At 59.6% G+C, this 115,343-nt stretch carries 98 protein-coding genes (2 of these 98 cut by a window edge); 44 read left to right on the top strand and 54 right to left on the bottom strand.

Features of this window, described 5'->3' with window-relative positions; genetic code table 11:
- From F3I15_RS00720 to rstA, 5 genes are all read right to left on the bottom strand, one after another.
- Positions 1–519, bottom strand: the 5' portion of a protein-coding gene (locus F3I15_RS00720) for a serine protease (RefSeq protein WP_150016182.1). 288 nt of this gene lie to the left of the window's left edge; the window shows 519 of its 807 coding nt (coding positions 1–519); its start codon is at positions 517–519; its stop codon lies off the left edge, out of view.
- A 270-nt stretch (positions 520–789) separates the two neighbouring features.
- A complete protein-coding gene (gene asr, locus F3I15_RS00715; protein WP_150016181.1) occupies positions 790–1,212 on the bottom strand; it encodes an acid resistance repetitive basic protein Asr in 423 nt (140 codons plus the stop codon).
- Positions 1,213–1,370: 158 nt separating this feature from the next.
- A complete protein-coding gene (locus F3I15_RS00710) occupies positions 1,371–2,855 on the bottom strand; it encodes a carboxypeptidase M32 (RefSeq protein WP_150016180.1) in 1,485 nt (494 codons plus the stop codon).
- A 12-nt stretch (positions 2,856–2,867) separates the two neighbouring features.
- On the bottom strand, positions 2,868–4,178 hold the full coding sequence (gene rstB / locus F3I15_RS00705) for a two-component system sensor histidine kinase RstB (protein WP_150016179.1): 1,311 nt from the start codon (positions 4,176–4,178) through the stop codon (positions 2,868–2,870).
- Complete coding sequence (rstA, locus tag F3I15_RS00700) at positions 4,178–4,900, bottom strand: two-component system response regulator RstA (RefSeq protein ID WP_039384454.1); 723 nt, start codon at positions 4,898–4,900, stop codon at positions 4,178–4,180. The genes rstB and rstA overlap by 1 nt, the downstream gene beginning before the upstream one ends.
- A 176-nt stretch (positions 4,901–5,076) precedes the next feature.
- On the opposite strand from rstA, the gene F3I15_RS00695 reads away from it, so the two are divergent.
- Complete coding sequence (locus F3I15_RS00695; RefSeq protein WP_065649316.1) at positions 5,077–5,490, top strand: hypothetical protein; 414 nt, start codon at positions 5,077–5,079, stop codon at positions 5,488–5,490.
- On the opposite strand, the gene F3I15_RS00690 is transcribed toward F3I15_RS00695, so the two are convergent.
- The 4 genes from F3I15_RS00690 to F3I15_RS00675 form a co-directional block, all read right to left on the bottom strand.
- Positions 5,491–6,882 carry a basic amino acid/polyamine antiporter gene (locus tag F3I15_RS00690; RefSeq protein ID WP_150016178.1) on the bottom strand — a complete coding sequence of 464 codons (1,392 nt, stop codon included), beginning with the start codon at positions 6,880–6,882 and terminating at the stop codon, positions 5,491–5,493. It lies immediately after the preceding gene.
- 205 nt (positions 6,883–7,087) lie between these two features.
- Positions 7,088–8,044: a DUF1471 family protein YdgH gene (ydgH, locus tag F3I15_RS00685; RefSeq protein WP_150016177.1), complete on the bottom strand. Its 957-nt coding sequence runs from the start codon at positions 8,042–8,044 to the stop codon at positions 7,088–7,090.
- A 302-nt stretch (positions 8,045–8,346) separates the two neighbouring features.
- Entirely contained in the window at positions 8,347–9,303 is a 957-nt protein-coding gene (gene uspE / locus F3I15_RS00680; protein ID WP_071668843.1) for a universal stress protein UspE, read from the bottom strand.
- A gap of 118 nt (positions 9,304–9,421) precedes the next feature.
- On the bottom strand, positions 9,422–10,174 hold the full coding sequence (locus F3I15_RS00675) for an FNR family transcription factor (RefSeq protein ID WP_150016176.1): 753 nt from the start codon (positions 10,172–10,174) through the stop codon (positions 9,422–9,424).
- Positions 10,175–10,425: 251 nt separating this feature from the next.
- On the opposite strand from F3I15_RS00675, the gene smrA reads away from it, so the two are divergent.
- The gene (smrA, locus tag F3I15_RS00670) at positions 10,426–10,989 is read left to right on the top strand and encodes a DNA endonuclease SmrA (RefSeq protein ID WP_150016620.1); all 564 of its coding nucleotides are present in this window, start codon (positions 10,426–10,428) and stop codon (positions 10,987–10,989) included.
- Here smrA and F3I15_RS00665 read toward each other — a convergent pair.
- Entirely contained in the window at positions 10,986–11,906 is a 921-nt protein-coding gene (locus F3I15_RS00665; RefSeq protein WP_150016175.1) for a LysR substrate-binding domain-containing protein, read from the bottom strand. The genes smrA and F3I15_RS00665 overlap by 4 nt on opposite strands.
- A gap of 320 nt (positions 11,907–12,226) precedes the next feature.
- Between F3I15_RS00665 and F3I15_RS00660 the strand changes: the two genes are divergently transcribed.
- The 4 genes from F3I15_RS00660 to F3I15_RS00645 all read left to right on the top strand — a co-directional run bounded on the left by F3I15_RS00660 (position 12,227) and on the right by F3I15_RS00645 (position 18,708).
- Positions 12,227–13,561, top strand: a complete 1,335-nt coding sequence (locus F3I15_RS00660; RefSeq protein ID WP_150016174.1) for an aromatic acid/H+ symport family MFS transporter — start codon at positions 12,227–12,229, stop codon at positions 13,559–13,561.
- Positions 13,562–13,649: 88 nt separating this feature from the next.
- A complete protein-coding gene (locus F3I15_RS00655) occupies positions 13,650–14,993 on the top strand; it encodes a VOC family protein (protein ID WP_150016173.1) in 1,344 nt (447 codons plus the stop codon).
- A 363-nt stretch (positions 14,994–15,356) separates the two neighbouring features.
- A complete protein-coding gene (locus F3I15_RS00650) occupies positions 15,357–16,880 on the top strand; it encodes a carboxylesterase/lipase family protein (protein WP_150016172.1) in 1,524 nt (507 codons plus the stop codon).
- A gap of 157 nt (positions 16,881–17,037) precedes the next feature.
- Complete coding sequence (locus tag F3I15_RS00645; protein WP_150016171.1) at positions 17,038–18,708, top strand: methyl-accepting chemotaxis protein; 1,671 nt, start codon at positions 17,038–17,040, stop codon at positions 18,706–18,708.
- On the opposite strand, the gene F3I15_RS00640 is transcribed toward F3I15_RS00645, so the two are convergent.
- Positions 18,705–19,547 (bottom strand): LysR substrate-binding domain-containing protein, encoded by an 843-nt coding sequence (locus F3I15_RS00640; protein WP_150016170.1) that lies wholly within the window; start codon positions 19,545–19,547, stop codon positions 18,705–18,707. The two genes, F3I15_RS00645 and F3I15_RS00640, sit on opposite strands and share 4 nt — an antisense overlap.
- A 128-nt stretch (positions 19,548–19,675) precedes the next feature.
- On the opposite strand from F3I15_RS00640, the gene F3I15_RS00635 reads away from it, so the two are divergent.
- On the top strand, positions 19,676–20,842 hold the full coding sequence (locus F3I15_RS00635; RefSeq protein ID WP_150016169.1) for a methionine aminotransferase: 1,167 nt from the start codon (positions 19,676–19,678) through the stop codon (positions 20,840–20,842).
- Positions 20,843–20,855: 13 nt separating this feature from the next.
- Positions 20,856–21,641, top strand: coding sequence for a transporter substrate-binding domain-containing protein (locus F3I15_RS00630; RefSeq protein WP_150016168.1), 786 nt, complete (start codon positions 20,856–20,858; stop codon positions 21,639–21,641).
- Positions 21,642–21,674: 33 nt separating this feature from the next.
- On the opposite strand, the gene pepT is transcribed toward F3I15_RS00630, so the two are convergent.
- Positions 21,675–22,907, bottom strand: a complete 1,233-nt coding sequence (pepT, locus tag F3I15_RS00625; RefSeq protein ID WP_094110915.1) for a peptidase T — start codon at positions 22,905–22,907, stop codon at positions 21,675–21,677.
- Between the two features lie 124 nt (positions 22,908–23,031).
- On the opposite strand from pepT, the gene F3I15_RS00620 reads away from it, so the two are divergent.
- Positions 23,032–24,618, top strand: a complete 1,587-nt coding sequence (locus tag F3I15_RS00620; RefSeq protein WP_190314895.1) for an ABC transporter substrate-binding protein — start codon at positions 23,032–23,034, stop codon at positions 24,616–24,618.
- On the opposite strand, the gene F3I15_RS00615 is transcribed toward F3I15_RS00620, so the two are convergent.
- Positions 24,608–25,522, bottom strand: coding sequence for a LysR family transcriptional regulator (locus tag F3I15_RS00615; RefSeq protein ID WP_150016166.1), 915 nt, complete (start codon positions 25,520–25,522; stop codon positions 24,608–24,610). The two genes, F3I15_RS00620 and F3I15_RS00615, sit on opposite strands and share 11 nt — an antisense overlap.
- A 145-nt stretch (positions 25,523–25,667) precedes the next feature.
- Here F3I15_RS00615 and F3I15_RS00610 point away from each other — a divergent pair, with 145 nt between their 5' ends.
- Together F3I15_RS00610 and F3I15_RS00605 are read left to right on the top strand one after the other, a co-directional pair.
- Complete coding sequence (locus F3I15_RS00610; protein ID WP_150016165.1) at positions 25,668–27,089, top strand: M20 family metallopeptidase; 1,422 nt, start codon at positions 25,668–25,670, stop codon at positions 27,087–27,089.
- Entirely contained in the window at positions 27,086–28,360 is a 1,275-nt protein-coding gene (locus F3I15_RS00605) for an MFS transporter (RefSeq protein WP_150016164.1), read from the top strand. Before F3I15_RS00610 ends, F3I15_RS00605 begins: the two co-directional genes overlap by 4 nt.
- 39 nt (positions 28,361–28,399) lie before the next feature.
- Here F3I15_RS00605 and F3I15_RS00600 read toward each other — a convergent pair whose 3' ends face one another.
- The 5 genes from F3I15_RS00600 to F3I15_RS00580 all read right to left on the bottom strand — a co-directional run bounded on the left by F3I15_RS00600 (position 28,400) and on the right by F3I15_RS00580 (position 32,002).
- A complete protein-coding gene (locus F3I15_RS00600) occupies positions 28,400–28,498 on the bottom strand; it encodes a YoaK family small membrane protein (protein ID WP_139239671.1) in 99 nt (32 codons plus the stop codon).
- Between the two features lie 11 nt (positions 28,499–28,509).
- Complete coding sequence (locus tag F3I15_RS00595; protein WP_039384405.1) at positions 28,510–28,833, bottom strand: hypothetical protein; 324 nt, start codon at positions 28,831–28,833, stop codon at positions 28,510–28,512.
- Between the two features lie 117 nt (positions 28,834–28,950).
- Positions 28,951–30,135 carry a sugar transporter gene (locus F3I15_RS00590; protein WP_150016163.1) on the bottom strand — a complete coding sequence of 395 codons (1,185 nt, stop codon included), beginning with the start codon at positions 30,133–30,135 and terminating at the stop codon, positions 28,951–28,953.
- A 242-nt stretch (positions 30,136–30,377) separates the two neighbouring features.
- Positions 30,378–30,629 carry a hypothetical protein gene (locus F3I15_RS00585; protein ID WP_150016162.1) on the bottom strand — a complete coding sequence of 84 codons (252 nt, stop codon included), beginning with the start codon at positions 30,627–30,629 and terminating at the stop codon, positions 30,378–30,380.
- A 149-nt stretch (positions 30,630–30,778) separates the two neighbouring features.
- A complete protein-coding gene (locus F3I15_RS00580) occupies positions 30,779–32,002 on the bottom strand; it encodes an MFS transporter (RefSeq protein WP_370513323.1) in 1,224 nt (407 codons plus the stop codon).
- A 110-nt stretch (positions 32,003–32,112) separates the two neighbouring features.
- Here F3I15_RS00580 and F3I15_RS00575 point away from each other — a divergent pair, with 110 nt between their 5' ends.
- The 3 genes from F3I15_RS00575 (at position 32,113) to bioD (ending at position 35,175) form a co-directional block, all read left to right on the top strand.
- Positions 32,113–33,009: a LysR family transcriptional regulator gene (locus F3I15_RS00575; protein WP_150016160.1), complete on the top strand. Its 897-nt coding sequence runs from the start codon at positions 32,113–32,115 to the stop codon at positions 33,007–33,009.
- Positions 33,010–33,144: 135 nt separating this feature from the next.
- Positions 33,145–34,362 (top strand): ROK family transcriptional regulator, encoded by a 1,218-nt coding sequence (locus F3I15_RS00570; protein ID WP_150016159.1) that lies wholly within the window; start codon positions 33,145–33,147, stop codon positions 34,360–34,362.
- A 108-nt stretch (positions 34,363–34,470) separates the two neighbouring features.
- Complete coding sequence (gene bioD, locus F3I15_RS00565; protein WP_150016158.1) at positions 34,471–35,175, top strand: dethiobiotin synthase; 705 nt, start codon at positions 34,471–34,473, stop codon at positions 35,173–35,175.
- Positions 35,176–35,245: 70 nt separating this feature from the next.
- Here the strand turns inward: bioD and osmV are convergent, their stop codons facing one another.
- The 4 genes from osmV to F3I15_RS00545 are packed head-to-tail and all read right to left on the bottom strand — an operon-like array spanning position 35,246 to position 38,700.
- Positions 35,246–36,382 carry an osmoprotectant ABC transporter ATP-binding protein OsmV gene (gene osmV, locus F3I15_RS00560; RefSeq protein ID WP_150016157.1) on the bottom strand — a complete coding sequence of 379 codons (1,137 nt, stop codon included), beginning with the start codon at positions 36,380–36,382 and terminating at the stop codon, positions 35,246–35,248.
- Complete coding sequence (osmW, locus tag F3I15_RS00555) at positions 36,382–37,029, bottom strand: osmoprotectant ABC transporter permease OsmW (RefSeq protein WP_039384394.1); 648 nt, start codon at positions 37,027–37,029, stop codon at positions 36,382–36,384. Before osmW ends, osmV begins: the two co-directional genes overlap by 1 nt.
- 9 nt (positions 37,030–37,038) lie before the next feature.
- The gene (locus F3I15_RS00550) at positions 37,039–37,965 is read right to left on the bottom strand and encodes a glycine betaine ABC transporter substrate-binding protein (RefSeq protein ID WP_150016156.1); all 927 of its coding nucleotides are present in this window, start codon (positions 37,963–37,965) and stop codon (positions 37,039–37,041) included.
- An 18-nt stretch (positions 37,966–37,983) separates the two neighbouring features.
- Complete coding sequence (locus F3I15_RS00545) at positions 37,984–38,700, bottom strand: ABC transporter permease (RefSeq protein WP_150016155.1); 717 nt, start codon at positions 38,698–38,700, stop codon at positions 37,984–37,986.
- Between the two features lie 357 nt (positions 38,701–39,057).
- Between F3I15_RS00545 and F3I15_RS00540 the strand changes: the two genes are divergently transcribed.
- The gene (locus F3I15_RS00540) at positions 39,058–40,518 is read left to right on the top strand and encodes an MDR family MFS transporter (RefSeq protein WP_150016154.1); all 1,461 of its coding nucleotides are present in this window, start codon (positions 39,058–39,060) and stop codon (positions 40,516–40,518) included.
- Positions 40,519–40,562: 44 nt separating this feature from the next.
- Here the strand turns inward: F3I15_RS00540 and F3I15_RS00535 are convergent, their stop codons facing one another.
- Positions 40,563–40,859: a DUF1161 domain-containing protein gene (locus F3I15_RS00535; protein ID WP_150016153.1), complete on the bottom strand. Its 297-nt coding sequence runs from the start codon at positions 40,857–40,859 to the stop codon at positions 40,563–40,565.
- Between the two features lie 51 nt (positions 40,860–40,910).
- Entirely contained in the window at positions 40,911–41,246 is a 336-nt protein-coding gene (locus F3I15_RS00530) for a DUF1283 family protein (RefSeq protein ID WP_150016152.1), read from the bottom strand.
- A 130-nt stretch (positions 41,247–41,376) separates the two neighbouring features.
- On the opposite strand from F3I15_RS00530, the gene F3I15_RS00525 reads away from it, so the two are divergent.
- A complete protein-coding gene (locus tag F3I15_RS00525) occupies positions 41,377–41,703 on the top strand; it encodes a YnfA family protein (protein WP_039385939.1) in 327 nt (108 codons plus the stop codon).
- 12 nt (positions 41,704–41,715) lie between these two features.
- Positions 41,716–41,913 carry a hypothetical protein gene (locus F3I15_RS18430; protein WP_370513319.1) on the top strand — a complete coding sequence of 66 codons (198 nt, stop codon included), beginning with the start codon at positions 41,716–41,718 and terminating at the stop codon, positions 41,911–41,913.
- 41 nt (positions 41,914–41,954) lie between these two features.
- On the opposite strand, the gene ydfG is transcribed toward F3I15_RS18430, so the two are convergent.
- On the bottom strand, positions 41,955–42,704 hold the full coding sequence (gene ydfG / locus F3I15_RS00515) for a bifunctional NADP-dependent 3-hydroxy acid dehydrogenase/3-hydroxypropionate dehydrogenase YdfG (RefSeq protein ID WP_039384381.1): 750 nt from the start codon (positions 42,702–42,704) through the stop codon (positions 41,955–41,957).
- Positions 42,705–43,018: 314 nt separating this feature from the next.
- On the opposite strand from ydfG, the gene guaD reads away from it, so the two are divergent.
- Together guaD and dcp are read left to right on the top strand one after the other, a co-directional pair.
- A complete protein-coding gene (guaD, locus tag F3I15_RS00510; RefSeq protein WP_150016151.1) occupies positions 43,019–44,377 on the top strand; it encodes a guanine deaminase in 1,359 nt (452 codons plus the stop codon).
- 50 nt (positions 44,378–44,427) lie between these two features.
- Positions 44,428–46,479, top strand: coding sequence for a peptidyl-dipeptidase Dcp (dcp, locus tag F3I15_RS00505; RefSeq protein WP_150016150.1), 2,052 nt, complete (start codon positions 44,428–44,430; stop codon positions 46,477–46,479).
- Positions 46,480–46,497: 18 nt separating this feature from the next.
- Here dcp and hpxO read toward each other — a convergent pair whose 3' ends face one another.
- Entirely contained in the window at positions 46,498–47,655 is a 1,158-nt protein-coding gene (hpxO, locus tag F3I15_RS00500) for an FAD-dependent urate hydroxylase HpxO (RefSeq protein ID WP_039384376.1), read from the bottom strand.
- A gap of 232 nt (positions 47,656–47,887) precedes the next feature.
- Between hpxO and F3I15_RS00495 the strand changes: the two genes are divergently transcribed.
- Entirely contained in the window at positions 47,888–48,127 is a 240-nt protein-coding gene (locus tag F3I15_RS00495; RefSeq protein ID WP_150016149.1) for a hypothetical protein, read from the top strand.
- A gap of 3 nt (positions 48,128–48,130) precedes the next feature.
- Here the strand turns inward: F3I15_RS00495 and F3I15_RS00490 are convergent, their stop codons facing one another.
- The 3 genes from F3I15_RS00490 to F3I15_RS00480 are packed head-to-tail and all read right to left on the bottom strand — an operon-like array spanning position 48,131 to position 52,245.
- On the bottom strand, positions 48,131–49,615 hold the full coding sequence (locus F3I15_RS00490) for an FGGY-family carbohydrate kinase (protein ID WP_150016148.1): 1,485 nt from the start codon (positions 49,613–49,615) through the stop codon (positions 48,131–48,133).
- A gap of 49 nt (positions 49,616–49,664) precedes the next feature.
- Positions 49,665–50,510, bottom strand: coding sequence for a class I fructose-bisphosphate aldolase (locus F3I15_RS00485; RefSeq protein ID WP_150016147.1), 846 nt, complete (start codon positions 50,508–50,510; stop codon positions 49,665–49,667).
- Positions 50,494–52,245, bottom strand: coding sequence for a glycerol-3-phosphate dehydrogenase/oxidase (locus F3I15_RS00480; RefSeq protein ID WP_150016146.1), 1,752 nt, complete (start codon positions 52,243–52,245; stop codon positions 50,494–50,496). The genes F3I15_RS00485 and F3I15_RS00480 overlap by 17 nt, the downstream gene beginning before the upstream one ends.
- A 181-nt stretch (positions 52,246–52,426) precedes the next feature.
- Between F3I15_RS00480 and ampC the strand changes: the two genes are divergently transcribed.
- The 4 genes from ampC to F3I15_RS00460 all read left to right on the top strand — a co-directional run bounded on the left by ampC (position 52,427) and on the right by F3I15_RS00460 (position 56,274).
- Entirely contained in the window at positions 52,427–53,542 is a 1,116-nt protein-coding gene (ampC, locus tag F3I15_RS00475; protein ID WP_150016145.1) for a class C beta-lactamase, read from the top strand.
- Positions 53,543–53,551: 9 nt separating this feature from the next.
- A complete protein-coding gene (locus F3I15_RS00470) occupies positions 53,552–53,995 on the top strand; it encodes a GNAT family N-acetyltransferase (RefSeq protein ID WP_150016619.1) in 444 nt (147 codons plus the stop codon).
- 260 nt (positions 53,996–54,255) lie between these two features.
- Positions 54,256–55,521 carry a YbiU family protein gene (locus F3I15_RS00465; protein ID WP_150016144.1) on the top strand — a complete coding sequence of 422 codons (1,266 nt, stop codon included), beginning with the start codon at positions 54,256–54,258 and terminating at the stop codon, positions 55,519–55,521.
- 12 nt (positions 55,522–55,533) lie between these two features.
- Positions 55,534–56,274, top strand: a complete 741-nt coding sequence (locus F3I15_RS00460; RefSeq protein ID WP_150016143.1) for a DNA-binding transcriptional regulator YciT — start codon at positions 55,534–55,536, stop codon at positions 56,272–56,274.
- A 39-nt stretch (positions 56,275–56,313) separates the two neighbouring features.
- On the opposite strand, the gene F3I15_RS00455 is transcribed toward F3I15_RS00460, so the two are convergent.
- Genes F3I15_RS00455 through F3I15_RS00440 form a run of 4 tightly spaced genes read right to left on the bottom strand, consistent with a single transcriptional unit; the run spans position 56,314 to position 61,377 of the window.
- Positions 56,314–57,264 carry a sugar-binding transcriptional regulator gene (locus tag F3I15_RS00455; protein WP_150016142.1) on the bottom strand — a complete coding sequence of 317 codons (951 nt, stop codon included), beginning with the start codon at positions 57,262–57,264 and terminating at the stop codon, positions 56,314–56,316.
- Between the two features lie 49 nt (positions 57,265–57,313).
- On the bottom strand, positions 57,314–58,276 hold the full coding sequence (locus F3I15_RS00450) for a sugar phosphate isomerase/epimerase (RefSeq protein ID WP_150016141.1): 963 nt from the start codon (positions 58,274–58,276) through the stop codon (positions 57,314–57,316).
- A 1-nt stretch (position 58,277) separates the two neighbouring features.
- Positions 58,278–59,816, bottom strand: a complete 1,539-nt coding sequence (locus F3I15_RS00445; RefSeq protein ID WP_150016140.1) for a glycerol-3-phosphate dehydrogenase — start codon at positions 59,814–59,816, stop codon at positions 58,278–58,280.
- Positions 59,809–61,377, bottom strand: coding sequence for an FGGY-family carbohydrate kinase (locus tag F3I15_RS00440; RefSeq protein WP_150016139.1), 1,569 nt, complete (start codon positions 61,375–61,377; stop codon positions 59,809–59,811). The genes F3I15_RS00445 and F3I15_RS00440 overlap by 8 nt, the downstream gene beginning before the upstream one ends.
- A 422-nt stretch (positions 61,378–61,799) precedes the next feature.
- On the opposite strand from F3I15_RS00440, the gene F3I15_RS00435 reads away from it, so the two are divergent.
- The 5 genes from F3I15_RS00435 (at position 61,800) to F3I15_RS00415 (ending at position 67,058) form a co-directional block, all read left to right on the top strand.
- Entirely contained in the window at positions 61,800–62,450 is a 651-nt protein-coding gene (locus F3I15_RS00435; protein ID WP_150016138.1) for a DUF2291 family protein, read from the top strand.
- Positions 62,447–63,985, top strand: a complete 1,539-nt coding sequence (locus tag F3I15_RS00430; RefSeq protein ID WP_150016137.1) for a sugar ABC transporter ATP-binding protein — start codon at positions 62,447–62,449, stop codon at positions 63,983–63,985. The genes F3I15_RS00435 and F3I15_RS00430 overlap by 4 nt, the downstream gene beginning before the upstream one ends.
- A gap of 22 nt (positions 63,986–64,007) precedes the next feature.
- On the top strand, positions 64,008–65,063 hold the full coding sequence (locus F3I15_RS00425) for an ABC transporter permease (RefSeq protein ID WP_190314863.1): 1,056 nt from the start codon (positions 64,008–64,010) through the stop codon (positions 65,061–65,063).
- A gap of 70 nt (positions 65,064–65,133) precedes the next feature.
- Positions 65,134–66,078, top strand: coding sequence for a D-ribose ABC transporter substrate-binding protein (locus F3I15_RS00420; protein ID WP_150016136.1), 945 nt, complete (start codon positions 65,134–65,136; stop codon positions 66,076–66,078).
- A 119-nt stretch (positions 66,079–66,197) separates the two neighbouring features.
- A complete protein-coding gene (locus F3I15_RS00415; RefSeq protein WP_150016135.1) occupies positions 66,198–67,058 on the top strand; it encodes a DeoR/GlpR family DNA-binding transcription regulator in 861 nt (286 codons plus the stop codon).
- A 107-nt stretch (positions 67,059–67,165) separates the two neighbouring features.
- Here F3I15_RS00415 and F3I15_RS00410 read toward each other — a convergent pair whose 3' ends face one another.
- The 4 genes from F3I15_RS00410 to F3I15_RS00400 all read right to left on the bottom strand — a co-directional run bounded on the left by F3I15_RS00410 (position 67,166) and on the right by F3I15_RS00400 (position 70,650).
- Positions 67,166–68,239, bottom strand: coding sequence for an acyltransferase (locus F3I15_RS00410; RefSeq protein WP_150016134.1), 1,074 nt, complete (start codon positions 68,237–68,239; stop codon positions 67,166–67,168).
- 552 nt (positions 68,240–68,791) lie between these two features.
- Positions 68,792–69,829 carry a hypothetical protein gene (locus F3I15_RS00405; RefSeq protein WP_190314861.1) on the bottom strand — a complete coding sequence of 346 codons (1,038 nt, stop codon included), beginning with the start codon at positions 69,827–69,829 and terminating at the stop codon, positions 68,792–68,794.
- Positions 69,830–69,876: 47 nt separating this feature from the next.
- The gene (locus F3I15_RS18105; protein WP_190314859.1) at positions 69,877–70,032 is read right to left on the bottom strand and encodes a hypothetical protein; all 156 of its coding nucleotides are present in this window, start codon (positions 70,030–70,032) and stop codon (positions 69,877–69,879) included.
- 75 nt (positions 70,033–70,107) lie between these two features.
- A complete protein-coding gene (locus tag F3I15_RS00400) occupies positions 70,108–70,650 on the bottom strand; it encodes a hypothetical protein (RefSeq protein ID WP_150016133.1) in 543 nt (180 codons plus the stop codon).
- Between the two features lie 184 nt (positions 70,651–70,834).
- On the opposite strand from F3I15_RS00400, the gene F3I15_RS00395 reads away from it, so the two are divergent.
- A complete protein-coding gene (locus F3I15_RS00395) occupies positions 70,835–72,013 on the top strand; it encodes an esterase family protein (RefSeq protein WP_150016132.1) in 1,179 nt (392 codons plus the stop codon).
- Here the strand turns inward: F3I15_RS00395 and F3I15_RS00390 are convergent.
- Genes F3I15_RS00390 through opgC form a run of 5 tightly spaced genes read right to left on the bottom strand, consistent with a single transcriptional unit; the run spans position 71,999 to position 76,157 of the window.
- A complete protein-coding gene (locus F3I15_RS00390; RefSeq protein ID WP_150016131.1) occupies positions 71,999–72,433 on the bottom strand; it encodes an ATP-binding protein in 435 nt (144 codons plus the stop codon). The genes F3I15_RS00395 and F3I15_RS00390 overlap by 15 nt on opposite strands.
- 10 nt (positions 72,434–72,443) lie before the next feature.
- Complete coding sequence (locus F3I15_RS00385; protein ID WP_150016130.1) at positions 72,444–72,776, bottom strand: STAS domain-containing protein; 333 nt, start codon at positions 72,774–72,776, stop codon at positions 72,444–72,446.
- On the bottom strand, positions 72,766–74,004 hold the full coding sequence (locus F3I15_RS00380) for a PP2C family protein-serine/threonine phosphatase (RefSeq protein ID WP_150016129.1): 1,239 nt from the start codon (positions 74,002–74,004) through the stop codon (positions 72,766–72,768). The genes F3I15_RS00385 and F3I15_RS00380 overlap by 11 nt, the downstream gene beginning before the upstream one ends.
- Before the next feature lie 10 nt (positions 74,005–74,014).
- Complete coding sequence (locus F3I15_RS00375; RefSeq protein ID WP_223810657.1) at positions 74,015–74,893, bottom strand: hypothetical protein; 879 nt, start codon at positions 74,891–74,893, stop codon at positions 74,015–74,017.
- Positions 74,894–74,942: 49 nt separating this feature from the next.
- The gene (opgC, locus tag F3I15_RS00370) at positions 74,943–76,157 is read right to left on the bottom strand and encodes an OpgC domain-containing protein (protein ID WP_150016128.1); all 1,215 of its coding nucleotides are present in this window, start codon (positions 76,155–76,157) and stop codon (positions 74,943–74,945) included.
- A 315-nt stretch (positions 76,158–76,472) separates the two neighbouring features.
- Here opgC and F3I15_RS00365 point away from each other — a divergent pair, with 315 nt between their 5' ends.
- Genes F3I15_RS00365 through F3I15_RS00340 form a run of 6 tightly spaced genes read left to right on the top strand, consistent with a single transcriptional unit; the run spans position 76,473 to position 87,469 of the window.
- Positions 76,473–78,296: a glycosyltransferase gene (locus tag F3I15_RS00365; RefSeq protein ID WP_150016127.1), complete on the top strand. Its 1,824-nt coding sequence runs from the start codon at positions 76,473–76,475 to the stop codon at positions 78,294–78,296.
- Positions 78,286–79,629, top strand: coding sequence for a DUF3131 domain-containing protein (locus tag F3I15_RS00360; protein ID WP_150016126.1), 1,344 nt, complete (start codon positions 78,286–78,288; stop codon positions 79,627–79,629). Before F3I15_RS00365 ends, F3I15_RS00360 begins: the two co-directional genes overlap by 11 nt.
- 59 nt (positions 79,630–79,688) lie before the next feature.
- Positions 79,689–81,176, top strand: coding sequence for a DUF3131 domain-containing protein (locus F3I15_RS00355; RefSeq protein WP_223810656.1), 1,488 nt, complete (start codon positions 79,689–79,691; stop codon positions 81,174–81,176).
- A complete protein-coding gene (locus F3I15_RS00350) occupies positions 81,161–82,558 on the top strand; it encodes a DUF3131 domain-containing protein (RefSeq protein WP_150016124.1) in 1,398 nt (465 codons plus the stop codon). Before F3I15_RS00355 ends, F3I15_RS00350 begins: the two co-directional genes overlap by 16 nt.
- A 10-nt stretch (positions 82,559–82,568) precedes the next feature.
- Complete coding sequence (locus F3I15_RS00345; RefSeq protein WP_150016123.1) at positions 82,569–85,265, top strand: response regulator; 2,697 nt, start codon at positions 82,569–82,571, stop codon at positions 85,263–85,265.
- On the top strand, positions 85,265–87,469 hold the full coding sequence (locus F3I15_RS00340) for a sugar-binding domain-containing protein (RefSeq protein ID WP_150016122.1): 2,205 nt from the start codon (positions 85,265–85,267) through the stop codon (positions 87,467–87,469). The genes F3I15_RS00345 and F3I15_RS00340 overlap by 1 nt, the downstream gene beginning before the upstream one ends.
- A 33-nt stretch (positions 87,470–87,502) precedes the next feature.
- On the opposite strand, the gene F3I15_RS00335 is transcribed toward F3I15_RS00340, so the two are convergent.
- Complete coding sequence (locus tag F3I15_RS00335) at positions 87,503–88,054, bottom strand: YbhB/YbcL family Raf kinase inhibitor-like protein (protein WP_039384342.1); 552 nt, start codon at positions 88,052–88,054, stop codon at positions 87,503–87,505.
- Between the two features lie 106 nt (positions 88,055–88,160).
- Between F3I15_RS00335 and F3I15_RS00330 the strand changes: the two genes are divergently transcribed.
- A complete protein-coding gene (locus F3I15_RS00330) occupies positions 88,161–92,567 on the top strand; it encodes an ATP-dependent helicase (RefSeq protein WP_150016121.1) in 4,407 nt (1,468 codons plus the stop codon).
- On the opposite strand, the gene F3I15_RS00325 is transcribed toward F3I15_RS00330, so the two are convergent.
- Complete coding sequence (locus F3I15_RS00325) at positions 92,549–94,810, bottom strand: FUSC family protein (protein WP_150016616.1); 2,262 nt, start codon at positions 94,808–94,810, stop codon at positions 92,549–92,551. The genes F3I15_RS00330 and F3I15_RS00325 overlap by 19 nt on opposite strands.
- A gap of 302 nt (positions 94,811–95,112) precedes the next feature.
- Positions 95,113–96,225: a beta-propeller fold lactonase family protein gene (locus tag F3I15_RS00320; protein ID WP_150016120.1), complete on the bottom strand. Its 1,113-nt coding sequence runs from the start codon at positions 96,223–96,225 to the stop codon at positions 95,113–95,115.
- A gap of 202 nt (positions 96,226–96,427) precedes the next feature.
- On the opposite strand from F3I15_RS00320, the gene F3I15_RS00315 reads away from it, so the two are divergent.
- Positions 96,428–97,453 (top strand): NADP-dependent oxidoreductase, encoded by a 1,026-nt coding sequence (locus F3I15_RS00315; protein WP_150016119.1) that lies wholly within the window; start codon positions 96,428–96,430, stop codon positions 97,451–97,453.
- Between the two features lie 127 nt (positions 97,454–97,580).
- Positions 97,581–98,321, top strand: a complete 741-nt coding sequence (locus tag F3I15_RS00310; protein WP_150016118.1) for a nitroreductase family protein — start codon at positions 97,581–97,583, stop codon at positions 98,319–98,321.
- A 37-nt stretch (positions 98,322–98,358) separates the two neighbouring features.
- Here the strand turns inward: F3I15_RS00310 and rluF are convergent, their stop codons facing one another.
- Positions 98,359–99,240 carry a 23S rRNA pseudouridine(2604) synthase RluF gene (gene rluF / locus F3I15_RS00305; RefSeq protein WP_150016117.1) on the bottom strand — a complete coding sequence of 294 codons (882 nt, stop codon included), beginning with the start codon at positions 99,238–99,240 and terminating at the stop codon, positions 98,359–98,361.
- Positions 99,241–99,404: 164 nt separating this feature from the next.
- On the opposite strand from rluF, the gene F3I15_RS00300 reads away from it, so the two are divergent.
- Positions 99,405–100,127 (top strand): HPP family protein, encoded by a 723-nt coding sequence (locus F3I15_RS00300; protein ID WP_150016116.1) that lies wholly within the window; start codon positions 99,405–99,407, stop codon positions 100,125–100,127.
- A gap of 8 nt (positions 100,128–100,135) precedes the next feature.
- Here the strand turns inward: F3I15_RS00300 and F3I15_RS00295 are convergent, their stop codons facing one another.
- Both F3I15_RS00295 and F3I15_RS00290 read right to left on the bottom strand, forming a co-directional pair.
- A complete protein-coding gene (locus tag F3I15_RS00295; RefSeq protein ID WP_039384324.1) occupies positions 100,136–101,107 on the bottom strand; it encodes a sugar-binding transcriptional regulator in 972 nt (323 codons plus the stop codon).
- A 51-nt stretch (positions 101,108–101,158) separates the two neighbouring features.
- A complete protein-coding gene (locus F3I15_RS00290) occupies positions 101,159–101,944 on the bottom strand; it encodes a triose-phosphate isomerase family protein (protein ID WP_150016115.1) in 786 nt (261 codons plus the stop codon).
- A 281-nt stretch (positions 101,945–102,225) separates the two neighbouring features.
- Between F3I15_RS00290 and F3I15_RS00285 the strand changes: the two genes are divergently transcribed.
- Positions 102,226–102,681 carry an RpiB/LacA/LacB family sugar-phosphate isomerase gene (locus F3I15_RS00285; RefSeq protein WP_150016114.1) on the top strand — a complete coding sequence of 152 codons (456 nt, stop codon included), beginning with the start codon at positions 102,226–102,228 and terminating at the stop codon, positions 102,679–102,681.
- 141 nt (positions 102,682–102,822) lie between these two features.
- Positions 102,823–104,289: a catalase gene (locus tag F3I15_RS00280; RefSeq protein WP_150016113.1), complete on the top strand. Its 1,467-nt coding sequence runs from the start codon at positions 102,823–102,825 to the stop codon at positions 104,287–104,289.
- 53 nt (positions 104,290–104,342) lie between these two features.
- Here the strand turns inward: F3I15_RS00280 and F3I15_RS00275 are convergent, their stop codons facing one another.
- Positions 104,343–106,697: a membrane-bound PQQ-dependent dehydrogenase, glucose/quinate/shikimate family gene (locus F3I15_RS00275; protein WP_150016112.1), complete on the bottom strand. Its 2,355-nt coding sequence runs from the start codon at positions 106,695–106,697 to the stop codon at positions 104,343–104,345.
- A 615-nt stretch (positions 106,698–107,312) separates the two neighbouring features.
- On the opposite strand from F3I15_RS00275, the gene F3I15_RS00270 reads away from it, so the two are divergent.
- Positions 107,313–108,281, top strand: coding sequence for a GT-D fold domain-containing glycosyltransferase (locus F3I15_RS00270; protein ID WP_150016111.1), 969 nt, complete (start codon positions 107,313–107,315; stop codon positions 108,279–108,281).
- A gap of 187 nt (positions 108,282–108,468) precedes the next feature.
- Positions 108,469–109,797 carry an MFS transporter gene (locus tag F3I15_RS00265; protein WP_150016110.1) on the top strand — a complete coding sequence of 443 codons (1,329 nt, stop codon included), beginning with the start codon at positions 108,469–108,471 and terminating at the stop codon, positions 109,795–109,797.
- Positions 109,798–111,421: 1,624 nt separating this feature from the next.
- On the opposite strand, the gene F3I15_RS00260 is transcribed toward F3I15_RS00265, so the two are convergent.
- From F3I15_RS00260 to F3I15_RS00240, 5 genes are all read right to left on the bottom strand, one after another.
- Positions 111,422–112,717 carry a sorbosone dehydrogenase family protein gene (locus tag F3I15_RS00260; protein ID WP_071668806.1) on the bottom strand — a complete coding sequence of 432 codons (1,296 nt, stop codon included), beginning with the start codon at positions 112,715–112,717 and terminating at the stop codon, positions 111,422–111,424.
- On the bottom strand, positions 112,714–113,136 hold the full coding sequence (locus F3I15_RS00255) for a DUF2231 domain-containing protein (RefSeq protein ID WP_150016109.1): 423 nt from the start codon (positions 113,134–113,136) through the stop codon (positions 112,714–112,716). The genes F3I15_RS00260 and F3I15_RS00255 overlap by 4 nt, the downstream gene beginning before the upstream one ends.
- Positions 113,137–113,247: 111 nt before the next feature.
- Positions 113,248–114,084 carry an MBL fold metallo-hydrolase gene (locus F3I15_RS00250; protein ID WP_150016108.1) on the bottom strand — a complete coding sequence of 279 codons (837 nt, stop codon included), beginning with the start codon at positions 114,082–114,084 and terminating at the stop codon, positions 113,248–113,250.
- A gap of 256 nt (positions 114,085–114,340) precedes the next feature.
- Positions 114,341–114,847 carry a protein disulfide oxidoreductase gene (locus tag F3I15_RS00245; RefSeq protein WP_150016107.1) on the bottom strand — a complete coding sequence of 169 codons (507 nt, stop codon included), beginning with the start codon at positions 114,845–114,847 and terminating at the stop codon, positions 114,341–114,343.
- Positions 114,844–115,343: the 3' portion of a DsbA family protein gene (locus F3I15_RS00240; RefSeq protein ID WP_150016106.1), read on the bottom strand. It continues 220 nt past the right edge of the window; only the last 500 of its 720 coding nucleotides appear in the window; its start codon lies off the right edge, out of view — the gene reads right to left on this strand; it ends in the stop codon at positions 114,844–114,846. The genes F3I15_RS00245 and F3I15_RS00240 overlap by 4 nt, the downstream gene beginning before the upstream one ends.

Genomic DNA, 115,343 nt, shown 5'->3' with positions numbered 1-115,343 from the left:
CTCTTTGAGCGCGGCGGTGAGATCGCTGCGTGAGCCATCAAACAACGGGATCGGCACAATACCTGAAGGGGGGTTGTGCAGGATCACCAGACCATAATCGTAAGGCGCGGCGGCAGACGGCACAATCCAGCCCTCGCCATCTGCCTGCAGACGCCGCGCCAGCGACGGCTCAACCCGGGCATCTATATCGTGAATCTCGTAACGCCAGCCTTTTTCACCCGCCATAAAGCGCAGCGCAACCGGTTTATCGAACCGGCCTGGCGGTGTCAGCAGGCAGTGGCCGGCGGTCAGGGCCAGGTGAGCAGAGATCAGCGTGGCGGTGCAGAGGTTGCCGCTTTCCGTCTCCAGCTGGCCAATGGCATCCCAGGGCGCAGCGGCCACGTCGCTTATTGCCTGGCGATGGTCTTTACCAAAAAACAGCGTCCTGATCTCTTCGGAGCTCAGCCCGTCTTCATCATCGGCGTGTGCTGTGAGGGTAAAGCTGAAAATACCAATAAATAACAGAATTGCCAGGCGCATAGTTCTCTCGACAGGGAGAATAAAAGGGAGTTTTTGTTATCACGCTTAGGCGATAACTATAGTCGGTGAGCGGTAAAAAAGGGAGAAATATTGGAGTAATCAGCGCGCTACAGCCATCAAATAAAAAAACTGGCCGCGACAATGCCGCAGAGAATCATCACAAAGAGAATAATTTCGAAGCGATAGCGACGCACCATTTTTCGCTACTCCAGTAAATAAACACCCGGCATAACCGGGTGTTTTAAACAACATCGTGGTGTTGGCGCGAACTTATTTCGCTGATTTTTTCATTTTGTGGTGCTTTTTAGCGGCCTGCGCTTTCTGCGCAACTTTAGCGTGATGCTTTTTAGCCGCCTGCGCTTTCTGTGCAGCAGGTTTAGCGGATTTCACGTGGTGCTTTTTGGCAGCCTGCGCTTTCTGTACAGCGGGCTGAGTTGATTTCTTGTGATGCTTTTTAGCGGCCTGCGCTTTCTGTTCAGCAGGCTTGGTTGCTTTTTTATGATGCTTTTTCGCAGCCTGAGCTTTCTGCGCAGCAGCTTTATGTTTGTGATGCACCATTTTATGTTTAGCTGGCGCAGCAGTAGTAGAGCTGGTGGTGGCAGTTGCCGCCGGAGCAGCGGTTGTCTCAGCAGCAAAAGCAGCAGAAGAGAGACCCATAGCAGCGGCGATTACCAGTGCACATAATTTTTTCATCGCTTAATCCTCGGACTATTTTTTCATATGTAGCCCACTGCGGGGCCGGTGAAAACACTATATGAAAAAGCGATTTCGCTTTCCGTGAGGGATTGGTATCAGCGTGTAACGGATTGTACAAGGCGGGAAAGCGGCGGCCGGTGCGGCCGCCTGCGGGATCAATCGGCGAGGTAGCGTTGCTCGAGGTGCTGACGGAAATAGTCCGGATTCAGCGCTTCACCGGTGGCGTTGCGCAGCAGCTGTTCTGTCGGAAAGCGACTGCCGTGCTGCCAGATATTCTGCTGCAGCCAGTCAAATACCGGCTGCAGCTCGCCGTTAAGGATCAGCGTCTCCAGCTGCGGGATCGCGCGCTTCACCGCCTGATAAAGCTGTGCCGCATACATCGCGCCCAGCGTATAGGTCGGGAAATAGCCGAACGCGCCGTCGGTCCAGTGGATATCCTGCATACAGCCATCGCGATAGTTGCCACGGGTATCAATACCCAGCGACTGCTGCATTTTTTCATCCCACAGCGCCGGAATATCCTCTACCTCAATCTCACCCTCAATCAGCGCTCGTTCAATCTCATAGCGCAGAATAACGTGTGCCGGATAGCTCAGCTCGTCGGCATCGACGCGAATAAAGCCAGGCTTGACGCGCTGCGCCAGACGAATAAAGTTGTGCGTCTCCAGCGCAGGCTGTTCACCCATCAGCGCGACGACCTGCGGCTGAATATGCTGCAAAAAGGCGCGGCTGCGGCCCAGCTGCATCTCCATAAACAGGCTCTGCGACTCATGAATTGCGGTAGAGCGCGCCAGCGCCACCGGCTGACCGCGCCACTGCTGCGGCAGATTCTGTTCGTAGCGCGCGTGCCCGGTCTCATGGATCACACCCATCAAGGCGCTGAGAAACTCGCTTTCGTTGTAGCGCGTGGTGATGCGCACGTCGTCCGGCACACCGCCGCAAAAAGGGTGGGCGCTGACATCCAGACGACCATGATTAAAATCGAAGCCGAGCAGCTTCATTACGCTCAGCCCCAGCTGCTTCTGTGACTCAACGGCAAAGGGTCCCAGCGGCTGAAGCGGCGCCTGCGCCTGCCTGGCCACCGCCCGCTGCAGTAACTCAGGCAGCCAGCTTTTCAGCGCGCCAAAAGTGGCGTCAAGCCGGGCGCTGGTCATGCCAGGCTCATACAGATCCAGCAGCGCGTCATAGCGCGACGTGCCGGCCGCCGCGGCGCGCAGCTGCGCCTCTTCCCGGCTCAGCCGGACAACCTCTTTGAGGTTAGCGCTGAAGCCCTGCCAGTCATTCGCCGGACGCTGCGAACGCCACGCATGCTCGCAGCGGGAGCCCGCCAGCGATTTTGCTTCGACCAGCGCGGCGGGAAGCAGCGTTGCCTGACGCCAGGCGCGCTGCATCTCCGCCACGTTTGCCTGCTCAACATCGTTCAGCGACTCCTGCTCAGCAGCAGAGAAAAGCCCTGCCAGCGCCGGCGCGGTCAGCAGCTCATGCATAAATACGCTGAGTTCGGCCAGCGCTTCGCCGCGCGCCTGACTGCCGCCGGGCGGCATGGTAGTCTGCATATCAACCCCGGCAATCGCACCGAGGTGACCAAAACGGGAAAGGCGCTGAAACGTGCGGGTAAGTTCCTGATAAGCTGATGTCACAGCCAGATCTCCTTAAGCGGGTAAGCGGGGGGGTGTCTCACGCAAGGGTAAATCAACCGGCCAGCAAAAGCGAACGCTGGCGCCGCCGAGCGGCGAGCTCTCAATCACCACCTGACCCTGCAGCGCCTGGGCAATCGAATGGACGATAGCCAGCCCGAGGCCACAGCCACCGGTCGCGCGATCGCGGCTGGGATCGAGACGGACAAAAGGCTCAAAAACCCGCTGGCGCTCTTCGGCCGGAATACCGGGACCATCATCCTCTACCTGCAAAATGCCGGTTGTGCCGTCAAACCAGAGGCTGACGCGCAGCCGCTCAGTAGCGTAGCGCAACGCATTATTGACGAGGTTATCCAGCACCCGCTCCATCAGCCGCATGTCGGCGCTGCCGGTATTCTGCAGCTGCGGAATATCCAGCGCGATCTGCGTGTGCGGCTGCATACTCTGTACATCAGCAATATAGAGCCGCAGCCACTGCGCCAGGTCGAACGACTGCAGATGCAGGTCTACCCGCGGACGGTCCAGCCGGGCATAGGTCAGCAGTTCTTCAATCAGACTCTCCAGCTGGCCCACATCGCGATTCAGCGCGGCGGACTCCGCCTCTGTCAGGTTGTCGCTCATCTCCATCCGGTAGCGCAGGCGCACCAGCGGCGTGCGCAGCTCGTGGGCGATGCCATCAATCAGCTGTTTTTTGCTGGCCACCAGCGTATTGATGTTATCCGCCATCTGGTTAAACGCCACGCCGAGACTGTGCAGGCTGGAGGTGCTTTCAAAATGGGTGCGCACATCCAGCTCACCGCGGCCAAAGCGCTCCGCGGCTTTCTCCAGCCGCTGCATCTCCTGCCAGTGCGGGCGCAGCCAGATAAATACCGGCAGTGCCAGCGACATACCGATAAACGCCACCAGCGCAATATCCAGCAGCCGCATCTGATGCAGATAAAACAGATAGGGGATAGGCCCGACAGAGAGCACGTAGTGGCTGCGGGGAATATGCTGCAGAAAGGTGTATTGATCGTCGAGCGCGACGATTTCGCCGGCGCGCAGGCGCTTCATATCCCTCTCATCAAGCTGGTATTTGCTCATGGGTTCGATATTGAGATCGAAGGAGAGGTCAAGATCGAGACTGCGGATAGTTTTGTTCCAGTCGCGCGGCGGGATCTCGCGCAGTTCGCTGCGCATCAGAAACAGCGAGCTGGCCATCAGGTCATTCATCGACTGCCGGCCAGCCCGCTCGGCGGTGAACTTATACACCAGGCCCACCAGCAGGGTCATCACCAGAAAACAGACAAACAGCAGCAGGTAGAACTGAATAAAGAGCTTTCTCATCAGCTGCGTGTATCCCAGGCCTGAGGCGCAAACAGATAGCCTTTGTTGCGGATGGTTTTGATGCGAAACGGTTCAGTCGCGCTGTCATAGAGCTTTTTGCGCAGCCGCGAAATAGCCACATCAATACTGCGATCCATGCCGTCATAGCTCACGCCGCGCAGCGTCATCAGCAGCGCGTCGCGATCGAGAATTTCGCCGGCGTGGCTCGCCAGCTGCCACAGCAGATCGAAGTCGGCCGTTGAAAGCGTAATGTTCTCATCAAACAGCAGCACCTGACGGTTCAGCGCATCGATAGTCAGCGAACCAAACCGCAGCACTTTCTGCGACTGCTGCTGTGCCGGCGTGCTCTCCGGCTTGTTGACCACCGCCTGACGCAGATGCAGACGCAGCCGCGCCAGCAGCACGGCAGGGGGCGTGGTCTTGAGAATGTAGTCATTGGCGCCCATTTCAAGCGCGAGAATATGGTTCATATCGCTGTCGAGCGAGGTCAGCAGCACAATGGGACCACTCCAGTGCGCCCGCAGGTCGCGGCAGAGCGTCATGCCATCTTTACCCGGCAGCATAATATCGAGCAGGACCAGATCCGGCTGGACGTTAAGAATCGTCGCCTCGGCGCGATCGCCGCGCGTTTCGACCACCACGTCAATATCATGGCGACCCAGATAGGCAGCGATCAGCTCGCCGACTTCCGGCTCATCTTCAACATAGACAATTTTGTTCATAGGTAAGCGCGCTGAAAAAGAATGGCAGCAGCATAGCTTTTCCTGGTCCTGAGCACTACGCTACCGCACGAAATATCCCTGTCTTACTGGTATGTATACCGTGAAATGTGCCATTATTAGCGGCGCGTTAAGGCGCAAGGTTCGGAACCGCATTGAAAAACAGGAGGAGTGCGAGGGTGTCTGATAAAGAGCTGGCTTCAGCCGGATACAGTGATCGCATCTGCTTCAATTACAGTGACTTTCTCTCCGCTTCCTGCAAAAAACGCTGGAGCTTTGTTGACGCCATTTACGGTGTGATGCCCATTTTTGGCATGGTAACCCGCAAGTCTGCGCACAGCTTACAGGCCAGCGACGATCACCTGAAAGAATTAGCGTTGCAAATCATTTCAACGCAGGTCAGCGATGAGATCAATATCGCCCGGCTGATCACGCTGGCGGAGCAGCAGCATATCAGCCGGTTTGATATTCAGCTGCCTTACCCGCTCTCTGCGGAACAGCTTGATGGGATCCACCACGAATACAGTAAACCCCTGAATCTTACACAGCAGAACGATCTGCTGTGCGTCTCCATTCCGGCACTCGCGCATTGATTACTGCGTAAGCTGCCACAGCGCGGGCAGCGATGCCGCCATCAACAGCACAATCGCCAGGCGTTCCAGCTGCAGCAGCGGCTTGTCACCGCGTCCGCCGCGGCGCGCGTAGAGAAACAGCAGCAGTCCCGGGGCGTAAAGCACCACGGAGAGTAGCAGATGCAGCGGGCCTGAGGCGTAGAGCAGCCAGAGGCCATAGAGCGTGGCACCCAGCCCGATGCTCATCGCCAGCGGCTTCTGCTGGCCGCGCACCACCTTCATCAGATAGAGTCCCACCAGCAGGTAAGGCACCAGAATCATCTCTGAGGCGATCGTCAGCAGCGTATTGTAGTCAGCGCCGGTCAGCGCGATGACGATAAGGCAAACCTGTACGCTGCCGTTGGTCAGCCACAGTGACGCCGCAGGCGAGTTATGACGGTTCTGCCGGGCGAGGCTGCGCGGAAATGCACCCTGCCGGGCAGCGATAAAGGGCACTTCAGCCGCCATGATGGTCCAGCTGAGATAGGCGCCGCAGACCGAGACAATCAGCCCCGCGGCTATCACCGCATCGCCCCAGTGGCCCAGCAGATGCGTCATCAACCCGGCCATTGACGGGTTGCGCAGCTGCGCCAGCTCAGCGCGCGGGATCACACCCAGCGAGAGCAGCGTGACCAGCAGATAAACCAGCAGCGCCGCCAGCACCGCCAGCAGCGTGGCGCGCCCCACATCCTGTTTATTGCGCGCGCGCGCCGATACCACCACGGCACCCTCAACGCCGATAAAGACCCACAGCGTGATAAGCATGGTTTGCTTTATCTGCTGCCACAGCGGCTGACCCAGCTCAGCGCCGCTGAAATCGAAGCTGAACCGGTCATAATTAAATGCCAGCAGCGCCAGCACCACAAACAGCAGCAGCGGGACCAGCTTGCCAAGCGTGGCCAGCATATTAATGCTCGCTGCGGTCTGCACGCCACGCAGCACCAGCCAGTGTACCAGCCAGAGCAGCACCGAAGCGCCCAGCATCGCCTGCCAGGTGTTACCGTCGCCAAACACCACGTGCTGCGGCGTATCGGTAAAAAAGCTTAGCGCAGAGAACACAATCACCAGATAGGAGACGTTGGCGATCACCGCGCAGAGCCAGTAGCCCCACGCCGAGCAGAATCCCGTCAGCTCACCAAACCCGGCGCGGGCATAAGTAAAAATACCGCCGTCGAGCTCCGGTTTGAGCCGCGTCAGCAGCAGCATTGCGAGGGAGAGAAAAATAATACCCACGCCGGTGATGAGCCAGCCAATGAGCAGCGCCGCCGGACCCGCGACGGCCGCCATATTCTGCGGCAGACTGAACACGCCCGCGCCAAGCATGGAGCTGAGCACCAGAGCCGTCAGCGCGCTAAGACCTAATTTTTTATCCAAAATGCCATTCCTGAACAGCAGAGTATGCTGGGTCGTGAACTTTCCGTAGAAGTGTAGTGCACCATCAGGCGCAAATTAAAACGGAATCCCCTGAAAACAGGCGGCAGATTTTACGAGGAGGCGAGGGGGATGGCAATGCAAGAGTATGCAGATTTGCGCAGGAACTATGCAAACAGCGGGGCAGTCTGGCTGCCCCGCTGCATCATTATTTAAACAGGTCAGCGGTAACGGTAAGGTTGCCACCGCTCTGGTTCTGCCACTGGCGCGTGATGTGGTAATACTTTGCGCCTTTGGCGATAGCCCGCTTGCCGACGGCCTCTGAAATCTCAGTCGGCGTCCCGAAGTGATCGGAGAAGGTGATGGTATCAAACGGCTGCATCTGCGCGGCGGTAATCGCATTGACTTCCTGCACGCTGCGGCCATCTGACTGCTTCACCGTATAACGTTTGCCGGTAGAACTCTGCGTCTCAAAGAAGCGACCTACATTGGTGCTCGGCGTATCTGAAGAGGCTACGCCCGGCAGCGCCACGCGCGACGCCGCTGCGCCGCCAGCGGCCAGCGCGGCTTTTCCGGCTTCAGAATCAGCAGGAATTGAGTTTGATGTGTCCTGGACGATACGCGCTTTAGCATCAGCCTTATAGACATAGGCGGTGATGTACTGATTGCCGCCGTTATTGGCATCAACCTGGCGCACAATAAAGAATGAGGCGGCGCCTTTTTTCTGGGCGGCTCTGGAGATCGCATCATTTACCGCAGGCTGGCTGGAGAAGAAACCACTGACTGAAACCGTGTCGAACGGTTCAAGACGGTAGGCTTCCGCTTTCGGCAGCTCTTTAACGCCGTTGATCACGCGATACTGCGTAGCGGTCGATGCTTTAGCGGCGTCTGCTTTGTATAGATCTGCGGTGACGCGCCAGTTGCCGCCGTTACCGTTGGTATCATTGATGCCCTGAACATAAAACGAGTCAGCGCCTTTCTCATCTGCCGCTCTCGAGACTGCGCTGGTGGCATCACCGATTGCGTTGAAGCGGCCGTTGATATTAATACGTTCGAATGGTTTCAGGCCGGCCGCTTGTTCCGGCGTCAGCTCTTTGGCAGCAAACGCGTTAGCTGCCAGCAGCGAAAACAGAGTAGACGCCAGAATGGTGTTCTTCAGCTTCATAAAAATGATCCTTCGCCTTACGCAAAATGAGTACGAAAACGTGCTGGACTCTTGATGTATAACAGATTAGCCGCTGATTATTGCATGTAATAATCAGCCTGTCTCAGCCAATTTAGCGTGAATGCCATATGGATGCATGTCTCTTTTTGCGGCAATATTTTTTCTGAAATCGCGGATGCGTCTATCGGGCAGTTAAGCGCGTAGCCCGCTCAGGCTACGCGCTGCGGTATAGGATGTTGTTAAGCGGGGTAATGGTTCAGGACGAGAATAATCATGCAGGGGCGCCGCAGCGCCCGTGACGGTTAATCCTCTTCATCTTCCTCATCATCACGATCGACCGGCGATTTAAAATCATCCGGCTTGATGGCCAGTAAATCACAGCGCAGATGATCGATAACCTGCTCAGCGGTGTTGCCGAGAAAGGCCGCCGAGAGGCCGGTACGGCCTATCGTACCGAGCACGACAATACCGGCATCCAGCTGTGAAGCGATATCGGGGATCACCTCTTCCGGCAGCCCTTTAGCGACGTGAGTAAACTCTTCACCAATAGAGAATTTCTGTCGCAGCGCTTTCATCGCCACCAGATGCTGACCGCGGATAGCGTCGTTATAGACGCTGGGATCAAAATCGGGCAGCTCAATGGCGATATTAATCGGCGTAACCGGATAAGCGCCCACCAGATGAACTTCGGTGTGGTTTACCATCTCCGCCAGACGTGCGGTCTCGCGGATCAGTTTCTGATTCAGCTCATCATGATGCGGCTCTTCGCTGGCGAGGTTTACCGCCACTACGGCTTTGCCGCCTTCCGGCCACGGCTGATCTTTTACCATCCACACCGGGCAGGGACATTTACGCAGCAGATGCCAGTCGGTTGGGGTAAAAATAACCGACTCCAGCCGGTCATGCTGGTGTGCCATTTTCAGTACCAGATCGTGATTGTGCGCCAGCACTTCCTGAATAATTGCTTCAAAAGGGCGGTTGTGCCAGACCACTTTGATTTCAATATCCACGCCGGCATCCAGATAGGCCTGCGCCTGCTCACGGATCCACTCGGTGCGCTGGCTAATCACCCCTTTGCGCATATTCGTGCGCTCATCAGGCGAAAGCAGGGTGGTCATTTCATAGGAGAAATCATAGATGGGCAGAAATGCTTTAATTTTTCCGCCGATGCGTTGATTCAGATAAACCGCGCGACGCAGCGCCGGCTGATCGTCCTGCTGAGGATCGATCGCGACCAGAACATGTTGGTAACGGGACATAGCGCACTCTCCTTAGACCCAGGCCATTTGGAATAAAGATAGCCTAAGTTCCGGGCGTGCAGAAGCGGAAAAGGTGTAGCCGGATCAATAAAATAACAATTACTGACCCGGCTGCGCCTCAGGCGGGTTGCTCCGACTGACCCGCCAGCTCAGAGAGCAGGGCGTGATCTTCAATAGTGATATATTTGCCTTTGACGGCCAGCATGCCGCTTTTCTGGAAGCGCCCCAGCAGGCGGCTGATGGTTTCAACCGTCAGTCCCAGATAGTTACCGATATCGCCACGCGTCATGGTCAGCCGGAACTCGCGCTGCGAAAAGCCGCGCTGGCCAAAGCGCCGCGAAAGATTCCAGATAAAGGCGGCCAGCCGCTCTTCAGCATTTTTTCTGGAGAGCAGCATAATCATATCCTGATCGCCTTTAATCTCTCCGCTCATCAGACGCATCATCTGCTGACGCAGTGCGGGCATTTTGCCTGACAGATCGTCCAGCGTCTCAAAAGGAATTTCGCAGACCATGGCCGTTTCCAGCGCCTGTGCGAAGCCCGGGTGCTTAGCGTTAACGATGGCGTCAAACCCGACCAGATCGCCCGCCAGATGAAAGCCGGTGATCTGCTCGTCGCCCTGTTCGGTAATGGTATAACTCTTGATAGTGCCGGAGCGAATGGCGTACAGCGACTTCAGTTCGTCACCCGCCTTGAATAATGTCTGGCCTTTCTGAATCGGCTTTTTACGTTCGATGATGTTGTCCAGCTGATCAAGCTCATGCTCATTCAGTGTGAAAGGAATACACAACTGGCTGATACTGCAATCCTGACAGTGGATCGCACATCCGCCAGACTGAATACGTCGAATGCTGCGTTTATCCTGGATCATATCTGTACGCTCGATGATTATTGACTGCTGTCAATTTTACCATTTTTCTCCCTGCTGTGAATGTATGCAGGCTGGATCTGGCACAAAAACCTTACAAATATTGGGTATTCGCTCAATTGATGATATCCGCGCTGCGCAACAGCATCCTGCCTCTGCTGTTCAGACCTTTTACCCCGTACGGCAACCTTTGCTATTCTTCAGTTTTATCGGTATGCCGTGCGCATATGCTTAATCGGGTATGGGGAAACATGATGAACCTTGATGATGAAGACCTGTTCCGCGATGCCATGGGGGATGTCACACCCCTGAAAGATTGTGCCAATACGCAGTGGCTGCGTGCGCCCTCCACTAAAGCGCCACGGGCTGTGCCGCCGGAGAGCGAAGAGAACTTTCTTACGCGCGGTTTTCTGGAGATTGTTCCGCTCACGTCACCGCTGGAGTACCGGGCAGAAGGCATTCAGCAGGGCGTCGTGGATAAAGTGCGGCTGGGCAAATATCCGCTGGAGGCCAGCCTGAATCTGCTGCGTCAGCCGGTGGAGACCTGCCGCCAGTCGCTGTTCAGTTTTATGCAGGAAGCGCGCCGCCAGGGGCTGCGTAATTTACTGATTATTCACGGTAAAGGGCGTGATGACGAGTCGCATGCCAACATTGTGCGCAGTTATCTGGCGCGCTGGCTGCAGCAGTTTGATGAGGTGCAGAGCTTCTGTACCGCACAGCCGCAGCACGGCGGTGCGGGCGCGCTTTATGTGAGTTTGCGAAAAACTGAACAGGCGCGGCTCGACAACCGCGAGCGGCATGCAAAGCGCAGCCGCTAATGGTGAAACTTGCGGATCGTGGCGATCAGCACTTCGGCGCTGAGGCTGAGCGGATAGCCGCTGCGGGTAATAATCCCTACCGGTTCGCCCGGACCGGGTGAGGCGAGCGGCAGCGCATGCAGGGCATGGTGTTCAAGATCCTCTTTCACCGCGCCAGAAGGAACAAACCAGACATAGTCGTAGCGCAGCGCCAGCTGGCGGGCAAGGGAGGTAGAGGAGGTTTCCACGCAGTCCGGAGGCAAACTGCAGCTCTGCTCATCCAGCATGTGCTGAGCGATGCGCCGCGGCGCGGTGCCTTCCGGCGAAATCACCACCGGCCACTGCATGGCGCGGGACAGTGTGACATTGTCACTTAAAAGCGGATGTTCCGGCCTGACGACCAGCTTCAGCGACTCCAGGAACAGCAGCTCATAACTCAATCCCGCCATCATTTCACTGCTGGCCATACGGCCAATGCCGACATCAAATTCACCGGCGCGCAGTCCGGCCAGCAGCACGTTGTTATGCAGCGTAGCCACCTGTACCGTGGTGTTTGGCTGCTGCTCATGAAAGCGATCCAGAATCTGCGGTAACATACCCATTGCTGCCGTGGTCAGCGCTCCGAGCCGGATAATTACCGGCCGTCCCGGTGCCGGCGCGTTAAAGCTTTGCGCAGCATGATTCAGCGCGTCCAGCACTTTTACGGCGTAAACCAGAAACTGTTCGCCCGCCGTGGTCAGCTGCGCGCCCGAACGCCCGCGATCCAGCAGGCGCGCGCCTGCCAGCTCTTCAAGCTCATTCAGGGTCTTGGAGAGCGCAGGCTGGCTCAGGCTGAGCGTCTCTGCCGCGCGCCCCAGCGTTCCCTGTTGCGCGACGGCGACGAAAGCGTGCAGATGGCGCAGGCGAATGCGCTGGCTGAAAACCGAGTTTTTATCCATAAGGTCAACCTAATCCGTAAGGGCTGGCAAGAGCAACCAGCAAAAATGCGATCTGTTAACTTAATTGCAAAATGAATTTAACAAAAGTCTTTTCATCCACAGCCTCTCTTAACCCCTTGTTTTTGCGACCTGCTCCCGGCTGGCTGAAAAGCGGTTTTTGCAAAAGTATGTTTTATCAGAGGCTTAAATCGTTCTGTTTCTGAGTGAAACAGGGGTAATGTGAAAAAATTGTGCAGCGCAGGGTTAACGATGGGCTATCATATCCGCCGCTTTTTTTACCAAAACTGATGACCTTTTTGCTGAACAGCAGGAGTTAAACCGTGACCAGCGCCGAAGCCGTAGATGTTCGCCAGTTAATCAATCGTCATGCGCTGAGCCGCTGGCAAAAACGGCTTATCGCGCTCTGCTTTGTGATTGTGGCACTGGACGGTATGGATATTGCGCTGATGGGGTTTATTGCGCCCGCGCTAAAAGCAGGCTGGGGCGTAACAAACCATCAGCTGGGTATGGTGATCAGCGCCGCGCTGATTGGTCTGGCGCTGGGGGCGATGGTGGCCGGGCCGCTGGCCGATCGCTACGGACGCCGCATCATGATCCTGCTCAGCGTGCTCTTTTTTGGGCTCTGGACGCTGGCCACCGCGCTGGCGCAGAACATCGAGCAGATGATGCTGTTTCGCTTTCTGACCGGACTGGGGCTGGGTGCCGCCATGCCCAACGTGAGCACGCTGGTGGCGGAATATGCTCCTGAACGTCGCCGATCTTTTATTATCACCGTGGTCTTTTGCGGCTTCACCTTTGGCGCAGCGGCTGGCGGATTTGCAGCGTCCTGGCTGCTGCCGCGCTACAGCTGGCACGCGGTGTTAATGATGGGCGGTATTTTGCCGCTGCTGGTGCTGCCCTGGCTGCTGTATGGCCTGCCGGAGTCGGTGCGTTTCCTTATTCACCAGCGCGCGCCGGCGGCGCGTATACACGCGATCCTTGAGCGTATGCTGCCCGGCGAGGTGGCGCCAGGCAGCCGCTATCACGCCAGTGAAGCTCTGAACGTGCGGCGCGGCGCGATAGCCACCGTGGTATCGGAGTCCTATCTGTTTGGCAGCCTGATGCTCTGGGGCGGCTATTTTATGGGACTGTTTCTGGTCTACCTTATTGGCAGCTGGCTGCCGTCGCTTATCAACACGCTGGGGATGTCGCTCACCGAGGCCGCAATTGTCACGGCCATGTATCAGGCGGGCGGCACGCTGGGGTCGCTGTTTGCCGGCTGGCTGATGGACCGCATGAACGCCAGTCTTGCGCTGGCAACCATCTACTTCTGCGGCGGCCTTGCGATAGTTGCGCTCGGCTTCTCTCCGGCGCAGGTCGGATTGATGAGCGCGATCGCGTTCTGCAGCGGCTTCTGTTTTAACGGCGCCAATACCGGCATGAATGCGCTCTCCGCACACTTCTATCCCACGCACGCCCGCGCCACCGGCTCAGGCTGGATGCACGGCGTGGGTCGTATCGGTGCGATTCTCAGCGCGTTTGCCGGCGCAGAGTTGCTGACGCTGGGCTGGGCGTTCAGCCAGATTTTCCTGCTGCTGGCGATACCGGCCGTGCTGACAACCCTGATGCTGGTGCTCAAGTACCGCTTTGCCGATCCCAAACCGGGCGTGGAGTGACAGGGCGATCACACTTCAGGGAAAATTTTACCTGCGCTGCGTGCCTTGATTTAGAGTAACAGCACTGTTCCGGCTCAGGACCCCTGTTATGGAAAATTTTCTCAGCTCTGATGCGATCCGTACGCTATTTTCACAGGCCATGTCGGCCATGTATCAGCAGGAAGTGCCGCAGTATGGCGCGCTGACGCAGCTGGTCAGCGCGGTTAATGAACGCACCCTGGAAGCGAATCCCGCGCTGAAAGATCGGCTGGCGGCGGCGGATGAGCTGGCGCGGCTGAGCGTTGAACGCCATGGCGCTATCCGGGTCGGGACGGCCGCCGAGCTCTCCCTGCTGCGGGAGATGTTTGCCGTGATGGGCATGGAGCCGGTGGGCTATTACGATCTCTCCCAGGCGGGCGTACCGGTTCACTCCACGGCTTTCCGGCCCGTGAGCGAGGCTGCGCTGCGCCGCAATCCGTTTCGCGTTTTCACATCGCTGCTGCGTCCTGAACTGATTGACGATCCGGCGCTGCACGCCCGCGCGATGGCGATACTCGGCGCGCGTGATATCTTTACGCCCGGCTGCCGCAGGCTTATCCGGCGTCATCAGGAGCAGGGCGGCCTCAATGCCAGAGACGCAGCAGCGTTTGTCAGCGAGGCGCTGGAAACGTTCCGCTGGCATGCGCAGACTACGGTGGACAGCAAAACCTATCATGCGCTGAGCCAGCAGCACCGGCTGATCGCTGACGTTGTCTGCTTCCGCGGCTGCCACATTAACCATCTGACCCCGCGCACGCTGGATATCGATCGCGTGCAGGCGCTGATGCCGTCGCGCGGTATTGAGCCAAAAGTGCTGATTGAAGGCCCGCCGCGGCGCCAGGTTCCGATCCTGCTGCGGCAGACCAGCTTTAAAGCGCTGGAAGAGGCGGTGCATTTCAGTGACGGTACGCCGGGCACGCACACGGCGCGCTTCGGCGAGATAGAGCAGCGCGGTGCGGCGCTGACCCCGGCCGGACGGGCCCTCTATGACCGGCTGCTGGCTGCCGCTGGCTCCGGCAGCGATAATGCGCAGCATCAGCAGCGCCTCAGTGAGGTATTTCGTGATTTCCCCGATGATGAAGAGACGCTGCGCGAGCAGCAGCTCGCCTGGTTCCGCTATCGTCTGACGGAGCGCGGTGAACAGCAGCCTCCGCGCGCCGGAGAGAGCGTGTCAGCCCTGCTGCAGGCCGGCCGGCTGCAGGCAGAACCTATCGTGTATGAAGATTTTCTGCCGGTCAGCGCGGCGGGCATATTTCAGTCTAATCTGGGTAATGCGGTAACAACGCGCGAGGCGGGTCACGCCAGTCAGGCAGCGTTTGAAGCGGCGCTGGGTGCGTCAGTAAAAGATGAGATGGCGCTCTATGCGCAGATGCAGCAACGCAGTCTGATTCGCTGCGGAATTCATGAGGGATGACAGAGAGCCGGTCAGCGAAATCAGCGATGATTTCAGCAGCCGGCGATTTTTTATCATTATAATGGCAGACGCGTATACGGATACGCTTCTGCTCAGCGGCGCCGTTCAGAACGGTTACGCTTTTTCCCCGATGTAAGCCTGGTATTCGATCAAATCCGCCCGTTCAGGATGAAACTCATCTGACCTGCCGGATTCAGCCCCGCCACAATAGACCAAACAGCCTGCCAACAGTAAGCCAAAATATTTGATGATCTCGTTCAGCGATCCGGGTCATGTTTCGGCATAATCTGCAAATGCTTTAAGAACATAGACATTTATCAGGTCGCTGCAAATAATGAGGCACGCTTTATCAGGGAACCCGATATGAAAAATGAACCGCGTCTGAGGATCAAGACAGCAGAAGGCGAGCTCAGCGGCCTGATGGATGATGACATCTATGTTTTCAAGGGGATACCTTATGCTGCGCCGCCGACAGGCGCGCTACGCTGGCGGCCGCCTCAGCCGGTTACCCCCTGGCAAACCGCACGCGACGCGACCGCGTGGGGAGCGGCAAGCTGGCAAAATCGCGCATATTGCATCGGCATCGGTGGCGGCGATCCGGGCACATTCAGTGAGGATTGCTTATATCTCAATATCTGGACCCCCGATCCTGAGCCTGGCGCACCGCTGCCGGTGATGGTCTGGCTGCACGGTGGTGGTTTCACCCTCGGTGCCGGCAGCCTGGAGCCTTATCAGGGTAAAGCGCTGGCCGCACAGGGCGTGGTGGTGGTCACCCTTAACTACCGGCTGGGCCACCTTGGTTTTTTCTCACATCCGGCGCTGGATGCGCAGTATAAGGCGGGCGCAACCGTCAATAACTTTGCGCTGCTCGACCAGATAGCCGCACTGCAGTGGATCCAGCGCAATATTCCCGCCTTTGGCGGCAACCGTCACAACATCACCTTATTTGGCGAATCGTCCGGCGCCCGCAGCGTGCTCTCTCTCTGCTGTTCACCGCTGGCAGAAGGGCTGTTTCACAAAGGCATCGTCCAGAGCAGCTACAGTCTGCCCGATCTGACGCAGCAGCAGGCGCGGCAGAAGGGAACAGAGGTCGCCGCCCATTTCGGACTGCCGGAGAACGCAACGGCAGAACAGCTGCGCGCGCTGCCCGGCGATGCATTCTGGTCACTGGCGCAGCCGCTGGCGCCGGGACCGGTGGCGATCAGCGGGGATGCCGTGCTGCCAAAGCCGATGCTCGATACCTTTATCGCCGGCCGGCAGCATCGCGTGCCGCTGCTGATTGGCAGCAACAGCGATGAAGCGAGCGTACTCAACTATTTTGGTGTCGACGCGCGCGGCGTGCTGCTGCAGATGCGCGAAAAGAACCGCTTCACCTATCGTTTGCTGAAATGGTTATACGACATTCATGATGATGCGCTGCTGGGACGCGCGGTGGCACGCGATATGGCATTTACCGTCATGCCGCTGCTGGTCGCGCAGTCGCAGTCCGGTACCGGCATGCCCGTCTGGCGCTACTGGTTTGACTATGTTTCTGAAAATGCACGCGATCTCTATCCGCACGGCGCCTGGCACGGTAATGAAATCCCCTATGTGTTTAACGCGCTGGAGACGCTGCCGCCGCCCGATAACCGGCCTTATACTGCCGCGGACAAAACTCTGGCGGCAGAGATAAGCGCATACTGGGTGGCGTTTGCCAGAGATGCCACTGAATTCAGCTATCGCCTGCGCGGCCGCAATGAAACGGAGTGGCCTGTCTGGCGCACCGGAGAGGATGTCACGCTCGCGTTTGGTGACCAGGGCCGTGCAGCTACCGTGTTAAAAAAGCGCTTTATGCGCCGCCGTTTGCGCCTGTTCCGGCTGATGATGCGCAGCCACGTGCAGCTGTGATCCCGGCAGCAGAGTGGCGCACGATCGCGTTGTTCCCCCCGCTGCGCTGGCGCTTATTTAGCTTACAAAACGGTTACATTTTCCCTGCCTGCTGCCGATAACCGCAATATGCCCGATTTTATCGGGCGATAACGCGTATCAATCCAGGGGAACAGGTATGGGTATTTTTAAAAATTTTACGATTCGCGCGGTTTTACTGGCGCTGCTCGGGCTGTTTTGCCTGCTGTGGTGCGGCGTCGGTCTGTTCAGCGTTTATGCGCTGAATTCGCTGGGGAAAGGCAATGAGGTTGATCGCCAGCTGGTCAATCAGATGACGGTGCTGAGCAAAGGTAACGATCAATATTTTCGGGTAGTAACGCGTCTGTCGCGCGTGATGGAGAGCCGTACCGCCGGCGCGGCAATCAGCACAGAGGCCTTTGTCCCCGTTGAGCAGGCGCTCAGCAGCATGAAAGCGCAGCTGGATCAGTTTAAAGCGATGGCACCCGGCCCGATGGATCCGGCAACAGCGCAGAGCGTGATCAACAGCTGGCAGAAATTGCTGGATGAGGGCATTGCGCCGCAGGTCGCGCTGGCGCGTCAGGGCACGCCTGAAGCGTATAAAGCGCAGGCGACCGGCGTGACGCCGGCGCTGAGCCGTGCGTTTGGCGCTACTGCGGAAATCTTTAATCAGTCCGCGGGCAGTAAGCTGGATGCAACCCGGGTCACGGTAGACCGGCTGACAGGCATGACCAAAGTCATCATTGTGATGGCGGTGGCGGCAGGTCTGCTGATCCTGCTGTTTACGGACAGGTATCTGGTGAGCATGCTGGTCAGGCCGCTGGCGCGGATCCGCGAGCACTTTACGCTGATCGCGCAGGGCGACCTCAGCCAGCCAATGGAGGATGCAGGCCGCAACTGCGTGGGCAAACTGATACCGCTGCTGCGCGCCATGCAGGAGAGCCTGCGTGATGCCGTCAGCGCTATCCGCAGCGGGACAGATAATATCTACCGCGGCGCGTCGGAAATTTCCGCCGGCAACAATGACCTCTCTTCACGCACCGAAGAGCAGGCGGCCGCGCTGGAACAGACCGCGGCCAGCATGGAGCAACTCACCGCGACGGTAAAACTCAACGCCGATAACGCCCGTCAGGCCAGCGCGCTGGCAGAGACCGCGACCGGAACCGCGCAGCAGGGCGGTCAGCTGGTAGGCGAAGTGGTTGCCACGATGCAGGGCATTTCCGGCAGCTCGAAGAAGATTGCTGAGATTACCAGCGTCATTAACAGCATCGCTTTCCAGACCAATATTCTGGCGCTCAATGCCGCCGTTGAAGCGGCGCGTGCCGGTGAGCAGGGGCGCGGCTTTGCCGTGGTGGCCAGCGAGGTGCGCAATCTGGCACAGCGCAGCGCCGGAGCCGCAAAAGAGATTGCCAGCCTGATTGCCGACTCGGTGGAGCGAGTGGACAAAGGCTCCGTGCTGGTGAGCAGCGCCGGCACCACGATGGATCAGATCCTGACGTCCGTGCAGGATGTCAGCGAAATTATGAAGCAGATCGCCGCAGCCTCCGAAGAGCAGAGCAAAGGGATCTCGCAGGTTGGCACCGCGGTGACGGAGATGGACAGCGTGACGCAGCAGAACGCCTCGCTGGTTGAGCAGGTCTCTGCGGCGGCGAGCGCGCTGGAGCGGCAGACGGAAGCGCTGCAGCTCTCCGTCGCGCGTTTCCGCCTCTCTGCCACCGCGCCGGTTCATCATGCGCCGCCGGTTTCCGCTGCTCCGCTGCGTCGTCCGGCGCTGGCTGGCGCTGCCCCGGCGGGGAAACCTGCAGCCAGTGAGGAGTGGGTCGCTTTTTAAGAGCTGCTGAGCCACGACACCAGCTCAGCAAGCAGCGGCGGGGCGCGCGTATCCTGACGCTGCAGTAAACTGTACGCCGCCCCGGTTGCCACGCTGCCGGGGAACGGCGTCACCAGACGCTGCGCCCGCAGATCGTTTTCAATCAGCGTGATATCCGCCACCGTAATACCAAACCCCTGTATTGCCGCACTGATCGCGAGATCCATCGTGGCAAAATGCTGATTACGCTGCATCACCAGCTCAATCCGCTGCTGCTGCAGCCAGTGCTGCCAGTCACGCCGGTCTGGCGTCGGATGCAGAAACGTCAGCGCGCTCATCTCTTCAATTCGCTGCGGGATCGCCATCCCGGCGGCCAGCACCGGCGTCAGACGCTCATCAAACAGCCGCAGCGCATCGGGTGGCGGCAGACCATAAACAATCGCCGCATCAAACTCCTCCAGCTGCGAGAGATGCTCCTGGGTCGTGGTCAGCGCGACATGCGTTGCCGGGTAGCGCTGTTCAAACGCAATCAGGCGCGGGAGCAGCCAGCGCATAATACAGCTGGGCGCTTTCAGCCGCAGCGTCTGCGACGGCTGGCGCGCCCGTTCCGTTACCGCCAGCAGCTGCTGATAGCTCTGCTGCAGCTCCGGCAGCAGCGCCGCGCCGCGTTCAGTCAGCCGCAGGCCGCGCGCATGGCGCTGAAACAGCGCAAAGCCCAGCCAGTTTTCCAGCGTGGCAATTTTGCGGCTTACCGCACTCTGCGTCAGGCACAGCTCGCGCGCCGCATGCGTCAGATTAAGACAGCGCGCCGTTACCAGAAACGCGTTAATCGCCGCCAGGGGAGGGGCAGAACAGGCCATAACATCCTCAGCTATGCAATTTTCTCATGGCTATTATGACGACAATTCGCTTGTCGTCTCAAGGCGCTATGCGTTGAATAGCGTTCTGATCCCTCAATCTTACTCTGCCAGTCAGCGAGGCCGCAGCAATGAGCATCACCACGCCAGTTTCTCTCTGTTCAAAACAGCCCGATGTGGGCACCACGATCTTCAGCGTGATCGGTCAGCTCTCGGCCCGCCATCAGGCGATTAACCTGTCGCAGGGCGCGCCCAATTTTCCCTGCGATCCGCTGCTGGTGGAGCTGGTGGCGCAGGCGATGCGCGATGGCCAGAATCAGTACGCGCCGATGACCGGCCTGCCGGCGCTGAAAAACGCGCTGGCGGAAAAAGTGCACACGCTTTATGGCCAGCATTATGATGCTGACAGCGAAGTGCTGATCACCGGCAGCGCCAGCCAGGGACTCTATATGGCGATTTCAGCTCTGGTGCATGCAGGCGATGAAGTGATTTTTTTTGAGCCAGCCTTCGACAGCTATGCGCCGGTGGTGCGCCTGCAGGGCGCCACGCCGGTAGGGATCAAGCTGCAGCAGCCCGATTTTGCCATTAACTGGGATGAGGTGCGCGCCCGTCTCTCACCGCGTACCCGCATGATCATCATTAACACGCCGCATAACCCGACCGGACAGGTGCTGACGCCGGCAGACCTGAGCGCGCTGGCGCAGCTGACGCGCAACACCGATATTATTGTGCTGTCAGATGAGGTGTATGAGCATATTCTGTTTGATGGCCGTCAGCATTGCGGTATGGCGACCCATCCGGAACTGGCGCAGCGCAGCGTTATCGTCTCGTCGTTTGGCAAAACCTTTCACGTCACCGGCTGGCGGGTTGGCTACGCGCTGGCACCGGCTGCGATCATGGCAGAAATCGTCAAGATCCATCAGTTCATGATGTACGCGGCAGACACGCCGATGCAGGCGGGGTTTGCCCGCTATCTTGCGCAGCCGGAGCACTATCTGCAGCTCGCTGCGCTCTATCAGGCAAAGCGCGACCGGCTGGCCACGCTGCTGCAGGCGTCACCGTTCAGGCTGCTGCCCGCCAGCGGATCCTTTTTTATGCTGGCGAGCTTTCGCGATTTCAGTGACGAGAGCGACAGCGAAATGGTAAAACGTCTTATCGTTGATTACGGCGTGGCGACCATTCCGCTCTCAGCGTTTTATTCAGATGGCACCGATAACCGATTAATCCGTCTTTCGTTTGCAAAAGATGACGCCACACTTGAGGCGGGCGCAGCTGCGCTCTGCCGGGTTACAGGGTAAAAGAGGATATATAATGAAAAAACTGAACGCGCTGTTTATTGCACTGGGCATGATCGCATCGGCACAGACGCTGGCGCAGACCAGCCTGCGCTATGGCGTGGAGTCACAATACCCGCCGTTTGAGAGCCGCAACGCGCACGGCGAGCTGGAAGGCTTTGATATTGAGCTGGGTAACGCCATCTGTAAAACCGGCAACTTCACTTGCAGCTGGGTGGAGAGCAGCTTCGATGCGCTGATCCCGGCGCTGCAGGCGAAAAAGTTTGATGCGATTAACTCCGCGATGAACATCACCGAGGCGCGGGCAAAAAGCATCGATTTCACCAAGCCGATTTACCGTATTCCCAGCATGCTGATTGTGAAAGCGGGCGAGAAGCTGCAGCCTTCAGCAGATGCGCTGAAAGGCAAATCGGTCGGCGTGCTGCAGGGCTCTATTCAGGAGACCTATGCGAAGAAACACTGGGAGCCTCAGGGCGTGACGGTAACGTCCTATCAGGATCAGAATCAGGTCTATAACGATATGGTCGCCGGTCGTCTGGACGGCACGCTGGTGATGTCGGCGGCCGGGCAGTCCGGCTTCCTGGACAAGCCGCAGGGGAAAGGTTTTGCCTTTGCCGGCGGGCCGGTTGAGGATGACGCCATCCTGGGCACCGGTATCGGTTATGGACTGCGCAAGGGCGACAGCCAGCTGAAAACGGCGCTGGATGAAGCTATCAGCAAGGTTCAGGCGGACGGCACCGTGACCCGGCTGGCAGCCAAATATTTTCCGGGCATCGACGTGACCGCCAGCAAACAGCCCTGATAAAGAGCGGGCAGGCGCAATGCCTGCCCTCTGTCAGGCCGGTCTGGCAGCCAGCGCGCAGAGCGCTTCTGCAACCTGATACGACTTCACAAACGACGGGATCGGCAGAAACTCAAAGCGCGAATGAAAATTGTGCGCGCCGGTAAAAAAGTTAGGCGTCAGCAGACCTTTCGCTGACAGCGCAGAGCCATCGGTGCCACCGCGCATCGGGATCACTTTCGGCGTCACGCCAGCCTGCGCCAGCGCGGCAAACAGCAGATCGATGGCGCGGCGATCTTCACCAATCGCATTGCTGATATTGCTGTAAACGTCGCCGATTGTCAGCGCCACCTTGCCGGTGGGATAGCGGGCGGCAATCTGTTCGGCAACCGTTGCCAGCTGCTGTTTCTTCGCGGCAAAACCCTGCAGATCGAAATCACGAATGGAGGCTTTCAGCACCGCCTGACTGGCGTTCGCCTGCATCTCGTTAAACCAGATATAGCCTTCGCGGCCCTCGGTCTGTTCCGGCGTCGCCTGACGGTCAAAACAGCTGATAAAATCATGCGCCATCAGCAGCGGATTGACCAGCACCCCTTTCCCTGACATCGGATGCGCCGGCACGCCGCTAAACACCAGCTCAGCGCTGGCGCCATTGAAGCATTCATAGACCACCTCTCCCAGCTCACAGCAGTCGATGGTCCAGGCGAAATCGACGTTAAAGCGCCGCTCAAGATCCAGCGCTTTAGCACCGCGCAGCCCAATCTCTTCGTCCGGTACAAACGCGACCACGACGTCGCCATGCGCACCCTGCAGATTCGCCATGAGCGTCATTACTACGCTGACCGCAGCTTTGTTATCCGCACCCAGCACGCTGGTGCCGTCGCTGAAAATAATCTCCTGACCGCGGTAAGGCAGGATCTCCGGATGTTCCGCCACGCGCAGCCAGATTTGCTGCTCAGCATTAAGACAGAGGTCGTCGCCGGTAAAGGTCAGCGTCTGCGGATGGATATCGGGCGAGAGGCCAACGTCCACGGTATCGATATGGGTAATAAAACCGATACGGGGTGCGCCAGGCGTGTTGCCGGGCTTAACGGCGGTTACGGTAGCGTGCTGGTCAATCTCGACCTGCTGCAGCCCCAGGTCGCGCAGCTCCTGTGCCAGCAGCGCAGCCATCTCATGCTGAGAGGGCGTACTGGGCAGGGTGGTGGACTTTGCATCACTCTGGCTGGAGACCGCCAGATAACGATAAAACCGCCGGGTCAGTTCCCGGGCAAGCTGGTCTGTCATCACAATTCCTTATCAGTAAGGGTCCGCAGGTGATACGCCTGGCGGTGAAAACATGTTATCAATGAAATAAATAGCGATGCAGACCAACATAAGTCAATAAAAAGCGAGAAACAGTATGAAAATGATGATGAGCAAACTGGCGTTAAGCCTGCTGGGCGTGGCTGTGGCGGGCAGCGTATCCGCGAAGACGCTGGTTTACTGTTCTGAAGGCTCCCCGGAAAACTTTAACCCGCAGCTTTACACCTCCGGCACCAGCGTGGATGCCAGCGCCGTACCGCTGTTTGACCGGCTGGTGGATTTCCGTCCCGGCACGACCGATTTACAGCCTGCGCTGGCAGAACGCTGGGAGATCAGCCCCGATGGCAGGGTTTACACCTTCCATCTGCGTAAAGGTGTCAAATTCCACAGCAATAAACTCTTCACGCCGGGACGCGACTTCAATGCGGATGACGTGATTTTTTCTTTTATGCGGCAGATGGATGCAAAAAATCCCTATCACACTGTATCCGGCGGCAACTACGCGAACTTTGAGAGCCTGGAGCTGGCAAAACTCATCACCGCTATTGACCGGGTAGATGATCACACCGTGCGTATCACGCTGGCGCACCCGGAAGCGCCTTTTCTCGCCGATCTGGCGTGGTATTTCGCCTCCATTCACTCCGCCGAGTATGCGGACAAAATGCTGAAGGCGGGCACGCCGGAAAAGGTTGATATGCAGCCGATTGGCACCGGCCCGTTTGAGCTGGTGCAGTATCAGAAAGACTCGCGCATTCTGTATAAGGCGTTCCCGGCTTACTGGCAGGGCAAAGCAAAACTGGATCGGCTGATATTCTCGATCACGCCGGACGCCTCGGTGCGACTGGCGAAGCTGGAGAAAAATGAGTGCCAGGTTATGCCATTCCCGAATCCGGCCGATCTCGACAAGATGCGCAACAATCCCGATCTGACGCTGGAGCAGAAGTCGGGCCTGAACACTGGGTTTCTCTCGTTTAACACCACCAAAGCGCCGCTGGATAATGTGAAGGTGCGCCAGGCGCTGGCGATGGCCATCAATAAACAGGCGATTATTGACGCCATCTTCAAAGGCACCGGCACGGTAGCGAAAAACATTCTGCCGCCTGGCGTCTGGAGTGCGGATCAGCAGCTGAAAGATTACGCCTGGGATCCGCAACAGGCCAAAGCGCTGCTGCAGGAGGCGGGCATTAAACCCGGTACCGAAATTGCACTCTGGGCGATGCCGGTGCAGCGCCCCTATAATCCCAACGCGCGCCGGATGGCTGAGATGATTCAGGCGGACTGGGCGCAGGTGGGCATTAAAGCCAGCATCGTCAGCTATGAGTGGGGCGAATACCTTAAGCGGGTCAAGGCCGGCGAACATCAGGCGGCGCTGATGGGCTGGACCACCGCCACCGGCGATCCGGATAACTTCTTTGGTCCGCTCTACAGCTGCACGTCAGCGAATGGTGGCTCCAACTCGTCAAAGTGGTGCTATCAGCCGTTTGAGAAAATCATTACCGCCGCGCGCGCCGAGCAGGATCATGATCGGCGCGTTGCGCTCTATCAGGAAGCGCAGCAGATGATGCATGACCAGATGCCAGCGGTCATGATTGCACACTCCACTATTTTTGAACCGGTGCGCAAGTCGGTCAGCGGCTATCAGGTCGATCCGTTTGGCAAGCACAACTTCTATCCGGTCGATATTAAGCAGTAAGCGCAGGATCGTCTGCGCTCAGCTGCTGCTGCAGGAACGCGAGGAACAAGGTCAGGGCGGCGCTGCGGGGCCGCCCTGACTGCGCCTGCAGCTGGAGCGTACGCTGGCTGAGCTGTTCGATATTAATGCTCCGCAGGGCGAGCTGATGCCGTCCGGTCTGGCCGCGTACGGTAAAGGCGCTGCAGATGGTCACCGCCTGCGGCGTCTGCAGCAGAAAGTTAAACAGCGCCGAGAAGTTGTCGCAGGTTAACACCGGCTCAATCAGCTGGCCGCTCATGTGGCTCGCCAGTTCAAACAGCTGGCGCACGGTTGTATTTTGCTGCGGCAGCGCCAGCGGATAGTGGCTGAGCTGCGCCAGCGTAATAGCGGACGCTGCGGCCAGCGGGTGCTGCTGCTGCATCAGGAGCAGCACCGGCGCAGGCCAGGAGCCGATAACCTCCACTCCCTGTTCAGCACGCAGGCTGAACTGCAGCGCAATATCGCACGCGCCCTGACGCAGCTGCTCTGCCACACCCTGTGCGTCTGCCACCTGTACCTCAAACAGCGTGGCCGGGTGGTTAGCGCGAAAAGCGGCGATCAGCGCCGGCAGCAGGCTGAACGCCAGACCATCGGTGCACGCCACGCGGATCAGCGTGCGGCGCATCGCACGTAATCCGTTGATTTCCGCCAGGGCATACGCCATATCGAGCTGCGTTTTTCGCGCGTGATGCGCAAAGATTTCCCCCGCCTCCGTCAGCACCATCCCGCGCGCGTGGCGCTGAAACAGCGGCGTGCCGACCTGCGTCTCCAGCCGCTGTATCTGACGACTGATAGCGGAAACGGCCACGTAGAGCTGCGCGCTGGCCGCGCTGAGCGAACCTTCCCGGGCAACTACCAGAAAATAGCGAAGTTCAGTGCTTAACATCGACGTGCCTCATGATAGTGCATGCCTCAGAAACGGGCAGGGAAGCTTTGCTGTGAAAGCAAAGCATACTCGATAAATTGATCATTGTGGCAAAGCAGTGATTTCGTAACTATGTCAGCACAATAACGCAAACAGAGATGCAAACATGACACGAGATCGGGCGATATCAGCCGCGCTGCGCTACTTCGACAGCGGTGAGTTTCAGCAGCTGCTGGCGAGACGCGTGGCGCTGCGTACGGAGAGTCAGCGGCCGGATCGCGCGCCGCAGCTGGCGCATTACCTGCGCGAGGAGATTGGCCCGCAGCTGAGCGCGCTCGGTTTTGAGCTGCACTTTATTGCCAACCCGCTGGCGGATAAGCCGCCGTTCCTGGTTGCCATCCGTATGGAGGCGGCGACGCTGCCCACGCTGCTGAGCTATGGTCACGGCGATGTGGTCTTTGGTGACGATGAAAACTGGCGCGCCGATCTGGATCCGTGGCAGCTGACGGCAGAGGGCGATCGCTGGTATGCGCGCGGCAGCGCGGATAATAAAGGCCAGCACTGCATAAATCTGGCGGCGCTGGAGCAGGTCTGGCACGCGCGGGGCGGCCGGCTCGGCTTTAACTGCAAGCTGCTGTTTGAAATGGGTGAGGAGATCAGCTCGCCGGGCCTGGCGGAACTCTGCCGGGAACAGGCGGCGCTGCTGAAGGCCGATCTCTTTATCGCGTCAGACGGACCGCGCGTCAGCGCCCCCCGTCCGACGCTGTTTCTCGGCTCACGCGGCGCGGTGAATTTTCGTCTCACCATCAACGCGCGCGACAACGCCTGTCACTCCGGTAACTGGGGCGGCCTGTTGAGTAATCCCGGTACCCGGCTGGCCCATGCCATCGCAGCCCTGATAAGCGCCCGCGGTGAGCTACAGGTCACCGCGCTGAAGCCTGATTCGCTGACGCCAGAAGTGCGTGCGATCCTGAGCAGCATCCGCGTGGGCGGCATGCCGGGCGATCCTGCGCTTGCCTGCGACTGGGGGGAGCCGGGGCTGACGCCAGCCGAGCGCCTTTATGGCTGGAACACGCTGGAAGTGCTGACCTTTATCACCGGTAACCCGGCTCGCCCGATGAATGCTATCCCCGCCAGCGCCACGGCGGTATGTCAGCTGCGCTTTGTAGTGGGAACCGACTGGCAGCGGCTGGGCGAGCACGTCGCCGCTCACCTTGCCGCCGCAGGCTTTACCGACGTTAAGGTTGAGGTGCTGCACGGATCGCCGGCAACGCGTTTTGATCCGACCGATCCGCTGGTGGAGTGGGTCATGCATACCATGACGGCGCTGTGTGAGCAGCCCCCGGCGCTGCTGCCGAACCTGGGCGGATCGCTGCCAAATGATGTGTTTGCGGACATTCTGGGATTACCGACGCTCTGGGTGCCGCACTCCTATCCGGCCTGCGGGCAGCATGGCGTCAATGAGCATCTGCTGACGCCGGTGGCGCGCGAAGGGCTGCAGATCATGACCGCGCTGCTGTGGGATCTGGGCGAGCGGGGTGACGCGCTTATTGCCCGGCATCGAGCCAGAGCAGGAGGTGCACAATGAGCAGCCTGAACCCGACCGTCACGCTCGCGGGGAGTAAACCTGCGTTGCATAAAACGCTGTTTGCCACCTGCATCGGCAACGCCCTGGAGTGGTTTGATATTGCGGTATATGGCTTTTTTGCCAGCTATATTGCCCACGCGTTTTTCCCGGTCAGCGATCCGGCGGTCTCGCTGCTGCTGACCTTTGGCAGTTTTGGCGTTTCGTTTCTGATCCGCCCGCTGGGGGCAATCGTGCTGGGTAACTACGCCGATCGCCACGGACGCAAGCGGGCGCTGCTGCTCTCAATCAATCTGATGATGCTGGGCGGGGCAATCATCACTTTTATGCCGGGCTATGCGCACATCGGGCTGCTGGCGCCGCTGCTGATTCTGGTGGCGCGGCTGATTCAGGGATTTTCAGCCGGCGGCGAGTTTGGCAGCTCGACGGCCTTTCTGGTAGAGCACTATCCCGAGCGCAAAGCCTTTATCGCCAGCTGGCAGTTCGCGACCCAGGGAGCCAGTACGCTGATGGCCTCTGCGTTTGGACTGGGGCTGACGCAGCTGCTGAGCGAAAGTGAAATGCAGGCGTGGGGCTGGCGCATTCCGTTTGCCTTTGGGCTGCTGATTGGTCCGCTGGGTCTCTATATCCGCCGCCATGTGCACGAACCCGCAAGCTTTGCCGACCGTCCGCCGGAGCCTGCGCCACTGAAGCGTTTGTTCGGGCGCCAGAAGCAGCTGATGCTGCTGGCGATTGGCCTGATGGTGATCTCGACGGCGGTTAACTACATGCTGAACTATGTGCCAACCTGGGCGACCAAAAATCTGCACCTTTCAGGCAGCGCGGCCTTTACCGCTACGCTGCTGGGCGGGGTGATCCTGACGCTGGTGACGCCGCTGATGGGCCTGTGGGCGGAGCGCGTTGGCCGGGCACCGCTGATGTGGGGATCGCTGATACTGTTAATGGTTACCATCTGGCCGGCGTTCCGGCTGTTAGCGAACCATACCACGCCGGTGACGCTGATTCTGCTGGTCTGCTGGATGGCGCTGCTGAAGTCGGTCTACTTCTCCGTGGTGCCATCAGTGATGGCCGATCTCTTTCCGATGGGCACGCGCGCCAGCGGCATGGCGATCAGCTATAACGTCGCCGTTACCCTCTTTGGCGGCTTCGCGCCCCTGATTTGCACGCTGCTGATTAGCTGGACGGGAAGCAGCCTGGCACCGGGCTATTATCTGATGGCGATGTCGCTGCTGAGCGGTGCGGCGTTGCTCTTTAGCCAGAAGCATATCCGTTAAGGCGCTGACGCCGGCTGCTGCAGCCGCAGCGGTGCCGCTTTACGACCCCGGCACCGCTGCGCCGCTGGCGATGAACCAGGCCAGAAACGTTACGCCGGCAACAATAATGGCAATGGGAAACAGCAAACCAATCTTCATAGCAATCCTTATTAAGCGAGCCTGAGCAGCGCGCGATGCGTTTTCATCATGCTGAACAGTTCAAACTGCGTGGCATCCGCGATCTGCCGCAGGCGATCGCCTTTATGGTAGTCGATGTGCTGAATCTGCCCGAGCTGACGCCACACCACAATAGCGGAGGCGAGCAGCGCACAGTTCTCTTCGCTCTGCAGGCACTCAACCGTTGCGTAGCGGGTTTCATCCAGTGTATTGATAAAAACGCTCAGCGCAGCGGCTGGCACAATCGCCCGGATATCCTCAAGCATGACGTGGCTGACGGCGCGCGACAGAATCAGCGTTACTCGTTTACTGTTCATAACGGTCCCTGCGGAGAGAGTCAGTGCGATTATAAAGGGCAAAACGGAGAGGATGCGAGGCGTAATACAAAAAGCGGGATCCGGCAGCGTGCATCCCTGCAGCTGCCGGTCGGTCAGTCAGCCATTAGAGCGTAACTGCGGATAGCGGCGGAAAATCGCCACGCACCAGAACAGCGAGAAAAGCCCTATCAGCGCCCCGACGTTGCCCACGTCTGAGAGCTGCAGATGCTGGCTGACCTGGCTGCCGAGCAGTGCGCCCGCTCCGATACCGATATTATAAATACCGGAGAAGAGCGACATCGCCACATCGGTGGCATCCGGAGCCAGTGACAGCACGCGAACCTGCATCGCCAGGCCGATCATCATCATCGCCATGCCCCAGATAATACAGAGGGTGATAATGGCGGTCGGGCGCACCGCTGCAAAAATCAGCAGTCCCATACAGAGCGTAATCAGCGCAATAGCAGCGATTAACAGCGCAGACGGGAAACGGTTACCCAGCGTACTGAACAGAATGCTGCCGAGAATGCCCGCAGAGCCGAACAGCAGCAGCAGCAGGGTGGTAAAATTGGCATCCGCGTTCGCCACCACCTGCATAAAGGGCTCAATATAGCTATAAGCGGTGTAGTGCGCCGTGACCACCAGCGTCACCAGCAGATACATCGTCACCAGCGCCGGACGGCGGAACAGCATGGGCACGCTGCTGAGCGAGCCGGTGTGCTCGCTTGGCAGACGCGGTAATACGCGCACCAGCAGGATCATCAGCACCAGCGCCGAGAGGCCAATCATGCCAAACGTGGTGCGCCAGCCGAGATACTGCCCGATTACGCGCCCGATAGGCACCCCCAGAACCATGGCCAGTGCGGTTCCGGTGGCAAGCATACTCAGCGCCTGCGTTTTCTTACCCGCCGGTGCCACGCGAATAGCCAGCGAGGCAGTGATCGACCAGAACACGGCGTGTGAGAGTGCAATCCCGATACGCGACACCACCAGTGAGCGGAAGTCCCAGGCAAACGCTGAGAGCACGTGGCTGCCGGTAAAGAGAATAAACAGCACCGCCAGCAGCAGACGCCGCTCAACGTTGCGCGTCAGCAGCATCAGCGGCAGCGACAGCAGCGCCACCACCCAGGCATAAATAGTGAGCATGATCCCCACATCTGCCGTTTTCATCGTAAAGCTTGCTGCAATATCAGAAAGCAGGCCGACCGGGACAAATTCAGTGGTATTAAAGACAAACGCCGCAATGGCCAGCAGGACAACGCGTAGCCAGGCTGTTTTACGGGAAACGGTAGAAGTTTGCATGAAATTCAAATTAGTCAGACAGCAGGTTAACGGGAGCAGAGACGCCTCAAAGGTGATCTGCGTCACAAATTACCTCTATTGTGGCTGATGAACCGGCAGATGGAAACCTGCTAAGAGTTTTTTATTCCTCTGTTTATTACCGGCATCAGCTGCTGTCTGGGAAAAGCGCGGGATTCAGGGCTGACAGAGTGGCGACCTAACCCTTTTTATAATAGTGTGACTTCAGACCAGGATTATCAGAGTCACACCATATGTTTCAGGGCCACGCTATTGCAGGGGGTCAGGTTTTTTTTTACGCCCACCGGGCAGCAGTGCTCACAGCCCATGGCGCCCGGATAGAATTTACGCGCCTGCTGGATCGCCGCGTTCGCAGCATAAAAGGTGCCAAGAAAGCGTCGCGCCGCGTCGGCAGGCAGGAACGGACAGCCTTTAGCGTGCACCACATGATTATTGTTATACCCGGCATGTTTATCAACATAGTAAAAAAGCGCCATTAACCACCTCATTGCTGAAAAAAAAAACGTCTGACTATTATTGGAATAGAAAAGATTATAACGATGAATTGCAGTTTTGTTTCAGGTGGACCTGGGGAAAGGTGGCGAAAGCGGAGCGTCGGGGCGCTCCGCCTGGCTAAAAGCGCGGGTCAGAGGCGGCGGCGCAGCAGCAGAAAACCGGTGAGCAGTGCCAGCAGCAGCAGCAGCGTAATAAACAACGTGACGCCCGGCCAGCCGTAACTATGCCAGAACAGGCCGCCCGCCGTACCGGCCAGGCTGGATCCGGCATAGTAGCTGAAGAGATAGAGCGAAGAGGCCTGGCCCCGGGCGCGCCGGGCGCGCGTGCCCACCCAGCCGCTGGCAACGGCGTGGGCGGCAAAAAAACCGGCGGTAAAGAGCAGCATGCCGGGAACGATCAGCCACAGGGTGGTGGCCAGCGTCAGCAGCAGTCCGGCCAGCATAATAGCGATAGCGCTCAGCATCACCGGCGCGCGCCCAAAGCGGCCGGTCAGGGCACCCGCTTTTGGCGAACTCCATGAGCCGGTAAGATAGACCAGCGACAGTAATCCTACTGTCGCCTGGCTGAGCGTCCACGGCGCACTCATCAGCCTATAGCCAATATAGTTAAACAGGGTGACAAACGCGCCCATCAGCAGAAAGGCCTCGGCAAACAGCAGCGGCAGCCCGCTATCGCGCCAGTGCAGGCGGAAGTTGATCAGCAGATGGCGCGGGCGGAGCGAGGCGGGGCGGAAGTGACGCGAGGCGGGCAGGATTTTCCAGAACATCAGCGCCGCCGCCAGCGAGCAGCAGCCGGTGACGCCAATGGCGATGCGCCAGGAAAAGAGATCGGTGATCACCCCGGTGAGCAGACGGCCGCTCATGCCGCCAATAGAGTTACCGCTGATATAGAGTCCCATCGAAAAAGCCACCACCCGGGGATGCATCTCTTCGCTCAGATAGGTCATGCCGACGGCGGCCACGCCGCTGAGCGACAGGCCGATCAGCGCACGCATCAGCAGAATGGCGTGCCAGCTCTGCATCATCGCCGACAGCAGCGTACACAGCGCCCCCAGCATCAGCGCCGTTACCATCACCGGTTTACGGCCAATAGCGTCAGAAAGCGGACCGGTAACCAGCAGCCCCAGCGCCATCAATCCGGTAGAGAGCGAGAGCGAGATGCTGCTTTGCGCCGGCGTGATGCCAAACTGCTGCGACAGCACCGGCAGAATAGGCTGAACGCAGTAGAGCAGAGCAAAAGTGGCAAGGCCGGCAGAAAACAGCGCCAGCGTCACCGGCAGGAACTGCGGTGAGCCGCGCCCGATGCGGGACGGGGTGGCGTCAGCAGTGACGTCGATAGGGTTGCGCCATATCAGCGAGGTAAGGCGGCTCACAGTATATCCTTAATGAGAGAGAGTGACTTACTGTAGAAAGGCGTTAATGAGATGTACAATATATTAATCCTCTCAACTGATATGTTGTAAATATGGCTATCGAGTTGCGTCACCTGCGCTATTTCATTGCTGTCGCTGAGGAGCTGCATTTTGGCCGCGCGGCGCGGCGCCTCAATATTTCTCAGCCGCCGCTCAGCCAGCAGATCCAGCAGCTGGAGCAGAGCATTCAGGCCCGGCTGCTGGTGCGTACCAATCGCAGCGTACAGCTGACGCCGGCCGGTGCCGCTTTTCTGCAGGATGCGCGCGCTATTCTGCTGCAGGTAAGCCAGAGCGCTGAGCGGGCGGCACGCATTCATCAGGGGCAGCAGGGCGAACTGCGCATCGGTTTTACCTCATCAGCCCCGTTTACCGGACTGGTTTCCGATGCGCTGTTTCGTTTTCGTCAGCGCTGGCCGGAAGTGCATATTCATATGCAGGAGCACAACACCCGCCAGCAGCTGACGCCGCTGCTTGATGGCCAGCTCGATCTGGGTGTGATGCGCAATACGCCGCTGCCGCCAGATCTGCGTTACCAGCTGCTGCTGCGGGAGCCGCTGTACGCGGTGATGCACCGCGATCATCCGCTGGCGCAGCACCGCAGCCTCTCCGTTCGCGCCCTGACCGGGGAGCCATTTATCTTCTTTGACGCGCAGAGCGGTACGGCGCTCTACGGCGACATTCTGGCCCTGCTGCATCGCTATCACGTCAGCCCGGTTATCACGCAGGAGGCGGGCGAGGCGATGACGATTCTGGGACTGGTGGCGACCGGGCTGGGGATCTCGGTATTGCCCGCTGCGTTTGCCCGGGCGCGGCTGGCCGACCTGATCTGGATCCCGCTGGAGGAGCAGGATGCGCGCTCAGAAGTCTGGCTCGTCTGGTCAGCGCTGCGGGAACCCACCGCCCAGATGCGCAACATGCAGGCGCTGATGCTGGAAAACGCTGAAATCTGACGCAATCCGGGCAGACAGAGCCTATCAATCTGTGCGACCAGTCACATTTTCAGCCAAATAGTTAACGCTCTCCGGCAAAGTGCCTCACCATAGCGAATGTTTATTTAGAAGCGCGAAAATATCCGGGAGCAGGGTGTGAATCGGGAGAGTCAGCCTGGTCATATTGACCACATCAAACAGACTAACGCAGGCGTAGTCTACCGTCTGATTGACCAGCATGGGCCGATATCACGTATTGAACTCTCCAGGCGGGCGCAGCTGGCACCCGCCAGCATCACTAAAATTGTACGCGAAATGCTCGATGCGCATCTGGTGCAGGAAACGGAGTTTCAGGAGCCTGGCAGCCGTGGTCGTCCGGCAATTGGTCTCGTGCTCGATACGCTGGCGTGGCACTATCTGGCGATACGTATCCAGCCCGGCGCAATCACGCTGACGCTGCGCGATTTAAGCAGTCGCGCCCTGGAAGAGGATCGCCTGCCGCTGCCCGTGACGTCTGACGTGCCGCTGCTGCAGAATCTGCAGACGCTGGTGGATGCGTTCTTTATCCGGCATCAGCAGCGGCTTGAGCGTCTGACAGCTATCGCTATCACTGCCCCTGGTCTTATCAACGCCGCCTCCGGCGTGGTTCATCGCATGCCGGGCTATGATGTAGAGGATATGCCGCTGGGCGAAACGCTGGCGCAGCGCTCCGGCCTGCCGGTGTTTGTGCAGCATGACATCTCAGCGTGGACGCTGGCAGAGGCGCAGTCTGGCGCGTCGCGCGGCGCGCAGGATGTTATTCAGATTGTGATCGATGAGACCGTAGGCGCCGGCGTCATCAGTGGCGGTCAGCTGCTGCATAAAAGCGGCCGTGCGCTGGTGGAGATAGGGCATACCCAGATCGATCCCTGGGGCCAGCAGTGCTATTGCGGTAATCACGGCTGCCTGGAGACCGTGGCCAGCACCGCCAGTCTGCTGCAGCTGGCGCAGCAGCGGCTGGCGCTGCAGCCTGACAGCCAGCTGCATCAGCAGCCGCTGACGCTGGAAAACCTCTGCCGCGCTGCGCAGCAGGGTGACCGGCTGGCGCACGATGCAATTGCCGGCGTGGGGCATCACGTCGGGCGTATGCTGGCGATGATGGTGAATATTTTCAACCCGCAAAAAATTCTTATCGGTTCGCCGCTCAATCAGGCTGCAGACGTACTTTTTCCCGCCATAAACAGCACTATCCGGCAGCAGGCACTGCCCGCTTACAGCCGCGATCTGGAGCTGGTGCCTGCGTTGATGCGCGATCCCGGTACGCTGGGGGCGGCAGCGCTGATCAAAGACGCCCTCTATAACGGTCATCTGCTGATTAAACTGCTGCAGGGATAACTCCAGCCCGCCTTAAGTTTGCGCTAACGCAAGCATCGGGCGGCGTCAATTACCTACACTGCCTTCTTCGCAGGCTATCCATGCTGCTTACTGGAAGGAGTGGAACAGGTGAAAACGCTATTTGTCACAGGTACCGATACCGGAGCAGGAAAAACAGTGGTTGCATGCGCGCTGCTGCAATTGCTGGCACAGGCAAACATCTGCGCCGCAGGTTTTAAACCTGTGGCAAAAGAGGCGCGTGCCACGCCGGAAGGATTGCGCAACCGCGATGCAGAACTGCTGCAGCAGGCGTCAGGGCTGACGCTCAGCTATCCGGCGGTGAATCCGGTTATTCTGACCGGCGATGCGTCCGGACCAGGGGCCCGGCAGCATATCGACTACGCGCTGCTGGATCGTCATCTGGCCGATCTGCAGGCGCAGGCGGGATATGTGATTGTGGAGGGCACAGGCGGCTGGCGCAGCCTGATAAACGATCGGCAGCCGCTCGCCGGCTGGGTACAGCAGCAGCAGCTGCCGGTCGTGCTGGTCGTGGGGATAAAAACGGGGTGTATTAATCATGCGCTGCTGACGGCGGAGGCGATTGCGCACGATGGCCTGACGCTGGCAGGCTGGGTCGCAAACCGCATCAATCCGGGCCTGGCGCACTATGCGGAGATTGTCAGCGTGCTGCGCGACCGGCTTGCCGCGCCGCTGCTGGGAGAGCTGCCTTATCTGCCGCGCGCTGAGCAGCGCGATCTCACGCGCTATATCGATCCTGACGCGTTAACCGGGCCGGCGTTTTCCTTTACCAGGGCGCAACGCGCGGCCGGCTGACCCGCAGCTGTCAGCCTGTCAGAACACGATTAACGAGCCACGCGTGCGCCGCTTCAGGCGCACGCAGCGTTCAGGGGTTCAGACGACGGCGGGTCCGCCCGGAACTGAGATAATCCGCGATGTAATCCTGCGAAATTTCGCCGCTGTAGCGCCCATCTTCATCGACAATCGGCATCCAGACGGTATTGTGCTCATACAGTTTTGACAGCACCACGCGCAGGTTCTCTTCAGCTTTGCCGGTGACGCGAAAGTGGTGCAGCAGCTCTCCGCACTGGCCGGCAGCGCCGCGCGCCTCGCGCCGCTTCACAAATCCGAGCGGCCTGCCATCCTCATCGACCACCGTAACGGAACGCATATCGTTGTCATCCATAGTGGCAAAGGCCTCCATAAGCGGCGTGCTGCGGCGTACGGTAATGGTGGGCTGCTGGTCAGTAACGTCACCCGCCTGTACCAGCAGCAGGCGCTTAAGGGTGCGATCCTGCCCGACAAAGGAGCCGACAAAGTCATTGGCAGGTTTTGCCAGCAGCTCATCCGGGCTGGCGCACTGCACGATTTTTCCCTGACCAAACACCGCAATGCGATCGCCGAGCTTCAGCGCTTCATCAATATCGTGGCTGACCAGCATGACCGTTTTTTTCAGCTGTCGCTGCATCTCCAGAAACTCGTTCTGGATCGCTTCGCGGTTTATCGGGTCGACGGCGCCAAACGGCTCATCCATCAGCAATACCGGTGGATCGGCGGCCAGGGCGCGGATAACGCCGATACGCTGCTGCTGACCACCGGACATTTCGCGCGGATAGCGATGCAAAAATTTAGTCGGGTCCAGCGCCACCATGCTCATCAGCTCCGTAGCCCGTTCACGGCAGCGCTTTTTATCCCAGCCCAGCATACGCGGCACCACCGTGATATTCTCCTCAATCGTCATGTTCGGAAACAGGCCAATCTGCTGGATCACATAGCCGATGTTGCGGCGCAGCGTTACCGTATCCTGGCCGCTGGTATCCTCTCCGTTGATATAAATCCGGCCGCCGCTGGCCGGTATCAGCCGGTTAATCATCTTCAGCGTGGTGGTTTTGCCACAGCCGGAAGGGCCGAGCAGCACGCACATTTCGCCTGCCGGTACATCCAGACTGACGTTATCTACTGCGTTAAAGGCCGCGCCACTCTTCTGGGTAAAAGTTTTCGTCAGGTTTTCCAGTTTAATCATTAGCGAATCCCCCTCGGGGTCAGTGCCAGCTGCAGCCGGTGCAGCAGCCAGTCAAGAAAGATAGCCAGCAGACATATCATCAGCGCGCCGGCAATAAGCATGCGTACATCGCTTCCGCCGATGCCATCCAGCAGCTGCAATCCGAGACCGCCTGCACCGATAACGGCGGCGATCGCCATGACGCCGACGTTCATCACCACCGCCGTGCGGATGCCGCCAAAAATCACCGGCAGCGCCATCGGGATCTCTACCCAGCGCAGCCGCTGCCAGAACGTCATACCGATGCCGCGTCCCGCTTCGCGCAGCCCGGAGGGCAGGTTCTCCAGCGCCGTATGGGTGTTACGCACAATAGGCAGCAGCGAATAGAGAAACACTGCCGTGATGGCGGGCAGGGCGCCGATGCCCTGGCCGATCTGCGAAAACAGCGGGATCATCAGCCCGAACAGCGCGATGGTGGGGATGGTCAGTACAATAGTGGCGACGCCCAGCACCGGCGTCGCCAGCCACTTAAAGCGGACAATTAAAATGCCGAGCGGTACGCCAGCCAGGATGGCAAAACCCACCGCCACCAGCACCAGCCAGGTGTGCTGCCAGGTCAGACCCAGCAGCATCTGCCAGTTATCAGTGATGTAATACAGGGTATCCATGGTGTCTCCTTACAGCATGTTGCGCGACTGGAGGAAATCGCGTGCAACCTGAGCGGGTGACTGATGATCGATATCCACCCGCTTGTTCATTTGTGAAATAGCGTCATCAGTAATCAACGCTGAGAGCTGATTCAGCGCTTTCTCCAGGCCCGGATGTGCAGCGAGCACCTCTTTACGTACCACTGGCGTGACGTTGTAACTGGGGAAAAAGTGCTTATCATCTTTTAATACCAGCAGGTCAAAGCCTTTGACCCGGCCATCGGTGGTATAGATCAGGCCTGCGTCCACAAACCCGTCACGGACCGCGTTATAGACCAGGCCGGGATCCATCTGGCGGATTTGCGGGCGATCGAGCGGTAGCTGATAAACGTTTTGCAGCGGCTTCAGGCCATCGGAGCGACCAGCAAACTCCAGGTCGAGTCCCAGCCGCCAGTTATGCTCCGGATCGCTGGCGCGCACCTGCTTCATTCTGCTGACCAGCTGCGACAGGGTGGTAATACCCTCCTGCTCTGCGCGACGACGCTGCATGGCGAAGGCGTAGGTGTTGTTCATCGGTGCCGGTTCAAGCCAGACCAGGCCCAGTTTTGCATCCAGCTTTTTTACTGTTTCCCACGCCTGTTCAGGGGACATGGGCTTACTGATGTGGTTGAAAATAATGAGCGAGGTGCCGGTATATTCCCATGTCATATCGATCTGTTTATTGATCATGGCATTACGGCTGATGGTGGTCGCAATATTGGTCTTAGGGACGATCGTAAACCCGTTTTTCTGCAGCCATAAAACGGTCAGGGCAGACAAAATATGCTGCTCTGTAAAGCTTTTGGTTGAGAGCGTAACGGGCGCAGCCGCCAGCGCTGACTGATTAAGCAGTAGCGCAGCGCTCAGGGCCAGCACAGCGCCGCGCAGCCGGTGGAAAAACAGTCTGGTGGGGGTCATCAGAACGTGCTCCATGAGTTAAGTTGCAGCGTGTGGCGAAAGAATGCGGCCCAGCGCGGCCAGCAGCATATCCAGGATCAGCGCAATCAGCGCGGTGGCGGCCGCACCCAGAATCAGCGTCGGGAAATCGTTCAGATAGATCCCGGGGAAAATCAGCTCGCCGTAGCTGCTGGCGCCTATTAAAAAGGCCAGCGGCGCGGTGCCGACGTTAATCGCGGTGGCGATGCGCACACCGGCTAATATCACCGGCAGCGCGTCCGGCAGCTCAACCCGGCGCAGCCGCTGCAGGCGGGTCATGCCAATGCCTTTAGCCGCCTCAGTCAGCGCCGGCGGAACCGCGCACAGGCCGGCATAGGTATTGCGCACAATGGGCAGCAGCGAGGCGAGAAACAGCGCAATCAGCGCCGGTCGCTCACCGATGCCTACGACGACCATGGCCAGCGCCAGCACGGCCAGAGGCGGGAGAGTATTGCCGACGTTGAATATCTGCATAACATATTCCGCCTGACGTCGCGCAAAAGGGCGGCTCAGCACAATCCCGGCAGGGATCCCCACCAGCAGGGCGCAGAGCATGGACCAGAAAACCAGCCAGAGATGCTGCTGGCCAAGATAGATCAGATCGGTCTGGCGGGCGCGCAGCGTATCCGGACCAATGCCCCAGATCAGAAGCGCAACGAGTACCATAAGAGTGAGAAGAGCCAATCCGGTGCGCCGGATCAGCGATGCGTGAGGCATAACCGTTTTCTCCCTGAATAAACAAACTATCAGCTATGATTGCTCTGCTGAGCGGCAGGATAAGGGGCCGCTTTCGATAGCAAAATTTTATGGTTAAAGTGTGTGTTGCCTGCGTTAACCCTGCATAAATTCACAGATAATTAACCTGATGGCTAAAAGTCTATAGCAATCTCTGATCGGCAAAGCCAGCATTTAACGCAAAAAACAGCTGACAGAACGTGGTCAAAACTGTCTGCAGCCCGCACCGGGTACGGGATGGTATGACAATAAAAAAAATTCATCGAAAAAGGTTACCCTGTCACATAAGCACGGACTGTGTGGCGGGATAAGAGAGAGTAAAATAGTATAAGGAGCGTTATGTCAGAGCACGCTGAAGTTTTGCGCAGCCATCGTCCATGGATCCTGTTTGCCTGTATGCTGGCCATGTTTATGGCCGCGATTGAGGTGACGATTGTGGCGACGGCGATGCCTACGATCATTGCCGATCTGGGTGGCTTTGCGCAGTTTGGCTGGGTATTTTCTATTTATCTCCTGACGCAGGCGGTCAGCGTGCCGCTTTATGGCCGTTTAGCTGATATATGGGGACGTAAGCGGCTCTTTTTTGTCGGGGTATCGCTGTTTTTGTTCGGCTCAGTGCTGTGTGGCTTTGCTCATACCATGACGTGGCTCATTCTGTTCCGCGCGTTTCAGGGGCTGGGAGCGGGTGCCATTATGCCGCTGACGACCACCATTGTGGCGGATATCTACTCCCCGCGTGAACGCGCCACCGTTCAGGGCTGGCTCTCCAGCGTCTGGGGCGTGGCGGCAATTATCGGGCCGCTTAGCGGAGCGTGGCTGGTGCAGCACTTCAGCTGGGCGGTGATCTTTTGGGTCAACGTACCGATAGGGCTGATCTCCATGCTGCTGCTGGCGCGTTTCCTGCCCGCCCGCCCGGTCTCCGCAGCGGGTGCGCTGAATATTACCGGCAGCTGCTGGCTGATGATCAGCGTCACTGCGCTGCTGGTGGCGCTGCTGCAGGCGGAAGTGCTCGGCTACTGGCTGCTGCCGTTTCTGCTGCTGGCAGGCGTGGCAGGCTGGCGTCTCAAACGGCACGAACAGCAGACGGCGGCACCGCTTTTCCCGCTTGCGCTGTGGCGCAGCCGTCTGATTGTGGCAGGCAACGCCGGTAATCTGATTATCGGCGCCACCATGATGGGCATCAGCGCGTTTCTGCCCACCTGGATCCAGGGAATTACCGGCGGTACGCCGCTGCAGGCGGGCAGCGCGCTGGCGATGATGTCCATTGGCTGGCCGATTGCCAGTACGCTCAGCGGTCGCCTGATGCTTGTGACCTCCTATCGCTTTACCGCTCAGCTTGGCGCACTGTTACTGATCGCCGGCAGCGCACTGCTGCTGCTGCTCCACGCGGAAAGTTCCGTGCTGCAGGCGGGCTTTACGGCCTTTGTTATCGGCACCGGCATGGGCATGACCAGCACCACGTTTCTGGTCTCCGTGCAGAACCATGCGCAGTATGAGATCCGCGGTATCTGTACCGCCTCTATTATGTTCAGCCGGATGCTCGGTTCAGCGCTGGGAACCGCACTGATGGGGGCGGTTTTAAACATCAATCTGGCGCAGCGGCTGCCGCAGGCGGAGGACCCGATGCAAAAAATTATGTCGCCGGAGAGCCGGGAGGCGCTGCCAGTTGCAGAACTGCAGCTCTGGACGACCCAGATTGCCGCATCGCTGCACTGGGTATTTATCGTGGCTTTGCTGATCGCGCTGCTGACGGTGTGGATCGCCTGGCTTATGCCGCGTCAGCGACCGGAGATGGAATAGACGAGAAGAAGCGGGGCAGCAGCGGCGGCTGCCCCGGTTGCAGGTTACTGCGCTGACATATCCTGAGAGCTGCCGGCGCCGTCAGGTGCGCTACCCTCCGCATCCCGCATATTCTTTTTATAAACAATTTTTTGCGTATCGTTTTCACAGTGGCCGACCACCTGACCACCCGCCTGATCGGCCTGATCGTTCGGCACGATATCCAGCGTAAAATCTGACTCCGCCACGCCATTACTGACAATTTTTTTACTGATATCGGCGCGAACGCTGTCGCAGGAGGCCTGAGCCATCAGCGGCAGCGTCATCACACCCAGCAGCAGTACCAGAGAACCCTTTTTCATCGCAAACTCCTTGTTGACTGTTTCTCTGAACACTATAGCAGCAGCGCCGCGTTACGGCGCGACGGGACGACCAGTGCGGCGGTCGAGGCAGCGCAGGGTATTCTCTTCCCAGTAAGCATTCACGTTGTAGCTCTTGTCGCAGGCGTCGCGGGTATCAAACGCGCGGTCCGCTTTGTCGAACTCTTTCTCTGTCCGGGTATTAATCTTGCTGCGCAGATTACGCGTGTCGTTCCACTGCTCTTTACTCTGGCGGGCGGCTTCATTGCTGGCCGCGCTATTGCCATCTTCCACGATCAGACGATCGGTGCGGGCAGTGGCAAAGGGAGCACTGAGCAGCACGCTGGCCGTCAGCAGCGCCGTAAACAGAACGGAAGCATAGTGTTTCATGATGTTGTCCTTTAGTCAGACCCGGTCAGCCGGGCAAGGCTGTTGCCGTAACAGCGGCTAGTATATCATCCTGCTTTTGCTGCTCACCAGCGGTGTGCAGCGCGTTGAGGGAACAGAGAGCAGGATTATGCTGATCAAGACCGCACTATTATTTTTCATTACGGCTGTCGCAGAGATTGCGGGCTGTTTCTTGCCCTGGCTCTGGCTGCGTAAAGGGATGAGCGCCTGGCTGCTGTTGCCGGCTGCGGCGAGTCTGGCGCTGTTTGTCTGGCTGCTCACGCTGCATCCGGCGGCAAGCGGGCGGGTGTACGCGGCGTATGGTGGTGTCTATGTGTTTACGGCTCTGATCTGGCTGCGCGTGGTGGATGGGGTGCGGCTGAGCGCATGGGACTGGGCGGGCGCGCTGATAGCGCTGTGCGGGATGCTGATTATTGTCACCGGCTGGGGAAAAGCGTAACAGCGTCACCCGGTGCTATCAGGTGACGTTGTCACACGCGATTATGCGTCTTTATGCACTTTCAGCCCGGCGGTGGTCTGGCTGACCGGCATAATCTCCAGCGTNCTGCGCGTGGTGGATGGGGTGCGGCTGAGCGCATGGGACTGGGCGGGCGCGCTGATAGCGCTGTGCGGGATGCTGATTATTGTCACCGGCTGGGGAAAAGCGTAACAGCGTCACCCGGTGCTATCAGGTGACGTTGTCACACGCGATTATGCGTCTTTATGCACTTTCAGCCCGGCGGTGGTCTGGCTGACCGGCATAATCTCCAGCGTGTTGATATTGACGTGCGCTGGCAGCGTGGTTACCCAGTAAACGGCCTCGGTAACATCCTCTGCCGTCAGCGCCGTTGTGCCTTCATACACCGCGCCGGCGCGATCGTCATCGCCTTTAAAGCGCACATTAGAAAACTCCGTTCCGCCGACCAGACCCGGCTCGATATCGGTTACGCGCAGCGCGGTGCCGTGGAGATCGGTACGCAGATTCAGGCTGAACTGGCGCACAAACGCTTTGGTTGCACCATAGACGTTGCCGCCCGCATAGGGCCAGCTTCCGGCAATAGACCCGATATTGACAATATGCCCGACGTTGCGCTCTACCATGGCAGGCAGCAGCGCCCGGGTCATGAAAACCAGGCCTTTGGTATTGGTGTCGATCATGTTTTCCCAGTCATCAACGCTGGCTTTGTGGGCTGGCTCAGTGCCCAGCGCCAGGCCGGCGTTGTTGACCAGTACATCAATGTTGCGCCACTCTGCCGGCAGCGCAGCGATGACCTCCTCGATAACGGCACGATTACGCACATCGAGCTGAACGGTATAGAGGTTTTCACCCAGCTCATCCTTCAGCGCCTGCAGTCGTTCGGCGCGCCGCCCGCTGGCGATTACTTTATGGCCTGTGGCAATGAAGCGACGGGTAATACTTTCACCAAACCCTGCAGTGGCACCGGTAACAAAAATAATCATCTCACTGTTCCTTAACTGTTTTCAGGTAGTCCGCGTTTAACCATATCACCATCATTCTTCGCCTGCTGAAAAAAAGCGACCGGCAAACGCTCCGTCGCCAGAATGCGTTAACCGGGTGCAGGGGCGCACCGCGCTGATGCATCATGGGGCAGCGTGAGCGGTCGCCATTAAATCTTAACGCCGGCGCAGATACGCGTAATCGTTTGCGCATTCGGTTGCCTCTCTTTCAGGCTAACCTTATGATTTAGCAGATAAATAAACCGTTCCTGGCACGTCTTTTGCACATTCATCTTATCTTACTGAGAGGATGAGTTATGAATGCTGACAACGAGACGCTGCTGCGCGCCAGTTTTTTTGATTTTACCCGCACGGTAGATCAGCCAGAGGCGCTGAGTGACGCCGCACGCTATCTCGCTGATGGTCTGCTCACGCTGCGTGCAGGAAAAATTGTCAGCCTGGAAAGCTGGAGCAGCGCGGCGGCGCGGGTGGATAGCCGGCGGGTCACGGATCTGCGCGGCAAGCTGATTGTGCCGGGGTTTATCGATACCCATATTCACTATCCGCAGACGGAAATGATGGGCGCGTTTGGCGAACAGCTGCTGACCTGGCTGAATAACTATACCTTTCCGGTTGAGCAGCAGTATCACTGTGCAACCCATGCGGCAAAGATGTCCGGTTTTTTCCTGCAGCAGCTGCTGGCTAACGGTACCACTACCGCACTGGTGTTTGGCACGGTGCATCCGCAGTCGGTTGACGCGCTCTTCAGCGCGGCGGAGCGGCTCAGCATGCGACTCATTGCCGGTAAAGTGATGATGGACCGCAACGCGCCGGACTACCTGACTGAAACCCCCGAAACGAGCTATCAGCAGACGCGGGCGCTGATAGCGCGCTGGCACCGGCGCGGCCGTCTTGGCTATGCGCTGACGCCACGCTTTGCGCCGACCTCTTCGCCACAGCTGCTGGAACGGGTAGGTCAGCTGCGGAAAGAGTTTCCCGATACCTGGCTGCATACGCACCTGAGTGAAAATCCGCAGGAGGTGGCGTGGGTCAGAGAGCTTTTTCCCGAGCGCAACGGCTATCTTGATGTCTATCACCACTATCAGCTCACTGGCGCACGCAGCGTATTTGCCCACTGCCTGCATCTGCAGGATCATGAGTGGCAGTGCCTGCACGACACCGGTTCAGCCATCGCGTTTTGTCCTACTTCAAATCTGTTTCTGGGCAGCGGGCTGTTTGATCTCAAACGCTGCTGGCAGGAGAACGTGCGCATGGGGATCGGCACCGACGTCGGCGCTGGCACCACTTTTAACCTGCTGCAGACGCTGGGCGAGGCGTATAAAGTCGGGCAGCTGCAGCACTATAAGCTGACCGCCTGCGAAGCGCTTTATCGCGCCACGCTGGGCGGGGCGCAGGCGCTGGATCTCGACGATAAAATTGGCAATTTCACGCCCGGCAAAGAGGCGGATTTTGTGGTGCTGGATCCGGCCGTATCGCCGCTGCAGCAGCTGCGTCATGGCAACAGTAAAGATATTTTCGAGCAGCTGTTTGTTCTGATGACGCTGGGTGACGATCGCAACATTGCGCAGACCTGGGTAAATGGCCAGCCGGTGTGGCAAAAAGAGACGGCGGGCAGCACGCCGGGTTGTTGCCCGCACCCCGGCGTGCCAGGATAAAGGCTCTCTGCCGCAGGCTATTGCGGCGTTGCTGATTATCAGGAGCGATAATGAACCGATCCGCCAATCCCTTTTTTAGCGCCAGCACGCTGCCGTATCAGGCGCCGCCGTTCGATCAGATAAGCGAAGACGATTTTCTGCCGGCGCTGGAAGCGGGCATCGAAGAGAAGCGCCGCGAAGTCGCCGCGATTATCGCAAACCCGGCGCCACCGGACTTTGCTAATACCTTTGAAGCGCTGGAGCGCAGCGGCCTCTTACTGAGCCGGGTATGGCAGGTCTTTTCAGCCATGACGGCAGCGAATACGTCGTCGCGCCTGCAGGAGGTGGAAGAGATCATCACGCCCGCCCTGGCGGCGCTGCACGATGAGATCTACCTTAACAGCACGCTCTTCGCCCGGCTGGAGGCGGTCTGGCAGCAGCGCAGCACCGCCTGCCCGGACGCAGAGGCGGTGCGGCTGACGGAAGTTACCCGGCAGGCGTTTCAGCTGGCCGGCGCCAGCCTGAGTGAGGATGAAAAACAGTGGCTGCGCGATATCAATCAGGAGCTGGCAGGCCTCAGCACCCGCTTTGGCAACCGGCTGCTGGCGGCGACGCAGTCAGCCGCCTACACCGTCAGCAGCCCGGAGGCGCTGGCGGGACTCGACGATGCAGCGCTGGAGCAGGCGCGTGCCGCTGCGGCCGCACGCGGTCTGGATAATCAGTGGCTGATCCCGCTGCAAAACACCACGCAGCAGCCAGCGCTGAGCCGATTAACCATCCGCGCCACGCGGGAAGCGCTGTTTGAGCAGGCGCTGAAGCGCTGTGAGCGTAACGATGCAAACGATACGCGGCCGCTGGTTTCGCGTATGGCGCAGCTGCGGGCGGAGCAGGCCGCGCTGCTGGGCTATAGCAGCTATGCGGCGTGGAATTTGCAGGATCAGATGGCGAAAACGCCGGAGGCCGCGCTGGACTTTATGCGTAATATTGTGCCGGCAGCCTGCGAGCGCGCCGGGCGCGAGGCCGCAGAGATAGAACAGCTGATGGCTGAGCAGCAGCAGAGATTTGACCTGCGCGCCTGGGACTGGAACTTTTACGCCGAGCAGGTGCGCCAGGCGAAATATGACTTTGATGAAGACGCTATTCGTCCCTGGTTCGCGCTGGATAGCGTGCTGGAGCGCGGCGCATTCTGGGCCGCCACGCAGCTTTACGGCATCCGGTTCAGCCAGCGCCACGATCTGCCGGTCTATCATCCGGATGTCTGCGTCTATGAGATTTTCGACGCCGATGAGACGCCGCTGGCGCTGTTTTATACCGACTTTTTCGCCCGTGATAATAAAAGCGGCGGGGCATGGATGGGCAACTTTGTCGACCAGTCTGCGCTGCTGGATCAGAAACCGGTGATCTACAACGTCTGCAACTATACCAAACCGCAGCCTGGCCAGCCGGCGCTGCTGAGCTGGGATGACGTTATCACGCTGTTCCACGAATTTGGTCATGCGCTGCACGGCCTGTTTGCCAGCCAGCGCTACGCCAGCCTCTCCGGTACGGCCACGCCGCGCGATTTTGTGGAGTTTCCGTCGCAGATTAACGAACACTGGGCCAGTCATGAGGCGGTGTTCGCCAGCTATGCGCGCCACTGGGAAACCGGGGAGCCGATGCCCGCTGCGCTGCGCGAAAAAATGGTGCGGGCCGCCACCTTTAATAAAGGTTATGACATGACCGAACTGCTGGCCGCGGCGCTGCTGGATCTGCAGTGGCACTCCCTCTCCGCGCACGATAAGCCGCAGGATGTGGAACATTTTGAACGGCAGGCGCTGCAGGCAGAAAACATTGCGCTGTCAGCGGTGCCGCCGCGCTATCGCTCCAGCTATTTTCGTCACATCTGGGGAGGAGGATATGCGGCAGGTTATTACGCCTATATCTGGACGCAGATGCTGGCTGACGATGGCTATCAGGCGTTCACTGAACAGGGCGGCCTGACGCGGGAAAACGGGCAGCGCTTCCGGGAGCTGGTCTTGTCACGCGGAAACAGCAGCGATCTGCAGCACGTCTGGCTGAGCTGGCGCGGTAAAGCGCCAGCGCCAGAGCCGATGCTGCGCCATCGCGGATTAAGAGCAGAGTAGGGCAGAAGCGGTGGCGCGCTACCCCATCGGGCCACCGCAGATTGTGTCGCACATGCCAGCCAGCACCCGCTCGCCGCTTTCGGTTTTTAGCTCTTCATACCAGGCCGCCGTCAGCGCGGGCTCTTTACCGTGCGTCACGTCGCAGCGCTTGCGAGCCTTCAGCACCAGGTCGCGGGTGCGATCCAGCCGGCGCGCCTGATAGCGCAGCAGCGCATCTTCCACCCCCAGCGAGTGGGTCGCCAGCGTTTGTGCCAGCACCACGGCATCTTCCATTGCCGCGCAGCCGCCCTGACCAATATCGGGGGTGGTGCTATGGGCTGCATCGCCCAGCAGCGCCACGCGTCCGCGCACAAAGCGGGTAAGGGGTTCGGTATCGTGTATCTCGACCCGGTTAGTGGTGAGCGGATCGAGCTGCGCTATCAGCCGCTGCACCGGTTCGGCCCAGCCGGCGAAATAGCCGCTGAGATCGGCGCGCAGCGTGGTGCGATCCTGAGCGAGGCCGGCAGGTAGCGGCACATCGAAGAAGAAGTAGAAGCGGTTGCCGGCAACCGGCATCAGCGACACGCGTTTGCCGTCGCCGACAAAAGTGGTCCACTGATCGGCGGGTGCTATCGCTTCATCCACGCTAATCAGCCCGTTCCAGTTTACATAGCCCGCATAGCGACGCGCCACGCGCTCGCCCAGCACCGCCTCGCGCAGCACAGAGTGCGTGCCGTCCGCAGCGATCAGCAGGTCGCCTGTGGCTTCGCTGCCGTCGGCAAAGAAAGCGGTAACGCCCTGCGAGGTTTGTTCAGCATGCGTAACGCGCCTGCCAAAGCGAACGCGCGTCCGGCCATACGTATCAAGCAGCATCGCCTGCAGCCCGGCGCGTGATACCGGCGCAGGATATTCACCGGTGCGCTGCACCAGCGGATCCAGGCTGAAGCGGGTCAGGGGGGCACCGCTTCGCGCATCGTGATAAGCCATCCAGGCCATATTGCCGCTCAGCGCGCGCAGCGGCTGTTTCAGACCGAGGGCATTCAGACATTTCACGCCGTTAGGCCAGACGGAAATGGCTGCGCCAACCGGCTTCATCTCCGCGACAGCCTCATAGACTTCTGTCTCAAAGCCTGCCCGTTCCAGGGCGATAGCTGCACTCATTCCGCCGATACCGGCGCCAATAACAATCACTTTCATCATGCTCTCCTGTGCTCAGACAGGGAGATACTGCAACTTCTGTACCAGATGCGCGTCAACAGGCAGCATGTTGATAACTATAGGTTTTTATAAAAGAGACGTATTAGTGAAACGAATGTTGCAGTGCATTCGCACTTTTATGGTGCAGGCCTATTCTCATGAATCTTTTGTTTCATGCGGCATTTTGACCAGATTTTGCGCATACTTAACGCTTCAGAGCGGAGGATTAATCATGAAGTGGATAATTGCGTTAATGATGACGTGCAGCGTAAACGCGATGGCGCAGAGCAGCTGGCAGCCGTCGCCCAAATCGCCGTCTGCCATGTTTACCCCGGTTGCGTCGAAATGCGATCTGTCGGCCTGTCAGCAAAACTGCTACGTACAGCAGTCACAGTGCAAAAATGATAGCGGCGGCGGATGTGGCTCGCTGGCGCAAATCTGTGTACAGAACTGCACCAGCCAGTGTCGCTGAGTATCAGCGGGTCTCGCGCCAGATGTCGCGCATCGCCAGCTCCAGCTTTTTAAACTGGTGATAGCGCGCGTCGTGGAAGCTGACCCACTCCGGCCGCGGCTGCCGCTCTTCCGGCTGCAGACGCACCGCGTGCTGCACCGCATCTGTCAGATCCCGCCACACGCCCACGCCAACGCCTGCACAGAGCGCGGCGCCCAGCGCGCCGGTTTCCGTACACTCTGCCACCCGCACCGGGATATTCAGAACGTCGGCAAACATCTGCGGCCAGATGACGCTGCGCGCGGCGCCGCCTGAGAGCGTTGCGCGGGTAAAAGGGAGGCCGGCAGCGTGCAGCCGGTCAATATGCGCCCGATGAGCAAAGGTCACACCTTCAAACAGGGCAAACAGCATATCTGCACGGGTATGCCAGCCGCCCAGCCCGTAAAAGCCGGCGCGGGCCGATTCCGGTTTGCGGCCGGAGTAGAGATAGGGGTGATAGAACGGCAGATGCGGATCCTGACGGATCTGCGCCACGCACTCACTGCTCTGCACCGCGCCTTTTCCTCCGCGCCGGTCGTCAAATTCCCGCAGAAACCAGTTGAGGTTAGCCGCTGAAGTAGCGCTGGCCTCAATCGCCATAAAGCGATCCCGTTCTATCATTGAACTCATGGAAACCGGGCGAAGATAGTCAGGTTTATCCACCACAACCTGATTGATGCTCCACGTACCCGCTACGATTGAGGCGTCACCGCAGCTGACGACCCCCGATCCCGCTGCGCTCGCCACCACATCAAACAGGCCCGCTACTACCGGTATGCCCGCCGGCAAACCGGTGCGTGCCGCCGCCGGCGCGGTAACATAACCGCTGACCGCGCTCGATTCACGCAGCGGCGGCAGCCAGGCTGCTGCCTCCTGAATGTCATAGAGCGCCAGCAGCTCACTACTGTAATCGCGAACGCGATAGTCAATCAGCCCGGCACCCGCCGCATCTGAATAGTCGCTGCTGAGCGCGTCGCTGAGAAAATGGACGATAACATCTTTAGCGCTCAGTACCGCACCAATCTGCTGCCATATCTGAGGCTGATGCTGTTTAACCCAGCTCAGCAGCACCGGCGTGGAGGCTGCCCACGGCGTCTGGCGGGAGAGGGTATAAATGGCGTGCTGTTTTTCAGCCTGCTCCAGCGCAGCGACAATATCGTCCGCCCGCCGATCGATCGACTGAATACCGAGCTGCGGCTGCAGCGCCCGGTCCAGCGTATAGAGGCCATTGCCGTGTCCGGCGGCGCCCACTGCAATGATATCCTGTGCGTCGGTGCCCGCCTGCAGCAGGCAGCGACGGATCGCCTGTTCAGTACCGTGCCGGATGGCGGCTATCGAACGCTCGGCGTAGCCCTCCTGCGGCTGCAGCGTTTCGCCGCTATGCTCAGCCACGGCCAGTATCGTCCCGCTGAGATCAAACAGCACCGCCTTGATCATCGTATTACCGGCATCAATACCCAGGATTTTCATATCCGGCTCCGTAAAACTGCAGAGGAGAGCGTGCAGAACCTGCGCCAGGTCAGGCGTCAGCCTGCTGATAAAGGGCCAGCGCATCCTCACCGCTAGCACCCTGATGAATAATGGCCATCAGGGCGGCGACGACCCGGGCAGGAGAGGCGTGCTGATAAACATTGCGCCCGTACACCATGCCGCTGGCGCCCTGCGCCATCAGCAGCGCGCTTTTGTGCAGTACCGCACCGATCTCGCCTTTACCCCCGCCGCGCACCAGCGTCGGACAGCGCGCCGCCTCTACCACGCGGTGAAAATCAGCCGGGTTATCGGTTGGATCCGCTTTGATAATATCGGCGCCCAGTTCGCGCGCCAGCCGCACCAGCGGAACGATCTGCTCTGCATCACCCAGTGAACCGTAGGCGACCCCCTGACCGGCGGGTGCCATCACCAGCGGCTCAATCATCAGCGGCATGCCGTAGCGGTCGCACGCATGGCGCAGCCGGCCAATATTTTCGATGCACATGCGAAAAATCGCGGGTTCATCGGGGATAAGATAAAGGTTCACCACCACGGCGGCCGCATCCAGCTGCAGCGCTGCCAGGATCGGCTCATCAGGATTATGCAGCACTGCCCACATCTCACGATGGCGCACGGCGTTATAGGCGTTGCCGACGTCGGTGCGCAGCACCAGAGCGGGCTTCACCCCTTCCGCGCGCTGCAGCAGATCCGCCTGTCCGTAATTGAGCTGAATCGCGTCCGGCTGCGCGGCAATCAGGTTCTGCATCACCGCGTCAATATTCTCAAGTCCCTGCAGAAAATCGGGTTCATTGGCAATACCGTGATCGACCGCTACGTCCAGACAGCGGCCGTGACGGAATAACCGCTTCATGCGTACCTTACTGCTCGCTGACATGCTGTGCCTCCTGCTGCATCACCGTAGGGTAGAGGCCATGCAGGCCGTGAAAACGCGCCAGCGACGCGCAGCAGCGCTGCAGCTGCTGTACCCGCTGACGCTCGCTCCAGCCCAGCGTCTGCGCCATCAGCAGCGAGATCTCCTGAATAAGCGGCGGGGTCAGCTCGCCGCCGATCGCCAGCGACGTGCGGCGCACCAGCAGATCTTCCAGCTGGCACACCTGCTCATGCTCTGTCAGATAGCGCAGTTCCGTGGCGCTGTAATCGGCGTGGTGATGCAGCGGGTGGTCGTCGTCGCGCAGCAGCGGCAGCAGCGGTAAGGCGCGGCTGCCGTAACGTTTTACCAGCTGCGTGACGCGCGGCAGCGGCAGTTCATGCTGCTGCGCCAGCTGGGCGATCCAGGCGGGCTGAGCCGCCGGAGCAGGAAAGTCGCGCCCGCCGCCAATCGCTAAATCCGTGGTAGAGACGTGGCGCTTTTCGCCCAGCAGCCGCAGAACACGATCTGCTGCCTCTTCACCGAAGCGGCGAAACGTAGTCCACTTACCGCCGACCAGGCAGAGCGTGCTCCAGGCGCGGGTGGGATCGGGCGGCAGCATCACCAGCGAATGGTTACGTGATATCTGACCGCTCAGCTTTGCATCACTGGCGGGCAGCGGACGCACGCCGCAAAAGGTGTAGACTACAGCGGACTCCGGCACCACCACCTCAGGAAAGACAAAGCGCAGCGACTCAAGAATATACGCTTTCTCAGCTGCCTCGCAGACCACGTTATCGGGATCGTCAACGCGGATATCCGTTGAGCCGGCCAGAACTTTACCTCCCCACGGATAGAGGATGCAGACGCGCCCCTCCTGATTCTCGAAATAGACCATTTCGCCATCGAGCATGCGCAGCAGCTCCGGATGATCGAGAATCAGATGTGACCCTTTGGTTCCGCCAATCAGCTTCTGCCGGGCGCTTTTAGGCGCGATCTGCTGGTTAAGCCGATCAATCCACGCGCCGCCGGCATTGACCAGCACGTGTGGCTGCAGGCGAAACTGCTCTCCGCTCAGCGTATCTTTCAGCGTAACGCTCTCACCGTCGCTGCTGATTACCTGCATATAATTCAGCGCCAGCGCGTCGCTGCAGGCGCGCTCCGCATCCTCCACCAGCTCAAACCCCAGCCGTTCAGGGGCGCTGATCCACGCATCATAGTAGCTGGCGCTATATTTCACCCACGGCGCAAAGCCCGGCCAGCGATCGCGGGTTGCCGCCTCAGTTCGCACCTGATGTTTAGGCATGGAGCCATACTGGCGCGTATAGAGGTCATACAGGCTGAGGCCGGTTTTGATCAGCAGCGCACCGCGCCGGGCAGGTTTGTCACTGAGGCGCAGAAACCGTCGCGTGGCGTTGACCATGCCGCCGCCGAAGGTTTCCACCGGCACCGTGGTTCGCAGCGGGAAAACATAGTGCGACGCGTTTTTCAGCAGCCGGTCGCGCTCGATCACCGACTCTTTAACCAGGCCAAACTCACCGGTCTCAAGATAGCGCAGGCCGCCATGGATCATGCGCGACAGGGCGCCACTCGCCGCCTGACACCAGTCATCGCGCTCCACCAGAATCGCCGGGATGCCCTGGAGGGCCAGTTCGCGAAAGGTACTGATGCCGTTTATGCCGCCTCCGGCAATCAGGACCGGTGTAATCTGACGCTGGCGCAGCCTGTCGAGACGCTCATTACGGGTTAATACAGTAGCCATAGCACGCTCCCTGACGGTGAAGGCTTATCCGTCAAAGGTATAGGAGTGCGCAGCCAAAACGGCAAACCCGCTTACTCAGGATGTGACTCTGTTCACTTACGCCACGAATGGGCATGTGGGGTGGGCCGGGGGCGGATATACTATGCGCACCGCTTTGGGTTCTGAGGAATAAGGATTATTCATGCGACGCCGCGTTATGGCTACAATTTTGCTGCTTATCGCCAGCTCCGCTGCTGCCCGGGCACCGGATGAGATTATCGAGCCGCTGATGACCCGCTTTGCGATCCCCGGCATGGCTGTTGCCGTGCTGAACAAAGGCCAGACGACTTTTTATAGTTACGGTGTCACTTCAACCGATCGGGGAGAGCCGGTCACCTCCCGCACGCTGTTTGAGATCGGCTCACTCAGCAAAACCTTCACCGCTACGCTCGCCAGCTACGCCGTACAGCAGCATAAAATGCAGCTTCGCGACAGCGCCAGCCAGTGGCTGCCTGCGCTGCAGGGCAGCGCGCTCGATCGCGTTACGCTGCTGAATCTGGCGACGCACACCAGCGGCATGCCGCTGTTTGTGCCGGAGGAGGTCACGGATAGCGCGCAGCTGATGCAGTGGTATAAAACGTGGCGGCCTGAGGCAGAGCCAGGAACAGAGCGCGTCTATTCAAACCTGGGTATCGGTATGCTCGGCATGATAGCGGCGAAGAGCCTGAATATGTCATTTATGCGCGCAATGGAGTCAATGCTGCTGCCGGCGATGGGAATGCATCGTACTTTTCTTGAGGTGCCGCCGCGCGCCATGCCGGATTACGCGCAGGGCTACGATAAACAGAACCGGCCGGTACGCGTAACCCCCGGGCCGCTGGATGCAGAAGCGTACGGGCTGAAATCAACCTCAGAAGATCTGATTCGCTGGCTCGGCATTCAGATGGGGGAGGTTAACGTGGTGCCCGCCTGGCGCCAGGCGGTGGCTGCCACCCATCAGGGCTATTTTCGCACGGCGGCATTTACGCAGGCGATGATGTGGGAGTACTACCCGCTGCCTGTTACTCAGCAGCAGCTGGTGGCGGGGAACAGCAGCAAAATCATACTTAACGGTATGCGGGCCACGCCGGTTTCTCCCTCTGCGCCGGTGCCGCTGCGCGCCTGGTATAACAAAACCGGCTCGACCAACGGCTTTTCAGCCTATGCGGTGTTTATCCCTTCCCAAAAGGTGGCGCTGATTATGCTGGCCAATAAATGGATACCCAATGACGATCGCGTTATTGCTGCGGATGAGATTATCCGTGCGCTGACGAAGTGAGGAGAGATGATGAGTATACGAGCATTGCGGGCTGAAGATTATGTCGCCTGGCTGCGGTTATGGCAGGGCTACCAGCAGTTTTATCAGACAGAGATTGATGAGGCGACGACCGGTGAAACGTTCCGGCGCATGCTCTCCCGTGCGGAACCGATGTATTGTCTGGTGCTGGAGCAGGGGGGCAGCATGGCAGGTCTGGTGCATTTTCTGACGCATCGCTCCACCTGGACGCGCGGTGACTACTGCTATCTGCAGGACCTGTTTGTCGCAGAAACGGCGCGCGGTAACGGTGCGGGAAAGGCGCTGATACTGGCCGTCTATGAGCAGGCCAGAGCGCGCGGCTGTTCACGGGTTTACTGGAACACGCAGGAGGGAAACGTCGCAGCACGGGCGTTGTACGACCGGCTGGCGACAAAGACGGAATTTATTCAGTATCGTTATCTGGTAGCACCTTAGTAGTTACAACAAACATATTTACTTTGTAATGATATAATTAACCTCCTCTGCAGGAATTCTGCCTGGGCAGAGAAAATAAGCCGCGGGCAGGGCCGCCCGCCAGAGCTAAGCGTTTTTCACCGCACACTTTCAAATGAAACCTCCTGCCTGCTGTGACCGCGTCCGGCTTTCCGCCACGACCGGCTTGCTGTAAATCGACCGTATGCTATGAATGAAACAGATCTAACTTTCATTTGAAACCAGAGCGCGAGGTAATTCCTGTGACCACTTTATTCTCTTCAGAGCAGCAGCCCGACGATTTTAGAAAAAGCATTCGTCAGATGAAGCAGCAGCTGCGCCAGCAGATCGGAGATGTGGAGGCGCTGTATAAGCAGGTGCGGGATAGCGTGGTGACGGAGCTTGCCGCGGCCAGAAGTGAAGAGGTGCAGTCCGGTTCCGCCTGGCCCCAACTGAGCTGGCAGGCGATAGCCGCAGGTGAAATCAGTGAGGCAGAGAAAGCACATATCCGGCGGCGCGGCTGTGTCGTGGTAAAAGGTAATTTCAGCCGCGAGTGCGCGCTGGAGTGGGATGCATCGATAATGCATTATCTGGACAATAACGACTTTATGACGCGCTACACAGGACCGGGGGATGATTTCTTTGGCAACCTGGCGGCGTCACGGCCGGAAATCTATCCGATTTACTGGAGTCAGGCGCAAATGGCTGCGCGGCAGAGTGAGGCGATGGCTACCACCCAGCGCTTCCTCAATCACCTGTGGCGGTTTGATTCTCAGGGTAAACGCTGGTTTGACCCTGATGTCAGCATTATCTATCCCGACCGCATCCGCCGGCGGCTGCCCGGCACAACCTCTAAAGGGCTCGGTGCGCATACCGATTCCGGCGCGCTGGAGCGCTGGCTGCTGCCGGCTTATCAGCAGGTATTCAGACATATCTTTAATAACCGCTTTGCGCAGTACGACCCGTGGGATGCGGCATACCGCACAGAGGTAAATGAATACCAGTCCGGTACCACCACAAAATGTTCGGTATTCCGTACGTTTCAGGGCTGGACGGCGCTCTCTGATATGCAGCCGGATCAGGGGCTGCTGCACGTTGTGCCGGTGCCGCAGGCAATGGCGTTACTGCTGCTGCGCCCTCTGCTCCGCGACGTCCCGGAAGAGGAGCTGTGCGGGGTTGAGCCGGGTAAAGTCCTGCCGGTATCGGAGCGCTGGCATCCTGAACTGATTACCGGACTCTGCTCCATTCCGGCGCTGGAAGCGGGCGATTCCGTATGGTGGCACTGCGATGTGATACATTCTGTCGCGCCGGTAGAAGATCAGCAGGGCTTGGGTAATGTGATGTACATTCCGGCCGCACCAATGTGCGATAAAAACCGCGCTTACGCGCATCAGGTGGCGCAGGCGCTGACAGCTGGCGTATCACCCGGTGATTTCCCGCGTGAAGATTATGAGGTTAACTGGCAGGATCGCTTTACGCCACAGCACCTGAACGCCCGCGGCCGTCAGGCGCTGGGCCTTACTGACTAACTGCAGGACACTATGAACGCACGTCATCAGTCAATTATCGAGCTGCTCAGCGCGCGCGGCAGCGTCAGCGTCAGCGAGCTGGCGCTGACCACCGGCGTCTCTGAAGTCACGATGCGCCAGGATCTTAACCAGCTGGAAAAAGAGGGGCTGCTGCGTCGGGTGCATGGCTCCGCCGTTGCTGCGGGCGGTGACGACGTCAGCGCCCGGATGCAAACCCGCCTTGCCGTAAAAAAACGGCTGGCCGATTATGCCGCCTCTCTGGTCAATGCAGGAGAAACGGTATTTATCGAAGGGGGCAGCACCAACGCGCTGCTGGCACAGGCGCTGAGCGAGCGGCATGACGTTACGCTGGTCACGGTAAGCCACTATATTGCCGGCCTGCTGCGTGAAAAGGGCGGCGACGTCATTATTCTCGGCGGTCTGTTTCAGAAAAGCAGTGAGTCGGTGGTCGGTCCGCTGACCCGACTCTGTATTCAGCAGCTCAGCTTTCATAAAGTCTTTATCAGTATCGATGGCTGGGATCGCGCCACCGGCTTTACCGGACGCAACATGCTGCGCTGCGATGTGGTTCATGCGCTGCTGGAAAAGCCCACGCACACAATTGCGCTGACCGACTCTTCTAAATTTGGTCAGATCCACCCTTATGCGCTGGCGCCGCATCAGCCATTCAGGCAGCTGATTACCGACAGCGAGCTTGATCCGGCCGCTCAGGCGCTGCTGACGGCGCAGGGAACGGAGGTCACGCAGATTTAACCTGGCGGCGCGGGGCGCTGTTTTACTGACCGGTCAGCTTTATATCAGCAGCGCCTGCGCCGTGACCTCATCGGTGATCAGCCCGGAGAGCTGACCGCTGCTGAGCACGGCGCGAATCGCCGCCACTTTACTCAGGCCGCCCGTCAGCGCCACGATCTCACTGCGGTTCTGGCTGAGCGGCACGGAAAGCGTGCGCGCCGTCAGTGAGTTGTGGATCAGCGTGCCGTCGGCGGCAAAGAAGTGGCCCAGTAGTTCTCCCACCGCGCCGGCTGCAGAGAGGGCATTGATCTCCGCCTCTTCGAGCATACCCGCTTCAACCAGCTGAGCCGCCGGTTCTACCGTTCCGATACCAACCAGCTTGACCTCACTGCGCGCGGCCATATCAAAAATCTCGCTGACGCCGCGCTGCGCCAGCAGAACATCGCGATCTTCTTCGGTGTTTGCAAAGAACGGCACCGGCATCATATAAGCCTGCGCGCCGGTTTTGGCGGCGATGCGGTGCATAACATCGTGCGGGTTCAGCGCATAGTTGCGCGTCAGGCAGCCCAGCAGCGACACAAAGCGCGCCTGGGGAGCCTCAAGGCGCGCCAGCTGATGGATCGCCGCGGAGAGGGTCCGGCCATGTCCCAGCCCGAGCGTGATAGCGGGCGCGTTAAGCAGAAGCTGACGCAGATAGTTTGCGCCAGCCATCCCCAGCGCCCGCACCGGCAACCCGGTTTCACCCAGATCGGGCGCAACCTGACAAAACCGCAGGCCAAAGTGCTGGCGCAGCTTATCCTCCAGCGCCACGCAGTCGAGAATATCGCTATCGATGGTGATTTTTACTGCGCCTTCCGCCACCATGCGCGCAATCAGGCGGTGCGTTTTTACCGAAGGCAACCCCAGTCGTTTGGCAACTTCAGCCTGAGTCAGACCGCCTACATAGTGCAGCCAGGCCGCACGCAGCGCCAGAGAGTCATCGCGGTCGGCAGAAACAGGTGCGGATTTCATGTCTTTGTCCATTCAGAGTAGATGACGACGCGGGCTCCGGCCCGCGTGTTTAGCTGTACTCTCCGGCGGGCCGATGCGTCGCCAGATGCAGGTCCGCCACGCCGGTTTCAATATGGCTGGCCCAGAACGCCACGCTCTCTGCGATCTCCGCCACGGCGCGACTGTCGGTGGGCTCGCGCTCTTTGAAACTCAGCTCCAGGCAGATTTCATTATCCTGCGCGCCGCCACGCGCCAGCGCCTCCAGCAGCGGCTGCGGCTGAATACAGCCGCCGCTATTGTACTGCATTGTAAACGGACGATGCCCGCCTTTATCCATCATGCTCTGCTTGATATGAATGATGGGCGAGCAGCGCGGCACCGCTTCCGCCCAGGCGTAAGGATCGTAATCACGCGGGTCAGCAGAGGTCACATCACCGTGATCGATATCCGCCATCATCCACATCGGCAGGGCGAAATCGCGCTGGCTCAGGCGCTGCTGCAGGGCCAGCGCGGCGGGAATGGTTTCGCCAAACTCGCGTGCCACGCTCATCGGCTCCCAGAAAAGATATTTCAGCCCCGCCGCGCGCGCATGTTCAGCGACTTCCTGCCAGCAGTCAGTGGCGATATCGATAAGCGTTTCGCGGCGCTCTGCGTCCCGGAAGTCGCGCTGCGTAAAAATGGCAAACTGCGAGCCGATAGCCACACCGCCCAGTTCAGCGGTGATATCCGCAAAGGTTTTGAACCAGTCAATATAGTAGCGGCGCACCGCAGCATCGGGATGACCAAAGTGGTTCAGTCGCCCGTAGGGGCCGGTCATACCGGAGGTGACGCGCACGCCGGTGGCGCGCAGCGCCTGCTGCATACGACGCGTCATGGCGGTTATCGTCGCGGCAGGCCAGCCTGGATTGATAAATTCATGGGTCAGCTGCAGGTCGCGAATGCGGATCTGCTCTGCCACGGTGGTTATTAAATCGTGCGGATCGGCAAAGCGGTTAACCAGCGGATTCGTATTAAGCGAAAGAGTCAGGGCCATATCAGTTCTCCTGTCCGGCACGGGCGCGCAGCGGGATCACGCGCGCGGAAGCCGCTTCAAACCAGCTGGTGAACGCATCGCGCTGCGCCGGGGTAAGGTGCAGCTGATGTTTGGTGCGCCGCCACAGAATATCGTCTGCCTGCTGCGCCCACTCGTGGTCAGCCAGATAGCGTGCTTCTGCTTCATACAGCAGCCCGCCAAAATGACGCCCCAGATCGCTCAGCGCCGTTGCGTCTGCCAGCAGCTGTGCGATGCGTGTTCCATAGAGACGGGCGTAGTGTTTACGCAGCGGCTGCGGCAGCCACGGCCAGCGCGCTTTGCACTGTTCCAGAAAGGTTTCAAAGTCGGCGTCAGCCATATCGCCTCCCGGCAGCGTGGCCGCGCGCGTCCAGTCAGCGCCCATCTGCGGAAAGAAGAGAGCAAGCTTCTGCAGTGCGTGCTCTGCCAGCTTGCGGAACGTAGTGATTTTCCCGCCGAAGACGTGCAGCAGCGGCGCATCCTGCTGGTTATCAAGATCAAACACGTAGTCGCGCGTCACCGCGGAGGGGTTGCCTTTGCCGTCGTCAAACAGCGGACGCACGCCGGAGAAGCGGGTAATAACGTCAGCCGGGCGCAGCTTGACTTTAAAGTAGCGGTTGACGACGTCTAACAGATACTGTTGTTCCGTATCGTCAGCGATCACCGCTTCCGCTTTGCCTTCCCACGGAATATCCGTCGTGCCGATCAGCGCCTTATCGCCTTCATAGGGATTGATAAAAATCACGCGCTTATCGGTGTTCTGCACCAGATACGCCTGCTGACCCTCCCAGAATTTTGGCACGATAAGATGTGAGCCTTTCACCAGGCGCACCCGGCGCTGGCTGTGGCTCTGCGTCACGTCGCTGACAATGTCCAGTACCCAGGGGCCCGCCGCGTTGACGATTGCCCGCGCAAACAGCGTGCGCCGCTCGCCGCTGCTGACATCTTCAAGGGTGATCTGCCACTTGCCGGGCAGGCGCTGTGCGGCAACGCAGCGCGTGCGCGGCAGAATGGTTGCGCCGCGCTCAGCCGCATCCAGCGCGTTCAGCACCACCAGCCGCGCGTCATCGACCCAGCAGTCAGAGTACTCAAACCCTTTTTTATAGCTGTCGAGCAGCGGGGCGCCTTCAGGATCGCGTGTCAGATCGAGTGAGCGGGTGCCGGGCAGTTTCTTGCGGCCGCCCAGATGGTCATAGAAGAAGAGGCCGAGCCGTACCAGCCAGGCGGGACGATCGGAGGGGCTGTGCGGCAGTACAAAACGCATTGGCCAGATAATATGTGGCGCGGCGTTCAGCAGCACTTCCCGCTCGATCAGCGCTTCGCGCACCAGCCGGAACTCATAATACTCCAGGTAGCGCAGGCCGCCGTGCACCAGCTTGCCGGAGCGGGAAGAGGTGCCCTGCGCCAGATCGTCTTTTTCACACATCGCCACCGACAGGCCGCGGCCGGCGGCATCCCGGGCGATACCGGCGCCGTTAATGCCGCCGCCAATAACAAACAGATCCAGCATAGTGTCACTCATGATTGACTCCGTTACAGGTATTCAGCGCCTGCCAGCAGGCCGGCAGATCGCTGCGGATCTGCTGATAATGAGGAAACAGCGCGTCATAACGCTGCATCAGTTCGGGCTGCGGCGCTTCCGGCGCGTCAAGCAGCGGGCGGACCCAGGTTTCGGCACACGCGGCCATAGAGGTAAACGCGCCCACCGCGACGGCAGCCATCATTGCCGCACCGGCCGCGCCCGCTTCTTCACGCTGGCTGATACGTACCGGGACACCGATAGCGGCCGCGAGGATCTGACGCAGCGGCCCTGAGCGCACCGCACCGCCGGTCAGCCGGATCTCACCGGGCCGATCCTGGCCCATCGCCTGGTAGCAGTCGCGCGCCGCCATGCCAATGCCCTCTACCACGCCGCGCACCAGGTCACCAAAAGAGTGCTGATAGTGCAGGCCGGTAAAGCCGGCACGCGCGCTGGCATTCACGAAGGGACCGCGTTCGCCCGCCAGTGAAATATAGGGATGAAACAGCAGCGTGCCGGGCGGGGTGCGCGTCAGCCAGCTATCAATCTGCGCCACCAGCCGGGCGTGATCGGTTTCGCAGCCAAAACTTTGCAGCAGATCGCTGGCGACATTCAGCAGCCAGTCCAGATTCAGCGTCGAGGCCATATTGGTCTGAACCTGCGTCACATAACCGGGCCACGGCAGCGGGATCACGTAGCCGGTCTGTGCCGGATTAAGCCAGACATCCCCGACGGTCACGCTACGCAGATGGACGCCGGTTGAGCCCACAATCGAACAGGCGGTATTGGCCTCGCCGGTGTGAACGCCCGCGCCCAGCGCCGTCATCGCCATATCCACATAGCCCAGCACCACCGGGGTACCGGCCCGCAGGCCCGTCAGCGCTGCCGCCTCGCGGGTCAGGGGATGCGTGGTCTCCGTGCCTTCAACAATTTCCGGCAACAGATGCCGCCGGTGCATCAGCCCCAGCGCGTCAATCACGGTGTCGTCATAGCCGGCATGGCGAAAGTTGCCAAAGGTAAAGCTCGCCTCAGACGGGTCGGTGGCACGCACGCCGGTGAGGTTAAGGTAGAGCCAGTCTTTGCAGTGCAGCGCGACGTCAGCTTTTGCCAGCAGTTCAGGAAAGTGTCTGTCCATGTGTGCCAGCTGCGCCCCCTGCTGGCAGGTATTGAGTCCGGTGCCGGTAGCGCTGAAGCGCGCCTGCGCCAGCGGATGCTGATTCAGTCTGGCCACCGTGGGAGCCGCCCGGGCATCGAGCCAGATCCAGGCGTCACCCACGGGCCGATCCTCTGCATCCACCAGCCAGCTGCCGTCCCCCTGAGCCGTCACGGCTAACGCCACCACGCGGGCAGCCAGGTTGGCGATATGGTCGCTGAGCTGACGCAGGGCGCTGGCCGCATCCTGCCAGGTTTGTGACATCGACTGCTGTGCTGCGCCACCTGCTGCGCGATAATAGCGGTTACGTACCGACGCGCAGGCCAGCTGTTTGCCGGTCAAATCAAAGGCTACCGCCTTGACCACCGAGGTGCCTGAATCCAGGCCCACAATGATATCGCCACTCTCCACCGACACCTCCACCTGGTATGTGCTGCGGGCTGTCTGCGATCCCGCCGTATGCCGTGTTAACGGCGTGTGATTATTATGCTGCTGCTAGTGATACTTCTTTTCTCACTTAGATAACATATCTTTCGTATTAAATTTCAATACACGTAAAATATTTCATTCCACTTAGCGAGCAGGATCACGAAATTACCGCCCGCCTGAGCCAGAACCAGGCAATACATTTCCGTCAACAGCCCTGACATAAGGGAATTTAAACCTTTATCAGCGGTTGCGGTTCAAACAGCGATCCAGATCGCTCTCCTGAAAAAATCGCCGCCGGGCTGTTGACATTTTAGTCACATCAGCACAATTCTCATCACATGAGTTATCACATATATAACACATCCCGCGTTAATTCCGGGCTGTTAACCCGATGAGGTGCCGTTATGTCTGATGTTTCAGTGCTCGCACAGCAGCTTGACCGGCAGCGCAGGCGTCGCCTGCTGCTGACCGCCGTGCTGAGCTGTGCCGTGATAGCCGGCATTGCCCTAGATACCCACGTTGTCAGAACCGACGCCACCGGGCAGTCGCAGCAGGGCTTTTCACCAGACAGCTGGGCGGAACAGCACTTTCCTGAGGTGAAGCAGAGCGTGGAGCGTCGCGCCGTTGCGGCGCAAACGCTGGCCGCAGCGCTGCAGGCGAACCAGCAGGCCGCCGCCGCGCAGTATGGTGTCGGCTCGCCGCTGCCGGTGATCCCGGTCAGGCTGGAGGGCGTGGTGCAGCCGGGAGAGAAGGGGATTTTTCCGCTGCAGGTCGCCGGCGTGCCGGAGAGCCTGAAAGTGCGCCTGCAGACCGGGCCGGCCCTGAGCGGTACCGATCTGCGCGACGCCAGCGGCACTATTCAGTTCGGCGATTTTACCAACCAGATTGAGTATCAGAACGCCGGGGCAGCGCTGAACCGCGCCATGAAAAACAGCGTCCTGGAGAAGCTTGACCGCGACACGCTGCCGGGCAAGACCGTAGAGGTCATCGGGGTGTTTCGCCTCCTTAATGCCAGTAACTGGCTGATCACACCGGTCAGCGTGGAGGTTAAATGAAACCCTTTCCTGTTAATCCGGCGCTGTTAAAAGGTGAAGTGGTGCTGCAGGCGCGTAACGTCAGCAAGGTGTATGGCTCAACGCATGCGCTTAAGGGCGTGAACTTTGAGATACGCCGCGGCGAAGTCACCACGCTGTTTGGTGAAAACGGCGCCGGCAAATCGACCTTAATGAAAATATTATCCGGCGTGATTACGCCAACATCCGGGGAAATTCTGCTTAACGGCGAAAGTAAGTTGTTCCACTCCGCCACCGAGGCGCGCAGCTGCGGTATCTCCATTATTCATCAGGAGCTGAATCTCGCGCCGAACATGAATGTCCGTGACAACATCTTTATGGGCCGCGAAATCATGGGGGCTACCGGCGTCGACTACGACGAAGAGGCGCGGCTGACCCGGCACCTGATGGCCGCGCTCGAAGAGGATATCGATCCGCTGACGCCGGTAGAGAACCTGCGCCTCGGCCAGCAGCAGATTGTGGAGATTGCGCGGGCGCTGTCGGTGAATTCACAGATCCTGATCATGGATGAACCGACCTCGGCTCTGAGCGCTGCCGAAGTCAGCGTGCTGTTTCAGGTGATCCGCGATCTCACCAGCCAGGGCGTCGCCATCGTTTATATCTCCCATCATCTGGAAGAAGCGCTGGAGATCACCGACCGCGCCGTTGTGCTGCGCGACGGCGTGATGACCGCCTGGGCGCAGCGCAGCGATATCGATCTTGAGTGGATCGTGCGCAACATGGTGGGGGAGCATTTCGATCTCGGCTCGCCGCCGCAGGGTTACGCCTTTGGCCCGCCGGCGCTGACGGTTGAGAACCTGACGGTGAAGAGTAAAACCGGCATCCGCCTGGTAGATAACCTGTCGCTGACGGTAAAGGCGGGTGAGATTGTCTGTATTTATGGCCTGATGGGAGCAGGGCGCACGGAGCTGCTGGAGTGCATTGCCGGACGTATCGCGCAGAGCAGCGGCGATATCCGGCTGCAGGAGACGGAGATTAGCCGCTTATCTCTGGCGCAGCGTATCGCTATCGGGCTGGCGCTGGTGCCGGAAGATCGGCAGCGCGACGGACTGGTACAGACCATGAGCGTAGGGGAGAACCTGTCGCTGGCCAGCATCGGTGAGTTTGTCCGGGGACTGATGCTCTCCGCCCGCCGTGAAAAGCAACTGGTAAGCGATACCATCCGCAACGTCACGGTGAAAACCGCAGGCGGTGATGCGGCAATCGGCTCGCTCTCGGGCGGTAATCAGCAGAAAGTTGTCATTGGCAAGATGCTGGCGACGCGGCCCAACGTGCTGCTGCTCGATGAGCCAAGCCGCGGCATCGATATTGGCGCCAAAGCAGAAGTGTTTCGCCTGCTGGCAGAGAGTGCGAAGCAGGGGCTGGCGGTGGTTTATACCACCTCCGAGGTTGGTGAATGTCTTAGCATCGCTCACCGCATTGTGGTGATGAGCAAAGGACGTATCTCCGCCATTTTCGACGCCAGCGTGAGTAAAGAGCGCATCATGGCGGCGTCGGGTGAAGCACTGGTGGCATAACATGAAAAACGGAGTGAAAAGTATGACCGATCAAACGCAAACGCTGGCCACCTCGCCCGCGGCGAATGCCTCCCGCACTACCAAACAGCTTAACCTGGCCCGCCTGCTGCTGGAGGGACGCGCCTTTATTGCGCTGCTGGTGATTATCGCGACGTTTTCGTTTCTGTCGCCTAACTATTTCAGCGGAGCTAACTTCCTGACGATGGCGTCACACGTGGCGATATTCGGCCTGCCCGCGATCGGTATGCTGCTGGTGATCCTGAATGGCGGCATCGATCTCTCGGTCGGCTCCACGCTGGGACTGGCTGGCGTAATGGCGGGCTTTATGATGCAGGGCATCAGCCTTGAGGCGCTCGGCGTGGTGCTCTATCTGCCGGTGTGGGCCGTGGCGATACTGACGCTGGTTGTGGGCGCGCTGGTAGGGCTGGTGAACGGCGTACTGATTGCCGTCTGCCGCGTACCCGCCTTCGTGGCCACGCTTGGCACCATGTATGTGGCGCGCGGTATTGCGCTGCTGATGACTAACGGTCTGACCTATAACAAACTTTCCGGCAGTGAATCACTGGGCAATACCGGCTTTGACTGGCTCGGGTTTAACCGGCTGTTTAACATTCCGGTTGGCGTGCTGGTGCTCGGCGCGGTGGCGCTGGCGTGCGGTTTTCTGCTGAGCCGTACCGCCTTTGGCCGCTGGCTTTATGCATCAGGCGGCAATGAGCGCGCCGCCGATCTCTCCGGCGTGCCGGTGAAACGCGTGAAGATTAGCGTTTATGTACTGTCAGGTATCTGTGCCGCGATGGCGGGGCTGGTGCTCTCTTCGCAGCTGACCTCTGCCGGCCCAACGGCGGGTACCACCTACGAGCTGACGGCGATTGCGGCCGTGGTCATTGGCGGGGCGGCGCTGACCGGCGGGCGCGGTAACGTGCGCGGTACGCTGCTGGGGGCATTCGTGATTGGCTTTCTCTCTGATGGTCTGGTGATTATCGGCGTTTCTGCCTACTGGCAGACGGTGTTTACCGGGGCCGTGATTGTGCTGGCCGTGTTGCTGAATACGCTGCAGTACGGACGACGCAGCCGCTGAATTGCGCGCGCCGCTGCGGTGCGCGTTTATCCGTAAAAAAAACCTGTACCCTGATAATAACGGAGTCACTATGTTTACCAAACGTCTTATGCTTGCCGCTACTGTCGCCATCAGCACCTTTGCCGCACCAGGCTGGGCCGATAAAGGTCTGATGACCATTATCGTCAACGATCCCTCTAATCCTTACTGGCTGACGGAGGGCCAGGTCGCACAGAAAGCGGCTGAAAAACTTGGCTACAGCGCCAAAGTCAGCGCTCATAAAGGCGATACCAACGCGGAAAGCCAGCTGATTGATACTGCCATCACCAATAAGTCTAAAGCGATCATCCTCGATCCGGCCAACGCTGACGGCTCTATCGGCTCGGTGAAAAAAGCGATTGCCGCCAATATTCCGGTGTTTATCATCAACGCTGAGCTGAATCAGAGCGGTCTGGCGAAAGCGCAGCTGGTTTCGAACAACGCGCAGGGCGCCGCCGCTGGCGCCATGGAGTGGGTGAAGCAGGTGGGTGACAGCGGTAACTACGTTGAGCTGGTGGGGCCGCCCTCGGATAACAATGCGGCAACCCGCGCCAACGGCTTTGATACCGTGCTGTCACAATATCCCGATCTGAAAAAGGCGGGGCAGGAAGTGGCGAACTGGGATCGCACGCAGGGCTTTAATAAGATGCAGTCGCTGCTGCAGGCGAATCCGGATATCAAAGGCGTGATCAGCGGTAACGATGAGATGGCGCTGGGCGCTATTGCGGCTCTGAAACAGGCCGGCAAACTGGGGCAGATCAAGGTCGGGGGCTTTGACGGCACGCCGGACGCGGTTGATGCGGTAAAAGCCGGCACGCTGGCCTATACCGTTATGCAGCCGGTGGCGCTGTTTGCTCAGAAAGCGATTGAGCAGGCAGATACCTTCCTGAAAACCGGAAAAACCGGCGCGCCGGCTGAAAAACAGCTGTTTGACTGCGTGCTGATCACCAAAGAGAACGCCGGCAACTTCATTTCACCGTTTGTGCTTAAACAGTAACCGCTGCATCCCCGGCTGGCCGCAGCTGGCCGGGGTGCAGGCGATCGGTTATTTGCATTAATGGGTATAACGCGCTGTAATTACAACTAATCCTGCATTTACTCCTCTCCGGAATCTATATGGCGCATAACCCACACGACACCCTGCCTGGTGTTTTCACGGCGGATACGCTGCCCGGCGACAGTCGCCAGGCACGCCAGCAGGCGCGCCGCCAGCTGATCGCGGAAGCGGTCATGGCGGAGGGCGCCGTACGCATCGAAGATCTGACCGCGCGGTTTGGCATCAGTCTGATGACCGCACACCGTGATATTGATGAGATGGTTGAGCGCGGCCTGCTGCATAAGTCGCGCGGGGTGGTCTCGGCTACCTCAACCAGCCTGGTGGAATCGAGCGATATCTATCGCGCTACGCGCCAACTGGAGGAGAAGCAGGCGATTGCCGAAGTGGCGGCCAGCTATCTGGAGCCAGGGCAGGCGCTGTTTCTGGATGATTCCACTACGGTATTTCAGCTGGTGCGGCAGCTTTATGCCAAAGCGCCGCTGACGGTGATCACCAACTCGCTGACCCTGATGAACGAGCTGCGTAACGGGCGGGATATCACCCTGATGGGACTAGGCGGGCAGTATCACCCCTGGTGTAACGCGTTTATGGGGCGCATGACGCGCGAAGAGATCGCCTCGCTGCGCGCGGATATCTTTTTTGTCAGCATGTCCGCCATTGTGGATGACGCGGTGTTTCATCAGTCAGCAGAGACGGTAGAGACCAAGCGCGCCATGTTTGAGTCGGCACAGAAGCGTATTCTGCTGATGGATCACACCAAGTTTGGCCGGCGCGCGCTGCATCGCTTTGCCGATCTGCGCGAGTTTGACGTGGTGATTGTGAATCAGGGCACGCCGCTGCCGCTGCTGCGTCGTATGCAGGATAACGGGGTCAATGTGGTGGTCGCACCCATCAAACGCGCCGCTGGCGGTCCGGAATAACAGCGAATCATTTAACATAATACCAGGGCATCTCATCTGGCAGCGCCTCCCGCCAGACGCAATCAACGGGACTGCATCCGGCGGGGAGGTATACTCAGGCTGTTCGATCAGCTTTTTTGCACAGAGAACCAGCTATAACAGCTATCGGCCAGCTTTTTCCCCGCGCGGATAGCGTAGCGTTCGACATAGCGAAACAGCAGCGCGGCCAGCGCGATACTGCCGCTTACCGACAGCGCAAAGACCAGCAGCTTTGTGCCTGCGCTGGCGTCAGCCGGCAGCTGGTTGAGCAGCACGCGGCGCAGCGGATAGTGCACCAGATAGAGGGAATAAGAGATGTTGCCGAGGAAATTCAGCACCGGCTGCGGCGCTGACTGCCGCCCGTCGCTGAGCAGAATGACGCAGGCCATGATGATGGCGGCGAGCCAGTAGCCGCCGTGCAGGCCAAACGGCTGCGGGCCTGTCAGCAACGCGATACCCGCGGCAGTGGCGAGCGCCAGCCAGACAATGCGTCGCCCGCGGGTGCGCAGCACCGGCATGTTGCCGCTGACAACCAGTTCTGCCAGCAGCATGCCGGTAATAAACTCAAATACAATGGTATTGCTGCTGAGTTTGATCCACGCCTGCCACCAGGCGTTTACCACCAGGTCCGGAGACGCCTGAGAGGAGAGGGTGACGCTGCCGTTATAGGCCAGCTGAAAGCCGACGGAGGCGGTAATAAACATCAGGCTGCAGACCAGGCTGCGCTGACGATAGCTGATACACATCGCCAGCGTGAACAGCGTATAGAACAGCACTTCATAGGTCAGCGTCCACGGCGGCCCCAGCGCGCTGTAACCAAACACCGGTCCGGCACTGCTGTAATCCTGCAGGCAAAAGTAGAGTACGCAGCCCATCTGCTGAAATTCGCGTTCGTTATACACCAGCGTCCACGCCGCCAGCCAGACCAGAAAAAACACCGGCCAGATGCGAAAGAAACGCTTAATCAGAAAAGGCAGCGGACGTTCAGCGGAGTGTGCCGTAATAAAGGTCATGATAAAGCCGCTGATGATAAAGAAGATATCCACGCCCAGCGCGCCCGGAATATGCGCCGCCATACCATCCGGTAACAGCAACGCGTTATGCGCAACAACAACCAGCAGCGCGGCCAGCCCACGCAGATACTGAACAGAAAGGATCTTCATTTAACACATCCTGTGGCCGATCGGGTTGTCCGGAGGTACTTTGTCAGAAAGTACCACGATAAAAGATGACGCATAAATACATGCTAATTGAATCCCGCCGGGCGGTCGCCGGATTTATGCGTAAGCCGGGGGCGGGCGCAGGTTCATCAAAGGAGTACGTACGTTCACCAGGGGCGCATTAATGCGCCCCCTACAAAATCCGTAGGGGCGCCATTAATGGCGCCCGGATAACACGTCATCAATTCAATACACGCCCATAAAACCGTAGGGGCGCCATTAATGGCGCCCGGACACCATCTCGGGCGCATAAATACGCCAGGGACGCATACGGTTGGCATTGTTATCCAGCAGGGGCGCCATTAATGCCCAGGCCCGCGCGGTTGTCAGATCCGGGCCGCATAGGTTTTGTAGGGGCGTCATTAATGGCGCCCAGGTAGATGCGGCCGATTCTGTATAAATGTCTATTCTGCAATATATTACCGGCCACTACCAAAGTGCACATAATGTATATTATGTTAAATTGTGGATTTCATCCGCAACAACGCAATGACCTCAGACGTCTGTCAGACCGTTTTCCCTGCTACCCGCCTCACCTCTTCCGTTGAGACCATCAGCCTTCTGCTTTTTATGCAAAGGCTTTTTCTGCTGCAGTCGCCGCTGCTTATCCTGGCGAATACGCTCGACATACTTTTTCATGTCCGCTGCCTTAACCGGTAGCTCTTTCTGCCAGAAAGCAGCCAGCACATTATAGCTCTCCGGTTCAGCTGCAAATATTGCGATCAGCTGTTCAAAGATGCGGTACAGCGCAATCTCATGGCGGACCTGCACACGTACTACATCTTCCTGCATGGCAAACGCATACAGCGCATCAGCATAACGTTTCATCGCTCTGAAGCTCACGGGCTGTGCGGCCATCACCTCATCAGGCGCGCTAACCGCATCAAACTTCTCCAGCAGAAAATAGACGCACGGCAGCATCATGGCGTTAATACGGGCGACCTCTATCAGCGGATCGCGTTGCAGCGTCTGCAGATTACTAAACCTGGAGCGCAGACAGGCCAGCGGATTAATCACCCTGACCTGCTCGTGATACTCAGGCTCATCCGGATGTTCCTGGCTGACATAAAAAGGTTCGGTATTAAGCAGCAGATTCTCACCGGCGAAGTCCTGCCAGGTAAAACCGGAAGGAAAATCGATGACATCCACCGTGTTGGCATGTGCCGGCTGCGCTGGGTCAGCAAAAAACCGTCCTTTTACCGCTTTTATACTGCGGGTCGCGGCATCAGTCAGGACAAAACGCGCCAGCGACGGCGGCTGGCCGGCATCGTTCAGATTTGCATCGACGCCTAACGCGCGGGCAATGGCCGTTATATCATGTCGCCGGGCGGCATAATCCACATCCACTGAGGTAATCAGACGCGCATCGGGCAACGCATTGCGGTACAGCTGATGGTAATAGGATACCCAGTACTGTATTGCCTGGCCGCCAATGGTGATCACCGGGTTTCTGAACAGATGCGCCCGGGCAATCAGCTGTTTATTCAGCAGATAAGCCTGTTCATAAGGCGGAATAACCGGATAGTCAGACATAAAAAAACCCTCATCAGCGAGGGCTTATTTTGCATCACCATAGTGAATCAGGTAAAGCTTACCTGATGTTTTGGCTGCAGTTTGCATGATTTGCTCTGCGGCGATTTGATCGCTGGCTGATAGCCCGCTTCTCCACGTAACACCGCCAGTGCCTGAGCATCATACTGCTTGTGTTGCGCTTTTTTCAGCTGTGCTGGCGACATGGTATATGACCTTTTTCCGGGTTAAGCCGTAAATTTACGCTATCCTGCCGCAGGCTGCCACTTTTTTACGCCGCTCTACGCCACTTCAGCGGACGTGTCGATCAGCGCCTGCAGGCGCTGGCGATAAGCGGTGTCGAACTGCGCCGGCACGCGACGAATATAATCAAATGCGTGTTCAGCCGCCTCACCGCTCAGGTTGGCGAGATGCGCGAGCGCCTCGTCGCAGCTGGGGATTAAGCCTTCCTGATGCTGATAGCGCGGCGGCAGCGCGGTCCAGATCACCGCATCAAGGCAGCGATCCTGCGCCCAGTCGCTGAGCACACCCGGCGTATGCTGCGGCTGCAGCAGTATGCCGACGCCATCTTCACGCTCATCAGGGATCGCCTCGCGCAGACGCAGTGCCGCCACCGCTTCCGGCAGCGAAACGCTCGCCAGTAACGCCCAGTAGACGTTAACCTGTGCCGCGTTCATACAGAGCGCCGTAGCCAGTTCACCGCCATCGCCAATGCGACAGAACTCCACCGGCAGCGCCGGACCATCCGCATGCCACTCGCCGGCAACCGGCAGTTCACCAGGTTTCCAGATCAGTGACCCCCATGCTAAACAGGCTATTTTCACCGCTGTCCCCCTATTAGTGATGTTATTTAACGCGTGAGCACCTGTTATTAAAGGTAGCGCAGTTCGCGATTCCCGCTACGCTTCCTGCAGATTGCCTGCAGCTCTCACACTTTTCTCGCCGTTTCTCTCAATTTCAGGCGGCCTGTGCCACACTTGTGATACCGTTTATTGGTAAGGAAAACTGATGCGTTACTCACTTATTGCCCTGATCTGCGCCGCGCTGTGGAATGCCGGAGCGGGTGCGCAGCCTCTTCCGCAGCGCCCGCCTGATACGCTGGTTCCTGAACAGTATCTCTCTGCGGTTAACGCCGATAACAGCATAACCTGGCGACTCTGGGCCCCGGCGGCAAAAGCGGTGGATGTGGTCACCGGTGCCACGCCCGACCGCTATGTCACGCACCCCATGACCAAAGATGAGCGCGGCATCTGGCGCTTTACCAGCACACCGCTCGCCCCGAGCCTGTATGAATATTTCTTTAATGTGGATGGCTTTCGCAGCATCGATACCGGCAATCCCCTGCCTAAGCCGCAGCGACAGGTCAATACCAGCCTGATTCTGGTGCCCGGCAGCCTGCTGGATACGCGTCAGGTCCCGCATGGCGAAATCCATACCCTGACCTGGCACTCAGAGGTGCTTAAGCGCGAGCGACAGCTGGCGGTCTGGGTACCGCCGGGCGCGGCAGACGCCGCAGATCCCCTGCCCGTGCTCTATTTTTATCATGGCTTTGGCGACACCGCGCTGTCAGCGGTAACCCAGGGGCGCGTTCCGCAAATCATGGATAACCTGCTGGCGGAAGGTAAAATTGTCCCGATGCTGGTGGTGATCCCGGATACGGAGACGGATATCAGCGATGCCATACCCGAGACGTTTGCGCCCGCCTCCCGGCGGGAGATCTTTTATCCGCGTAACGCGCAGGCAGCCGATCGTGAGTTAACGCAGGAGATTATGCCGCGCATCGCTCAGCGCTACCGCGTGCGCAGCGAGGCCAGCGGTCAGGCGCTGGCGGGCCTCTCTCAGGGCGGTTACCAGGCGCTGGTCAGCGGCATGCGGCATCTGAACCAGTTTGCCTGGCTCGGCATCTTCAGCGGCGTTACCATGGAAACCGTGCCTGACTTTCGCGTTGCCGCACAGCTGAAAAAGCCCGCCGCGATCAATCGTCAGCTGCGCCTGTTTGCCCTGGCGGCGGGTGACGAAGATATCATCACCGGCCGGGATATGACCGGCCTGCAGGCGCTGCTGGAGCAGCAGAAAATCCGGCATGAGTGGCACAGCTATGCCGGCCTCGGGCATGAGATGGATGTCTGGCGTCCGGCTTACATAGCGTTTGTCCAGCAGCTGTTTAAACCTTCAGACACCCGGTAGCGCCCGCCACAGCGTCAGCTGGTTCTCTGCCGGCTGACGCTGATAGCTGACCCGATCCACGCTGGCGTAAATCAGCGGCCAGCCCCGGCCGCCCTCATCCAGCGGATCGATATCATCAAAACCGCGCTGTGCGCGCTCTGTGAATGCCTCGGGCACCGGCCGGCCGTTATCGGACAGCGTGACGGTGACGCCCTGCTCATCACAGGAAAAATGCACCCGGTAGTGCTGCTGCGCATCATCCTGATAACCGTGGCGGATAATATTGCTCGCCGCCTCGCACAGCGCCAGATCGAGCGGGTAGATCCAGCTCTCCGGCAGCTGCAGCGGCTGCAGAAAATGGCGCAGCGCGTTGCCGAGGCGGGTCAGGCTGTTTAGCGTGGCGGGCAGCGTCAGCGTTTCTGCGGCCATTGCGTGGTGCATAAGCCCCTCCTTATTGCAGCGTACGCAGCGCCTCTTCGCGATCGGCGCACAGCGTAAAGACCCGGTCCATCCGGGTCAGCGTGAACATACTTTTGATGTTGCTATTCAGGGCGCAGAGCATCAGCTGGCCGCCGTTGAGCGATTTCAGGATAGAGATCAGCGCGCCCAGACAGCTGCTGTCAATGAAATCCACGCGTGAAAAGTCGAGGATCAGCGCACGCGCGCCCTGCCGCATCTCCTCCAGTACCTGCTGCTTAAAGGGCAGCGCAACGGCGGCGTCCAGTCGTCGTACCACCGGGGTCAGAATGCGGGTGTTATCGACGATGTCAGATTCAAACTTCATGTGCAGACTCCTGTTCGTCCGGGTTCAGATGTTCAATGACCAGCAGTGAGATATCGTCGCCTGCCGGTGCGGTACTGTCAGCGGGCAATTCACGCCAGCGATTAAGCTGCTGGTGCAGCGTCTGCAGCAGACTCTCTGCCGGCTGGCAAGCCTGGCCGGCGAGCAGCGCCTGCAGCCGTGCCATGCCGAACATCTCCTGCTGTGGATTTTCACACTCGGTAATGCCATCGCTGTAGAGGCAGAGCCGCTCGCCGGGTGCCAGCGTAAAACTCACCTCTTCCCAGCTCAGATCGTCAAGCAGTCCGACCGGCGCTCCGCCCTCGCCGGCGATACGGATTGCGCCATCGCGCGCCACAATCAGCGGTGGCGGATGCCCCGCCTGACAGAGTCGTCCGGCACCGCTCTGACGATCGATCGCGCCATATACCATAGTGAAATAGCTGGTTACGTCGCTGCTTTGCGCCACAAAGCGCTCATTCAGTATCGCCACTACGTCGGCGGGCGGCGTGATCGTCTCGCCGCTATAGAGAAACCGCTCTACCGTACGGCCATGCAGAAACTGGCGCGCCACCGCTACCGACATCATTGCCGCCGACACGCCGTGTCCGGAGACATCCACGCTATAAAAACCGAGCGCCTGCCCGTCCAGCGGAAAAAAATGAAAGATATCGCCCGAGACCCAGGCCGAAGGTATAAACAGCCAGTCGGCAAACCAGCCAGCGTGATGAATGGCGTGCGGCGGTAATATACTGCGCTGCAGCGCGGCGGCAGCCTGCAGGTCAGTCTCAATCTGCTGCAGCGCCTGCTGCAGGCTCTGGTTGCGGCTCTCCAGCGTCGATTCCAGCTGCAGAATGCGCTCTCCGGCATGCAGGCGCGCCTGCAGCTCAATCCGGTTTACCGGCTTGCGCAGAAAATCATCGGCACCGGCGGCGAAGCCGGCGCGTAGATCGTCGGTGCTTTCGCGTACCGTCAGCAGAATTACATAGATATAACGCTGCCGGAACTGCTGACGCACCTGGCGGCACAGCGTCAGCCCGTCCATGACCGGCATCTCCCAGTCGCTGATCAGCAGATTAACCGGATGCTGTCGCAGCAGCGCCAGCGCCTGCTCACCCTCTTCGGCTTCCAGCACGTGATAGCCCCACTGCCGCAGCAGACCGGCCAGCAGCTTACGCCAGGTGAGCGCATCATCAACAATCAGTACCGACTGTGCGGAAACGGGCTGCATATATACCTTCCTAAAACGGCAGGAACCAGATCAGAGATACCGTGCCTTCACGAAACTTTGCATTCGCGCTGCTTCTGCCGGGAAAGCGGGTACCGCTATAGTTGCTGTACTGCAATGAGAACGTGCCAGGCGTATAACCGGCATAGCCAAAGCTGTAGCTGTAATCTCCGTTCCACGGCTGTTGCTGGCTGGCGTGCGGATACCAGAACGCGGTGGCGCGGACGAAGAAGTGCTGTTTAAAGGTGTAACCACAGCCGCCCAGCATGACCTGCTTGTTGGCGCGCAGATCGTTATCCGCCAGCGAATAGTAGCGTGGCACCCAGCTGTAGCCGAGCTGGCAGGTCAGCGCATCCCCGTCATTAATCAGCAGGTGACGCTCAAGCGGTTCAGGCAGCGAAAATTTATAGGCAAAGGTAAACGCACCCTGCTCAAAGTAGGTAAAGCGTTTATTACCGGAGGGAAACAGATGGTTGTCGCCATAGTTGCTGTAGACCAGGCTGAAAGTATTAGCATGCCAGTCGTCATAGCCGAAGCTATAGCGGAAATCGGTGGTGTAGCGGTCAAAATCGGTGATCGGTGCGCGCAGGGTGACGTTAGCAAACCAGTAGCTGTAAGGCGAGTACTGCAGGCTCAGGTTCAGCAGCTGATTAATCTTCTTTTTTTGCTGCGCAGATTCAGAGCCGTTCGGGATGGTCAGCCACTGCTCTTTCAGCCCGCTGGAAAAACTCAGCGCGCCGGAGAAGGTATCTTTGTTACCGGAAAAGAGTCGTCCCCAGCGGCTGGTAAACACGCCTGCCTGAATCGGTTCACTGCTCTCTGCTCCGGCCCCTTTATCAGAGCCGGTCTCTGCCGCTGAGGCGTTAAGCGTGCCTGCCACCAGCATGATCATACCGCACGTTATCCCTGCCCGCTGCCCGAATTCCATCTGATGTCTCCGATCAATTAGGAATAAAACGCCCGCCAATCTCTTTTTTAGCCATCCACCACAGCAAACCCAGTGCGCCCAGATGGATAGCGGTGTTGCGCAGCCACGCCTGCTGCCACAGATCAAAAGTGACAAACTGGCTGACGCCCAGCACCACGAACACGTGCAGGATAAAGGTGTAAAGCGAATGCTGACCAAGCGGGATCAGAAACCAGCCCGCCACTTTATTGATGGGCCACCAGCAGCGGGTAAGGATCAGATAGACCAGCAGAATCAGGCAGAAGTCGTTGATAACCCGGCACGGTCCAAGCGCGTTTTTGGCGGCGAGATGGTGATAAAACCAGTTAAAATCGGCAGGCGGAATGATATGCAGCAGCAGCGCCGGCGGCATAAACGGATTGGTATGGTTCTGCGCCACAAACATCATCACCAGCGCATAAATCACCATCAGCGTGATCACCACATAGCCTGCCGGGGTGCGCGCCAGTGAGGTCAGCTCATCTTTAAACCAGCCACAGCACATGCCCAGCACGTAGATCAGCTGCCACGCCAGTAAGGGAAAGGCAAATTCAAATTCGGAGACCGTCAGCCGCAGCGGCCAGCGCTGGTAAGCGAGATAGCCGAGCAGGGAAGCTGCGATAAGCCAGCCTGCGCGTCGCGTCTGCAGCAGCCAGAGAAACAGCGGGCTGACCAGCAGCAGGCAGATATAGAGACCGAGGATCTGCGTCTGATGGGGGCCTATCTGCAGGTAAAGCACAATATTAAACCAGGTCTCTTTGATCTGCGGCGTAGCGGGAAACAGCGCCCAGACCGTGCCGGAATACCGATCGACAAAGTGCGTCACCTCAAAGGTGTTAATCAGCGGCAGCGCGGAGAGCAGCAGAATCAGCAGCACAATGACGATATTGACCAGGTAGATCTTCCCTGCCCGCCGCCATAACGTCCAGCCAATGGTCAGCAGGACCTCTTTCTGCAGCCGCTGCCGGTTGAGCATGCCAAGCATAAAACCGGAAAGGATGACAAATCCTTCGGCTCCCGTAGTCAGGCCAAACCGCTCCCAGGTGAAAATATTGATCGCAGAGAGCAGTTCAGTATGGGCTACCACCATCATCACCAGCGCAATCCCGCGCAGCATATCAATACGCAGGTCGCGCCTGCCAGGCACGGCATAATGCCATGTCGGCGGCACGGTAACAGAGGGGATAGCCGCGGCGGCATTTTCGCTCATAACGCATTAGCCCTGCTGATAAGGTATGGAGTAAAAACATTAATATAATATATATTTCAGATGTAAGGAAAAGTGTAGCCAGGTTGTGCAATAAACAGACAAATGGTAAATACAGCGCCAAATAAGCTGTTAAAACCGCTATTTGCCAGCTATATGTTTTCTTGTGCTGTCAGATTTTCTGAGCGCAGGCATCAGAAAGCCAGACGGTAATAATAAATAATAGTGATCTGTTTTTATATTATTCATTCGCTTAGCTTTCCTTAACGTGTTCACCAGGTCAGATGCCCTTTTTTGCAGGATGTGAGACAGGATGCCATGGACCACTACTTTTCCCGTTTTGAACAGCGTCGTCCCCCTCCGGCGCTGCAGACACCGCGCTGGGTCGTTATCTGCTGGCAGGTGCTGGCCGTTGCCGGACTGATTCTGGGCGCAAACTATATTCGCTGGCGCTGGATGTCTTCGCTGAACCCCGACGCGCTCTGGTATGCGGTGCCGCTGGCGCTGGCAGAGACCTGCGCCTGGTTTGGCACGCTGCTGTTTACCATCAACATCTGGCAGGAGAAAGATCCGCCCTGTCCGCCTGCGCCGGAGGAGATTAATCAGTGTCTGCTGCCGGCGGACCAGTCCGCACCGCGTCCCATCCGGGTTGACCTGTTTATTGCGACCTACTCCGAAGATCCGGAGCTGGTCAGGCTGTCGATTCAGGATGCGTGTAAGGTGCACTATCCCGTCCCTATCGACTACCGGGTGCACGTGCTGGACGATGGCCGTCGTCCGGAGATGCGCGCGGTGTGTGAGCAGGAGGGCGTAAATTACATTACCCGCGACAACAACACCGGGTTCAAGGCGGGTAATATTCGTAACGGCATGGAGCACACCGACGGCGACTTTCTGGTGATCTGCGATGCGGATACCCGGGTTTTTCCCACGCTGCTGGTGCACACGCTGGGTTATTTTCGCGATCCCGACGTCGCCTGGGTGCAGACGCCGCAGTGGTTCTATGACCTGCCTGAAGGCGAGCGTCTGCCGGCATGGCTGCGGCGCCGGACCGGCTGGCCCGGCTGGCTGCTTGGCCGCCTGAGTGAAAAGCTGTTTGGCCCGCTTACCGTGGGCAGCGATCCCTTCTTCAACGATCCGCGTATGTTCTACGACGTGATCCTGCGCCGCCGCAATGCAGCCAACGCGGCGTTCTGCTGCGGTGCGGCCTCTGTTCATCGGCGCGAAGCGGTGATGCAGGCCGCGCTGCGCAGCTACGCGTTTAACGTAGAGGAAGAGATAGCGCGCTTTACGCAGGGTATCCGCGATGAGGAGACGCGCCAGGCGCTGTCGCAGGCGATGCGGCCGCATGTTATTGCCGACACCGAGCTGACGCCCTATAAATTTCACGTCTCTGAAGATATCTACACCTCCATCGTGCTGCACGGCGATGCCGGGCGCCGCTGGCGTTCGGTGATGCACCCGGGCATTGAATCCAAAATGCTTTCGCCGCAGGATCTGCTGACGTGGATGATCCAGCGCTTTAAGTACGCTGCGGGTTCGCTGGATATTCTGTTTCATGACAAAATCTTCAGCCGTCGCCGCTTCAAACTCAGCGCGGCGCAAACCCTGATGTATGGCACAACGTTCTGGTCTTATCTCGCCTGCATCTGGAACACGGTGTTTCTTATCTCGCCGCTGATCTATCTGTTTACCGGTATTCCGCCGGTGGCCGCTTACTCAACGCCCTTCTACCTGCACTTCCTGCCGTTTTTTATCGTCTCTGAGCTCGCCTTTATGTTTGGCACCTGGGGGATCTCCGCCTGGGACGGTCGCGCCTCCTATCTGGCGTTCTTTTCTGTCAACCTGCGGGCGCTCGGTACGGTGCTGCGCGGGGAAAAAATCAAGTTTCACGTCACGCCAAAGGAGCGGCAGAGCGGGCGTTTTCTCTATCTGGTGAAACCGCAGCTGGCGATTGTGGCGCTGACGCTGCTCGGGCTTATCTGGGGCGGCATACAGGTTGCGCGCGGCAACGTCGATGACCCTTCGGGTTACGTCATCAACATTTTCTGGGGAGCCGTCAACATCGCGGCGATGCTGCCCATGATTATGGCTGCGCTCTGGACGCCGCCGGCACAGGAGACGGCAGACCATGAGCCTTAAAGCGGGACTCTATAGCGCACGCAGCTATCTCACGATTCTGATCGGCTTTCTGATCGGCTTTGCCATTGTGCTGTGGGTTGAGCATCAGATGCCCACCCGGACGGAAACCACCGACGGAATTATCCTGAGCGAAGGCTTTCCCGCGCTGCCGGAGACGCGTGAGCTGACGTTTGAGGAGGCGGTATGGGCACGCGTGGCGTGGCAATATTTTGTCAATAACACGCAGCCTAACGGGCTCGCTAACGCGGAAGCGGATAACCCCTGGCTGAGCCTGTGGAGCAGCGGCAGCTATCTGCTGGCAACCATTGCCGCCCGTCAGCTGGAGGTGATTGACGCCGCCGAGTTTGATGACCGCATCGGCTCCGCGCTTGAGGCGCTGGGCAGGCTGCCGCTGCAGCCGGATAAGCTCCCCGCCGCTTTTTATCAGGCTGAAACCCTGACGCCGCTTGAGCAGGAGACGGCGCGTCCCGGCTCCGCTATCGATATGGGCCGTCTGCTGATGCCGCTGCAGATCCTGCTGTGGCGCTATCCGCAGCACGCCGCCGCCGTACAGCAGCTGCTGGCGGGCTGGCAGCTGAATGCGCTGCTGCAGAGCAGCGGTCCGCAAGGCGCCAGCCTGCCGGTCAACCGCTGGGTGATCCGCAGCGACGACCCGCGCGGCAGCTACGGCTACCGTCTCTATGCAGGCAGCGTGCTGCGGCTCATCAACAGCACGGCGGGACTGGCGGTCAGCCAGCCGCCGGACGGGCTGAAGATGATTGAGATCGAGGGGCATGCGGTGCCTGATGAAGGGATCCGCACGCCGTGGGGCAAGCAGCCGTCGCTCATCAGCTCCCCCTATCTGCTGACCGGCCTGGAGCAGGGGTTTGACGCGCGCAGCGGGGAGATCAGCTGGCGCATTATGCAGATCCTGCAGCAGCGCACCGGCAAACCCGACTCGCGAGGTGATATCAGCGCCGACTATGCCGAACAGGCACCCGATTTCAATGCGGCGTTGCCGGGTCGCCAGCCGCAGCGCGGCGCACCGCAACAGACTATCGCCCCGCTGCCCAACCAGGCGCTGCTCTCGGTCCGTACCGCCTTTGCCTGGTATGCCCTGTTCCGCAACCGCTGGAGCGACGCGCTGCGCCAGCAGATGCTGCCGCTGCTGGTGCCTGGAAAAGGCTGGCAGGCGGGATTTAACCCTGACGGCAGCGTAAACGCTGCCCTGACGGCCGATACTAACGCGATGGTGCTGGAGAGCCTCTCCTATATCGCCCACGGACAGCTGCTCTGCCTGGGCTGCCTGTCTCAGCCCCCCGCAACCGCACGCAACAAGGAGCAAGAACGATGAAAGTGCTATCGCTACAACACGCTGGCCTGGCGGGGCTGACGCTGCTGCTGATCCTGTGGATGCTGCCGCTGCAGGCAGCCGTCAGCCTGCCCGCCTCCGACTATAAAAGTCGCCACGGCGAGCTGACGCCGCGGGAGATGCAGGTGGCGCGCAACGCCTGGTCCTATTTTGTCGCCAACTATCAGCCCACCACCGGTCTGGTGAACGCGGTGAATAAATACCCCTCCACCACCATGTGGGACAGTGGCTCTTACCTGGCGGCGCTGACGGCAGCGCGTGAGCTGGGGATCATTGACAAGGCGGAGTTTGATCGCCGCTTTCTGCAGTTTATCGCTACGCTGAACAAGCTGGTGCTGTTTCAGAATCAGGTGCCAAACAAAGCCTATAACACCATTACCGGGCAGAAAGTGGATTACCTGAACAAACCGGGCGAGATTGGCTTCTCCGCTATCGATATTGGCCGCATGCTGCTCTGGCTAAAGATTATCAAAGAGCGCTATCCGGAGCATGGCAACAGCATTGATAACGTCGTGCTCGGCTGGGACTTTACCCACGTGGTGGATGAGTGCGGCACACTCTATGGCGCCTATCTCGATAAGCAGAAGCAGCCTCAGTACGTTCAGGAGGGGCGGCTTGGCTATGAGGAGTATGCGGCGGCGGGTTATCAGCTGTGGGGATTTACCACCTGTCAGGCGAGCCGGCCTGAGCCTTATGCGCTGGCGGATATCTACTGCGTGCTGGTGCCCTACGACTCGCGCGATCCGCGGCTGACCAATCAGCATAACTACGTGGTCACCGAATCCTATCTGCTACACGGGCTGGAGATGGGCTGGGACAACAGCGACGATCGTGAAGCGCGCCCCAATAATCACTCTCATCCATGGATGAAGAACTTCGCCGATCGGGTCTATCAGGCGCAGGAGAACCGCTACATGATCACCGGTACCCTGACGGCGCGCTCCGAACACCAGCTCGATAAATCCCCCTACTTTGTCTATGACACCGTCTTCAGCGACGGCTTCAACTGGAACACCATCACCGATAAAGGCCAGTATGTGCCTAATGTTGCCGCTGTCTCGCTGAAAGCCGCGCTCGGCATGTGGGTGCTGTGGAACTCGCCCTATACCGATCGCCTGTTTGATGCGATCGAAAACGCCGATGAGAAAGACAAAGGTTACTACGAAGGGCTCTATGAGAATGGTGACGGCCCGATCAAAGAGTTTACCGCCAACAACAACGGCATCATGCTGGAAGCGCTGCTGTTCAAAAAACAGGGCAAGCTGCTGCGCTTTAACACTAACGATGCGCGCAGCCGCAGCTATGCGCCCTCCCTGTGGGAAAAGCGCCTGGTGGATCTGTTTGAAGAGAACAACACGCGCCGCAACCGGCCTTTCCTGGAGGTGACGCCCGGCATTAAAACCTGGTGCGATCAGAGCGGGACCGCCGTGCGCACCGCACCGAAGTGCAGCGCCTGCAAGTGCGCCCGCTGCGACAGCAGTGCGCCCGTTAAACTTCCGCCGGTAGCGACCTCATGCCTAAAACCCTAGTGCGTACCACCGGGCTTGTAGTGGCTCTGCTGCTGGCGCTCGGCGCCTGGCTGCTGCTGCGTCACGAGGGAGACGGCTGGCGCTGGCTGGTAAACGGGGGCTGGCACACCACCGCCCGCACCGGCGCGCTGACGCCTGAAGAGCAGCGCTGGGCCGCGGTGGCCTGGCGCTACTTTGAGAATAACAGCGAGGCGAACAGCGGTCTGGTCAGCGGCAGCGACCGGCGGCCGGTGGTCAGCCTGTGGCAGATGGGCGATACCCTGATTGCGCTCACGGCGGCGCGCGAACTGCAGCTTATCGACGATCGGCGTTTTGACCACCAGCTCAGCCAGCTGCTCGGCAGCCTCAATCGCCTCCCGCTCACCCGGAGCGGCGTGCCCAATCTGCTCTATAACAGCCAGACGCTGGCGATGGTGGGCTACAGCAATACGCCACAGGTGATCGGCTGGTCTTCACGCGATATGGCGCGCCTGATGATGGCGCTGCAGGTGGTCGCATCGTTTCACCCGCAGTATGGGGAATACCTGCAGCGCATTATCCTGCGCTGGAACTTCTGCCCGGTAGTGGATAAACAGGGCCAGCTCAGTGCGGGCATGTGGCAGCAGCAGCAGATGCGTATCCAGCCGGAGGGACGGCTGGGCGACAGTGAATACAGCGCCGCCGGTTTCGGGCTGTGGGGCTTTGCTAACCAGCAGTCGCTGCAGCCTCCGGCGCAGCACGTCATTATCGACGGGCTGGCGCTGGATATCGACAGCCGCGATCCCCGCACCACCTGGACGCCTGCCGCCATTACCACGCTGCCCTGGGTGCTGAGCGGAATGGAGTATGGCTGGCAGCTGCCGGGCGCCGACCGTGCGCAGATCCGGCAGCAGCGACAGCGCGCCAGCCTGGTCTATCAGGTGCAGGAGCGCCGCTGGCAGCGTCAGGGCATTTTAACCGCCCGCAGCGATTTCGCCCTGAGCGTCGCGCCGTGGCACGTCAACGACACCATTTTCGCTAACGGCTACGCCTGGAACACGCTGACCGATGATAACAAATGGGTGCCGACGCTGGCGCAGGTCTCTACCCGCGCGGTATTCGGTCTCTGGGCGCTCTGGGATACGCCGTTTACCGATGCGCTGATGCGCACTACCCGGCTGCAGTACGATCCGGCGCGCGGCTGGTATGAAGGCCGCACCGAGGCGACCGGGGAGTACAACCGCGCTATCACGCTCTCTACCAACGCCACGGTACTGGAAGCGCTGCTGTTCAAAACCCACATGAAGCCGCTGATTGACAGCGAAAACAGCGAGAACCGCCAGTTTTTCCGTCAGCAGCTGGCCGATCCGTTCCGTGCGCCGCAGCGCTGTCTGCCGTTCACCGCCCTGCTGGCCGAAGAATAAGGAGAAACCGATGCCGGAAAGCCTGTTACCCAAAGCGCTCGACTCCCTGCGCGCCGCGGTGCTGATGTATGACGCACAGGAGCGGCTGGTGGCCTATAACCAGCAGGTGGTCTGTTTCTATCCCGGGATGGAGCAGCGGATCCGCGTCGGTATGACGCTCACCGAGCTGGCGCAGGATTTTATCGCTTCCGCCTACATGACAGAGGATGACCGCAGCCGTCAGGCGATGATCGATAATCTGGTAAGCCGCTGCCGGCTCGACAATCACAGTGAAATGCGGCGCATCGCTAATCGCCAGGTGTTTGTCCAGCATAACCGCACGCCTGAAGGCGGGATCGTCAGTCTGCATATCGACGTCTCGGGCTACACGCTGATTGACGCATCGCGGCGGCAGCTGCACGCCGACTTTGTGCTGGCGGCGGAATCGACCCAGATTGGCATCTGGGACTGGCAGCAGCAGCACGATCTGCTGCAGGTCAACGATGCGCTGCTCAATATGCTGGGCTATCCGCGTGAAACCTGGCACTACAGCGCCACCTTTCTCGATACGCTGCTGCACCCGGACGATCGCGAGCCGCTGCAGCAGCTGTTTGCCTCCGCCAGCAACAAACAGCTGCCGGTATTTGAACGGGAAATTCGTCTGCTGCACCGCAGCGGCAACTACCGCTGGATGCTGCTCTCCGGTCAGGTAGCCAGCGTCACGGTCAGCGGCGAGACGGAGCGCGTCATTGGCACGCTGCAGGACATTACCAAGCGCAAAGAGGCAGAACAGCTCTCGCTGCAGGCGATTGCCGCTGCGCACGCGGCCAATGAAGCCAAAAGCGCGTTTCTGGCGAACATGAGCCATGAGATCCGCACGCCGATGAACGGCATTCTGGGTATGACACAGCTCTGTCTCGACACCCGGCTGACCGCGGAGCAGCGCGAGTACATGACGCTGGTCTATCACTCGGCCCACACCCTGCTGCGCATCATTAACGATATTCTCGACTACTCCAAAATAGAGGCGGGGAAAATTGAGCTGGATGAAGAGCGGTTTGAGATCCGCCCGTTCCTGCACGCCGTGGCGCGGCCGCTGATGCCGGCCGCCAGCGAAAAAGCGCTGGAGCTGCTGATTAACGTCACCCCGGACGTCCCCGCCACCTTTCTCGCCGACACCGTACGCCTGCGCCAGATCCTGACCAACCTCATCAGCAACGCGCTGAAGTTTACCCATCAGGGCGAGGTTGAACTGGCCGTGACGCGCGATGCCACACACAACCGGCTGCGCTTTCAGGTGCGCGATACCGGCATCGGTATTCCACCGGAGAAGCAGCAGCTGATCTTTGAATCGTTCAGCCAGGCAGACACCTCGACCACCCGCAAATATGGCGGCACCGGGCTAGGGCTCACCATCTCTGCCCGGCTGGTGGAGCGGCTGGGCGGTTCGCTGACCGTTCAGAGTGAGCCGGGGCGCGGCAGCACGTTTACCTTCTCTCTGCCGTTGCCGGCAGAGACAGAGAGCGATCCGGTGCGGCATTCACCGCGCCTGGCACCACTTCCGGTACTGGTGGTGGATGACAACGCCACTAACCGCCATCTGCTGAGCGACATGCTGCGCAATATGGGCCTGCAGCCCAGCCTCGCCGCCAGCGCCGCCGATGCGCTGGCGCTGCTGCAGGCGCAGCCCGACTTTCCGCTGATCCTGCTGGATGCGCAGATGCCCGATCGGGATGGCCTTGACCTGGCGCGGGAGATCCGGGCAAACCCGCAGCTGGCAACCAGCCAGATTATTATGCTCAGTTCGATGAGCCGGGCGATGGATGCAGAACAGCTGCGGCAGCTCGGCGTGAATAAGTTTCTGGCTAAGCCGATCGATCAGCGTGAGCTTTATGACGCGCTGGCGGGTGCCTCCGGGCAGCGCCAGCCCGCCGGCAGTGCGGAAAGCGCGCCGGCCAGCCCCGTGGCCGACCCCGCCACGCAGGCGCTGCGCATTCTGCTTGCCGAGGACAATCTGGTGAATCAAAAGCTTGCCGCCCATTTCCTTACCCGGCTCGGTCACGAGTTCGCCATCGCCGGTAACGGGCTGGAGGCGCTGACGCTGCTGGAGCAGGATGGCTGGGACCTGGTGCTGATGGATCTGCAGATGCCGGAGCTGGATGGTGAAAAAGCGACGCGCCTGATCCGCGAACGCGAAGCCGCCGCGTCGCCGCCCCGCCACCAGCGCATCATTGCCATGACGGCGCACGCGATGAAGGGCGACCAGGAGTACTGCCTGCAGAATGGCTTTGATGGCTACGTCGCCAAGCCGGTGAGTCAGGAGATGCTGCATCAGGAGATCAGCCGCGTCATGGCGCTGCCTGACCCGGCGGCTGGCGATACCCCTGCGCCAGCCGGCAACGCCGCCGCGCTGGCGCAGCAGCTCGGGCTGGACGCGACGCTGCTGCACGAACTGCTGCTGCTGTTTGCCGATTCGCTGACGGAGATCGAAACGCAGCTGCTGACCGCGCTGAGTGAAGGCGACTGGACGAGCGCGTCACGCCACTGTCACAAGCTGCGGGGCGAGGCCGCCATTTTTGGATTCACAGCCTTAACCCATACGCTGCAGACCGCTGAAACGCAGATCCGCCAGGGCGACGCCATCGATGCCGCCCGGCTGCGCGAAAGCCTGATACACGAGTGTACGCAGGTGCGTCAGCAGCTGCGCACCCTGCTGGAGGAGAAGTGATGCGTGGTTTACTGCCCCTGCTACTGATAATCAGCCTGCCCGCTGCCGCCGCCATCGACGCACCGGTCAGCTGGTCGCTGGCCGGACAATGGCGCGTGCATGACGCGAATACCCCCGGCTTTGAGGGCTGGCGCGAAGCGGACAGCAAATGGCCGGCGCTGCGCGTTCCCGCTAACTGGTATAGCGCCGGGCGCGATCATCAGGGCGCGCTCTGGTATCGCCATGAGTTCTCCCTGCCGCCGCTCCAGGCGGATCAGCAGGCGACGCTGGAGTTTGACGGGGTCGATTACCTGGCTGACGTCTGGCTCAACGGCCAGCGGCTGGCGCAGCATGAGGGATATTTCCAGCGCTTTGCGGTGGATCTTACTGACAGCCTGCGCCGCTACAACCGGCTGGCCGTGCGGGTCGACAGCCCGCGCGAGGCGACGCCGGGTACCTGGCCGCTGCACAAGAACCTGATGAAAGGGATCCTGAACCAGCACGATACGCGTCCCGGCGGAGCCTGGAGCGATCGCGGTCAGGAGGCGAACTCCGGCGGCATCTGGGCGCCGGTACGACTGCGCATCAGCCGGGGGGCGACAATTGATCGGCTGATCCTGCGCCCCGACTGGTCGCAGGGGCTTACGCAGCCGCAGCTCTCTGCTGAACTGCGCTACCGCGCTCCGGTCGCGGCTGACGTCACGCTGACCCTCCGCGCCGGGCCGGATAACTTTTCCGGCCCGGGGTTTGCGCTGCAGCAGCGCGTGCGGCTGGAGGCGACCGGCGATACGCCGGCGCGTCTGCAGGTTACGCTGCCGATGCCGGCGGCGCGCCTGTGGTGGCCGGTGGGTTATGGCAAACCTCATCTTTATCAGGTCAGCGCCACGCTTCGCGACGATCGCGGCGTTATGGATCGGCGCAGCAGCCGTACCGGCCTGCGCAAGGTGGAGGCGCTGGAAAATAATCAGGGCTGGCGCATCAACGATCGGCGGATCTTTGTTCGCGGCACCAATTACATCGGCTCGCCGTGGCTCAGCACCATGAACAAAGCGCGCTATCTGCGCGATTTTACGCTGGTGGAGAAGATGAACGCTAACGCTATCCGCGTGCATGGTCACGTGGCGGGCCGGGCGCTTTATGAGGCGGCTGACGAGCGCGGGCTGCTGATCTGGCAGGATGTGCCGCTGCAGTGGGGCTATAACGACTCCGCCGCCTTTGCGGATAACGCGGTGGCGCAGACCCGCGCTATGACCGCACAGTTTGGCAACTCGCCGGCTATCGTGGTCTGGGGCGGCCAGAACGAGCCGCCGTTTAACTCGCCGTGGATGGAAAAGCGCTTTCCCGACTGGCATAAAGACCTTAACCGTACCCTGACACGGCGCGTGGCAGAGGCGCTGGCGGAAGATCGCAGCCGCATTGTGCATCCTTACTCTGCTGTGGAGGAGCACTACTGGGCAGGCTGGTATTTTGGCACGCTGAATAATCTGCTTGAACCGGCGAAAACGGCCACCGTCACGGAGTTTGGCGCACAGGCGCTGCCGGATCTTGCCACCCTGAAGAGCATCATTCCGCGCCGCGAATGGTGGCCAGCCTCAACTGAACCCGGCGATCCGCTCTGGACGCGCTGGAAATATCACAATTTCCAGCCGATCCAGACGTTTAAAAATGCGGGCATCAGCCGGGGCAACAACATCCATGACTTTATCAAAAACACCCAGCGCTATCAGGCGCAGCTGGTCGCCGTGGCGGCCGAGAGCTACCGGCGGCAGCGCTTCCAGCCAGTGACCGCGCTGTTTCAGTTTATGTTTGTGGAAACTTGGCCCTCAATCAACTGGGGCGTGGTGGATTACCTGCGTCAGCCGAAAGCGGGCTATTACGCCCTGCAGCGCGCCTACCAGCCGCTGCTGCCCTCTATCGATCCCCATACCCTGAACTGGCAGGCCGCCAGACCCGGCGCGCTGTCACTCTGGGTGATTAACGATCTGCCGCAGGCGTTTCCGGCGCTTACGCTGCGCTGGCGCGCCGCCCAGCAGGGTCATCCGCTCGCCCGCGGCGAACGGCAGATCACGGCGGCCGCTGATACCGGCAGTAAAGTGCTTGATGTGCCGCTCACTCCCGTCAGCGCCGCCCCGCTGCAGGTGCAGACCTGGCTTATCGACGCACAGGGTAAAACGCTGGCAGAAAACCAGCTGGAGCTGGAGGTGGCGCCCGCCGACGCCAGATAACTGCCCGCCCGGTACGGCAGCGGGCGTGACGGTTTACTCATCGTTGGTAAAGCGACCGACGCGGGTAGCGCCGGCGAGCGCGTGACCTTTAAGCTGAGCGATCAGCGCATCATGCGTCAGCCCGGCCGGCAGCCTGTCCGGCGGCAGATCGGTGGCGATAATCACAAAATTGTAGTGATGCATGCCGCTGCCCGCAGGCGGACAGGGTCCATAGTAGTGCGCCGTGCCGGGGCTGTTGGTGCCGCCGGTATAACCGGTTCCCCTGCTCAGCTCGCCACGCGCAAACTGCTGCCGCTCCGCCGGAATATTATAGGCGACCATATGCACCACGCCGAGTCCCTTCGCACCCACCGGATCGGTCATCAGCAGCGCAAAGCTGCGCGTGCCCGGCGGCGCGTCGCGCCAGCTGAAGGCGGGTGAGAGGTTCTCGCCGCTGCACGCCGGATTGCCCGGTTTATTGCCGGCAAACGCCTTCTGCAGCATACCGCCATCCTGAAAATCGGGCGACTGCAGGGTAAATACCGGCGCGGCCAGCGCGCTGACCGGCAGCGCCAGCGCCAGTAACGCCATTTTTACGCTGTTCATAACAAGCTCCCGTAATAAATCGCTGAGCATCAAGTATATAACCTGTTCAGCCGCGCGCGGGCGACTACACTGCTAATCGCGCCCTCTTACCCGCAAGGAGTCCGGGATGTCTGTCCCACCGCTGTCGCACTTTCTACCCGCCACGCGCCTGTGGTTTACGCAGACGTTCGATCAGGCGACGCCGGTTCAGCAGGCGGCCTGGGAGGCGATCGCCGGCGGCAGCCATACGCTGGTTGTGGCGCCGACCGGCTCCGGCAAAACGCTGGCGGCGTTTCTGCACGCCATCGATGCGCTGTTTCGCGAGCGCAGTCCGGATGCCGCCGTCGCGCGCGAAGAAACCACGCGCGTGCTTTATATCTCGCCGGTTAAAGCGCTGGCCGCCGACGTGGCGCGCAACCTGCAGCTGCCGCTGGCGGGCGTCAGCGCCTGTCGTCAGCAGCAGGGCGAGCCGGCCATCGCGCTCCGCTGCGGGATCCGCAGCGGCGATACCCCGGCGCGCGAGCGGGCAGCGCTGCGCCGCCATCCGCCCGATATCCTGATCACCACGCCGGAGTCGCTCTATCTGCTGCTCACCTCGCAGGGGCGCGATACGCTGCGCGGCGTCACCAGCGTCATCGTTGATGAAATTCATGCGCTGGCGGGCAACAAACGTGGCGCCCATCTGGTTCTGTCGCTGGAGCGGCTCGATGCGCAGCTGGCCCGGCCGGCGCAGCGTATCGGATTATCCGCAACGGTAAACCCGCCGGAGACCGTGGCGCGCTTTCTGGCCGGTTGCCGCCCGGTCACTATCGTCAACCCGCCGCTGCCGCGCCCGCTGCAGCTTCGCGTTACGGTTCCGGTGCCGGATCTTACGGCGCCCCCGCCGCTGCCGGGAAGCGAAAGCGAAGCCGGCGCGCTCTGGCCGCATCTGGAAGCGGGAATACTGGCCGCGGTGCTGCGCCATCACACCACGCTGGTGTTTACCAACTCGCGCGCGCTGGCGGAGAAGCTGACGGCGCGCCTTAACGCCCGCTGGCAGCAGCAGCACGACGACGCCGCAGAGATCGCACGCGCGCACCACGGCTCCGTTGCCCGGGAGCATCGCCTGCTGATCGAGAGTGCGCTGAAGAGCGGTGCGCTGCGCTGCGTGGTGGCCACCTCCAGCCTGGAGCTGGGGATCGATATGGGCAGCGTCGGACAGGTGATTCAGGTCGGTACGCCGCCGTCGGTGGCCAGCGCCCTGCAGCGCACCGGGCGCGCCGGACACCGGCCGGGCAGCACGCCGCAGGGGGAGTTCTGGCCCCGATCGCGCAGCGATCTGCTGCAGACGGCGGTGATCGTCACGGCGATGCTGGCGGGCGAAACGGAGCCGCTGACCGTGCCGGAGAACCCGCTGGATATTCTTGCCCAGCAGACCATCGCTGCTGCTGCCATAGCGCCGCTGGACGCCAGCCGCTGGTTTGAGCAGGTCACGCGCAGCGCGCCTTTTCTGACGCTGTCGCGGCACGATTATGATGCGGTGCTGGCGATGCTGACGGGACGCGACGGCACTGACGCTTTTACCCTGCTGCGCCCGCGCCTGATCCAGGATCAGCAGACGGATCGCATCACCGCCCGGCCCGGCGCAAAGCTGCTGGCGATTATGCACGCCGGCGCCATTCCCGATCGCGGCAGCGTCAGCGTGATGCTGCCGGAGGGTGAGGCGCAGGCCGGCACCCGCCGCGTGGGCGAGCTGGATGAGGAGATGGTTTACGGCTCGCGCGTCAATGACATCGTGACGCTGGGAGCCACAACCTGGCGTATTCAGCAGATTATGCGCGACCGGGTGATTGTCACACCGGCACCGGGACGCACCGCACGGCTGCCGTTCTGGCAGGCGGATGCGCCCGGACGCGCCGCCTCGCTCGGCGCGGCACGCGGCCGCTATCTGCGTGAGATTGCAAACGGCACGGCAGAAGATCCGGCGCTGGACGCGCACGCCCGGCGTAATCTGCAGACGCTGCTGCGTGAGCAACAGGTGGCGACCGGGCAGCTGCCGGACGATCGCACGCTGCTGATTGAGCGCTGTGCGGACGACAGCGGCGACTGGCGCATTATCCTGCACTCGCCGTGGGGCAGACGCGTACACGCGCCCTGGGCGCTGGCGCTGGCCGATCGGCTCGCGGAACAGCACGGCATGACGGCTGACGTGGTCGCCAGCGACGACGGCATTGTGACGCGTCTGCCGCCGCATGCCACGTTTTCACTTACCGACTGGCTGCAGTTTACGCCGGATGAGTTACAGCAGCGGGTCAGCCGCGCCGTCAGCGGATCGCCGCTGTTTACCGCCCGCTTTCGCGAATGCGCCGCTCGCGCCCTGCTGCTGCCGGGTCAGCGTGCCGGGCAGCGCACCCCGCTCTGGCAGCAGCGGCTGCGCGCCGCAGAGCTGTTTGACGCCGTGCGGCCGTTCCCGGATTTTCCGCTGCTGCGGGAAACCGCGCGTGAATGCCTGCAGGATGTCTATGATCTGCCCGCGCTGCAGCAGCTGATGGCGCAGATCCGCGCCGGAGAGGTGCAGCTGCGCGAGGTGACCACTGACGCGCCCTCGCCCTTCGCTGCCGCGCTGCTGACCGGCCATCTGGCTGACGCCGACCGCCGGGCGGTGCCACAGGCTGAGCAGCTGGCCGCACTGCTGGCGCTGGATACGTCACTGCTCAGCGAGCTGATCGGGGCGCTGCCGCCAGAGCAGCTGCTGGACGCAAACGTCATTGCGCAGACGGAAGCGCTGCTGCAGCGCCTGACGCCAGCGCGCCAGGCTACCGGCGAGGAGACGGTGGTGGATCTGCTGCGCGAACTGGGGCCGCTCAGCGCCGAAGAGATAGCCCGGCGCTACCGGGGCGCGCCGCCGCTGGCCGACGTGCTGGAGACCCTGCAGCAGGCGGGCCGGATCCTGCCGGTTACGTCTGGTTCACAGACCTGTTTTGCGGTCGCAGAAGATGCCGCCCGCCTGCAGGCGCTCTCCGCTGGCGGCAGCGCAGTGCCGGAAAGCGCGGTTCGCCCGCTGCAGGGGCTGGTCAGCCGCTATCTGCAGACGCACACGCTGGTGAGAGCCAGCCAGGTCGCCCGGCATTTTGGCCTCGACGCCGGCACGGCAGAGAGACTACTGGCGGAGACGCCGGGCGTTGTCAGAAGCGAACCCGCCTCCGGCGGGGTGCAGTGGATCGCCGCGCCGGTATTCCGGCGCCTGCGGCTGGCATCGCTGCAGGCGGCGCGTGAGGCGACCCAGCCCGCTGCGCCGGCGGCCTGGGTGCAGGCGCTGACGGAGCGCCACGCGCTTACCGCCCCGCTCAGCGGCGCAGCGGGTCTGCGCCGGGTGATCGCGCAGCTGGCCGGAGTGGCCCTGCCTGCCGGGCTGTGGGAGAGCCAGATTTTCCCGGCGCGTATCGCTGATTACCAGCCCGCGCTGCTGGACAAACTGCTGGCGAGCGGCGAAGTGCTCTGGCGCGGCAGCCGCGCAGCTGGCACGCGACAGGAGCGGGTGGAACTCTGCCCGGCTGACGCCGCTGCCGCAATCATGACGCCGCCGGCGGAGACGCAACTCGTGACGCTGTCACCTCTGCAGCAGCGGATTGTGGCGCACCTGCAGCAGCACGGCAGCGCAACCTTCCGGCAGCTGCAGCTCGCCACAGAGAGCGACGCCGGTGAAGGCGCGTCACCGGATACCGACGCGGCGCTGTGGGATCTGGTGTGGCGTGGCTGGATCACGTCGCAGAGCTGGCAGCCGCTGCGGATGCCACCGCTGCGCAGCAAACCGCGTCCGGCACGCCGTCGCCGCATGGCCGGACGCCATTTTGGCGCGGCACCCGGCGGCGGCGGGCGTCCGGCCCTGACCGCCACCGTGACGCTGCCCGGCAGCTGGACGCTGCTGAACATCAGACCGGCGTCCGATACGGTGCGGGCGCTGACGCTGACCCGCGCCCTGCTGGACCGCAGCGGCGTGGCAACGCACGGCGCTGCGCGCAGCAGCGCGATCCCCGGTGGTTTTCCGGCGCTGCAGCCGGTGCTGCGCGCGATGGAAGATGCCGGACACCTGCTGCGCGGGCGCTTTGTCAGCGGCATGGGGGCCGCGCAGTTCGCTGAGCCGGCGCTGATTGAGCGTATCCGTCAGCTGCAGCGCGCGCCGTCCGCTGCGACGCTGGCGCTGGCTACGCTGGATCCGGCTAATCCGTTCGGCACCCTGCTGCCGTGGCCGCTGACCCTCTCCGGGACAAAACCGCTGCGGCGCAGCGGCAGCTGGGTGGTGCTGTTTCAGGGAGGGCCGCTGCTCTGGCTGCCGCCCGGCGGCAAACAGCTGCATACTTTTACGGCCGGTGCATCACCGGAGATCCTGCAGCAGGCGCTTGGCGCGCTAGCCACGGCCCTCCGGCGCGAGCCGCGCCTGCGCTTTACGCTGGAGCAGATTGATGGCTCTCCGGCCAGCCAGTCGCCGCTGACGGCGCTGCTGAAACCGGCTGGCTTTGCGCGCGTGCCGGGCGGCTACAGCTGGGATGGCTGAGTGCGCAGGCGCAGAGCGTGCTGCTGCAGGGCGGCGCGCTGGCCGGCGGTCGGCTCCGGCCACGCCAGCTGCGGAAACAGATAAAGCCGGACGCTGAACAGATGAAACAGCGGCGTAAACAGGCGCTCATCGTCCAGCGCCAGCGCTTCCAGCTGCAGCAGCAGCAGATCAAGCGTCTGCTGCAGTTCAGCGTGCGGGGCGCTCTGCAGCGACTTCAGCCGCTGCTTCAGAAAGCGTCCCAGCTCATAGAAAAACGCCCCGCTGTCGAGCAGGTAATTACCCAGCAGCACCCGGTGCCGCGCGTAGTAGTCGAAGCTGTTGACGCCCAGCCACACCTCATTAAGCAGCATACCGGCGCTGCTCATATCTGACTGCGGATCGAGACGCAGACGCGGCAGCACCATATTGACCTTATCCAGCATCAGGCTGATAAAGCGCTGCCGGGCCGGCAGCGATGAGCCGTTGCGCTCAATCTCCTTAATAAAGCGCAGCAGCTCGCGCAGTCCGCGCCGCACCGCACGCCGCGCGCTCCACGACGGCCGCTTGTTACGCATAATGGCCGTGGCGATGGCGGCAAACAGGACACCGGTCACCGAGGCGATGGCGTTGTTCACCAGCAGCACCAGATCCGGCTGCAGATGGTGACCAAAACCGATCAGTCCCGGGATCTGAATCGCCACGCTCAGGCCAGTCAGGTTGGTTGCCGGGCGGGCGATCGTCAGCGCCAGCACAATAAGCCCCGGCGCCATGCAGATGATCAGCGCCTCAAACGAGGTCGCCTGCGGCAGCAGCAGCGCGACATACACCAGGCTGATGCCAATGGCGATCAGCACGCCGCGCACGAACAGCTTCATCGAGGTGAGCGGCGTATCNGCCAGCACAATAAGCCCCGGCGCCATGCAGATGATCAGCGCCTCAAACGAGGTCGCCTGCGGCAGCAGCAGCGCGACATACACCAGGCTGATGCCAATGGCGATCAGCACGCCGCGCACGAACAGCTTCATCGAGGTGAGCGGCGTATCGAGGCTGGCGAAAAAAGAGCTCAGGATCGCCGCCATAACCGGGGCAGAGGCGCCGTCGCGCCACCCGCTTCCCATCCACAGCAGGCAGCTGCCAAAGGTGGCGCAGAAAGCGGTCAGCGCCGAAAGACGGATAAGCCCGCGATCAAAGAAGCGGTGGGTGCGTCTGCCGCGCGCCAGCGTCGTGTCACCCGACAGATCGCTCACCATGCCACTGACGCTCTGATACGCCCCGGCGATGCGCACAAAGTCGATCATGCGCTCCAGCAGCCCGCTCAGCAGCAGGCAGTGTTCCACCGGCAGCTCGCCGGCGCGCCACGCTGCGTTGACCTGCGCCTGCCGGTGCGTCAGCTCCAGCTGAATGCCGATCACATCGCCCGGCGCCTCACCGTCGCTGAGCCACTGCAGGAACTGCTGAAATCCCTGTGCCACATAGTCAGGCAGCAGGATATTGCGCGCGGCGAGGCGCTGCAGGCGCAGCTCGATGGCGGTCAGCGTCGGGATAAGATAGGAGAGATGCTGATACTGCGCGCTGACTAAGCGGATCAGCCGGCGGGCAGCGTCACCCTCATAGACGCAGTGGGTGATCAGAATTTCCACCTGCTGCGGTGCGGTAGCCATCTGTGTCAGGATCGCTTCCCGCTCGGGCGAGACGGCGCTAACCGGCCCGGAGAGCAGATCGTGACAGAGCCGGCGGCCGGTGAGATACCACTGCGTCACGCTCTGCTCCAGCAGGCTGCGCATGGAGACCGGAAACAGCAGGCCGTGTATCAGGCTGCTGCAGACAATGCCTAAGGTGATCTCTTCAATACGCGACAGCACCGTGCTGGTAATGCCCCACGGCGTGTACACTTCCGGAAACCCCATAATCGCCGCGCTGTAGCCCGCCAGCATAAACACATAGCTTTTGGGCGTCCGATCATGCAGTGAGAGCCAGAGACAGCCGCTGACCCAGAGCGAAATCACCAGGCTGAACAGCAGCGGATGCGCCACCGTCAGCGGAAAAATCAGAAAGATAAACAGGCCGCCCAGCAGCGTGCCGAGCAGACGAAACAGCGATTTGGAGATAGTCGAGGCGGAGTAGAGCTGCGAAGCGACAAACACCGTCGTCAGCGCCCAGGCGGGGCGATCCAGGTTAATCTCCAGCGCCAGCCAGAGCGCCAGAAACGCAGCGAGCGTGGTTTTTACGGCAAAGAACAGAGCGGGTCGGGTAAGCCACGGCATGTCACAGGGACCAGAAGGCACTAAGTGCGGCGTATCCTGCCAGATTGCTACCTGCGCTCACGCAGATAACTACGACAAATTGTTTCGCCATCAAAATTTATGCTGGATGATACGCCCCGCGCGTACGGTGATCCGTTAACGCCGCTTATCGAAGCTGCCGGTGCCGCAGCGGCCAGCGTAGTGGCTGCACGGCACCGGAGGGGATCGTCCGGTTAACAGATAAAATGTGTCGGCGATCACATTTCTCGGCTGTGCGGCGGCTCCATAAAATTATTTTGTGCAGACCAACGGCTGCACAGCCGTCAGTAGTGCACAATCGTTACCCAGTTGGCATCGCTGCCCACCGGCGCTTCACCGGTGCGCGTCAGCGCCCCGCTTTGCGGATCGATGCGATAACTGCCAATCACTGCGCTCTTCTCGCCGCTGACCACCAGCCCGCGTCCATCCGGGGTAATGGCAAATCCGCGCGGCTGCTTCTCCACCGGCCAGCTGCCCGCCAGCGTCAGCGCCCCGCTCTCTGGATCCACACGGTAGCTGCTCAGCGTACTGCTGGTGCGCTCGCTGACGTAGAGAAAGCGCCCGTCCGGCGTAAGATGAATATCGGCGGCCCAGATACGCGGCGTGGGATCGCTGTATCCCGGCGGCCGTTCGCGCCCCTCGGCCAGATGATAAGAGGCGGCAACCGCGCTGGGGGATTCAGCAACTTTTACCAGCGCCCCGTTCGCCTCGCGCCGGAACTGCGTGATCACCCCGCCCATTTCGCCAATGTTATACAGAAAGCGCCCGTCTGCGGATATTACCGAGTGGCGCGGGCCGTTGTTTTTAGCCGTAGCGACATACCCGCTGCCGAGCGCGGCCAGCGTGCCGCTGTCGCTCAGCGTCAGCTGCAGCACGCGGTCGGTGCCGAGGTTGCCGACATAGACCGTTTTGCCGGTTGGGTCGGCGATGGCCGAGTGAGCGGCAGGCCCGGTGGCGTAACGGCTCACCGGCGGTGCGCTCAGTTTCGTTTCCGGCGTCAGCCGGTATACATCAACGACGTTACCATCATACGAGGCTGCCAGCAGAAAACGTCCCTGCGGCTCAGCGACGATCCAGGGATAGCTGGCCGCGGCGGGCACCTGCTGCTTCTGCGTCAGGTCGCCGCTGTGGCGGTCAATCACCCAGCTTGCCAGCTGCAGCGGCTTGCTGCGGATCGCCGCATAAAGATGGGTTTTATCTGTGCTGAGCGCCAGCGGCATCACCTTGCCGTCCGCCGGGGTATGGCCCAGCAGGTGCAGGGCACCGTGCTGATCCAGACTGTAGCGCGCAATCGTACCGTCGCCGGCTTCTGAAACATAGACGTAAGTCTGCGCCAGCAGCGGCGTACTGCCTGCCAGCGTCGCCAGCAGCAGCGCGGCGCGTAACGGTTTTATCATAACGATCTCCGGGGTCAGGAAACGGCACATGCGAAGCAGCACGGCCCGGGGTGTAATCTGGTACTGGGTTGCTCTTATATAACACCCTTCAGCGAATGAGTGACAAACTATTGCGGCAGACCGCTCGCGCAATATCCGCTAACAGCAGCGCGCGCATCCTCAGCTACACTTGCCTCACCCGTTTGTCATAAGAGAGGTAACTATGTCGCAACACGCTGTATCAAACCAGGCCTGGCTGCTGGCTTCCCGTCCCGAGGGCGAACCGGTAAAAGAGAACTTCCGGCTGGTGGAACAACCGGTGCCGGAAATTAAAGAGGGTGAGATGCTGCTGCGCACGGTGTGGCTGTCGCTGGATCCCTATATGCGTGGCCGCATGGATGACGGTAAATCCTATGCGCCGCCAGCGGAACTCGACCAGCCGATGGTTGGCGGCACGGTGTGTCAGGTTGAGGCGTCAAAGCACAGCGATTTTAAAGCGGGCGACTGGGTGCTGTCCCAGAGCGGCTGGCAAACCTATGCGGTTTCTGATGGCGAAGGCGTGGCAAAGCTCGGCGAGCTGGCTCACCCCTCCTGGGCGCTCGGCATTCTCGGCATGCCCGGCTTTACCGCCTATATGGGGCTGATGGACATTGGTCAGCCTAAAGCGGGCGAAACGCTGGTGGTTGCAGCGGCGACCGGTCCGGTCGGCGCGACCGTGGGCCAGCTGGGCAAGCTCAACGGCTGCCGCGTGGTGGGCGTCGCCGGGGGCGAAGAGAAGTGCCGCTATGCAATTGAAAAGCTCGGCTTCTCCGCCTGTATCAATCACCACAGTGATGACTTTGCCGACCAGCTGGCGGCCGCCTGCCCGGACGGTATCGATATCTATTACGAGAACGTCGGGGGTAAAGTGTTTGACGCAGTATTCCCGCTGCTGAACACCGCTGCCCGCGTTCCGGTCTGCGGCCTCGTCTCGGGCTACAGCAGCCGCGACCTGCCGCCGGGGCCTGATCGCACGCCGCTGATCATGGCGGGGATCCTGAAACGCCGTATCCGCATGCAGGGCTTTATCATCTTCCAGGATTACGGCGACCGCTATCCTGAGTTCCTGAAAGCGATGACGCCGCTGGTTGAGCAGGAGAAGGTGCACTATCGCGAGCATGTGATTGAGGGACTGGAGAACGCACCGCAGGCGTTCTTCGATATGCTCAATGGCAAAAACTTCGGTAAAACCGTGGTGAAAGTCAGCTAATACGTCCCGGCCGGGTGCCGCCACGGCACCCGGTTTTTATTACCGCTCTCCTCTGCCTCACGGCAATAACGGTAAAACGTCCCGCTACCCGGCCTGCTACGCTCTCTCCCCCACAACAGGAGGCAGCATGAGTTCCATTATCGATCTTTTCGCTCAGCATAAGAGTGAGCGCAGTTATACCGATCAGCCCGTAGAGGATGCGGTACTTGAGCGAATTATTTCAGCGGCGTACTACGCGCCTACCTCGGTAAACTCCCAGCAGGTATCCGTTGTCGTCACCCGTGACGCCGCACAGCGCCAGCAGATTGCCGCCATTGCCGGCGGGCAGCCGTGGATCGCGAAAGCGCCCGTGTTTCTGACTTTTGTGCTGGATATGCATAAGTCGCGCCTGGCGATGGAAGCCAGCGGCCGTGAACAGGTTGCGCAGCAGAGTATTGAAAGCGTGGTATCCGGCGCCACCGATGTGGGCATTGCGCTGGGATCGGTGATGGCCGCCGCGCGGGCTGAGGGGCTGGGTATTGTGCCGATTGGCGGCATCCGCCGCGATCCGGAAGCGATGATCGCGCTGCTGGATCTGCCCGACTATACCTTCCCGGTTGCCGGTGTGGTCATCGGCCACGTCGACCAGCCTGCGCACCAGAAGCCGCGTCTGCCGCTGCCGACTTTCCGCCACGAAGAGCGTTATCAGCAGGCGGATCTGCCGCAGCATATCGCTGATTACAACGCGCAGCTGGTGCAGCACTGGCAAACTACCGGCCGCAGCGATGGCGAGAGCTGGAGCGACAGCGTCAGCGGCTACTACCAGCACATCTACTTCCCGCACGTGCTGGCGGCGCTCCATAAACAGGGGTTTGGCACCGATAAATAATCCGATCCGCCCGCAGGCCGGGCGGATAATCCGGGGCTTAACGCCCCTTTTTCTTACGGCCAGGCTGGGTAAAGCGTTTGCGATTCGCGCCCTGGCCCCCCGCTTTATCACCCTGCTTTGCAGCCGCAGCGGGCGCTTTTTTCGCCGGTGACGCCGTTTTTTTCTTCGCCTGCGCCTGCCGGGTTTTGTTATCTTCTGATGATGAATCCTCAATCAGCTTAAACAGATCGATCAGTTCATCATCAGTGAGATCGCGCCACTCGCCGAGCGGAATGCCCTTCAGGCTGACGTTCATGATGCGCGTACGCTCAAGCTTCGTCACTTCATAGCCAAAGTGTTTGGTCATGCGGCGGATCTGGCGATTGAGCCCCTGCACCAGAATAATGCGGAACACAAACGTCGACTCTTTTTTAACTTTGCACTTTTTCGTTACCGTGCCCAGCATCGGCACGCCGCCCGCCATGCCCGCGATAAATTCATCGGTGATCGGTTTATCAACCGTCACCACATACTCTTTTTCGTGGTTATTACCGGCGCGCAGAATTTTGTTAACCAGATCGCCGTGGTTGGTGAGGAAAATTAACCCCTGTGAATCCTTATCCAGCCGGCCGATAGGAAAAACGCGCTTGCTGTGGTTCACAAAGTCGCCGATATTGTCGCGCTCACCCTCTTCCATGGTGGTGACAATGCCGGTGGGTTTGTTAAGCGCAATCAGCACCAGATCGTCGGCGTCACGCGGCTCAATCAGCTGGCCATTCACCCTGACCTCATCTCCGGCGTACACCTGAGCACCGACGGCGGCGCGTTTACCGTTAATAAATACGTTGCCCTGTTCGATATAGCGATCGGCATCGCGGCGCGAGCAGATTCCGCTCTCGCTGATGTATTTGTTCAGGCGGGTAGATAAGTCAGGCAGCATGGTTCCTCCGAAAAAAAACGGACTATACCTCAACTGCCGCCGTTGCGTAAGGCTGTCGCACCTTCCGCGTGCGCGCATAAATCCCTGCACACAGCAGGGTTGTTTAGCGTCAGACGCCAGGCGACAATCCCCGGCCACTGTTTCTGGCTTCTCACGGATTTTCTATGACGCAACCGCAACCGGCGAGCCGACTGGCCTCGCTGCGCCTGTTTCTGGCCCGCTTCTGGCCACATCCCCTGCCCGTGGCGCGCAGACAGCGCCTGCTGGCCAGCCTCGGAGCCGGGCTGGGTCTTATGCTGACCAGCCTCATCAGCCACTGGATGCTGGGTGCGGTAAACCTGTGGTTTGTCGCGCCAATGGGGGCGTCTGCGGTGCTGCTGTTTGGCTTGCCCAATAGCCCGCTGGCGCAGCCGTGGTCGATTATTGGCGGTAACCTCGTTGCCGGCGTTATTGGCGTGACCACGGCACTGCTGATCCCGCAGCCGGCACTGGCGTGCGGAGTTGCCGCCTGTCTCGCTATTGCGGTGATGTTTCAGCTGCGCTGTCTGCACCCGCCCAGCGGCGCGGTCGCGCTGACGGCGATTCTTGGCGGCGGCAGCGTGGCGCAGCTCGGCTACCACTTTGTGCTGACGCCGGTGATGCTTAACTCGGTCTGCCTCGCGCTGCTGGCGATCGTGTTTAATAACCTCGCCGGACGCCGCTATCCTCATCTGCTGGCCGCCGCCGAGGTGAAACCGCAGCCGGTGGCGATGCCGGTTCCGCTCACGCGCGACGACCTGCATCAGGCGCTGGAGAGCGGCCCCCTGCTGGATATCGATGAGGACGATCTGCAGCAGCTGCTGCAGCGCGCCGAAGAGATTGCGATCCGGCGCGTTCAGACACGTTAAAGCGCGCTTCAGCGCGCCTGTACCAGGCTCAGCACCGTGCGGATATTCTGCGCCGAAGTCGCGATGATATCGATGGCCCCGGTGCGCAGCGCCCCGAGTATCGCCATCGCCTTGGTGTTCTCTGCGGCTATGGCGATCACGCACGGGATCCGGCGCAGCTCATCAATGCTCAGCCCGATCACGCGCTCATTCATGACCGTCTCCACCGCTTCACCGCGGGCGTTGAAAAAGTCATAGCCGGCAATATCACCGGTCACGCCCTGATTAACGCTGGCGTCGATAATTTCACGCGGGGTAAACCAGCCCAGCTTCACCATGTAGCTGTTCTCATTCATATCCCCAATCCCCACCAGCGCCACATCCGCTTTACGCGCGCGATCCAGCGTCTCTTTTACCGTGCCGTTCTGCATAAAGCTGTCGCGCAGCGCGCGGTTCTCCACGTAGGCGGGGGCATAGAGCGTTTCGCTGCTGCCGCCAAACTTTTTTGCCAGCCGGCGGCTGATGTGATCGGCGTTAATGGCGTCACCCGGGCGGTGCGTGCCGCCAATACCGCTGATAAACAGGCAGTTGCGATCGGGCACCTGACCCGGATGATCGGCCACTGCCGCCACGTTACGTCCCTGTCCAACCGCCACGATAGCGTTATCTTTCAGCGTCTGCGCCAGATGGGCAGACACCAGCGCGGCTACCTGACGGCGCTGCTCATCGCTGTCGGCGGAATCCAGCGCAATCAGCGCCCGCTGCAGGCGCGGAAAAGAGCGCTGCAGCTGCTGCTCAAGACGGGTACTGAAAACCGGATGGTAGCGCACGCTGATTTCCACAATGCCCTCTTCGCGCGCGCGTTTAAGCAGTCGCCCGACCTTGATGCGCGAGATACCAAATTTACGCGCGATCTCCTCCTGCGTGATGGCATCCTGATAGTAGGCGACGGCAATCTCGGTCAGCAGCTCAGCATCCTGACCCGGCGTGGTATTCTCCATCTCTTCTCTGTCCTGTGTAGCGCGATCGTAAGCAGCCGTAAGTTATAACACTCATCTCGCCTGCCCCGCTATGCCAACGGCGAGCGCGCTGGCCTCGTCAATAATCTGTGCCAGCGCCTGCGGGTCGTGAGCAAAGCGGCCAAGAAACAGACCATCCACATCACTCTCCAGCCGCTGGATCAGACCCGGTCCGGCGCTGCCGCCGTAAATCACCTTCAGCGTAATACCGGCGGGCAGCGGCAGCGTCCGCAGCCCGGCGCAGACGGTACGAATATAGCTATCGGGGGCTGGCTGCGGCGCGCCAATGGCCCACTGGGGTTCATAGGCAAACAGAATCTCGCCCCGCAGGCCACGTGCCGCCGCCAGCGCCAGCGCATCGTTAAGCTCCGCAGCACAGAGCGCAATGGCCTCCGCGGGCGTGCCCTGCTCTGACTCGCCAATACAGAGCACCGGCGTCAGCCCGTGCTGCAGCGACATCGCCACTTTAGCGGCAATCTGCGCCGCATCCTCGCGGAAGTGTCGCCGCCGCTCCGCATGACCGATTTCAGCCAGCGAACAGCCCAGCTCCTGCAGCATGCTGGCGCTGACTTCACCGGTCCAGGCACCGTTTTCCGCCTGGCAGACATCCTGTCCGCCAACGCGTACCGGCGTGTTCGCGAAGATCTCTGCTACGGCGGGGATCGCCGGATAGGCGGGCAGAATAAACAGGCCGACGCTGCCGCTTTCGATCGCCGGGTGATCGGCCAGTCTGGCGACCTCGCGACACCACGCCAACGTTTGCTGATAGCCAAAGTACATTTTCAGACTGACACCAAGTAAGCGTTGTGGTTGAGACATCATGCAGCTCCCGGGTTATAGCGCGCTCTGACCCTGAGGGTCGTTTGTTCATATGAACATTAAATGAATTAATGAACCTGTTTCAATGTACGTTTAAAGGATCTGTGACCTGGCGCAAGGCCCTGCAGCGCCTTAAAACTCGCCATCGGACTCATCTATCGCGATCGCGCTCACAAAACCACCATATTACAAATGAACATGCATTGAACAAATGTTTAGTGCTGTGGCACGCTGTGATCCACGCCTGGATGCAGGCCCTTTTTCTTTACCGGAGAACCGCTATGAAAACGATTGCAATCGGTGCTGATGATGCGGCTGTCGATCTGAAAAATATCATTAAGACGCTGCTGGAAACGCAGGGCTATACCGTGACAGATTTTACCAACGATGCGGATAACGCCCGCCCTATGTACCCGGATGTCGCCTGGGCGCTGGCGACTGCCATTCAGCGTCAGGAATTTGAACGCGGCATTCTGCTCTGCGGAACCGGTATTGGCGTGGCTATTGTGGCTAATAAAGTACCCGGCGTGCGGGCAGCGCAGTGTCACGACACCTTCTCTGCCGAGCGGGCGCGTAAAAGCAATAATGCCCAGATCATGACGCTGGGCGCGCGCGTGGTGGGTCCGGAGCTGGCAAAAAATATCGTGAATGCGTGGCTGGCGGCGGAGTTTGAGGGCGGCGGTTCTGCGGCAAAAGTAGAAAAGATAGATTTTTACGAGCACGCGGCGCAGCGCTGATCGCCCCCCTCTGTCTGGCGCGCAGGGTGTTCCGGCCAGGGCAGCAGTGGCTCGCTACAGATTGCGTAACTAATCAGGCAAGCGCAGCGCACGCTGCTACGCTTAAAGGCTGAGATTACCCTTACAAGATCTGGAGATATTATGAGCAGTGATAATCGCAAACCGACCACTACGGATGCGGGCATTCCGGTAGCCAGCGATGAACACTCCCTGTCGGTCGGACCTGATGGTCCGCTGGTGCTGCACGATCACTATCTGATTGAACAGATGGCCAACTTTAACCGCGAGCGTATTCCGGAGCGTCAGCCCCATGCAAAAGGCAGCGGCGCATTTGGCCATTTTGAAGTGACAGAAGATGTCAGCCGCTATACCAAAGCCGCCGTATTCCAGCCCGGCACCCGCACCGATGTGGTGATGCGCTTCTCCACCGTAGCCGGTGAACGCGGCAGCCCGGATACCTGGCGCGATCCGCGCGGCTTCTCTATCAAGTTTTACACCACCGAAGGCAACTACGACATGGTGGGCAATAACACGCCGGTGTTTTTTATCCGCGACCCGATGAAGTTTCAGCACTTTATCCGCTCGCAGAAGCGCCGGGCGGATAACAACCTGCGCGATAACGATATGCAGTGGGATTTCTGGACGCTCTCACCCGAATCTGCGCACCAGGTGACCTGGCTGATGGGCGACCGCGGTATTCCGAAGAGCTGGCGCCACATGAACGGCTACTCCAGCCATACCTATATGTGGGTCAACGCCGCAGGCGAAAAATTCTGGGTGAAATATCACTTCAAAACCGATCAGGGCATTGAGTTCCTGACGCAGGAGAATGCCGACACGCTGGCCGGTCAGGATGGCGACTACCATACGCGCGACCTGTTTAATTCTATCAAAGAGGGTAATTTTCCGAGCTGGACACTCTATATGCAGATCATGCCGTTTGCGGAGGCGGACAGCTACCGCTACAACCCGTTTGATCTGACCAAAGTCTGGCCGCACGACGACTATCCGCTGATTAAAGTCGGTAAGCTGACGCTGGATCGCAACCCCACCGATAACCATGCCCAGATTGAACAGGCGGCGTTTGAGCCGAATAACCTGGTCCCCGGTATCGGCCTGAGCCCGGACAAAATGCTGATGGGCCGTATTTTCGCCTATGCAGATGCGCACCGTGCACGCCTTGGCGTTAACTATAAACAGATCCCGGTGAACGCGCCGCAGGCGCCGGTCAACAGCTACAGCAAAGATGGTGCGATGCGTATTAATCCGGTCTCCGATCCGGTCTATGCGCCCAATTCCAAAGGTGGCCCGGTGGCCGATGGCGAGCGCTACCCTACCGACTCCACCTGGCAGTCGCAGGGCGATATGGTGCGTTCACCTTATACGCTGCGCAAAGATGACGATGATTTCGGCCAGGCGAATCAGCTGGTGAATAAAGTGATGGATGATGCCGCACGCGATCGTCTGGTAAACAACGTGGCCGGTCACCTGCTTAACGGCGTGGAAGAGCCGGTGCTGTCGCGCGCCTTCGAGTACTGGCGTAATATCGATCGGGCCATTGGCGATCGTATTGCGCAGAAAGTGCAGAGCGAACGTGCGAAAGCGTAATCTCTGATGCAGCGTCCCGCCGGGCGGCGGGACGCTGCTGGACTATCCTTTTTTTACTTCAGACGGAACGCCACCACGCTGTCGCCCGCTTTGGTGCCGAGCGATCCGTGCCCTCCCGCCGCGATTACTACATACTGTTTGCCATCTTTGCCCATATAGGTTGACGGCGTGGCCTGTGCGCCTGCGCTGAGTTCGGTCTGCCACAACAGCTCGCCGGTGGTGCTGTCATAGGCGCGGAAGAAGTTATCTGCCGTAGCACCGTGGAACACCAGATCGCCTGCGGTCAGCAGCGGCCCGCCGTGTGCCACCATCCCCATCGGGAATCCCAGCGGGAAGCGGCCCGGCAGGAAAGTGGTTTTCAGGTTCTTCGTGGTGCCGATACGACGCAGCCACTCCGTTTTCCCGGTTTTCAGATCAACCCCCACCAGACGGCCCCACGGCGGTGCAATGCAGGGAATACCCAGACCCGACGCGAGCTGCTGAATGTGGATCGCATAGTCGCCGTGAAAGTTTTCATTCCAGTAAGGCTGACCATCTTTAGTGAACAGGCGTTCAGTTGCCGTCTGCGGCGTGCGCTTGATCAGATTATATTTATACGCCAGGCGTACCGGCGCAGCGATCAGCATCTGGCGCTCCGGATCGACCGCGACAGATCCCCAGTTAAAGACGCCAATATTGCCCGGGAACACCAGCGTGCCCGCTTCAGTAGCTGGCGTCCACGGATTGCCATCATAGCGCAGACGATGAAAATCGATCCGGCAGGCGATCTGGTCAAACGGCGTAATGCCCCACATCGACTTTTCCGTCAGCGCCTGCGGAATAAAGTTCAGGCTGGAGACCGGCTGCGTGGCGGCAAATTTTTCGCCGGGAACGCCGCCTTCAGTCGAGACTTTCACTTCGTTCACCGGATAAACCGGCTGGCCGGTCAGACGATTCAGCACAAACAGGTTGCCGGTTTTGGTCGGCAGGATCACTACCGGCTGCTTCTGGCCCTGATAATCGATATCCAGCAGTGAAGGCTGTGACGGGTTATCGCGATCCCACAAATCGTGGTGCGAACTCTGGTAGCGCCACTTAAACGCACCGGTCTGCAGATCCAGCGCCACCAGCGTGTCGCGGAACTTCTCGGTGTTGCTGTCAGCGTCGCGTTCAATCCCCACTTCATCCGGTGACGCGTTGCCAAAGGGAACGTAGACCAAGCCATTTTTGACATCGGCGCTCAGCGTTGCCCAGGCAACTGGCGTATCCTGCGGATAGCGCTTATCAGCGGCAATCGGCGCGGTCGCATCCGGCGTGGCCGGATCGAAATTCCACACCAGGCGGCCACTCTGCGCGTCATAGGCACGGATGACACCGGACGGATTGCCTTTCTCAAAGCCGTTATCCATGACCGAACCGCCCACGATCACCAGATTACCGGCCACCAGCGGAGCAGACGTCTGCATCAGCGCGTGCGGGCGGATCTCACCCATATTTGCGCGCAGATCCACTATGCCATCGCGGCCAAAATCAGGACAGCGCTTGCCGCTGTCGGCATCCAGCGCAATCAGGCGCGCATCGGTAGTGGCATTGAAGATACGCTTACGGCAAAGCGCAGGCGCATTGCTGCTGGTTTGCGCAACCGGCGTGGCGTAGTAACTGACGCCGCGGCAGGTCTGATGCTGCTGAAGGTAAGAGCGGTTTTTCTCCGGCGTATATTTCCATTTCACCGCCCCGCTTTCAGGATCGAGCGCGTGGACTTCATTATGCGGCGTGCAGAGATAGAGCATATCGTTGGCTTTCAGCGGCGTCGCCTCAAACGTATACTCGGTGGCATCACTCTCCTGACGCATATCGCCGGTATGATACTCCCAGGCGACTTCAAGGTTACTGACGTTCGCTTTGCTGATCTGTTTCAGCGCTGAGAAGCGCTGACCCGCTGGCGTACCGCCATAGGCAGCCCACTCATTTTCTGCGCCAGGCTCGCTCACCGGCTCGCGCGCATTGGTGATGGTGCCGGCCTGCGGCAGCGGATCGTAAAAACAGAGGCCGATGACGACCAGCACCATAATCGCCACGGTGCCGCCCAGCAGCGGATGAAAACGGCGTTCGCCGCGGGTAAGCGGCCTGACAATCCACGGCATCGCCAGCCACAGACCGATCACGCCAAACAAGTCGCCGCGCGGGATCCACTGCCACTTATCAAATCCCGCTTCCCAGACGATCCACGCCAGCGTGATCCACATCAGGACCGCATAGAGCGTCAGCGCACTGCGCTGTTTACGGAACAGTAAAACAGCCGTCAGCAGTAACCCTGCCCCCATTATCGCGTAGAACGCGCTGCCTCCATTGAGTAACAGCTGACCACCCATATAGAGCAGCGCTATCGCCAGTATCGCCATTACGATACTGGTGAGTTTTGTTATCATGCCAATCCCTCAGTTTTGTTCATTAGTTTATGCCGTTACGACATCGCAGCAATTCCAACAAAATATTAACTTATGTAAGCACCGTGTAAAAACCCGTGAGTTTATGTGTTGTCAGATCCGCTAATGAATCAAGCGTTGCTTAAGGCTCGCCGGCAGCGGCAGGCTCACCATGTGACTGAAATCACGTTTAATTTTGATGGATTTAATTAATCATTGCCGCTGCGATTGCGCACCTTTTGCTAACACACTGGCATAACAGATGGCGTAAGCGCGTGCACGATAACAGGCCTGGCATCATAAAAATGATTACCGTCAGGCTCACTCAATGGCTGAAATGAGGTGCAATAGTGCCCGCAACACGTTTTGATGAAATTGATTAACGGGTTCGCGTAGCCTGTGTACGAATTATCCTGGTGTAAATTGTCTGCAATCATTTAATTTGCCGCTGCGCCTGACAATTCTTCCCATTGGCTTTACGTTGAGTTGCAGTTTAATGATTAAATAACGCAGCGTAATTTCAGTTTGGGAATTTCCTCAGCCTCTGTTTTTTCAGGAAGAGTGATATAAATCACCTGACTGCTCTGTAGCAGATCCGCAGATAAAAAGAAGGTTATTATGATCAGCGCAGATTCCCTTTATCGGAAAATACGATTTCCATTTAAATTTACACACGCAGCGTTAAAATTCCCGGTTGCCCAGGCACATGCGCGGCAATATCAGGTTATGTCACCTGAACAGACAATCGATTTGCTGCTCAGTAATGACAGGTTATCCGTATGCCGGTATGGGGATGGAGAACTGGAGATGACACTGTTTAAAAATATCGGCTTTCAGTCATTTGATGAGCGTCTTTCTATCAGACTGAAAGAGATTATGCGGCGCGGTACGCGCGAAGGTAACCCCTGCCTGCTCTGCATGCCGGATGCTTTTCGCTCAACCCGCAATATGCGTTTTGGCTCAGCCCTGTTCTGGTTTTTTCATAAAGCTTTTTTCTTTCGCCGCTATGAGCCTTTATTAAAAAAAACGTATCAGTATGGAAATACTTCGGTGACGCGTCCTTATCATGATTATATTGATAAACAGCAGGCGACCCGCGTATTTGCTAAATTCAGGCAGCTTTTTTACGACAAAAAAATATTGATCGTTGAAGGCAGCGGCACCCGGCTGGGTATCGGTAACGACTTAATGGATGGCGCACGCGAAATAAAGCGTATTACCACGCTGAACCGTAATGCATTTTCAGTCTATAACCAGCTCTATACCAGCGTGCTGGCGCATGCCCACGAATATGACATGGTGCTGATTTCGCTGGGTCCGACGGCAACCGTGCTGGCTTACGATCTCAGTCAGCAGGGGATCCGCTGTATCGATACCGGGCATATCGATATCGAATATGAGTGGATGCGCAGCGCGGCGCGTACCAAAACGGAAATCGCGGGTAAGAATGTCAATGAAGCGGGCGTATTGCTGAGCGACGATCAGCACGACACGGATGAGCACTACCGTGGTCAGATTTTACTGCATGTCGGATTACCTCAGGAGCCGATGGTGAATGGCGTGATTCTGCAGCAGCCCGTTGTCTGATTCTGCACCCTCAATGCACGCTTAAGCATCCAGTCTGGTGCAGCGCAGCAACCTTTACGTTTCCCGAAGCATAAAGTGCTTGCTGTTCTGCCCGGCTTTATCCCTCTTTACGTTGATATGACTCCGCCCAGAGATTCTGGCATTACCTTTGCTTACTCATTCCTGTGTTCTTCACAGGAGTTATGCCATGAAAGCCTCTGCTGTCCGCTACCGTATCTTTTCATTATTGTTCCTTATTGCGCTGATTAATTACGTTGACCGCGGTGCACTCTCCTTCGCTGCGCAGGCCATTTCGCAGCAGTTCCATTTCAGTAAGGTCGAGCTGGGCGCCGTACTGGGCTACTTCGGTTTTGGCTATCTGTTTGGCTCGCTCTGCGGCGGTTTTCTCGCCGATCGATTTGGCACGCGCAAAGTATGGCTGATGGCTGGCGTGCTCTGGTCGCTGCTGGAGATCGCTACGGCCTGGGCAGGTGAAATTGGCGTGGCGCTGTTTGGCGGCTCGGCCATTATGGGGTTCGCCGCGCTGCGCGTACTGTTTGGCTTTGCCGAGGGGCCTGCCTACGCGCTGATGAACAAGACGATTGCGCACTGGGCGCCGGATAATGAGCGCGGCATGGCGCTGGGCATCGGCCTGCTGAGTACACAGGTAGGCTCGCTGCTGACCGCACCCATCGCGGTTGGCCTGCTGCTGCTGACCAACGACTGGCGCATGATGTTTATCCTGCTTGGCGTCTTTTCGCTGCTGGCGATGCTGCTGTTTGCCCGCTACTTTGCCGATACGCCGCAGCGGCATCCGGCGGCGAACGACGCTGAGCGCGCGCTGATCGTGCAGGGGCAGCGTGCTGAAGCGCATGATGAGCGCCCGTTACCCTGGTGGCGCTTTTTCACCAGCCGCACGCTGGTGTGTAATGCGCTGGGCTATTTCAGTTTTCTCTATATCACCTTTACGCTGGTCACCTGGCTGCCAAAATATCTGCAGGATAATTTTCATTATGACCTGCATTCGCTCTGGTATATCGCCATGATCCCGTGGAGCGGAGCCTGTCTGACGGTGCTGCTTGGCGGGCGCCTCGCCGATCGTTTGCTGGCGCGAACCGGAAATCTGCGGCTGGCCCGCAATGGTTTTGCGGCAATTACGCTCTGCGCTACCGCCTGCTGCTTTATGGCCATCCCGTTTGCCGGTTCGGCCGCCGCCATCATCGCCCTGATGACGCTGGGTAACGCACTCAATGCGCTGGTCAATAACGTTTACTGGTCGGTGGTCATAGACGTTACGCCAAAGGCGTCGGTGGGAGCATTCAGCGGGATGACGCTGGCAATTGCGAATCTGGCCGCCATTATTTCCCCTATGCTGTGCGGCTGGCTGGCGGAGTATTACGGCTATAACGCCATGTTTACCGTGACTGCCGTTATCGCCTTCGTCAGCATGCTGGCCATGACATTGCTGCAGCCACAGAAACGCCTGCAGCCAGCCCCCGCCGTTTCGTCAGCACCGGCCGCCAGGGTCATTTTGTAGGGGCGTCATTTATGGCGCCCTGGCCCGGGATAGACATCCGCCTTCACGGGCCGCATAAATGCGGCCCGTACAAGAATGCTGGATTCTGTACCCGCAGGGGGCGCATTCATGCGCCCCTCGCCGGATGCCGTGACGGGATTTAACCCGGGCCGCATNCATTTATGGCGCCCTGGCCCGGGATAGACATCCGCCTTCACGGGCCGCATAAATGCGGCCCGTACAAGAATGCTGGATTCTGTACCCGCAGGGGGCGCATTCATGCGCCCCTCGCCGGATGCCGTGACGGGATTTAACCCGGGCCGCATGAATGCGGCCCCTACAAGAATGCTGGATTCTGTACCCGCAGGGGGCGCATTCATGCGCCCCTCACCGGATGCCGCGACGGGATTTAACCCGGGCCGCATAAATGCGGCCCCTACGGGAGATACCTACGCCATTTCGTAGGGCCGCATAAATGCGGCCCTACGAGAATGCTGGATTCTGTACCCGTAGGGGGCGCATTCATGCGCCCCTCGCCGGATGCCGTGACGGGATTTAACCTGGGCCGCATGAATGCGGCCCCTACGGGAGATATCTACGCCATTTCGTAGGGCCGCATAAATGCGGCCCCTACAAGAATGCTGGATTCTGTACCCGTAGGGGGCGCATTCATGCGCCCCTCACCGGACGCCGCAACGGGATTTAACCCGGGCCGCATAAATGCGGCCCCTGCGGAAAATCCGCGCAGGAGTGCCATNGGGCCGCATAAATGCGGCCCCTACAAGAATGCTGGATTCTGTACCCGTAGGGGGCGCATTCATGCGCCCCTCACCGGACGCCGCAACGGGATTTAACCCGGGCCGCATAAATGCGGCCCCTGCGGAAAATCCGCGCAGGAGTGCCATTTATGGCGCCCTGGTTGCCTATAAAATCCGATATGCCTGGGCCGCATGCAGACAGCCTGAGCGGCCACGAAAAAAGGCGGAGGGGTGAGCTCCGCCTTGTTTCAAGTTCCGGTCAGTGCGCCTGACCGGTCAGTTGCAAAAGGGCAACGATGATTTGNCCCTGGTTGCCTATAAAATCCGATATGCCTGGGCCGCATGCAGACAGCCTGAGCGGCCACGAAAAAAGGCGGAGGGGTGAGCTCCGCCTTGTTTCAAGTTCCGGTCAGTGCGCCTGACCGGTCAGTTGCAAAAGGGCAACGATGATTTGCAGGATGATCCGGACGATGTCCAGAAGTAATCGTACAAGTTCCATCACTTTCCTTCTCCTCTGACAGGAGCGCGCGCCATTCAGCGGCCGGGACCCTGACCCTACCCGCCGGCCGCCTGAGCACATCTGTGAGGAGCGCTGAGCGGCACTCATTGCTAAAGCCACAGGCCAGCACCACCTGAAACCTGCCGGGATTTGACTATCCGCGCCCCTGAGAGTCATCAGAAAGCAACGATACTCCGCCCGCACTCAACACTGTATAACCATACAGTAATTTACTGAAACTTGAAATATTTCTCGTCACATTTTATGATTCGCTGTGTGAGGAGTGCTGAGCACCCCGTTCGCCGCGCGGTTACCCGCCGCTTAAGCGAACAAAAAAAAAGGATTTGGCTGACCAGCCAAATCCTTTTCTATTTTTTACCGGTAAAAACTACTGCGCCGCGCTGATGCGCCAGATAGCATCTCCCGCATCGTCCGCTATCAGTACCCCACCCTGATTATCCGTTGCCAGTCCCACTGGCAGACCGCGCACATTCTTCTCATCGTCCGTGAGGAATCCGGTGACTACCGGCTGTGGCTTACCGACCGGCATGCCGTTTTCAAATTTAACCCATACCACTTTATAGCCATTAAGCGGCGTCCGGTTCCAGCTGCCGTGCTCGCTGATAAACGCGCCGCCGCGATACTGTGGCATATTGTCCGCGCCGTAGAACAGCAGTCCGAGCGGTGCAACGTGCGAGCTCAGGGCGTAGTCCGGCTTGATCGCTTTCGCCACCATATCAGGCCGCTGCGGCCGGACCCGGTCATCCACGTGCTGGCCAAAATAGCTCCACGGCCAGCCGTAGAAGCCGTTATCCTGCACCGACGTCATATAGTCAGGAACCAGATCGGATCCGATTTCATCGCGCTCATTCGCGATCGCCCACAGCTTGCCGCTCTGCGGCTCCCACTGCAGCCCGGTCGGATTGCGGATGCCGCTGGCGTAGATGCGGCTCGCCCCGCTGGCGGCATCCACCTCCCAGACCGCTGCGCGCTGATACTCCGCACCCAGTCCGTTTTCGGTGATGTTGCTGTTAGAACCGACGCCGACATAGAGTTTACTGCCATCCTGGCTGGCGAGCAGCGCCTTGGTCCAGTGGTGGTTAAGCTCGCCACCCGGCAGCGCCGTGACCTCTTCGGGCGCAGTGCGGATCTCCGTCTGCCCGGTCTGATAAGGGAACTTCACCAGGCTATCGGCGTTGGCAACGTAAAGCGTGTTGCCAATCAGCTGCATACCAAAGGGCGCATTCAGATTTTCGATAAAGAGATGCTGCTCCCATTTACCGTTGACGTTACGCAGCAGTGAGATACGGTTGCCGCCTGGCGCACCTTTGCCTGAGGATTTCTGCACAATGCCCATAATAAGCTGCTTCGGCGCCGTGACCGGATTTTTTACCCCGTTGGCCTCGGCCACCAGTACATCTCCGTTTGGCAGCACGTAGAGCTGGCGCGGATGCATCAGCTTCGCCGGGATCCGCTCTATCTTTAGCCCGTCCGCCACCTTTGGCGTTTCGCCGGTTTTCCACGGTGTCCCCTCCGGCACCTGCATAGGCGGCATGAAAAAGTTCTGCGCTTTAGGCAGCTCGGGATTGGGTCCGGTCTGTTTCTGCGGATCGAGAGACGATCCGCTGTCGCAGGCGCTCAGCAGCGCAGCAAGACTGACAGCACTCAGAATGCGCAGTTTCATGGGCGACCTCCCGGGATACGGCGCGCGCGCAGCGCCAGCTGTACGTTGGCGAGCAGCAGCAGCGCCACCACAATGGTCGACAGCGTGACGCCCATGGGCACCACCGCATACGCATCACGGCTATGAATAAAGGCGTTAACTATGGCCACCAGCACTGCCAGCAGTGAGAGCCAGAAATGGGTTTTCTCACCGGCAGTGACACCGCGAAACAGATGAATCAGGCTGATAATTCGCGGCAGAATTGCCAGCAGCAGACCAAAGACAATCAGCCAGCTGGCAGCTTTGGTCCACATCACCACAAAGGTCTGCAGATAGAGGATGTCAAACAGCCAGGCGGCAAAAAAAAAGCCCAGCGGCAGTGGCTCCAGCAAGGCATACAGCGTAATGCCGAACGCCGACTTTCCCGAGGTATGAAACATGGCACGCTCCCTTTAGAGTTTTCAGACGGCGGCGAGCCGACAGGCTTCGCAACGCCGCCAGAGAAATATTAGTAAAGATAAAGGGTAATGCGCAGAAAACCGGCAAAAAAGCTAACAGTGCGGCCGGTAGTGTGCCAGTTCGCGCGCATCGTGGCTGCAAAACAGCGCAACACCGCTCTGGGGCTGCAGCGAGAGTTCGCGCAGCCGCTGCTGATTAATACGCCACGCTTCGCGATCGCTGCACATCAGCCGCTGATAGGCGCGCAGGCCCGGCGTACAGTGGCGCCGGGTGTGATGCATCTCTCCGCAATAAAACCAGGCGTCCCCCCCGTGCAGCAGCCAGCCACCGCCGTGGCGGATCGCCACGCCTGCGTGTCCGGCGGTATGCCCCGGCAGCGGCACCAGCAGGATCTCATCGCTGAGATCGTCAATCGCTCTCACCGCATCAAACCCGAACCAGCGTTCACCCTCGCTGGCGTAGCCGCGCCAGCCATCGTGCGCGGTCCACTGCTGTGGCCGGAAGCGCTGACGCGCCAGCCAGCTCTGCTCACGTCCGCTGCGTACCGTATCAAGCTCACGCTGCAGAAGATGGATCCGCGCCGCCGGAAAATCACTGATGCCGCCTGCATGATCAAAATCGAGATGGGTCAGAATAATATGACGCACATCTTCCGCCTGAAAACCCAGCAGCTGAATTTGTGCCAGCGCGCTCATCTGCTCACTGTAACGAATATTATTCAGCAGACGGAAAAAGCCAGAGAGCCGGCGTTCCGGATAACGCATATCATTAATTCCCAGTCCGGTATCCACCAGAATCAGACCGTGGCGATCGCTTTCAATTAACAGACAATGACACACCAGTTCAGCAAAGGGGCCCCGGCTGAAGCCATCAAACAGCGCCCCGCCCAGCGGGCACATGCAACCACAGTTCAGATGATGAATACGCATACTCTCCCTCACTGCGGCGCCTGAAAATATCCCGCCGCGATAATCAGAAATTAGTCTGTTATTCAGGTATGCATCAGTTACGCCATTATTGCAAAAATTTAATCACTGCCTTAAATAAAGCCAGCCGCAAAAAGATAAAATAAACGCAGCGCCGGGATAATTTTCCTGATAATTATTACTTTCCTGTTTTAAACATTATTAATCAGCGCAAATTGAACCAGCCATTATTAAAAAAGGCGCCCGCAGGCGCCCTCTGTTATCCGCTGAACTGTTCAGCCCACCATAAACGCAGCTGCAATCCCCAGCGGCTGCTCCAGCCGCTGGTGGTACTGACAACCCGGCCCTGATAGAGCACGATAAAGGTCGGCGTGGCAGCGATTTGCCAGCGCTGTCCCAGCTCGCCGCGCGCGTCGTTAACGGCTAACCCCCGCAGGCCTTTTTTTGCCAGCCACTGTGCAACCTGCGCATCAGAACCCGAGCGCAGCGCCACGCTGACCACCGGCACGCCCTGCTGGCTGATCTTCGCCACAACCGGCGTGGTCAGTTTGCAGACGCCGCACCAGCTGGCCCAGACGTAAACCAGCACCGGCTTCGATGCGCTCAGCCCGGCCAGGCTCTGCTCACCCTGCAGCGTGGTGAGCGGCTGCTGTGCCAGATCGGCAGGCAGCTGCGGCGCGCGCAGCCAGTCGACCGCCAGCATAATCAGCACGCCTGCCAGCAGCAGCCAGAGCGCTTCACGCAGCCAGCGCTTCAGCCGGCTCACGGTGCCGCCTTCAGCGCATCTTTCACGGCCGCCTCCAGCTGGGCATAAGGCACCGCCCCGCTGATCAGCTGATTACCCACCAGCGTGGCCGGGGTCCCCTGCACGCCCAGCTGCTGCGCCAGCGTCAGGTTGTGATTAATGGTATCCAGACTCGCTTTGCTCGGTGCTGACAGGCTGATACCGGTTTTTTTCAGCGCGGCGCTGATGCTGGCCTCGTCGTGATTACCTTTTTTTGCCATCAGCTTTTCGTGCAGCTTCAGAAAGTTTTTAGGCTGCTGCTCCCAGACCGTCAGCGCCAGTCGCGCTGAACTCAGCGAGCTTTCGGCACGATAAGGCAGCGGCTTGATGACCACCGCAACCTGTGGATGCGCTTTCAGCAGCGTGGTGATATCACCCTCAAATTTTTTGCAAAATACGCAGTTGTAATCGGTGAAATAGACCAGCGTCAGCGCCGGTTTTTCAGCGCCGATGCGGGGTGAACCGGCATCGCTGAACA

The sequence above is a fragment of the Pantoea sp. M_9 genome (assembly GCF_008631385.1).
Lineage (GTDB): Bacteria > Pseudomonadota > Gammaproteobacteria > Enterobacterales > Enterobacteriaceae > Pantoea > Pantoea eucrina.
The sequence above is the reverse complement of the archived record's forward strand: the minus strand, read 5'-3'. Positions and strand labels throughout refer to the sequence as shown.

What these genes read in the sequence shown, in the direction of transcription:
- F3I15_RS00420 (WP_150016136.1), top strand. Translation starts at nt 65,134, where the DNA reads ATGTTTACCAAACGTCTTATGCTTGCCGCTACTGTCGCCATCAGCACC.
- F3I15_RS00280 (WP_150016113.1), top strand. Translation starts at nt 102,823, where the DNA reads ATGAGCAGTGATAATCGCAAACCGACCACTACGGATGCGGGCATTCCG.
- F3I15_RS00380 (WP_150016129.1), bottom strand. Translation starts at nt 74,004, where the DNA reads ATGCAGCCCGTTTCCGCACAGTCGGTACTGATTGTTGATGATGCGCTC.
- F3I15_RS00605 (WP_150016164.1), top strand. Translation starts at nt 27,086, where the DNA reads ATGAGCAGCCTGAACCCGACCGTCACGCTCGCGGGGAGTAAACCTGCG.
- osmV (WP_150016157.1), bottom strand. Translation starts at nt 36,382, where the DNA reads ATGATTAAACTGGAAAACCTGACGAAAACTTTTACCCAGAAGAGTGGC.
- F3I15_RS00390 (WP_150016131.1), bottom strand. Translation starts at nt 72,433, where the DNA reads ATGCACCACGCAATGGCCGCAGAAACGCTGACGCTGCCCGCCACGCTA.
- ampC (WP_150016145.1), top strand. Translation starts at nt 52,427, where the DNA reads ATGCGACGCCGCGTTATGGCTACAATTTTGCTGCTTATCGCCAGCTCC.
- F3I15_RS00350 (WP_150016124.1), top strand. Translation starts at nt 81,161, where the DNA reads ATGCCTAAAACCCTAGTGCGTACCACCGGGCTTGTAGTGGCTCTGCTG.
- F3I15_RS00470 (WP_150016619.1), top strand. Translation starts at nt 53,552, where the DNA reads ATGAGTATACGAGCATTGCGGGCTGAAGATTATGTCGCCTGGCTGCGG.
- F3I15_RS00345 (WP_150016123.1), top strand. Translation starts at nt 82,569, where the DNA reads ATGCCGGAAAGCCTGTTACCCAAAGCGCTCGACTCCCTGCGCGCCGCG.
- F3I15_RS00435 (WP_150016138.1), top strand. Translation starts at nt 61,800, where the DNA reads ATGTCTGATGTTTCAGTGCTCGCACAGCAGCTTGACCGGCAGCGCAGG.
- guaD (WP_150016151.1), top strand. Translation starts at nt 43,019, where the DNA reads ATGAATGCTGACAACGAGACGCTGCTGCGCGCCAGTTTTTTTGATTTT.
- F3I15_RS00585 (WP_150016162.1), bottom strand. Translation starts at nt 30,629, where the DNA reads ATGGCGCTTTTTTACTATGTTGATAAACATGCCGGGTATAACAATAAT.
- F3I15_RS00260 (WP_071668806.1), bottom strand. Translation starts at nt 112,717, where the DNA reads ATGAAACTGCGCATTCTGAGTGCTGTCAGTCTTGCTGCGCTGCTGAGC.
- F3I15_RS00430 (WP_150016137.1), top strand. Translation starts at nt 62,447, where the DNA reads ATGAAACCCTTTCCTGTTAATCCGGCGCTGTTAAAAGGTGAAGTGGTG.
- F3I15_RS00620 (WP_190314895.1), top strand. Translation starts at nt 23,032, where the DNA reads ATGATGAGCAAACTGGCGTTAAGCCTGCTGGGCGTGGCTGTGGCGGGC.
- rstB (WP_150016179.1), bottom strand. Translation starts at nt 4,178, where the DNA reads ATGAGAAAGCTCTTTATTCAGTTCTACCTGCTGCTGTTTGTCTGTTTT.
- F3I15_RS00640 (WP_150016170.1), bottom strand. Translation starts at nt 19,547, where the DNA reads ATGGCCTGTTCTGCCCCTCCCCTGGCGGCGATTAACGCGTTTCTGGTA.
- opgC (WP_150016128.1), bottom strand. Translation starts at nt 76,157, where the DNA reads ATGAGCGAAAATGCCGCCGCGGCTATCCCCTCTGTTACCGTGCCGCCG.
- smrA (WP_150016620.1), top strand. Translation starts at nt 10,426, where the DNA reads ATGAACCTTGATGATGAAGACCTGTTCCGCGATGCCATGGGGGATGTC.
- F3I15_RS00480 (WP_150016146.1), bottom strand. Translation starts at nt 52,245, where the DNA reads ATGGCTACTGTATTAACCCGTAATGAGCGTCTCGACAGGCTGCGCCAG.
- F3I15_RS00320 (WP_150016120.1), bottom strand. Translation starts at nt 96,225, where the DNA reads ATGATAAAACCGTTACGCGCCGCGCTGCTGCTGGCGACGCTGGCAGGC.
- F3I15_RS00635 (WP_150016169.1), top strand. Translation starts at nt 19,676, where the DNA reads ATGAGCATCACCACGCCAGTTTCTCTCTGTTCAAAACAGCCCGATGTG.
- F3I15_RS00415 (WP_150016135.1), top strand. Translation starts at nt 66,198, where the DNA reads ATGGCGCATAACCCACACGACACCCTGCCTGGTGTTTTCACGGCGGAT.
- F3I15_RS00540 (WP_150016154.1), top strand. Translation starts at nt 39,058, where the DNA reads ATGTCAGAGCACGCTGAAGTTTTGCGCAGCCATCGTCCATGGATCCTG.
- F3I15_RS00595 (WP_039384405.1), bottom strand. Translation starts at nt 28,833, where the DNA reads ATGAACAGTAAACGAGTAACGCTGATTCTGTCGCGCGCCGTCAGCCAC.
- uspE (WP_071668843.1), bottom strand. Translation starts at nt 9,303, where the DNA reads ATGTCCCGTTACCAACATGTTCTGGTCGCGATCGATCCTCAGCAGGAC.
- ydfG (WP_039384381.1), bottom strand. Translation starts at nt 42,704, where the DNA reads ATGATTATTTTTGTTACCGGTGCCACTGCAGGGTTTGGTGAAAGTATT.
- F3I15_RS00250 (WP_150016108.1), bottom strand. Translation starts at nt 114,084, where the DNA reads ATGCGTATTCATCATCTGAACTGTGGTTGCATGTGCCCGCTGGGCGGG.
- F3I15_RS00330 (WP_150016121.1), top strand. Translation starts at nt 88,161, where the DNA reads ATGTCTGTCCCACCGCTGTCGCACTTTCTACCCGCCACGCGCCTGTGG.
- dcp (WP_150016150.1), top strand. Translation starts at nt 44,428, where the DNA reads ATGAACCGATCCGCCAATCCCTTTTTTAGCGCCAGCACGCTGCCGTAT.
- F3I15_RS00590 (WP_150016163.1), bottom strand. Translation starts at nt 30,135, where the DNA reads ATGCAAACTTCTACCGTTTCCCGTAAAACAGCCTGGCTACGCGTTGTC.
- F3I15_RS18105 (WP_190314859.1), bottom strand. Translation starts at nt 70,032, where the DNA reads ATGTCGCCAGCACAGCTGAAAAAAGCGCAACACAAGCAGTATGATGCT.
- F3I15_RS00290 (WP_150016115.1), bottom strand. Translation starts at nt 101,944, where the DNA reads ATGTCTCAACCACAACGCTTACTTGGTGTCAGTCTGAAAATGTACTTT.
- F3I15_RS00265 (WP_150016110.1), top strand. Translation starts at nt 108,469, where the DNA reads ATGAAAGCCTCTGCTGTCCGCTACCGTATCTTTTCATTATTGTTCCTT.
- F3I15_RS00630 (WP_150016168.1), top strand. Translation starts at nt 20,856, where the DNA reads ATGAAAAAACTGAACGCGCTGTTTATTGCACTGGGCATGATCGCATCG.
- F3I15_RS00385 (WP_150016130.1), bottom strand. Translation starts at nt 72,776, where the DNA reads ATGAAGTTTGAATCTGACATCGTCGATAACACCCGCATTCTGACCCCG.
- F3I15_RS00530 (WP_150016152.1), bottom strand. Translation starts at nt 41,246, where the DNA reads ATGAAACACTATGCTTCCGTTCTGTTTACGGCGCTGCTGACGGCCAGC.
- F3I15_RS00375 (WP_223810657.1), bottom strand. Translation starts at nt 74,893, where the DNA reads ATGATCATGCTGGTGGCAGGCACGCTTAACGCCTCAGCGGCAGAGACC.
- F3I15_RS00535 (WP_150016153.1), bottom strand. Translation starts at nt 40,859, where the DNA reads ATGAAAAAGGGTTCTCTGGTACTGCTGCTGGGTGTGATGACGCTGCCG.
- F3I15_RS00270 (WP_150016111.1), top strand. Translation starts at nt 107,313, where the DNA reads ATGATCAGCGCAGATTCCCTTTATCGGAAAATACGATTTCCATTTAAA.
- F3I15_RS00425 (WP_190314863.1), top strand. Translation starts at nt 64,008, where the DNA reads ATGACCGATCAAACGCAAACGCTGGCCACCTCGCCCGCGGCGAATGCC.
- F3I15_RS00360 (WP_150016126.1), top strand. Translation starts at nt 78,286, where the DNA reads ATGAGCCTTAAAGCGGGACTCTATAGCGCACGCAGCTATCTCACGATT.
- F3I15_RS00610 (WP_150016165.1), top strand. Translation starts at nt 25,668, where the DNA reads ATGACACGAGATCGGGCGATATCAGCCGCGCTGCGCTACTTCGACAGC.
- F3I15_RS00485 (WP_150016147.1), bottom strand. Translation starts at nt 50,510, where the DNA reads ATGTCAGCGAGCAGTAAGGTACGCATGAAGCGGTTATTCCGTCACGGC.
- F3I15_RS00315 (WP_150016119.1), top strand. Translation starts at nt 96,428, where the DNA reads ATGTCGCAACACGCTGTATCAAACCAGGCCTGGCTGCTGGCTTCCCGT.
- F3I15_RS00445 (WP_150016140.1), bottom strand. Translation starts at nt 59,816, where the DNA reads ATGAGTGACACTATGCTGGATCTGTTTGTTATTGGCGGCGGCATTAAC.
- F3I15_RS00460 (WP_150016143.1), top strand. Translation starts at nt 55,534, where the DNA reads ATGAACGCACGTCATCAGTCAATTATCGAGCTGCTCAGCGCGCGCGGC.
- ydgH (WP_150016177.1), bottom strand. Translation starts at nt 8,044, where the DNA reads ATGAAGCTGAAGAACACCATTCTGGCGTCTACTCTGTTTTCGCTGCTG.
- F3I15_RS00410 (WP_150016134.1), bottom strand. Translation starts at nt 68,239, where the DNA reads ATGAAGATCCTTTCTGTTCAGTATCTGCGTGGGCTGGCCGCGCTGCTG.
- F3I15_RS00455 (WP_150016142.1), bottom strand. Translation starts at nt 57,264, where the DNA reads ATGAAATCCGCACCTGTTTCTGCCGACCGCGATGACTCTCTGGCGCTG.
- F3I15_RS00650 (WP_150016172.1), top strand. Translation starts at nt 15,357, where the DNA reads ATGAAAAATGAACCGCGTCTGAGGATCAAGACAGCAGAAGGCGAGCTC.
- F3I15_RS00665 (WP_150016175.1), bottom strand. Translation starts at nt 11,906, where the DNA reads ATGGATAAAAACTCGGTTTTCAGCCAGCGCATTCGCCTGCGCCATCTG.
- F3I15_RS00490 (WP_150016148.1), bottom strand. Translation starts at nt 49,615, where the DNA reads ATGAAAATCCTGGGTATTGATGCCGGTAATACGATGATCAAGGCGGTG.
- F3I15_RS00335 (WP_039384342.1), bottom strand. Translation starts at nt 88,054, where the DNA reads ATGAACAGCGTAAAAATGGCGTTACTGGCGCTGGCGCTGCCGGTCAGC.
- F3I15_RS00285 (WP_150016114.1), top strand. Translation starts at nt 102,226, where the DNA reads ATGAAAACGATTGCAATCGGTGCTGATGATGCGGCTGTCGATCTGAAA.
- F3I15_RS00645 (WP_150016171.1), top strand. Translation starts at nt 17,038, where the DNA reads ATGGGTATTTTTAAAAATTTTACGATTCGCGCGGTTTTACTGGCGCTG.
- F3I15_RS00655 (WP_150016173.1), top strand. Translation starts at nt 13,650, where the DNA reads ATGGAAAATTTTCTCAGCTCTGATGCGATCCGTACGCTATTTTCACAG.
- hpxO (WP_039384376.1), bottom strand. Translation starts at nt 47,655, where the DNA reads ATGAAAGTGATTGTTATTGGCGCCGGTATCGGCGGAATGAGTGCAGCT.
- F3I15_RS00600 (WP_139239671.1), bottom strand. Translation starts at nt 28,498, where the DNA reads ATGAAGATTGGTTTGCTGTTTCCCATTGCCATTATTGTTGCCGGCGTA.
- F3I15_RS00395 (WP_150016132.1), top strand. Translation starts at nt 70,835, where the DNA reads ATGCGTTACTCACTTATTGCCCTGATCTGCGCCGCGCTGTGGAATGCC.
- F3I15_RS00275 (WP_150016112.1), bottom strand. Translation starts at nt 106,697, where the DNA reads ATGATAACAAAACTCACCAGTATCGTAATGGCGATACTGGCGATAGCG.
- F3I15_RS00495 (WP_150016149.1), top strand. Translation starts at nt 47,888, where the DNA reads ATGAAGTGGATAATTGCGTTAATGATGACGTGCAGCGTAAACGCGATG.
- F3I15_RS00255 (WP_150016109.1), bottom strand. Translation starts at nt 113,136, where the DNA reads ATGTTTCATACCTCGGGAAAGTCGGCGTTCGGCATTACGCTGTATGCC.
- F3I15_RS00295 (WP_039384324.1), bottom strand. Translation starts at nt 101,107, where the DNA reads ATGGAGAATACCACGCCGGGTCAGGATGCTGAGCTGCTGACCGAGATT.
- asr (WP_150016181.1), bottom strand. Translation starts at nt 1,212, where the DNA reads ATGAAAAAATTATGTGCACTGGTAATCGCCGCTGCTATGGGTCTCTCT.
- F3I15_RS00675 (WP_150016176.1), bottom strand. Translation starts at nt 10,174, where the DNA reads ATGATCCAGGATAAACGCAGCATTCGACGTATTCAGTCTGGCGGATGT.
- rstA (WP_039384454.1), bottom strand. Translation starts at nt 4,900, where the DNA reads ATGAACAAAATTGTCTATGTTGAAGATGAGCCGGAAGTCGGCGAGCTG.
- F3I15_RS00450 (WP_150016141.1), bottom strand. Translation starts at nt 58,276, where the DNA reads ATGGCCCTGACTCTTTCGCTTAATACGAATCCGCTGGTTAACCGCTTT.
- rluF (WP_150016117.1), bottom strand. Translation starts at nt 99,240, where the DNA reads ATGCTGCCTGACTTATCTACCCGCCTGAACAAATACATCAGCGAGAGC.
- F3I15_RS00340 (WP_150016122.1), top strand. Translation starts at nt 85,265, where the DNA reads ATGCGTGGTTTACTGCCCCTGCTACTGATAATCAGCCTGCCCGCTGCC.
- F3I15_RS00405 (WP_190314861.1), bottom strand. Translation starts at nt 69,829, where the DNA reads ATGTCTGACTATCCGGTTATTCCGCCTTATGAACAGGCTTATCTGCTG.
- F3I15_RS00545 (WP_150016155.1), bottom strand. Translation starts at nt 38,700, where the DNA reads ATGCCTCACGCATCGCTGATCCGGCGCACCGGATTGGCTCTTCTCACT.
- F3I15_RS00615 (WP_150016166.1), bottom strand. Translation starts at nt 25,522, where the DNA reads ATGTTAAGCACTGAACTTCGCTATTTTCTGGTAGTTGCCCGGGAAGGT.
- F3I15_RS00550 (WP_150016156.1), bottom strand. Translation starts at nt 37,965, where the DNA reads ATGACCCCCACCAGACTGTTTTTCCACCGGCTGCGCGGCGCTGTGCTG.
- osmW (WP_039384394.1), bottom strand. Translation starts at nt 37,029, where the DNA reads ATGGATACCCTGTATTACATCACTGATAACTGGCAGATGCTGCTGGGT.
- F3I15_RS00310 (WP_150016118.1), top strand. Translation starts at nt 97,581, where the DNA reads ATGAGTTCCATTATCGATCTTTTCGCTCAGCATAAGAGTGAGCGCAGT.
- F3I15_RS00355 (WP_223810656.1), top strand. Translation starts at nt 79,689, where the DNA reads ATGCTGCCGCTGCAGGCAGCCGTCAGCCTGCCCGCCTCCGACTATAAA.
- F3I15_RS00575 (WP_150016160.1), top strand. Translation starts at nt 32,113, where the DNA reads ATGGCTATCGAGTTGCGTCACCTGCGCTATTTCATTGCTGTCGCTGAG.
- pepT (WP_094110915.1), bottom strand. Translation starts at nt 22,907, where the DNA reads ATGACAGACCAGCTTGCCCGGGAACTGACCCGGCGGTTTTATCGTTAT.
- F3I15_RS00300 (WP_150016116.1), top strand. Translation starts at nt 99,405, where the DNA reads ATGACGCAACCGCAACCGGCGAGCCGACTGGCCTCGCTGCGCCTGTTT.
- F3I15_RS00365 (WP_150016127.1), top strand. Translation starts at nt 76,473, where the DNA reads ATGGACCACTACTTTTCCCGTTTTGAACAGCGTCGTCCCCCTCCGGCG.